We start from the raw sequence: 113,134 nt of genomic DNA, 5'->3' as shown, positions 1-113,134 counted from the left end.
CATCCGGATCGTCGAGAACCAGAAGAACCATCGGCCCCACCCATGCCTTGTGGACGACGTAGGCGGCTGGATCCAGCTGACGGCCCAGCGCTGCCGACTTGGCGCTGCGCGGCACTTCCGCCGACCGGGACACCACACTGACCGGCAGGTGCGCGTTGCCCACCCACAACTCGGTCTCGCCGGCCCCGCTGACGACACGGACCTGCGTGTTGCCCAGCAACACGAGCGCCACCGCCGCGACCGGCAGCAACACGGCGTACGGCAGCCAGATCGGCAGCGCGGGTACGCCCTGGTTCACCTCGAACGCGATCAGCGCGGCCAACCCCAGGCCGAGCAGCCACCACCACCACGGCACCGTCAGCCGTTCGCGGTAGCGCACGGTTTGTGACGTGGCGCGCGTGTCGGACACGCGGCCAAGAGTAATCTCTGTCGTCGTGTCCACCACTCTCGCGGTCGTGCGCCTGGACCCTGATCTCCCGATGCCGAGTCGAGCCCATGACGGGGACGCCGGCGTCGATCTGTACAGCGCCGTAGACGTCGAACTGGCGCCCGGTGAGCGCGCACTCGTGGGCACCGGTATCGCCGTCGCCATTCCGCACGGAATGGTCGGTCTGGTTCATCCGCGTTCGGGTTTGGCTGCGCGCGTGGGACTTTCGATCGTCAACAGCCCCGGCACGATCGACGCCGGCTACCGCGGCGAGATCAAGGTGGCACTTATCAACCTCGACCCGCGTGAGCCGATTGTCGTGAACCGGGGAGACCGGATCGCACAGCTTCTGGTTCAGCGGGTCGAACTGCCCGAGCTGGTCGAAGTGACATCGTTCGACGAGGCCGGCCTGGCAGAAACCTCCCGTGGCGACGGCGGTCACGGTTCCTCCGGCGGACATGCGAGTTTGTGAAATGGCATTCGGCAGACAAAAAGACGATGCGAGCGGCGACAGCGGCGATGAGGTCGCGTCGGCACCCGAGATCCGCAACGACGACGATCTGGACGGCCCGTTCGACATCGAAGACTTCGACGACCCGGCGACCGCGACGGTCGGGCGCCTGGACCTGGGCTCGGTGCTGATTCCGCTGCCCGAGGCGGGACAGGTTCAGGTGGAGCTCACCCAGCAGGGTGTGCCCAGTGCGGTGTGGGTCGTCACGCCGAACGGCCGGTTCACCATCGCCGCCTACGCCGCGCCCAAGTCCGCGGGCCTGTGGCGTGAGGTGGCGACCGAGCTGGCGGAGTCGCTGCGCAAAGACGCCGGCAAGGTCTCGATCAAGGATGGCCGGTGGGGTCGTGAGGTCGTCGGTCAGGCGCCGGGCCAACAGGGTCAGGGCGTGGTGCGCTTCATCGGCATCGACGGCTATCGCTGGATGATCCGCTGCGTCGTGAACGGGCCTGAGGACACGGCCGACGCGCTGGCGAAGGAAGCGCGAGATGCGTTGGCCGACACGGTTGTTCGCCGCGGCGACACCCCGCTGCCGGTGCGGACCCCGTTGCCGGTCGAGTTGCCAGAAGCGATGGCCAACCAGTTGCGCGCGGCCGCCGAACAGGCCGCGAATCAGCAGGTGCAGCAGTCGGGCCAGGAGCCGCCGCCGACGCCAGCCGCGCGCCGCAGCGAGCAGGGGTCGGCGATGCAGCAGCTGCGGACCATCACCGGCGGCTAGCTGCGATTTGTGTGCGTTCAGGAGCGCTCAGCGCTCGCGATTGCACACAAATCACAATTCCGACAGTGCGGCGACGCACGCCGCGCCCAGCACCGCGGGGTCAGCGCCCAACTCGTCGAGTGTGATCGTTCGCAACGACGCCCGTGGCGCGGCCGTCATCCACTCGATGCCGACCTCGACGGGGTGCACCGGATCGTCGGTCGCCGCGGCGATCCCCATCGGCGCCTGGAGCCTCTCGAGTTCGGTGCACGTGGGTGCGACGTAGACCGCAGCGGCTTCCATCGCGTCGGGCAATGACGGCCACTGGCCCGCCCATGACCGCGCCAACTCGTCGCCCAGCCAGCGCGGGCTGTTCGCCCGCATCTGCGCCGCGGCGGAGGCCAGTCCTTCGTTGCGCAGCACACTCGCCGAGTGGCGGGCAGCTATCGCCGCGGGCGCGTTGTCCGGCTCTCCCGTCCACGCCGGCAGCGCGGCGAGGACCGCGACGGCGCGGTCCGGATGGGCAATCGCCCACGCCGTGGCCACGGCAGCGCCGATGGACACTCCGCCGACGGCGATCGGCGCCGTGCGAGCGGCGTTGTCAAGCGCTTCGCGGTAGCTGTCGACCAGTCGCTCCGGGTAGGGCTTCGGGGTGACGACCACCGCTCCTTCGCCGTGCAACGCGTCGGAAAACGCCCGGTAGACGTAGTCATCGTCGGAGCCGGTGCCGGGCAGCAGCACCGTCGTGACACCCTGCAGATTGACCGCCATCACACGATGGTGCCCTGCCCACAGATCGTTCGGCGCGTCGGCCCCACCCGACGTGGCAGATCGGAACCAAGAGGTCTAACGTGGCGTTGTTCGGGGTATAGATCAACGATTGATCTGCGACGGTCAGGAGAGGCCATGGGTACGGCCGAAGGGTATTTGCGCCGGCTGACACGACGGCTGACGGAAGCCCCGGAACAGCTCGATGTCGAAGAGCTCAGTGACGAAGCCGCCAACACCGGCGCCTCGAAGGCGATCGACTGTCAGCGCGGCCAGGAAGTGACCATGGTCGGCACCCTGCGCAGCGTCGAATGCAACGGCAAGGGCTGCGCCGGTGGCGTGAAGGCCGAACTGTTCGACGGCACCGACACGGTGATGCTGGTGTGGCTCGGCCAGCGCCGCATCCCGGGCATCGAATCCGGTCGCACCCTCAAGGTGCACGGCCGCGTCGGCAAACTGGACAACGGCTCGAAGGCGATCTACAACCCGCATTACGAGATCCAAAAGTGAGTGACCCCGGAGCTGAGCCGGGGAAGCGTTCCAGCAAGGCACACGCCGTCCTCGAGCAAATGGGCGGCATCAGCGGTCTGATCTATTCGTCGCTGCCGGTGGTGGCGTTCGTTCCGGTATCGCAGTTGTTCGGGCTCACCTCGGCCATCGCCGCGGCGCTGGGTGTGGCCGCCGTCATCCTCGTCTGGCGACTGGTGCGCCACGAATCCACCCAGCCGGCCATCTCCGGCTTCATCGGCGTCGGAATCTGCGCGCTGATCGCCTACTTCACCGGCGAGTCCAAGGGCTACTTCCTGCTCGGCATCTGGTCCTCGTTGGCATGGGCGTTGGTCTTCACCCTGTCGGTGCTGCTGCGCCGGCCGATCGTCGGGTACATCTGGGGTTGGGTCAACGACCACGACCGCGAGTGGCGCGGCGTGCGCAAGGCGGTGCTGGCGTTCGACATCGCGACGGTGGTGTGGGTGCTCGTCTTCGCCTCCCGGTTCGTCGTGCAGCACCATCTCTATGACGCCGACCAGACGGGCTGGCTCGGCGTGGCCCGCATCTCGATGGGCTGGCCGCTGACGGCGGCCGCCGCGCTGGTGACCTATCTGGCAATTCGCTCGGCGCAGCGTGCGATCCACGGAGATGTCCACGGACATGCGCACGACGACGAGGCCGAGGAGGCCCACGCGGACGACGCGCCGCAGCAGAATCCGGGCGTGGCGCAGCCCGATGCCCACTGAGAACGACAACCCAAGCACCGACAGAACGCTCGTCGCGGTCGCCGTGCTGGCCTCGTTCGTCGCGTTTCTCGACGGATCCGTGGTCAATCTGGCGTTACCCGCCATCGGGCGGGACTTTGCGCACCAGAGCCTGGCGGGCCTTGCGCTTCAGCAGTGGGTGGTGGACGGCTATCTGCTCACCCTCGGCGCGCTGATCCTCGTCGCGGGCGCCATCTCCGATCAGTTCGGCCGGCTCGCGGTGCTGCGCATGGGGCTGGCGGTGTTCGCGGTGTCGTCGGTGTTGTGTGCCGTCGCGCCCACCGGCTGGGTGCTCGTCGCCGCGCGTTGCCTACAGGGCATCGGCGCGGCGTTCCTGGTACCCAGTTCGCTCGCGATGATCAACGCGCGCTTCTCCGGCGCGGCCCAGGCCCGCGCGATCGGGACCTGGACCGCTTGGACCGGAACGGCTTTCGTGGTCGGGCCCCTGCTGGGCGGGGTGTTGGTTGACGCGCTGAACTGGCGGTGGATCTTCGCGGTCAACCTCGTTCCGCTGGCGATCACGCTCTACCTCACGACCCGGCTGCCGGAGGGTGAGTTCGCCACCGCGGATCGGCCGGCCCGCGTCGACGTTGTGGGGGCGACGCTGAACGCCGTCGGCCTCACCGGCGTCGTCTACGCCCTTATCGAAAGCCAGCGCCTGGGCTTTTCGCATCCGGCGGTCGTGGTCGGTCTGGCGGTCGGGACCGCGTGCCTGATCGCGTTCCCACTGTGGGAGTGGCGCACCCCCGAGCCGATGATGCCGCTGCAGATCTTCGCGGCCCGCAATTTCGCCGTCGGGAACGCCTCGACGGTGTTCCTCTACGCCGGCGTGTCACTCGGCATGCTCGTCGTGGGGCTGTTCCTGCAGGAGACGGCCGGGTTGTCGGCAACGCAGGCGGGACTGGCCAGCCTGCCGGTCCCGGTGTTGTCGTTCCTGCTGGCCCGCCGGTTCGGCATGCTGGCGGGCGCACACGGCCCGCGACTGTTCATGGCGGTCGGCCCGTTGATCGCGGCGGTCGGCTACCTGTTGATGGCCGGGGCGGCCGAACCGTTCGATTTCTGGACGCAGATGCTGCCCGGGCTGGTGATATTCGGTCTTGGGCTGACGGTGACGGTGTCGCCGCTCACCGCGGCGATCCTGGCGGCGGTCGAGCCCGCGCAGAGTGGAGTCGGTTCGGCGGTCAACAATGCACTGTCGCGGATCGCGGGTCTGATCGCGATCGCGTTCACCGGCGTAATCATCGGTGGCGCAGTCGATTTCGACGGTTTCAGACAGGCCATGCTGGTGACGGCGGTGCTGTTCGTCCTCGCCGGGGTGATCTCGGCGGTGGGCATCCGCAACCAGCAATACGATGTCGCGCGCGTCTCCGCGGAGTCGACGGCACGGTGTCACGACAGGGCCACGCCGCCGCCTGCCTATACCGATTGAGCGTCAGCGCTGCTCGGGGTTCAGCAGCAGCTGCTGCAGTCGTTCCTCGACCTCGGTGACCGCCACGAAGAGCAGCTCATCGCCGCCCTCGAGCGGTTCGTCGCCCTCGGGCACGATCACCCGTGGGCCACGCAGAATCGTCACCAGCGTGGCGTCGCGGGGGAGGTCGAGGCGTTTGACGGGCTTGCCGCCCCACGGCGTGTCGTCGGGCAGGGTGATCTCCACCAGATTCGCCTGACCCTTGCGGAACTCCATCAGCCGCACCAGATCGCCGACGGCGACGGCCTCCTCCACCAGTGAGGCCAACATGCGCGGGGTGGACACGGCGACGTCGACGCCCCAGTTCTCGTCGAACAGCCACTCGTTGCGGGGGTCGTTGACGCGGGCCACCACGCGTGGGACGGCGAACTCGGTCTTCGCCAACAGGCTCACCACCACGTTGACCTTGTCGTCACCCGTCGCGGCGATCACGACGTCGAACTCCTCGAGCTTCACCGACTCCAGCATGGTCAGCTCACACGCGTCGCCGAGGCGCCACTGCGCGGCGGGGATCGCGTCGACGTCGATGTGGTCGGGATTGCGTTCGAGCAGCGTGACCTCGTGGCTTTCGACGAGCTCACGGGCGATGGAGCGGCCGACCGCGCCGGCTCCGGCGATGGCGACTCTCATTGCGCTTCGAGGTCCTCGCTCGGCGGCAGCGCCGCGATGGCCAGCGCCTCGGCGATGTGCCCGGCGATCGCGGCCATGTACACCTGATCGCTGGCCTGGATCACGGTTTTCGCGTCGGGCAGCAGACCCGCGCCGAATCGGAGCAGGAACGCCACCCGGCCACCGGTCGCGGCCTCGAGCTCGGTGAGCCGACGGCCGACCCAGCCCTCGTGCAGCGCCAATTCGGTGACCCCGACGTTTCCCGTCGGGTCACGCCACTTGGTGGTCTCGGTCTCGCGGGTCAACACGTTGAGCAGCCGATCGGTGGTCCACGGCACCGTGGCCACCGTCGGGATACCCAGCCGTTCGTAGACCGCGGCGCGTTTGGCGTCGTAGATACGGGCGACCACCCGCTCGACGCCGAACGTCTCCCGCGCCACCCGCGCCGAGATGATGTTGGAGTTATCGCCCGAGGACACCGCCGCGAACGCGCCCGCCTCCTCGATGCCCGCCCGCAGCAGCACGTCGCGATCGAAGCCCATGCCGAGCACCCGCTCGCCGGGAAACTCGGGTGACAGGCGGTGAAATGCGGTGCTGTCCCGGTCGATGACCGCGACGTCGTGGCCGATGCGGGCCAGACTGTCCGACAGCGACGCGCCGACACGGCCGCATCCCATCACCACTACTCGCACCTGAAGGTCCTTTCCGTCGAACCTGCGCACACGGAACGCTACAACCATTCTCCGCTGGGCTTAGTCTTGGCACTCGTGTCCAAGCTTTCGACCGTCACGCGGCGGTTGGTTCTCGGCAGGCCGTTCCGCAGCGACAAGCTGTCGCACACGCTCCTGCCCAAGCGGATCGCCCTCCCCGTGTTCGCCTCCGACGCGTTGTCCTCGGTGGCCTACGCACCGGAGGAAATCTTCCTGGTGCTGTCGGTGGCGGGACTGACGGCCTACTCGATGACGCCGTGGATCGGGTTGGCCGTCGCGGGGGTCATGCTGGTCGTGATCGCCAGCTATCGGCAGAACGTGCACGCGTACCCGTCGGGTGGCGGCGACTACGAGGTCGTCACCACCAACCTCGGCCCGACCGCGGGACTGACGGTCGCCAGCGCGCTTCTGGTCGACTACGTGTTGACCGTCGCGGTGTCGATGTCCTCGGCAATGTCGAACATCGGGTCGGCGGTGCCGTTCATCAACCAGCACAAGGTGTTGTTCGCCGTCATCGCGATCATGCTGCTGGCGTCGATCAACCTCCGTGGAATCCGGGAGTCCGGAACGGCATTCGCCATTCCCACCTATGCGTTCATGGTCGGCGTCGGCATCATGCTCGGCTGGGGATTCTTCCAGATCTTCGTGTTCGGCACCGAGCTCAGGGCCGAGTCGGCCGATTTCGAGATGCACCCCGACCACGGCGAAGTCCTCGGGTTCGCCTTGGTATTCCTTGTCGCGCGCGCCTTCTCGTCCGGCAGTGCGGCGTTGACCGGGGTCGAGGCCATCAGCAACGGCGTGCCCGCGTTCCGGAAACCCAAGTCGCGCAATGCCGCGACGACGCTGGCCCTGCTGGGCGTGATCTCGGTGACGCTGTTCATGGGAATCATCATGCTGGCCAAGGAAACCGGCGTGCAGATCGTCGAGCATCCGGCGACACAGTTGTCCGGTGCACCGCCGGATTATCACCAGAAGACCCTCATCACCCAGCTTGCGGACGCGGTCTTCCACGACTTTCCGACCGGGCTCTATCTGATCGCCGGCGTCACGGCGTTGATCCTGATACTCGCGGCCAACACCGCATTCAACGGGTTTCCCGTGTTGGCTTCGATTCTCGCGCAGGACCGTTACCTGCCCCGGCAGCTGCACACGCGCGGCGACCGGCTGGCCTTCTCGAACGGCATCCTGTTCCTGGCGCTGTCCGCCGTGGCCTTCGTCATGGCGTTCCGCGCCGAGGTGACCGCGCTGATCCAGCTCTACATCGTCGGGGTCTTCGTGTCGTTCACGCTGAGCCAGATCGGCATGGTTCGGCACTGGACCCGACTGCTGCGCACCGAGACCGAACCCGCCGTGCGTGGCAAGATGAAGCGCTCCCGGGTGATCAACACCATCGGATTCGTCTGTACGGGAACCGTTTTGATCATCGTGGTGGTAACCAAGTTCGTCGTCGGTGCGTGGATCGCGATCCTGGCGATGGCGGCACTGTTCGTCATCATGAAGTTGATCCAGAAGCACTACGACACCGTGGCGCGCGAACTGGAGGAGCAGGCCGCCGCCGAGGTCGACGGCATGGTGCTGCCCAGTCGCAACCACGCGATCGTGCTGGTGTCCAAGCTGCATCTGCCGACGATGCGCGCACTGGCTTACGCCAGGGCCACCCGACCGGACGTGCTGGAGGCGATCACCGTCAGCGTCGACGACGCGGAAACCCGTGCTCTGGTGCACAAATGGGAGAACAGCGACATCAGCGTGCCGTTGAAGGTAATCGCCTCGCCGTACCGGGAGATCACGCGTCCCGTGCTCGACTACGTCAAGCGTGTCAGCAAGGAGTCGCCGCGTACCGTCGTCACGGTGTTCATTCCCGAATACGTCGTCGGCCATTGGTGGGAGCAGGTGCTGCACAACCAGAGCGCGCTGCGGCTCAAGGGCAGGCTGCTGTTCGAGCCGAACGTGATGGTGACATCGGTCCCGTGGCAGTTGAGTTCGTCGGAGCGCCTCAAGACGTTGCAGCCACAGTCGGCTCCAGGCGACGCACGCAGAGGCTTTCTGGATTGACCGACGAGTCTGCGGAACTCACGCTGACCGTGGGGCCGCCTGCGAACGGCGGCAGCTGTGTCGCGCGCCATGACGGTCGGGTGGTCTTCGTTCGTTATGCCTTGCCCGGCGAGACGGTCCGGGCCCGCGTGGTGTCCGATCACGGGTCATACCGGCACGCCGACGTGGTCGAGGTCATCGAGCCGTCCGCGGACCGGGTCGACTCGATCTGCCCGATCGCGGGTGTGGACGGTGCCGGCTGCTGCGACATGGCGTTCGCCGAGCCGACGGCGGTGCGGCGGCTGAAGGGTGCGGTGGTCGCCAACCAGCTGGTCCGGCTGGGCGGCTACGAATGGCGCGCCGAGAATGATGCGACGGCCGAACCGGTCGGCGATGGTGGCGTCACCGGCTGGCGGACCCGCGTGCGGCTGGACACCTCGCCGCAGGGCCGGGCCGGGTTCCATCGGTATCACAGCGCGGAGTTGGTCACCGATCTGCATTGCGCGCAGCTGCCGTCCGGCATGCTCGACGGAATCCACGACTGGGTCTGGCCTCACGGCGCCCATGTCCACGTGGTGATCGACGACGACGGTGAACGGCACGTCGTGCAGTCGGGTCCCCGGGTGGGCCGCAGGACCACCACGCATGTGATCGAGGGGCAGTACGAGGCGGTGCAACGGGTCGGCGAGCGGGTGTGGCGGGTGCCGGTGACGGCGTTCTGGCAGGCACACCGCAACGCCCCGCAGATGTACAGCGATCTGGTGTCCGACTGGGCCCAGCTGCAACCGGGCATGACCGCGTGGGATTTATATGGCGGCGCAGGGGTTTTCGCTGCGGTGCTGGCGCAGGCCGTCGGCGAGACGGGGGAGGTCGTCACCGTCGACACGTCCCGCGGGGCGTCGCGGTCGGCGCGCACGGCGCTGGCGGACCTGGGCTGGGTCACGGTGGTCACCGATTCCGTGCGGCGGGCGCTGACGGCGCAGCGGCGCCGGCCTGACGTCGCGGTGCTGGACCCGCCGCGGACCGGTGCCGGCCGCGAGGTGATCGACCTGCTGGCCGACGCCGACGTGCCACGGGTGATCCACATCGGTTGCGAGGCAGCCTCGTTCGCCCGCGATGTCGGCCTCTACCGAGGGCACGGGTATGCGGTCGAGGAGCTACGCGTGTTCGACTCATTTCCGCTGACGCATCATGTGGAATGCGTCGCAGTGCTGACCCGCTGAGGTCCCCGCGCGTTGACTCTGCGTTAAGGGCTTAGAAATGCGCCAAATCCACGCCCTGACCGCAGAGTCGATGAGATGTAGCAGCGTGCCGGTCAGGTCGTCGAAGTCGAACGGCAGCACGCCGAACAACCGCATCCAGCAGCGCCCGACGGGCGTGCCGACTGGCATGGTGTCGACGGTCAGATCCTTCGCGCCGCGCGGCATTGACATCGTCATCCACGGCCGTAGTTCGTCGTTGATGCCTTCAGGTGTGACTACGCGGGCCCACACCTGTTCGACGGGTGCCCCGATGAGGTTCTGCCGTTCGACGAGCATCGCGGTTCGACGGTAACCGAACACAGCGCCCGATAGGGGCCCACTAGCCGAAGACGAAGTAGCGCAGCCACAGGTACAGCGCCGAGAGCGCAACGGAGATGACGGTGATCAGGAATCCCTTGCGGGTGAACTCCCAGAACGAGATCGGATTGCCTGCCCGACGGGCGATTCCGAGCATGACGACGTTGGCGCTGGCACCGACGGCGGTCAGGTTGCCGCCGAAATCCGCGCCGAGCGCCAGCGCCCACCACAGTGCGTGCGGATGGGCGAAATCGGTCAAGCTGTTGGACAGTTCGGCGACGATGGGCGTCATCGTCGCGGCGTACGGAATGTTGTCGATGATCCCGGAGACCGGCGCGGATACCCCGAGTATCAGCATCACGGTGGCGAGCGGATCACCGCCGGTGACTTCGACCGCCGACCGTGCGAGTTGTTCGACGACACCGGTTTTCACCAGCGCACCCACCATGATGAACAGGCCCGCGAAGAACAGCAGTGTCTCCCATTCGACGCTCGCCAGATAGTCCTCGCGGTCCAGTCGCGAGATGACGACAAGGACGCCCGCGCCGATCAGCGCCACGATGGACGGCTCCACGTGGATCGCCGAATGCGCGATGAACCCTGCGAACACCAGGACCAGCACGACACCGCACTTGATCAGCAGGCGTGGATCGCGAATGGCTTCACGCTCGTTGAGCGTCATCACGTCAGCCACCCGATCAGGATCGACGTCGAAGGAACCGCGGAAGATGATCGGGATCAGCGCCACGAACGCGGCCATGACGATGACGACGATCGGCGTCATGTGGATCAGGAAGTCGTTGAAGCTCAGCCCGCCTCGGCTGGCGATGATGATGTTCGGTGGATCGCCGACGAGAGTGGCGGCCCCGCCGATGTTCGACGCGAGCACCTCGGCGATCAGGAAGGGCACCGGGTTGATCTGAAGCCGGTCGCACACCAGCAGCGTGACCGGAGCGATCAGCAGGACCGTCGTCACGTTGTCCAGGAACGCCGACGCGACCGCGGTGACGAGCGTCAGCAGGATCATGATGCGCAGCGGCGACCCTCCGGCACGCTTGGCCGCCCAGATCGCGACGTACTCGAACACCCCGGTCTGGCGCAGCACGCCGACGATGATCATCATCCCGAACAGCAGGAAGATGACATTCCAATCGATTCCCGTCTCGGCGTTGTAGAAGGCACCGTCGGCATCGACGATGCCGAGCGCGAGCACGATGCCCGCGCCGACCAGTGCGACGAGGGTCTTGTTGATCTTGTCGCTGGCGATCAGCGCATAGGCGACGACGAAGATGGAGACCGCGAGTATGGCCATCGCGCGGTCAGACGCCCATCGCGGCGGCCAGCAGACGCGACGCGGTGATCACGCCCTGCAGTTGCCCGTCCTTAACGACCGCGACAAGGGGGCTGTGTAACCGCGCCATGAGCGCGGCGACCTCGATGATCGTGTCGTCGGCGTTGGCCGCGGGAATGTCCTCGAGATGCTCGGGCAGGACGTCGCGCACCGATTTGCCCGCAAGCTTCTCGGCGGCCTTGTCCGCCCACGTCTCATCGATCACACCGGCGAGCGACGGATCATCCTGGACATAGGTGGGCACGATGAAGCGCACGACCTGCGATGCGGGCAGTACAGCGTATGGGTGACCCGATGTGTCGGTGACGACGATGCCGGGCAGTCGGTGCTCGGCGAGTGTGCGTGCGGCGTCCAGCGCCGTGGAGTCGACCGTGACGACGGGAAAGTCCTCGACGAATTGCTCAGCGTGCATACAGCGTCCTCCGATCGCGAATCGAATCATCGATTGCCGACCAGACTTCCCGGCGCACCAGGACGGACCCTACCCCGAGGACCGTCACGGCTCCTTGTCAACTGCCCAGGGCTGGTAGGTTCGGCACCGGAGTGCCGGGAAGCCTGGTCGGCGTAGTCCCTGACGCGACGACGAGACCCGAGGATTCCATGACATCCCCTTTGCGATTGCTGACGCGCGGATCATGGTCGGAGACACAACGTTTTTCCGAGATCCTGCGAAAAGAAACCATTGGGGGACTGCTGCTTCTGGCCGCCGCGGGGCTCGCGCTGGGTTGGGCGAACTCCCCGTGGTCCGGCGCCTACCGCGCCGCATCGGAGTACGCGATCGGTCCGCAGGCGTTGCACCTCGACTTGTCCGTATCGGCCTGGGCCGCCGACGGACTGCTGGCCATCTTCTTCTTCGTGGTCGGACTGGAACTCAAACGCGAATTCGTCGCGGGCGACTTGCGTGATCCGCGCCGCGCTGCGCTGCCGATTGCAGCGGCCATCGGCGGAATGGTCGTCCCGGCCGCGATCTACATCGGAATCAACCTTGCGGCCGGCAGGCCGGAGCACCTCGACGGCTGGGCGGTACCGATCGCCACGGACATCGCATTCGCGTTGGCGGTGCTGGCGGTGCTGTCGACTCACCTGCCGACCGCGCTGCGCACGTTTCTGCTGACGCTGGCCGTCGTCGACGACCTCCTCGCGATCACCGTCATCGCGGTGTTCTACACCGACCATCTCGCGCTCGGGCCATTGGCATTGGCGGTGCTGCCGATTGCCCTGTTCGGGATCGCTGTGCAGCGCGGCGTGCACCATTGGTGGCTACTGGTGCCGCTCGCCGTCGCCGCGTGGGCGCTGGTACACGCCAGCGGAGTACATGCCACCGTTGCGGGGGTCGTGCTCGGCTTCACAGTGCCGGTGGCGGGGCGGCATGGGCAACCGACTGCTGAGCGGTTCGAACACGCCATGCGCCCGCTGTCCGCCGGTCTCGCGGTGCCGATCTTCGCCTTCTTCGCTTCAGGGGTGACGGTCGGCGGCTGGTCGGGACTCGGGGATTCGCTGCTTCACCCCGTCGCCGACGGCGTCATCGCCGGCCTGGTCATCGGCAAGCCCCTCGGGGTGTTTCTCACCGCGTTTCTGCTGGCCAAGTTCACCAAGGCCAGCCTCGACGACAACCTCGCCTGGCGTGACGTCCTCGGGGTGTCGCTGCTGGCCGGCATGGGATTCACAGTTTCGTTATTGATCGGGGAACTGGCCTTCGGGCACGGCACCCCGGCCGGCGACCACGTCAAGATCGGAGTACTCGTCGGGTCCGTTGTCGCAGGTGCGCTGGCATCCGTGGTGCTGCTGAGCCGAAATGCGACATACCGACGCATCTATGAACTCGAGACCGCGGACGATGATCATGACGGTGTGCCCGACATCAACGAGTCTCAGCAGGACTGAAACGACGTCGGTGCGTAGACTGACGGGATGCTTGAACAGATCCGCGGTCCCGCAGATCTGCAGCACTTGACCCAGTCACAGATGAGTGATCTGGCGCAGGAAATCCGCGAATTCCTGATTCACAAGGTTGCTGCGACGGGTGGACACCTCGGCCCCAACCTCGGCGTGGTCGAGCTCACGCTGGCGCTGCACCGGGTGTTCGACTCGCCGCACGACCCGATCATCTTCGACACCGGGCACCAGTCCTACGTGCACAAGATGCTGACGGGTCGCAGCCACGACTTCGACACCCTGCGCAAGAAGGACGGGCTTTCGGGCTATCCCTCGCGCGCTGAGAGCGACCATGACTGGGTCGAGTCCAGCCACGCCAGCTCCGCTTTGTCCTACGCCGACGGGCTGGCCAAGGCCTTCGAGCTCTCCGGCCACCGCAACCGCCACGTGGTCGCCGTCGTCGGCGACGGCGCCCTGACCGGCGGCATGTGCTGGGAGGCGCTGAACAACATCGCCGCCGCGCGGCGCCCGGTCGTCATCGTCGTCAACGACAACGGCCGCAGCTACGCGCCCACCATCGGCGGCTTCGCCGAGCATTTGGCGGGCCTTCGCCTGCAGCCGGGCTACGAGAAGGTGCTCGAGGAGGGCCGCAAGGCCGTACAGAAGGTGCCGATCATCGGCGAGTTCTGCTACCAGTGCATGCACAGCATCAAGGCGGGCATCAAGGACGCGTTGTCGCCACAGGTGATGTTCACCGACCTCGGCCTGAAGTACGTCGGCCCCATCGACGGCCATGACGAGCACGCGGTGGAGAACGCGCTGCGGCACGCGCGCGGCTTCAATGCGCCCGTGATCGTGCACGTCGTTACCCGCAAGGGCATGGGATACGCCCCGGCCGAGAACGACGAGGCCGACCAGATGCACTCATGCGGCGTCATCGACCCCGAGACCGGGTTGGCGACGTCGGTGCCCGGCCCCGGTTGGACGTCGGCGTTCTCCGAGGCGCTGATCTCCTATGCGGCCCGCCGCCGTGACGTCGTGGCCATTACCGCCGCGATGCCCGGCCCAACGGGGCTTTCCGACTTCCGCAAGCGTTTCCCAGACAGGTTCTTCGACGTCGGCATCGCCGAGCAGCATGCGATGACATCCGCCGCCGGCCTGGCGATGGGTGGCATGCATCCGGTGGTCGCCATCTACTCGACGTTCCTCAACCGGGCCTTCGACCAGATCATGATGGACGTCGCGCTGCACCAGCTGCCGGTCACGATGGTGCTGGACCGCTCGGGCGTGACGGGCCCGGACGGCGCCAGCCACAACGGCATGTGGGACCTGTCGATGCTGGGCATCGTTCCGGGCATGCGGGTGGCCGCGCCGCGCGACGGCACCCGCCTGCGCGACGAGCTCGGCGAGGCGCTCAACGTCAAGGACGGGCCGACCGCCATTCGCTTCCCGAAAGGCGATGTCGGCGAGGACATTCCGGCGATTGATCAGCGAGGCGGGGTCGACGTCCTGGCTGTCCCAGCCGACGGCTTGTCCGACGACGTCCTGGTGGTCGCGATCGGGCCGTTCGCGTCAATGGCCTTGGCGGTCGCCGAGCGGCTGCGTAACCAGGGCATCGGCGTCACGGTGGTCGACCCGCGGTGGGTGCTTCCGGTGCCGGCGGCCATCGCGGAGTTGGCTGCCGGGCACAAGCTGGTCGTCACGATCGAGGACAACGGTGTGGCAGGTGGCGTCGGGTCGGCGGTGTCGGCGGCGCTGCGGCGAGCCGAGATCGACGTGCCGTGTCGCGACGTCGGGTTGCCGCAGGAGTTCTTCGCGCAGGCTTCGCGCGGTGAGGTGCTCGCCGACGTCGGGCTGACCGACCGCAACATCGCCCGCCAGATCACCGGTTGGGTGGCCGCGCAGGGCGCCGCCACCACCGCCGAGAGCGAAGTCAGCCAGCGCTTCGACTAGCGGTTGCTCGCGAGCAGACGCAAATTGTCGTGGCGCCGCGGCGTGTCGCGGACTTCAGCGATCAACGAGATGTTCGGCCCGAACACCAAGCCCTCACGCGAGCTGATGGGACGTTTCCACCAAGTTCTCGAGTACAACGACGGCAAGCGGGTGCTGCACAAGGTCGGGCGGTTCCTGGGCGATCGCTTGACGCACCGCAACCGTTGGGTCCGCGCGATGCGCGAGACAACGGTGCCGATGCGGCTCATCAACGGGCCCCTGGACCCCAATTCCGGAGCTCACATGGCGCGTCGATACGCCGAGGTCATCCCCGACGCCGACGTGGTGATGCTGGCCGACGACATCGCGCACTGGCCGCAGATCGAAGCCCCCGGCGAGGTGCTCAAGCACCTCTTCGCCCACGTCGACCGCGTCGGCTAACCCACCCGTCGAAACTGCGCGCAGATCGCGATTTCGCGGAATTTCACGATCCCTCTGGGCCCACGCGTGAGCCGGGGATAGTTTCGGCGGCGGTGGGGTCGGGGAACAGCGCCTCCGTCAGGACCGGGTCGGCGAGCTGACGCTGCCACGGCCGCACCCCGGCCTCGCGCAGGAACTTGTCGATCACCGCCTCGGTCTCCTCGGCGGTCGACAGCGGTTGCCAGTCCCAGCACAACCGGCGCACGATCTCCGGCGTGACGACGTTCTCCATCGGCACCGAAACCCGTTGCGCCAGATCGGCGATACGCGACCGCGCCGCCTCCAACCGCACCGCCGCCTCGGGCTTGCGGCGGGCCCACCGCGATGCAGGCGGAGGCCCGGTCGACGGCTCCGCCGACGCGGGCGGATCGTCGGTGGTGCGGGCACGGGCAAGCGCCTCCAGCCACACATGGGCCATCCGGCGTTGCCTGGAGCCGCCGAAAATCGGTAGGGCGGTGAGCTTTTCGACGGTATCGGGGTCGACAGTCGCCGCGTTGATGATCGCCGAATCGGGGAGAATGCGACCCGGCGCGATATCGCGGCGCTGCGCGATGTGATCGCGGGTCAGCCACAGTTCTCGCACCGCCGCCAGCGCACGGGCATCGCGCACTTTGTGAATGCCCGATGTGCGGCGCCAGCGGTCCCGACGCGTCGGCGCCCCTTCGAACATCCGCAGATGCTCGAATTCCTCTGCAGCCCAGTCGGATTTGTGCTGCTCTTCCAAAACGGACGCAACGGCGTCACGCAGATCGAGCAGCACCTCGACGTCCAGCGCGGCGTAGTTCAGCCACTCGTGCGGGAGCGGCCGCTGCGACCAGTCCGCGGCACCGTGGCCCTTCATCAACTGCAGGCCCAGCAGCCGCTGCACCATCGCGGCCAGGTTTACCTTGTCGTACCCGGCCAGCCGTCCGGCGAGCTCGGTGTCGTACAGCTTCGTCGGCCGCATACCGATCTCGGCCAGGCAGGGCAGGTCCTGGTCGGCGGCGTGCAGCACCCACTCATCGGTGGCCAGCACTTCAGCGACCGGAGCAAGCGTGGCGACCGGGTCTTCGCCATGGTTGACGGGGTCGATCAGCACCGTGCCCGCGCCGGCCCGCCGGATCTGAATCAGGTACGCGCGATTGGAGTACCGGAAACCCGAGGCGCGCTCGGCGTCCACCGCGAACGGCCCGTCCCCGGACGCCAGGAGTTCGGCGGCGTCTTTGATCTCGCGCGGGCTGACAGCCAGGTCGGGGACGCCGTCGTGCGGCGCAAGCAAGGGGGTGGCTTCCGGCTCGACTTCCGAGCCCGACTCATCGGGTTCGGCCATCGGTCAGGCGCGCGTGCGGGAACTCAGGTCGGTGACCCCGGTCGGGGGCAGACCAGCGGCGTGCTCGAGCACCTCGCAGAACGCCTCAACATGCGGCCCCAACTGCAGTGACGTGGCCGTCCATGACGCCCGCAGTTCCAGCTGGTGGGCGCGCGGCGGGCCGGAGATGTCGCCGTAGCGCACCGACGTGGTGGCGGTGACGGTGCCGCCAAGAGCGGTGACGTGTTCGGCCCGCGACTCCAGAGCCTCGACGAGCCAACTCCACGCCACTTCCGGCAGCAGCGGGTCGACGGCCTCGCTGGAGTCCAGGTCGGCCTGGATGTACGCCACGAGCCTCATTGTGCCGTCCCACGCATCAGCGCCCTCGGGGTCATGCAGCAGGATCAGCCGGCCGAACGCGTCGCCCTCGGAGCGTTCGGGCACAATGGCCGTCTCGGGATGGCGCACCTCCGCGCCCAGCGCGTAGCTGTAGGGCGCGAGCCGTTGGGGCGGCCGAATTGGACCGAGTTCGATCTCCGCTCGGACGGTGGTGGCATTCATCGCCGCCACCGCTTCGCGAAACTGAGCCGGTTCGGCGGCGGTGGTCACCGTTCGACGCTATCCCCATTCGGTCGGCTGTGCGCGCAGGCGCGCCGATTTCTGCGGGTGAGGGGGTCGCTGGAGGGCCGTCGATGTTTGCTGGACCGCCACGAACCCGAGGTGCCGGACGTCGCGGGCAGGTCGCTCCAGATGGCGATTTGGGGCGCTGCCGGGGGCGCATGGCAGCATTGGAGCCGATGACTACCCGCCGTGACCTGCCCGACTCGCCCTATCTCGCCGCCGCTCGCGGCCACAAGCCGAGCCGCGTGCCGGTGTGGTTGATGCGGCAGGCCGGACGTTCGCTGCCCGAGTACCGGGAACTGCGGGCCAAGAACACGATGATGCAGGCGTGCTTCGACGCCGATCTGATCACCGAGATCACCCTGCAGCCGGTCCGCAGGCACGGCGTGGACGCGGCCATTCTGTTCTCCGACATCGTCGTACCGCTGCGGGCCGCGGGCATCGCGCTCGACATCGTGCCCGACGTCGGGCCGGTCATCGATCATCCGGTGCGCACCCTCGCCGACGTCAACGCCATCAAACCGCTTGAGCCGCAGCAGGTTGCCCCCGTCGCGAAAGCCGTCGGGCAACTGGTGGCCGAGTTGGGCGAGGTGCCGCTCATCGGGTTCGCGGGTGCGCCGTTCACCCTTGCCTCTTACCTCGTGGAGGGCGGCCCGAGCCGCAACCACGAGCGCACCAAGGCGATGATGCTCGGCGATCCCGACACCTGGCACGCGCTGATGGCCAAGCTCACCGATGTGACTATCGCCTTCCTCCAGATGCAGGTCAATGCGGGTGCGGACGCGATCCAGCTGTTCGATTCCTGGGCCGGGACGCTCTCGCTGGCCGACTACCGCACGTACGTGCTGCCGCACAGCACGCGGGTGTTTGCGACGTTGACCGACGCCGGGGTGCCGATGACCCATTTCGGGGTGGGCACCGCCGAACTGCTGGGCGCCATGTCGGAGGCCGTCTCGGGGCACGGCGCCCCCGCGGTCGTGGGCGTGGACTGGCGCACGGCGTTGACCGACGCCGCGGCCCGCGTCGCGCCCGGGACGGCGCTGCAGGGCAACCTCGATCCGGTGGTGTTGCTCGCCGGCTGGCCGGTCGTCGACCGCGCGGCCCGCGCCGTCGTCGAGGACGGCCGCCGCGCCATCGACGCCGGGGTGAGCGGCCACATCTTCAATCTCGGCCACGGCGTGCTGCCCGCCACCGACCCCGGCGTCATCACGGATCTGGTGGCCCTGGTGCATTCGCTGTGAGTACGTCGTATTGCGTTGTCGGCGGTGGCATTTCAGGCCTCGTCGCCGCCTACCGGCTGCGGGTGTCCGCGGGCCCGGACGCGACGATCACGCTGTTCGACCCCGCGGACCGACTGGGTGGCATCCTGCGCACCGAGCGGATCGGCGGCCAGCCGATGGACGTCGGCGCGGAGGCCTTCATCGCCCGTCGCCCGGAGGTGCCCGCGCTGCTGGCCGAGTTGGGCTTGGCCGGTAAACAGATCGGCACGACGGGTGCGCGCCCGCTGATTTACAGCCAGGCACGGCTGCACCCGCTGCCCACCGACACCTTGCAGGGCATTCCGGCGCACGCCGAGGCGCTGGCCGGACTCGTGGACGACGCCACCCTGACCTGGATCCGCGACGAGCCCGGCCGGCCGTTCAGCTGGCGCCCCGGGGCCGATCCCTCCGTCGCGGGGCTGGTGGGGCAGCGCTTCGGCGAACAGGTCGTGGCGCGCTCGGTCGACCCGCTGCTGACCGGCGTGTATGCGGGCTCATCGGCCAATATCGGGGTGCGCTCAGCCGTTCCGACGCTGGCCGCGGCGCTGGACCGCGGGGCCCACAGTCTGACCGAAGCCGTGCGCGACGCGCTGTCGGCGTCGGGGCCGTCGGTGGCCACCGGGTCGGTGTTCGGAGCCGTCGAGGGCGGCTACGAGGTGCTCGTCGACGAGTTGGTCCGACGGTCGGGTATCCGCTGGCTCCAGGTGGCCGTCGTAGACGTCAGTCGTACGCAGCGCGGCTGGGAGATCGTCGACGACGAGGGCGGGCGCCACCACGCCGACGCGGCGGTGTTGGCCGTCCCCGCGCCGCTGCTCGCCCGCCTCACCACGGGCGTGGCTCCGCGCACCGCGGCGGCGGCCGAGCGCATTGCGGTCGCGTCGAGCGCGGTGGTGGCGTTGGCGCTGCCCGGAGGTACGCCGCTGCCGGAGCAGTCCGGCGTGCTGGTCGCGGCCGGAGAACGGTTGCACGCCAAGGCCGTTACGTTGACGACGCGCAAGTGGGGGAGCCGCGGCAATGTCGAGCTGCTGCGGCTTTCGTACGGTCGGTTCGGGGACACGCTGGCGCGCAGCGCGGGCGACGAGGACCTGTTGGAGTGGGCGTCGCAGGATCTCAACACCCTCTTCGGGGTCACCGTGGATCCGGTCGACTGCCGCGTGCAGCGCTGGATCGACGCGATGCCGCAGTACGGACCTGGCCACGGGGCGCTCGTCGCCGAGCTGCGGGCGGGCCTGCCGCCGACGCTGGCCGTCGCGGGCGCATTTCTGGACGGCATCGGGGTGCCCGCGTGTGTGGCCGCGGCCACCAAGGCGGCGGCGTCGCTGGCGACCGTCGCGAGAGCGACGAATCGGACCTGAGCGCGCGTGGCACGATAGGGATATGGCCAAGCTCGACTACGACTCCCTCAACGCCACCCTTCGGTACCTGATGTTTTCGGTGTTCTCGGTGCAACCGGGCGCGCTGGGGGACGAGCGTGCCACCGTCATCGACGAGACCGCCACGTTCCTGAAACAGCAGGAAGACAAGGGTGTCGTGGTGCGCGGCGTGTACGACATCGCTGGCATGCGCGCCGACGCTGACTTCATGATCTGGACGCACGCGGAGACCGTCGAGGCGCTGCAGGCCACCTATTCCGACTTCCGCCGCGCCACCACGCTGGGGCGGGCGAGCACGCCGGTGTGGAGCAGCGTCGCGCTGCACCGGCCCGCCGAGTTCAACAAGAGCCACATCCCGGCGTTCCTGGCCGGCGAGGAGCCGGGTAACTACATCTGCGTGTACCCGTTCGTCCGGTCGCTGGACTGGTACCTGCTGCCCGACGACGAGCGCCGCCAGATGCTCGCCGAGCACGGGATGGCCGCCCGCGGCTACAAGGACGTGCGCGCCAACACCGTGCCCGCCTTCGCGCTCGGTGACTACGAATGGATTCTGGCGTTCGAGGCACCCGAGTTGCACCGCATCGTCGACCTGATGCGTGATCTGCGCGCCACCGACGCGCGGCGGCACGTTCGTGAGGAGACGCCGTTCTTCACCGGCCCCCGCGTCGGGGTGGAAGAGTTGGTCACCAAACTCCCGTAAGCCTCGGCCGGGTCATCGAGTCGACCTTCAGTGCCATCTCGTAGAGCGTGTCCACCCGATAGCGTGTACCCGTGGCAGAACAGAAAACCGGGCAGGCCTTGCTGTTCGACGCGTTGACCACCAAGGGCACCGCCTTCACCCACGCCGAACGCCGAAAGTACGGGCTGCTGGGCCTGCTGCCCACCGCGGAGAAGACTCTCGAAGAGCAGGCCGAGCACAGCTGGCACGAATTCAGCACTCGCCGTGAGGGTCTGGACCAACACATCTATCTGCGCGCCCTGCAGGACCGCAACGAGACGCTGTTCTACCGGGTGCTGCGCGATCACATCGCCGAGACCATGCCGATCGTGTACACGCCGACCGTCGGCGAGGCCTGCCAGCGGTTCAGCGAGATCTACCGCAGGCCGCGAGGGCTGTTCGTGTCGTATCCCGACCGGGAGTGCATTCGAGAAGTACTGCGCAACCGTCCCACCGGCCGGCGCGACGTCGACGTGATCGTCGTGACCGACGGTCAACGGATCCTCGGACTCGGCGATCAGGGCATCGGCGGCATGGGCATCCCCATCGGCAAGCTCTCGCTGTACACGCTCATCGGCGGCATCAACCCGGCGCGCACGCTGCCGATCGTGCTCGACGTTGGCACCGACAACGTCGAACTGCTGGAGGACCCGCAGTACCTCGGCTGGCGCCACCGCCGGATCAGCGACGACGAGTACTACGCGTTCATCGACGAGTTCGTCACCGCCGTTCACGAGGAATTGCCCGACGTCCTGCTGCAGTGGGAGGACTTCGCCACCGCGCACGCCGAGCCGATCCTGGAGCGCTATCGCGACAAGCTGCTCACCTTCAACGACGACATCCAGGGCACCGCGGCCGTGGCGCTCGGCGCGCTGCACGGTGCGGCGAACGTCGCGGGGCGTCCGCTGTCGCAGCAGCAGGTGGTGATGCTGGGTGCGGGCTCGGCCGGCATCGGCGTGCTGAACATGGTGAAGCGGGAGATGGTCGCGCAGGGGCTGTCCGAAGCCGAGGTCCTGTCGCGGATCTGGGTGGTCGACGTCGTCGGGTTGTTGACGGACGATCGCACCGATCTGTCGGAGGGACAACGGGTGTTCGCCAAGCCGGCGGGCGTCGTGGGGGACTGGGGCTTGTCCGGACCCGCCCAGCTGTCCGATGTGGTGCATCACGTCGATGTCGGTGTGCTGCTGGGTCTTTCGACGGCGACGGGCGCGTTCACCGAGGAGATCGTGCGCGAGATGGCGGCCAAGACGGAGCGGCCGATCATCTTCCCGCTGTCGAACCCGACGAGCCGGGCCGAGGCGCACCCGGCGGAGTTGGACCAGTGGACCGATGGGCGGGCGCTCATCGCAACGGGTTCACCGTTTGCACCGTTGCGGCGCAACGGCGTCGAGCGGCCGGTGGCGCAGTGCAACAACGCGTACATCTTCCCGGCCATGGGGTTGGCCGTGACCGCGGCGCAGGCGACTCGGGTCACCGACGAGATGATGCGCGTCGCCGCGGCCAGCCTCGGCGATGCGTCGCCCGCGCTCACAGATCCCAACGCGCCGCTGCTGCCCGCCTGGACAGAGGTTCCGGACATCGCGGTGCGTATCGCGCTCGCGGTCGGTCGTCAGGCCGTGGCCGACGGTGTTGCACCGAAGCGCAGCGACGAGGAGTTGGCGGCACGTATCGACGAGGTGCGCTGGATTCCGGAATACCCGCCGATCTGAGGCCTCGGTTCGGCGCGGCTGTCCAGCTGTGATCGCGTCCGTTCCCCCACTCGCGATCGTCTCTCTGCCGAACCGCGACGGATGTAACGCCATGGTGCGATCGCGGCCGAATTCCCGCCATACGGTTACAACCGATGTACTGAGGGCCTCGCCGTGCTTAAAGATCGTGAAATTTGCGGAAATCGCCATCCCTGAGCGGTCTCGATGGCCGCCGGTCATCATTGGGCCATCAGCATCAAGGCATTGGTGGCCACGGCGCTGCCATTGGTCGCGCAGCCGTCGACCGGCGAGCAGTGCCCCCCGCGTGACGGGCTGGCCATCCAGATCACCGCGGGCGACATCGACTGTGTGACCGCGGCTGATTACGCCGCCAAATACGACCTCAACGGCGAGAAGTATCAGGAGATCGGGCCGTTCACCTGCTATTCCGGCAATGCGATGACGGCACCGCTGCTGTTCACCTGTGTCGCGAACACCGAGGAGAAGGCCGAGTTCGCGGTATACCCCGCGTAGCTGCTAGGACTTCGCGGGCACCAGACGCAGCGAGATCGAGTTGATGCAGTAACGCTGATCGGTCGGCGTGGGGTAGCCCTCGCCCTCGAAGACGTGGCCGAGGTGGCTGTGGCAGTTGGCGCAAATCACCTCGACGCGGTGCATGCCAAGCGAGTCGTCGGCGCGCAGGATCACCGCATCGGAGTTGGCCGGATCGAAGAACGAGGGCCAGCCGCAGTGGGATTCGAACTTCTCGCTGCTGCGAAACAGCTCGGCGCCGCAGGCCCGGCACTCGTAGACGCCCTCGGTCTTGGTGTCGGTGTACTCGCCGGTGAAGGGGCGTTCGGTGCCTGCCTGACGCAGCACGTGGAACTCCTCCGGAGTGAGCTTCTTGCGCCACTCGTCGTCGGTCAGCTGCAGTTTGGGAGCAGGTGTGGTCATGACTCCACGTTAGCTTTCATCTGAGCGACGACGCACCCGTTCCTCGGCGTACGCGAACGCCGCGGCTTCGTCGTCAAGGTCGAACTCGCATATGTGCGTGCATCGGCCGTCGGCAGCCTCTAACACCACGAGGAACTCCCATGCATAGTCCTCGCTGCCCTGCCCCACGCCAGCACGCTCGGTACGGACGACTCCGCATGTTGGCGATAGCCAACATTCTGCGCGGTTCCACGAGCGGGACGGGCCGGCCATCTTGTTCAGCTCTTCAAATGAGCGTCGGAACTCCGCGAGGGAACGATCGGGAAAGCCGGTGCGCGTCCGGTTCCCGACGCGCATCCTGGGTGCTGTCAGCTCATTGAAGGCCCTGTCGAACGCGCCTTCATTTAAAGCGATCAGGTATTCCGTACCAAGCATCGCCACTTCGGCGAAGGCGGCGCCCTCGCCGAGGCAGTAACGTCGCTCCAACTCGCGGTAGGCGGCGTTGAAGTCGTCCTCGTCGAACCGGCCGTCATAGACGGACTTTCCGCTTTCGTCGACCTCGAACACGACGAGGTAATTCGTTTCGAAACCCTCGTCGTTTCGCCACCGCATCGAACTCAGGCACAGTCTCTCACCGCGCACCGCGAGTATGCGTATCTCGAAAGCCGTGTATTGATCGAAGACTCGCTCGATCGCGCTTCGCGCATCAACGACCGGAGCGCCGCCCAGCCGCCGCCGGTCGTCATAGACCTGCCGGTCCGAGAAGTGGCCCACAATGCCGGAGACATCGCGTGCGTTCATTGCGTTGATGATGGCGAGCGATGTCGCACTCGCTCGGTTGGAGAGCGAGAGTCGGCTGCTGGTTTTCTGTGCTGCCCGCTCCTCGGCGTAGGCGAAGGCCGCATCCTCGTCCTCGATGTCGAACTCGCACATTGACGCCATCCGTCCGTCCAGTATCTCGGCCACATAAATCCGAGACCACGCGAATCTCTCGCCTTCCAGTCCGATGGCTTCACGTTGTTGGCGGACGACGCTCCAATTGGGTGAGACCCAGTGTGCGCTGGAATTCCACGTCCTCGACGAGGCGACCATCGAATCCAGTTCCTCGATGCTGGCGCGGAATTCGGTGAGCGACCGATCGGGGAACACTGAGCGGGATCTGTTCTGTATGCGCAGATTTGGAGAGACAAGCTCGCCGAACAACCGGTCGTAGTCATGCCGAATCATGGCCATCTCAACTTCGGTCGCTATCTCACCAGAAGCGGCGAATGCTGCTCCCTCTGCGGCGTAGTACCGACGCTCTAGTTCGTGGAATGCGTTTTCGAAGTCCTCCTCGTCGAAGCGCGTCTCGCACTGCACACGGCCCTCGGCGTCGATCTCGAAGAGGTGAAGATATGCGCTCACATTTCCTGCATCGTCCGACCAATTGCTCTGGTGCAGACTCAGCCGCTCGCCACGCACAGCCAAGGGGCGGAAGTCGAAACGGCTGTACTGGTCGAACAATCGACGCAAAGCCGACTCCCACTCACCGCGACTCTGAATCGGCTCACCGCCGAGACGTCGGCGGTCGATATAAAGATAATCCTCCCGGCCTGCTTTGAACACGGCGTCCAAGTCGTGGGCTTGCATGGCGGTCGCCAACCGCTGCACCGACACGCACGATCTGTTGGTGACCTCAAGGCGACTGCTTGACGTTCGCATCCGCTCTTCGGCGTACGCGAAGGCCGCGTCTTCGTCGTCTACCTCGAACTCACACATGGAAGCGATTCGGCCGTTGCGGATCTCGAGCGCGACGAGATGCGTCCATCCGTATTGCTCGCCGTCCTTGCCGACCGCTTCCCGCTCGAATCGGATGATGGTCCATGCCTTCGACACCCAGCACAGCGCGGAGAACCATATTCGCGTCGAGGCGACCATGGCGTCCAGGTCGGTAAAGCTGGCGCGAAGGAAGTCGGCCGAACGGTTCGGGAACGGCATACGTGACCGATTCTCGACGGGGGCGCTGGGGACGGCGAACTCGCCGAACGCCTTGTCGAAGTCGCCCCGGTTGAGCGCGACCACCACCTCGGTCGGGGTCGTACCCACGTCGGCGAACTCTGCGCCTTCGCCGGCGTAGTAGCGCCGCTCGAGCTCGCCGTAGGCGCCGTCGAAGTCGTCCTCGTCAAAGCGGCCGTCGTAGACCACGCGACGTTGGTCGTCGACTTCGCATACGTGGAGGTAGCCCGTCTCGTTCCCGGAGACGTCGGACCACCGGCTTCGAATCAGTACCAGTCGCTGGCCCCGTACAGCCAATGTGCTGAATTCGAAACTCGTGTACTGCTCGAAGATGCGCTCCTTGGCCCGTCGCATCGCGGCAATGCCCTCGATCGGATCGCCCTTCAAGCTCCGCCGGTCGTCGTAGACGAAATGTTCCGCATAGTGCACGAGCCCGTCGATATCGTGAGCGTTCAGCGCTCGAAAGATTGCGTCGGTCGTAGCGCTTGCCAAGTTGGTGACCGCCAGCCGGTTCGCGGTCGCCTGCGTGCGCTCCTCGGCGTAAGCAAACGCCGCCGCCTCATCGTCGATCTCGAACTCGCACAACGCCTGAAGGCGGCCATCGCGGACTCGTGTGACAGTGATTCGCGTCCATGAGTACTGTTCGCCATCCTGGCCAACGGCAGTGCGCTCGAACCGGGTGACGACCCATTCCGGCGAAAGCCACGACAGTGTCGCAAGCCATGTCCGCGACGAGACGACCATTGAATCGAGAACTGCAAAGCTGGCGCGCAGGTCCTCGGCCGTGCGAGTGGGAAACGCCGATCGCGACTGGGCTTCGAAACGAACATCCGGCGCGCACAGTTCAGTGAAAAGCCGGTCGAAGTCACCCTGGTTGAGCGCGGTGACGACCTCCATGAGCGCGATGCCTGCTTCGGCGAAAGCGGCGCCCTCGCCGGCGTAATACCGGGTTTCCAGTTCGCGATAGGCGGTTTCGAAGTCGTCCTCCTCGAAACGCCCGAAATATTCGAGGCGCCAGGCGTCGTCGAACCCCATCACGTTGAGGGTTCGCGCCTCGTTACCGTCGTCGTCCCACAACCGGCTCCAGTGCATCTCCAGACGTTCGCCGCGGACCGCGATCGTGCGCCAATCGGTGTGCGGGTAACTCTCGAGGATGCGTTCGGTCGCAGCATGCAACTCATCGGCGCCGCGGATCGGGTCACCGGTGATCCGCCGTCTGTCGTCGTACACGAAGTGATCCGACGGATCGACCCGCAGCGCGTCGACGTCATGTGCCTGCAGCGCGACCAACGCGGCGTGGGCGAGCTCGCTGGCACGATTGGTGACGGCCATGCGGCTGGTCGTTGCGCGTACCCGTTCCTCGGCATAGGCGAACGCCGCGTCCTCATCTTCGAGGTCGAACGGGTACATCGAAGCGATGCGGCCGCCTTGGAGGTCGGACACGAGAAGGAGGTCCCAGCTGTACCGCTCACCGTCGTGCCCAATCGCCTCCCGAAAGACACGGCTGATGACCCACCGCGGCGAAAGCCACCTCACGGCGGACGCCCAGGTCCGCGACGAGGACGTCATGGTGTCCAGGGCAACCCACGACGTGCGCATATCGGCCGCCGAACGGTCCGGAAACGCTGAGCGTGACCGATTCTCGATGCGCACCTCCGGAGCGCAGAGCTCGCTGAACAACCGGTCATAGTCGCCGCGCGTGAGCGCGACAAACGATTCGGTGGATAGCGAGCCCCCCTCCGCGAAGCCGGCGCCCTCGCCCGCGTAGTAGCGGCGGTCGAGTTCTCGGTATGCGCTTTCGAAGTCGTCGCCATCGAAGCGGCCCCAATACTCAATATGGTCTTGATCGTCGATTTCGAGCACGTTCAGCGTCGTCGCTTCGTTACCGTCGTCGTCCCACATGCGAATCGAGCGCAGTTCGAGTCGCTCGCCTCGCACGGCAAGCGTCGACCATTCAAGGTGTGCGTACTGCTGGCGCGATCGCTCCGTGGCCTCGCGCAGCCCAGCGATGTTCCCGATCGGAAGGCCGCTGAACGGCCGGTGATCGTCGTAATGGATCCGGTCCGAGAAGTCGGCGAGGGCCGTGTCGATGTCGTGCGCTCGGTACGCCTGCCAGGCGGTCTCGACTATTGCGCTTGCCCGATTCGCGACAGCGAGCCGTGACGACTGCGGCCCCACCGCAGCCGGGGCAGGCGCGGCGGGCTCGACGGTCCGGCCGATCCTGGCTGTCACCTCCTTAGCGATGTACAGCGACTCGGCGTTGGCGCGAGCACCGTTGGCGCCCTTGGTATCTCCGGTAGCTGCCAGCACACGATGCAATGCGAGGCACGCGTCGGCGTGGTCGAGCACCAAGTCGGTTCCCGCGGCCACCGCGACCGCATCGCGGGCCAACGCAACCGCGTCCTCGAACCGCCCCTGCGCCGCCAGGATTTCCGCCCGCACCGCACGCCAGGCGATGGCCGTCTTCAGATTCCGGCCTGCGAGGCGCTCACTCTCACCGGCGTAGTGATCCGCTTCATCGACCCGGCCCTGCGCCAGAACCGTCCGGGCCAGAAGCGCGGCGGCCTGACCGGCGTCAGCGCCGACGCCAAGGGCGTTGAAACCGTCGAGCGCCGTGCGAAAATGCGGTTCCGCCGCGACGGGGTCCCCGTCCATCGACTCGATGATTCCCGCGAACAGCTCGGTCTCCATCAGGCCGTGCCGCAGGCCGAGATCGGCGACGACCTGCCGTGCGTCGGCGAGCATCTTGCGGGCCTTGTCCGGCCGGCCCCGCAGCAGCTCCAGCACGGCGAGATGACGCAGCGACGTCGCCTCCAACGACGGTGCGGCCGTGGTCATCCGCTGCATCCGGACGACGTCGAGACACCGACCGCCTGCCTTGGGGACCGGGCTGGGGCCCCACAACGCCGCCCCGGGCGCGGCGCCCAGCGCCGCAGTGATCTGCCGGTGGTCACCGCTCTGCCGTGCCGCGATCAGCGCCTCGAAGAGGTCGGCCTCGCAGTCGCCGATCCGGCCGAGGCGTGATCTCGCGCTCGCTCGCACCCGGTGTGCCTTGGCCAACCCCGCCGAATCCTTGCGGCGGGCGAACTCGTCGATGGCCCCCTGCAGCCTGCTGTCCACCTCCGGCAGCCGCTCCGGTTCGGTGTAGACGACGAACTGGCAGCGATAGCACGTCGCCCACGGCGCCAACGACTCGTCGGCGATGCGGTCGAGATCGTCGACCAGCGGTGCGCCCGCTGCCACGTCGCCCGCCGACAGGTACGCCTCGCACCCGATGAGCAGGAGTTCGGCGTGCAGCGCTTCGTCAGCAGCGGCCACCGCGGCACCCCGCGCCGCCTGGGTGCCCGCAGAAACGAGTTCGTCGCGGTCGAGGGCGCGACGCGCCGAGGTGGTGTAGTGACGGGCGGCCCGCAACGCCAGATCGCCGGTGTGCTCGTCGACGGTGCCCAGTTCGACGCGATAGGTGTGGGCCGCCTCGAGGTGGCGGGCGATCATCTCGTCGGCATCGAACGCTACGCTCTGGCCGCCCGCCGCGACCCAGTCGGCAAGCCGCTCATGTAGATTCGCGCGATCCGACTTGAGTAGCCTGCGATAGGCGACATCGCGGATCAGGACGTGGTGGAACCGCCACACCGGCTCGTCACCGACGTATGCCCCACTCGGCTGGGCGAGTTCGAGCCGGCGAAGCCGGTTGAGCGACATCTTGATTCCATCGACACCACGGTCGGCGAGCGCCACCACGGTGCCCACCGAGAAGTCGCTTCCGACTACCGACGCGATCTCGAGCACACGCCGGTCGGCCGCGTCCAGCCGTTCCAGACGCGACGCCAGCAGCGCGTGGATCGTCGGCGGGATCGTGATGGCATCCACGTCGATGGTGAGTCGCCAGCCGTGCGGTTCCTCCACGAGAACGCCGTCGTGCGCGAGCATTCCGATCAGTTCCCGCACGAACAGGGGATTACCGCCGGTGGACGCTGGCAGGCGGTTCAGCAGATCGTCCGGGAGTCGGGCAGCGCCCAGCACCTTGGCCGCGAGCTCTGCGGTGGCACCCGCGTCGAGACCGGCGAGGTGGATCGCCTCGGAGGCCCACCGGCTGACCGCAACGAGTTCCGGTCGGATGTCACGCAGTTCGGGCCGTGCGAGCGCGAGCACGAGGACCGGGACGTCCTTCACCCACTCGACGAGGTGCTCGATGAAGTCGAGGAGCAGGGTGTCGGCCCACTGAATGTCGTCGAGCACCAGCACGACGGGCTGACTGGTCGCCAGCACCTCGACAAACCGCCGCAGCGCCCAGAAGTTCTCCTCGACCGATCCCGCGACGCCGCTCGCTAGACCGTTGAGAGCGCGCAACAGCCGGTCACGCTCGGAAATGCCTGCGGCAACGTCGGTTTCGAGGTCGCGGGCGCGCAGCACCTCCACGAGCGGCGCGAGTGCCACGGTGCCTTCGAGAACACACCGCGCGTCGATGATCCGCGCGTCGGCCTGTGTTCTGGTGAACTCCGCGGCCAGTCGGCTCTTACCCACGCCGGGGTCGCCGATGACGGTGACCAGCCGGGCCGTCCGCACCGCCTTCGCGTCGTCCAGAACGGCCTGAAGGCGACGTACCTCATCGCGCCGTCCGACGAAGGGCGCCGCATCGGTGGACTCAGCCTTGCGGGCGACCCACTGGTACACCGACACCGGTGCGATCCGCCCCTTCACCTGCACCTGCCCGAGGGATTCGTACCCGTATCGCCCGCGGGTCGCTCGCCACGTCTCCTCGCCGACCACGACGTGCCCGCGCGGGCACTCGGACTCGAGCCGTGCGCCGACGTTCAATGCGTCTCCGACAAGGTCGGCGTCATTCGCTCCGACGACCACCTCACCTGTGTTCACCGAAACGCGCAGCGCGAGCTCGACTCCCACGATCTGGGCGGCGAAGCCGACGAAGCGTTCCTGTAGTTCGACCGCGGCCTCGACCGCATGCACGGCGTCGTCGGGTCCGATCTCCGGAACCCCCCATACGGCCATGAACCCGTCGCCGATGTACTTCGTCACACCGGCGCGGTGGCGTTCCGCGGTCAAGCGCAGCAGGTCGTGGTAGCGGCCCATGACCTCACGTGCCGTCTCAGCGTCGACGCGCTCCTCGAAGGTCGTCGAGCCGGCGAGGTCGGCGAACATGACGGTCACCGTCTTGCGCACCGGTGCGGCTACGGGCACGTCGGGCGCCGACGGGGCCTGATCGCTGAGCGGTGCTCCGCAGCCCCGACAGAATCGGGCGGTGGCACTCGCCTCGATCCCACATGTCGCGCACGTTCGCGCCAACGATGCACCGCAGCCTTCGCAGAAGCGGGCGTCCTCTTCGTTCGACGTACCGCATGCGGCGCAGGCGCGGAGGCTCTCGGCCATCCTCAGTCCGGTCTCAGCGCCAGGGCGTCAAGGTCTTCGATCGCCGTCGCGGCACCCTTGAACATGGTGCGCATCAGCTGCAGATGGCGATCGTTGACGATACCGATCTGGCCGGATGCGAGGACGGGATAGATGAAGCACCACGCCGTGGTGAGGCGGTAGTCGCGCCGCAGTTGTGGTCTGGGGTAATCGATTCCATGTTCGGCGAGACGCTCGGCATACCTGTCGAGCAGATCCTCCTCACACGCTCGTCGGGTCTCCACCGGAAGGCTTTGGCTCAGGAAATAACCGACGTCGTAGGCGCCGCGGCCCTTCGCGACGACCTGCCAGTCGAGTGCCCGCAGGGGCACGTCGTCGGCATCGACACCGAAGAAGAGTTGGTCTAACCGCAGGTCGCCATGCAGGAAAGTGTGTGGCGCGCGGGTGAGTTCGGTGAGGTACCACGGAATGAGTGACGGAATCCGTTCGCCGAAGTCGCGCAGCGCGGGCGACATGTCGTAGCCGACCTTCTCGGCGAACACGGACCATGCGGCCTCGTAGGCGGAGCGTACGGCCGCAGGGAACGGCGGGGTGTTGTATGTCTTGAGCCATGGCAGCGATGCAAGACGCTCGTTGTCCCACCAGTACGAGTGATGGCGCGCGATGCTGTCGATGACAGTTTCGGCGTCGGCGGCGCTGCAGCCGACGGTCTGGTCGCTGCTGCGTAGCTGACCGAGATCCTCGAGAACGAGCACGAAGTCGTGCGTCGCGGCGTCGAAGGCGGCAAAGTACGGATGCGCCGGCTTCAGGGGGTTCCTGATCCCGATCTCCTGGTAGAAGGAGACCTCGCGCAGGTAGAACTCGACGGGCTCGCACAGGTTCTGTCGTGCCGTGGTGTCCAGTGTCGGCAGCTTGATCACCACCGTCGGGGGCAGGTCGGGTCCGCCTTCGAGATGGACGCGAAACAGTCGGCCGAGCAGCCCGACTCCCACGGCGATCTGTTCTACCTTGAACGCCTGGACGTCGGTATTAAGCACTTCGCTGAGCCAGCTGGCGGTGATGTCCGAAGGATCGCCAGGGATGATCGGCATTCGCGTCGCCTCCCCGTGTCCTGCCTGCGTGCGAGCCAATCGTATTCACGATCGCCGGCGTGGCGCAGCGTATTTACCGTGCTGTCATCAGGTTTGCGCGGCCGCGGGCGCTTTTGCCGCGTCGCGCATCCACGGGGGGTCGATGCCGTCGTCCAGGCGGTTCTCAGCCTTGGCGTCCAGGTAGCGGAAATACAGCACGCAGAACACCACGATCAGCATGAGGCACCAGCCGTAGGTGAACTTCATGTACTCCAGGAAGCGGCCGGTCGTCGGCCAATGCCCGAGGAGCCAGCGGTCGGCGCTCATGAACCCGTAGATCGCCAGCCACGCCGGCCAGTTGCGCAGCACGGAGTTGGGCCGCACGACTGTCATCAGGAACGGGAAGAGCATCATCGAGTAGTAGCCCTGACCCAGTGACAGCACCAGGAACGACGCGATCAGCAGCACGCCCGACGACGTCAGCATCCAGAACAGCGGGTCGCGGGTCCGGTAGTACTTGTAGAGCAGCCACAGCGACAGGACCGCGAGCACCCCAAAGGCCAACCGCAACAAGATGATCAGCCAGAACGGCAACCCGTAGTACAGCCCGTTGCCCGCGATCGAGGAGTTGAAGTAGTCGCGGGTGGTGAAGATGTAGCTCGCGGTGCGGGTGACGAAGTTCATCGGATCCTTGACCAGCGGCCACGCCGCGAGGTTGAACACGACCGGCACCAGGAACGCCGGAATCAGCGTGCGCCACTGCCGATTCAGCAGCGGTAGCAACAGCAGCGGTGCCAGCAGCGGTTTGACCACCAGCGTCAGACCGATCGCCGTCCCGGCCAGCCACTCGTGGTTGCGGTTCCCGTCCAGCAGCCACCGGAAGAACAGCACCTCGAGCAGCAGGATGCAGCCGTTGATGTTGCCGAAAACCAGTGTGTTGATGACGCTCTCGCTGACGAACATCGCGCACAGTAGGGCGGGCAGCGCGACCGAGTCGAACTTGAACCCGAACAGCCGGATGAGGAAGTACGCCGCCAGCACGATCGCGATGGTGTTGAACGTGATGAACCAGTACCGCGACGCTTCGACGGGGAGGTACCCGAACGGCGCCATGATCAGGGTGCCGCCGGGCGGGTAGAGATAGTGCGGGTCGACGTGGTTGAAGTGCTCGTTGTAGATGTCCCAGCCCATCTTGAAATTCACGACGGCGCGGTACACCGGTCCGAAGTCGTCGGTGATGTAGCCGTTCGTGGCCAGGACATAGCTGCGGTGAATGATGAACAGGATGGCCAACGGCCACAGAATCGACCGCAACACCGTGGCCACGCCGGGTGGGGAGGTGCGGGGCCGGAAGGCGGCGAGGACAAGATCGCGCACAGGCGCACCGTACCCGACCCTGTCGGGGCGGCGTATCAGGCCGGGCAGAACGTGTCGGTGTCGGGGAGTTTGCCGCTGTCGAGATAGCCGATCACGGGCGGCAGCGCGCAGGGGGAGTAGATGGAGGCCCCGTGGCCGATGCCCTGCCACATCACGCGGCGGTTGGCCGCGCCGGCGTTGATCACTGTCGCCGCGACGGCGGCCACCCCCTCGTTGCCGACGATCGGGTCGTGCTGGGTGCCGAGCAGCAGGACGGGTGTCTTGAGGTTCTGCGGCTCTTCGGGGGCGGAACCGCTGGGCCAGCTCAGGCAATTCACCAGATCGAGCGCGCCCACCTGGCCGAACTGCGGGTACAACTTCCCCCACGCCACCACGAGCTCGCGGACCCGGTCGGGGGTCGGCCGGTTCAGGGAGTCGCTGCAGCTGTTGACGAACTGGCCGTCGGTGCCGCGCAGCTCTTCGGCCTCGTTGATCAGCGTGGTCATCGGGTTCCAGTCCCCGGAGCGGGCGGCGGCCAGGGCGGACGCCAGTCTGTTGGTGGCGGCGACGCGGTCACCGCGCGGGTAGGCGAGCGCGGTGGCGATGGCGTCGGCGACGGTGGCCACCGAGTGCGGGCTGGTCGTGTTGTAGCCGCGCGCCTGGTTCAGCACGGCATCGACGGCGCCCTTGGGGTCGGGACCCAACGGGCAGTTGACGGCCACGCACTGTGCTGCCCAGGCGTCGAGTGCGGACTGTTCGCCCTTGACGCGCTGTTCCATCGCGGCCTCGGCGGCGATGCCGAGCGGCAGCGGGGAGTCGAGCACCAGCCGCGCGACCTTGTTGGGGTGGCTGCCCGCATACGCCAGGGCCACCTGGGCGCCGTTGCCGATGCCGTAGAGCGCCAGCGCCGGCACATCCCAGGTGCTGCGCAGCCGTTCGATGTCCTCGGCCGCGCGGGAGTTGTCGTATGCCGAGTCCCCTGGGGCGATGGTGTCGGTGCAGTTGGTCGTCGCGGTCTGAGCGATGTCGCCGAGGTTGGCGACCGGGTCGTCACCGGGCTGGAACTGGGCCTGGTCGAGCATCGACTGCCGGTCGTAGAGATCGCGGCAATCCAGCGCTCCCGACATGCCGATACCGCGGCGGTCCACCGCCACAACCGGACGCGTCTTGAGCACATCGATGCCCGACCGCGCGAGCCACACCGGCAACTGCAGCGATGTCGGCAGGTCCGATCCGGTGGTCATCACCAGAGGTCCGGCGTCGTCGGGGGTCTCCTGGGTCGTCGCGCGGACCACGCCGATGCTGATGGACCCCGCGGCGCCCTTGATCGGGTCGAGGTCCGCGTCGTAGGTCGCGCAGTCGAGTCTCACTCCGGGAACGGGTGTCACGGAGGCGTCGGAAAAGACCTGTGACGTGCACTCACGCCAGGACAGGTCGTTCTTGGGAGGCTCGATCGGTGGCGGACCCTGCGGCGCCTGGGTGGTCTGTGGCTCGCCCTGGGGTTTGGCGCCGGAGTCGGTGGCAAACCGTGGGTTGGCTGCCAGACCGGGGGCGCAACCGGCCAGCAACACCGACAGCAGCACTGCTGAGATGCCCAACATCCGTATCGGGCGACGCCGTTGCATGCCGACCACAGTACTGATTCCCGCGGAAAATCCTCGTCGCGCTGGGGTTGCCCCCGCGTCACCGCGCCCGGACATACCGCGTGTAGAGGTAACCCTCGTCGTCGGACAGCAGGTGCGCGACGCGCATCTTGTTGTGCACCTCGCCGGTGCCCGCGGCGATGCGTCGTCCGACGCCGCCGACCAGGATCGGCGCCACCGTCAGGCAGAGTTCGTCGAGCAGATCGTCTTCGATCAGCTGGCTCAGCAACAGCGGACCACCCTCGCTGAGCACTCGGAACAGCCGCCGTTCGGCGAGGATCTGCAGCGCGGTGGCGTTGTCGACGGAGTCGGCTCGCGGTCCGGACGCGTTCAGCACCTCAGCCACCGTCCCGAGCCGTCTGCGGGTCTCGTCGACGGCCTCGGCGCACGTCAGGATCAGCGGTGTGACCTCGGTGCGGGTGAAGAACAGCGCATCGGGATCGAGTTCGCCGGACCGGGTGACGACGGCGATGGGCGGCACTTCGGACTGCCCGCGGCGCTGCCGCTCGTTTCGCGCCGCGAGTGGCACCTGCGCGCCGGAGTAGTTCTCGACCCGCACGGTGGCGGCGCCGACGAGGATGACGTCCGCGGCGTGGCGCATGACACCGAAGAGGCTGCGATCGCCCGGTCCGGCCAAACCGCCGGCCTTGCCGTCGGCGGTGGCGGCGCCGTCGAGGCTGGCGATCATGTTGCCGCGTACCCAGCAGGTCTGTAGGCCGTCGGGATAGGCGTAGAAGTCGGCGAGACGGGCGTCGGCACCGTCCATCGGGGGACCGTCGGATCCCAGCGCGGTGAACTGCACCATGAACAGCATTGCAACACGTCGATAAGGTGCGTGCATGCATGGGCCCACCGGTGTCGGACATTTGGTCGATCGCCATCCCAAGGTCACGCCGGAACGATTGATCGCTCAGCTCATCCCGCCACCGACCTTCGCCGACGTCAGCTTCGACACGTATCTGCCCGATCCAGCCGAACCGTCGCAGGCGGCGGCGGTGCAGTCGTGCCAACGGTTCTGCGATGAGGCCGTCGAGCGACGGGCCGGCAAGAAGAGGCTGTTCGGCCGCCGCGAGGTGCTGCCCGGCGTCGGGATCTACCTCGACGGCGGATTCGGCGTCGGCAAGACGCACCTGTTGGCGTCGTCGTACTACCGGTTATCGGAACCCAAGGCGTTCGCGACGTTCGGCGAATTGACCCAACTGGCAAGTGTTTTCGGGTTCGTTGAATGCATCGATCTGCTGGCCGACTACGTCGTGGTGTGCATCGACGAGTTCGAACTCGACGACCCCGGGAACACGACGCTGATCTCGCGGCTGTTGTCCCAACTCGTCGAGCGCGGGGTGTCGGTGGCGGCCACGTCGAACACGCTGCCGGAACAACTCGGCGAGGGCCGGTTTGCCGCCCAGGACTTCTTGCGTGAGATCCACACGCTGGCAGCCATTTTCACGACCGTGCGCATCGACGGGCCCGACTACCGGCACCGGGATCTGCCCGCCGCGCCCGAGCCGTTGAGCGACGAGGAGGTGGCCGTCCGCGCCGCGCAGACGCCCGGGGCGACGCTGGACGATTTCGACGCGCTGTGTGCGCATCTGGCGACCATGCATCCGTCGCGGTATCTGACCCTGATTGAGGGAGTGTCGTCGGTGTTCATCACCGGCGTCCACGCGATCGACGATCAGAATGTCGCGCTGCGGCTGGTGTCTTTGACCGACCGGCTCTACGACGCGGGCATTCCCGTCACGGCTTCCGGCGCAAAGATGGACACGATCTTCAGCGACGAGATGCTCGCGGGTGGGTTCCGCAAGAAGTACCTGCGGGCGACGTCGCGGCTGCTGGCGCTGACGGCGGCGTCATAGCGGCTGTGGAGTTTCAGAGAGGCCGCACCATCACGTAGTCGTTCTCGACGCCAGCGCCGAGCCGAAAAGCCTTGGTGCCGCTGATCGTAAAGCCGTGCTTGCCGTAGAAGCGTTGTGCGCGACGGTTCTGCTGGTTGACGCCCAGCCACACGGCTCGGGCGTTCTGATCTCGCGCCCAGTCGAGCGCTGCGTTCATCAACGCTGCGGAGACGCCCGCGCCGTGGCTGTCGGGCAGCACGTACAACTTCGAGACCTCGATCGCCGGCCGCAGCGTGACGGCCCGCTGGACATCGTCGTCGTCGGGGACGCCGCGAATCAGCATCGCGTAGCCGACCATTCGCCCGTCCTCACGTCCGGCGAGCACGAAGCGTTCATCATCGGCGAGGTAGTCGCGGAAACGTTCCTCGGACAGGTTCTCGGCGATGAACGCGGCGATGTTGTCGCTTGTCACCGACGGCGGGCACGCCAGCGGGAACGTTCGGGCGGCGACGTCGGCGAGCTCGGGAACGTCGTCGACAACGGCCGCCGTGACGTCAATCTGCAATCAGGCCACGTTCCACTGCGCGAGGTGTTGACCGGTGACCTTGTCGAGCAGGACGACGTTCGAGATGAGGTCGCGGTAGCAGTCCCACCAGACCCCGCCGCTGACCGTCGACCCGGCCGGCGCGTTGGTCAATGCGAGCGACAGCGCATCGGGTGCGTCGGTGTTTCGCGGTTCGTACGAGTCCCCGGTCGCCGTCACCCCACGGAACTGGTAGGTGATGGCCTGCGCGTACGGCGTGGGCACCTTGATCGGATGGACGGTGATCTGCGCACGCCACACCTGGTAGCGCGGCGCCCGCGGCGGGTAGCCGAAGCCGGGCGGGACGGGGGACGGATCGAGGCTGTTCACGGTGATGTCGGCGACCAGGCCCTCGAAGTTGACCTGCAGCGTCTCCCCGATGCGGCCGATGGGCGAGGGCGCGGCCTGAGCGGGCGCAGCCGTCAGACCGGCGGCCGCCGCGATCAGGGCCATCAGGAGCACGAACCATCGGCGCATGCCGGGAATGATTCCACAAACTGAAACGTGTTACAGGCGCTTCACGACACCCACGGCCCGACGCCGCCCACCTTGTCGATGCGGACGCGGGTCAGCAGTCCCGCGGGTGCGTTCGGCGGCGGAAAGTGCTCGTCACTGCCTAGCATCACCTTGGCGAGCCGCTTGAGCAGTTCGGGTGCGCCGCCCTCTTCGATCCGCGCGGTGCCCGTGATCGACAGGTAATCCCGCAGCTGACCGGGTCGTTCTTTGGCCAGGATCGTGACGGCCACGCGGGGATCGCGGCGCACGTTGCGGGTCTTCCGGTACTCGCTGAGGTGCGCGGCGACGAGCTCGTCGCCGTCCGGGGTGGATTCCAGCGCCATCCAGATCGTGGAGACCTGAGGGCTGCCGTCCGGATTGAGAGTGACCAACACGGCATCGGTGCCCGCTCCGATGAGATCACGGGCCGCGTCGTTGAGTTTCATGCGTTGTTCTACCGAAACGCGGACCGTTTCATTCCCTCAGCCCGCCTCGAGTTCCAGCAGGGCCGACTTGGCGAGCACACCGCCGACGTACTGGCCCGCGGACCCGTCGGATCGCACCACTCGATGGCATGGCACCACCACCGGAACAGGGTTGTGTGCGCAAGCGGTACCGACGGCGCGCACCGCGCGGGGGTGGCCGATCGCGGCGGCGACGGTGGCGTAGCTCTCGCGGTGGCCGTAGCCGATGTCGCGCAGATGCTCGACGACGCTGCGCCGAAAGCCCTTGGCCAACCGCAGGTCGATCGGCACGTCGAAAGTGGTGCGGCGCTTCGCGAAGTACTCGTCGATCTGCCGCGCCACGCTTTCCAACCGGCGGGGTGAGCGCAGGACGCGGGGGCTGACGGCGTCGGCGAGCCGGGTCAGCACGGCGTCGTGATCCTCGATGTCGTACGCCACCCGCACCACGCCGACAGTGGTGGCGGCCAGCAGCAGGGCACCGACCGGGGTGTCGATCGTGCGGTAGGCGACGTCGAGGATCTGGTCGTCCTCGGCGGCCTGTTCGAGACGTGCGTGCAACCGCGACAGGGTTTCTTCGTCGGCGTGTAGTTCGTCGAAGATGTTGGCGGTCATGATGTTTCGTCCTTATGGTAGGTCTTGCGCAGAGACTTGATGCCGTCGGCGGCGGCGCGGCGGGCAGCGTCGGGGGAGTTGTCGAGTAGTTCGGCGATCTCGGCGAACGGCAGTCCCGCGATGTGGTGGTAGGCCACCGCCTGACGTTGTTTGGTGGGTAGTCGTTGCAGCGCCGCCCACAGGTCCGGGTCGCGTGCGGCGGGGTCGGCGTGCGGTGTCGGTCGGTCGGGCAGGGGGTCGGTGGGCACGGGTCGACGGGATCGCGCGCGGCCGACATCGAGGGCGCGGCGGTGCGCGATGGTGACCAGCCACGCCTCGACATTGGCGTCCTCGGGCAGTTCCGGATAGGCCCGTAGTGCCGACAGGAATGTCTCCGACCAGGCATCCTCCGCGTCCAGTGGCCCGACGACAGCGCGGCACACCCGCAGCACGGTCGCGCCGTGCTCGGCGACGACCTCTTCGAACGGGCGCACCTTCACATTGTGTAGACGCCGAGGCGGGGTTCGATGTGAGATCAGCCCTTCGTGAACGGTTCCAGCGCCGCGGCCAGATCGGTCTCGAAACGTCGTTTGTTGACACCGAGGCGGTGCAGCACTCCGTTCTTGTTCTCGTTCTGAAGGAGCGCCAGCACGATGTGTTCGGTGCCGATGTAGTTGTGGCCCAGGCGAAGTGCCTGGCGGAAGGTCAGTTCGAGGACCTTCTTGGCGGCGCGGTTGAAGGGCGTCAGCGCGGGCAGGTCGCCGTCGGTGCGAGGCGGCAGTGTGATCGTGTTCGTCACAGCGTCGGCGGTGACGCCCTGGTTGGCGAGCAGTTTGACGGCCAGGCCCTCGGGGTCGTCGAAGAGCGCCAACAGCAGGTGATCGGGGGTGATCTCGACGTTGCCGGCCTCGTGTGCCTTGTTCTGGGCGGTGACGACGACGTTGCGCGCCCTCGGGGTGAAGCGACTGAAGCCGGCGTTGGGGTCCATTGCCTCGGCGTCGCTGGGGACCTTGGGCACGAACCGCTTCTGAGCGGCCTGCTTGGTGACGCCCATGCATTTCCCGATCTCGGTCCACGACGCGCCGGAGCGCCGGGCCTGGTCGACGAAGTGGCCGATGAGATGGTCGGCGACCTCGCCGAGGGATTCGGCGGCCAGCACCGCGTCGGTGAGCTGATCGAGTGGCTCGTCGTGCACCTTCTTGATCACGTCGATGAGGTCGTCGAGCCGAACGGGGTTGGTGATCTTGGCGGGGCCGGTCATATCGTCAACTCTAGGTTGACGGATTCTAGTCGTCAACCGTTGGTTGACGGACGTGGATAGCCGCGGCGGACCGTGCGATCGAGGATCCCCAAGGTGGCGCGCAATGCGAGCTCGGAGACGATCGGGAAGATGTCGGCGTCGCGCCACTGCGGGTGGATGTCCGACCAGTCGTAGAACGAGGTGACCAAGGTGCCCTCGTCGGTGGGCTCGAGTCGGTAGCCGTAGATGTGGCCGATGTCGGGCTTGAGCTGGCCGAAGATGGTCCACGCGATCAGGCGGTCCTGCTCGAAGTCGGTGATCGACACGGTGACGTCGTACTTGCCCAGCTCCGGATAGTCGTTGAGCGCTTCGCGATCCATGTGCACGACGAAGCTGTCGCCCTTCGCGGTGACCGGTTCACCGTCGGCACTCTGCAGCATGCCGGTGGCGTCGATCGCGACATGGCCCTGCGGGTCACACAGCACCGCGAAGATGTCGGCGGCGGACGCGGCAATGGTGCGGGGCACTTCGATGCGTTCGGTCATGGCCGAATCGTGTCAGGTGTGATCTGCGCCGCGTCCGTTTTCCGGGATTCGTCATCGGGTAACCGAATTCTCGATGCCGACCGACGAACTCGACCCGATCGACAGCTCGCAGCAGCCGCCGTTGCTGCGGCGGGCCGTCGCCTTCATCCACGAAAACGCGCATCGCGACATCACATTGAGCGATATTGCCGCGTCGGTAAACGTCACCCCGCGGTCGGTGCAGTACATGTTCCGCCGCTACAAGGGAAGGACGCCGCTGGAGTATCTGCGGTGCGTCCGGCTCAAGCACGCCCACCGCGACCTACAGGCCGCGGATCCGTCGGTGGACACCGTGATGGCGATCGCCGGCCGGTGGGGGTTCGGCCATGCCGGACGGTTCAGCGGCATCTACAAACGGACGTTCGGGACATCGCCGAGCCGCACCCTGCGCAGCTAGCTGCGCGTCTACATCGGGCAGCTAGCTGTTCTCGGTCATGACGTTGGTTGCAGTCGGCTGATGGGTGGTACCCCGTCGAGTGCGCTGTGGCGGCGTTGAGTGTTGTAGAACTCGACCCAGGGCGCAAGTGCTCGGGCGCGGTCTGCGTTGGAGGCGAACACCCGGCGATAGGACCATTCGCTTTGCAGGGTGCGGTTATAGCGTTCCACCTTGCCGTTCTGCCATGGGCAGTGCGGCTTGATGAACAGGTGTTTGGCGTGCAGTTGGTCGATGACGGCAGCGACGTGGGCCGAGCGCCGATAGCTCAGATGGTTGTCGGTGATCACGCGCTCGATACGCGAAATGCCCTGCGATTGAAAGTATTGCGCCGCCCGAGCAATGAACCCGGCACACGTCGGACCTTTCTCATCGGCATGGATCTCTGAGTACGCCAGCCGGCTGTGGTCATCGACCATCGAGTGCACGTAGTCATACCCGATACCGCGCCTGCGGACCTGTTCACTACGCCCGTGAGCGCGCCACCCACCCCCGTCGGGGATACGACCGAGCTTTTTGACATCGACATGCACCAGCTCGCCAGGCCGTTGTCGCTCATAGCGTCGTGTCGTGGCCTTCGACGACTTGATCACCGCACCGGTCATCGGATCGCAGTCACGCAGGTAGGGCACAGCGCGACGGCGCAGAATCCGTCCCACGGTCCGGGGCGCAATGCCCAGTTCAGGACCCAGCCAGTCCTGGCCCCGACGATGTTTGCGCCGCGCGGCATCACTTGGCGCTCCACCCGCGCCGAGGTCCGCGAGGGGCTGTGGTGCGGTCGTGAGGACCGGTCATGCAGTCCGGCCTCACCTTCAGCGGCATAACGGCTGATCCAGGTGTGGACGCATTTGCGGGAGATGCCCATCGCCGCGGCGATATGGGCCTGCGGCCACCCTTGCTGGTGGCGCTGCACGATCAGCATTCGGCCGTGCAGCGTGGTGCGGGCATTACGGTGGGACACGAGAACCTCCGGGGTGGTGATGGGCCTTCGACAAGCCACACCTCACCCGGAGGTTCTCCTCACATCAAGCCAACACGCCTGCTACCAACGTCATGACCGAGAACAGCTAGCGCTTTACACCGGGAAGAAGCCCTCGCGGGTGAAAATGCCGGGCTGCCATCCGCGAGCGCCGAGGCACAGCATGGGCCGGCCGTCCGGATGTTGGGCCGCCGCTTGGGGTTTGGGGCATGGTGCGCCGGTCTCCTGGACGCCGAACAACTCATACGTCGCGACCCAGAAGCCCGTATAGACGGGTGGCCACTGGTTGGCGATCCAGCGGCATTGCAGCACCTCGCCCCCGGGGCCACGGCCGAATGTGAACCGGTCGAGGTTGGTGCAGGGCGCGGTGAGGTGGGCTTCGTAGTTCATGCCGGGCACGTCGCTGGGGTAGCGCGCCGACGTGTCGGGATACTTCAGGTCGTCGGCGCCCGCGATCGGAGCCGCGCTGAGGGCAGCGCCGGCGATCGCAGCGGCGGCGATGAGTTCGCGAATCATGTCCCACCCCTGGGTCGTCATGACGGGTTGGCCTTCGGAGAGCCTAATGCGTGGCTCGACGTGCACGAGTGGTTTCGCTCCGATGTCGGCTGTGCCGGCGAAGAGCGTCACCGCGGCAACGTGTGCCGGCCCTCCGATCGGAAGTACCGAATGGGAGCCGATATCCGGGCGTCCCACAGAGCTCCCGTCAACATCGCGACAAATAGGCCGAAGAGTCCGGCGGTCGCGAACAACGCTTCATTTGCCATGCGCCTGGAGTACCCGTCACGCCGAGGACGAACCGCAGTCAACCGACGGATTTTGCTGCCAGCGGCGGTGGGTTGGATGACGGTGGGCCAAACCAAAATTGAGGACGGGCATCGCAACGTCGGGACGTTCACGACGCGGGTGCAAAGTTTGGTGCGAAGCCCCCGACCCCCGCGCGAGGGCTTCGCTCGGCCGGCCGCCGGTGCCGGGTGTGCGAATCGGATACGGGCGGCAGGCTTGCTGACTCAGATAGCCAGATGCGCGCCCGTCTAACCCTCCTGGCAAACATTCCTGGAGGGCGGCGTTGGCGGCCACCGGCGACGATTCGACGTCGGTGCGCCCGCAGACACCTCGGCGCGTGGCCCGGCCCGCCACCTGGGGGAGGGTGACGGGCCGGGGGGTTTGGTCGGGAGCTAGAACCCGCCGGCCAGCCGCATGAGCCCTTGCAGGTCTCCGAGGTTGGCGATGCTGCCGAGGTCGCCGAGGCCGCCGAGTTGCCCGACGCTGCCGAGGTCTCCTAGGTTGGCGATGCTGCCGAGGTCGCCGACGCTCTCGATCAGCGGCAGGTAGGACTGCCAGTCCCCGCTCAGCCCGCCGGGCACCAATGGTGCGATCGCATCCAACTCGTCATCCGCGCTCGCGGTGCCCGCCCCGAGTCCGATCGCGGCCAGGCCCAGAGCGCCTGACACGGCACCTGCGACGGCGATTCTCTTGAAGTTCGAAGTCTTCATCGTCCACTGCTTCCTGTCGCTGAACGGTGTCATCCGACACCCGTATCGGCGCGAGTCTTCTCAGCAGACCTTGGAAGTTTCTAAAGAGACAGCGAAGGCCCGGCGAAAACCGGGCCTGAGCTGGTCAAACTGTGGTGCGCGATACTGGGATTGAACCAGTGACCTCTTCCGTGTCAGGGAAGCGCTCTCCCGCTGAGCTAATCGCGCCGAACAAAATCGTTGAGGTGGAGACGGGAATCGAACCCGTGTGCACGGCTTTGCAGGCCGTTGCCTCACCACTCGGCCACTCCACCGCTGGGGTTGATGCCACTGCACCTTCGAGCGGATGACGGGATTCGAACCCGCGACCCTCACCTTGGCAAGGTGATGCGCTACCAACTGCGCTACATCCGCGCGCCACGAACGGCCTGCCGCTCGTCGCGAAGGACGACAATAGTCGACCCGAGCGAAACACCACAAATCCCTTGCTTCGTCGTCCATCGCTGGACGCGGTCGCGTCAGAAAATCTGGTACGCCTGACGCGAAATCGTGAAGCCGTTCCCCGTTTGGACGTCGCGACATGTGATGCGCGATTCGGCGCTCTCGCAGCGCAGCGCACCGGCCGTGATCGCCTTCCCGTAGGGCAGCACCTCCTCCGCGCCGAAGGTGGTGTCGCCGGCACATACGAATGTGGCGGGCTCGCCGGGAGCGATCGAGATTCCCTGGCCGTAGTCGAACTCACAGTCCGCCGGGCGGGGTGGCGGTGACCAGTCGCGGTCGATGATGTCGCAGCGGGCCAGGTTGACGGCGATCGCGCAGCTGACATTGCCCGTGGGGGAGATGAAGCCGGTATACCCGGACACTTCCTGATCCAGCGGCTGCGGACTGTCCGTCGTCGGCGCCGAACCCGTGGCTGACGCGACGGTCAGAGCCACTGTCGACGACGCGCTCATCGGCTGAGGGTCGGGGGAGTTGGCGCAGGCGGCGAGGATAAGCACCCCGGCGACACCGGCAACCGCGGCGAGGAGACGTCGGTCGAGTTGAGCCACTGCGCGACGATAGCGGCGGCAACGCCGCCGGGACCGATGAACGTAGGAAATGCAGGTGCGCCGGTCGCGAAACAAATTCGGGTCGACGGCCGCTACCGTGCTAGTCTTCGACGTCGTTCGACCCCTTCGGTCGAGCTTCCCCGGTCTCGTAGCTCAGGGGGAGAGCGTCCGCCTCACACGCGGAAGGTCACTGGTTCGATCCCAGTCGGGACCACAAGTTTCTCCAGCGCCGGTCGGAGACACCTTCACCACGGCGCCTCGACGATTAGAGACAGGCGTGGGGACCGCTGATGGCCAGAGGCGACGCCGTCGATCCGGAATCACCGAATTCCACGACGCGCTGTGAGAGCACGCGGGCCGAACCCGACTATCCGGACCGCCTCGACGCCAGGCTGCTGCGGATCGGCAGCGTGTGCCTGATCGTTTCGGCGATGGCCAGCCTCGACACCACCATCGTCGCCGTCGCACAACGCACCTTCGTCGTCGAATTCCACTCCACACAGGCGGTCGTCGCCTGGACGATGGCGGCTTACATACTCGGGCTGGCCACCGTGACCCCGATGACCGGATGGGCCGCCGACCGGTTCGGTACCAAACGACTGTTCATCGGCTCGGTTTTGGCATTCACGCTGGGCTCGCTGCTCTGTGCGATCGCCCCGAACATCTTGCTGCTCATCATATTTCGCGCTGTACAAGGTGTCGGTGGAGGCACTTTGACGCCGCTGATGCTCACCATCGTGACTCGCGCGGCGGGACCGAGGCGCCTCGGCCGCCTGTTGGGTCTGGCCGCGATCCCGATGGTGCTAGCCCCGATCTGTGGACCGATCTTGGGTGGTTGGATCATCCGCACGTATGGCTGGGAATGGATCTTTCTCATCAACGTGCCGGTCGGTCTTATCGCGGTCGCGCTCGCCGCGTTCTTCTTCCCGCGAGACGAACCCACACCTTCGGAGACCTTCGACTTCATCGGCGTGTTGCTGCTGACGCCAGGGGTGGCGACGGTCCTGCTCGGCCTGTCTGAGCTGCCGGGGCGCGGCACGGTGGCCGATCGTCACGTGTTGATACCGATGGTCGTCGGTCTTGTCCTGATCGCCGCGTTCGTCTGGCACGCGTGCTACCGCGCAGAGCATCCGCTGCTCGACTTCAGCTTGTTGAGAAGCCGGACCGTGGGCATGGCCAACTTGGCGATGCTCATCTTTGTCATCGGCGGCGCCGGCGCCAGTCTGGTGCTGCCGAGCTACTTCCAGCAGTTCCTGCACCACACTCCCATGCAGGCCGGCATACACATGATCCCGCTGGGACTGGGCGCCATGCTGACCATGCCGCTAGCCGGGATATTCATGGACAAGTTCGGTTCGGGCAGGATAGTGCTGATCGGCATCTGCCTGGCCGCGACGGGAATGAGCACCCTGGCGTACGGGGTCATCAGGCAAGTGGACTACGCGCCGACCTTGCTCGTCGCATTGGTGATCACGGGAATGGGCACCGGTTGCACCATGCTGCCCCTACCCGGATCGGCTGTGCAGACACTCGCGCAGAATCAGATCGCACGGGGATCGACGCTCGTCAGCGTCAACCAGCTCATGGCCAGCTCGATCAGTGCTTCCCTGATGTCGGTGATCCTCACCAATCAGTTCAACCGCAGCGAAAACATCTCCGCTGCAACCAAAATGACGGTATTGGAGCAGCAGGCGGCCGAGGGCGGTGTACCGATCGACCCGTCAGTGATACCCCAGCCGGCGCTCACTCCCGACTTCGTGAGCAACGTGCAGGACGACCTGTCCCACGCCTATGCCGTGGTGTTCGTCGTGGCCGCCGTGCTCCTTACGCTGACGTTCATCCCGGCGGCGTTCCTGCCGCGGAAGCCCGCGGCGTTGCCTGCGAACAAGTCGACGGCGACACCGGGCCAGTCGCCGACAATGCGGATCCTGACCGGCCAGGCGGACCCGGACGGTGGTCGGTCCACACCCGCGACAACTCTCGAGGAATAGCCGTCTCGAACTCGACACCGGCCTACGCTTTGGACACGGTCCGGTGACGAAATCATCTCATTTGCAACGGAACTCCGGTCGTGAACAGGGTCCGGTAAAACCGAACGTCACCATTTGGAAACGGCGCGGTGCGGCGTGTCCGTTGATCGCGATCGGTGTCGATAAATTGACCACGTCGTCCAGAGGCGACTTTGGTACGGCATGCGGTTCTGCTGCACCACTACGAAGTGGAATGTTTTGAGCGTTAATGAAGGAGCGGGTGGGTGATGGCGATCTTTGATCGACTCAACATCAAGATGATTGCTGTCGGGGCGGGGTTATGCGGCGTCGCACTGGCGTTGAGCGCTGGCGCCTCGGCGGCGCCGATGCTCAAGACCGGTGGTGCCTACGAGTGCGTCGAGACGCAGGCGGGGGAGGCTCCAGCAGCGGGTGCTCCTGCGGCGGCCCCATGCGCTCCCATCACTGAGATGGCCGGTGTGCCGATGGCGTTGCCCGGGCCGGTTCCGATCGCTCCGCCGATCGTTCCGCCACCGCTGGTCCCACCGATCGTGCCGCCGCCCCTGGTGCCGCCGGTTCCGCCCTTGGTGCCGCCGGTGCCGATCGTTCCGCCGATCGCGGGTGCACCGATCGTCGCCGGTGCTCCGGTCGCGGGCGGCCTTCCGCTGACCACCATGGGTGGTGCCGCCGGAGGTAAGGGGGATCCGGTCGGTCCCGCGCCGAGTGGAGCACCCCAGCCCGGTCAACCGATTGCGCCCGGCCCGGGACCTTCCGGCCACTGAATTAGCCCTTCCGCGGCGACCCGTCCCCGATGACTGGGGACGGGTGGCCGCGATCTCAGCGTTCGCGGGCGAATTGAGTGACGAGCAGGTCGATACGTTCGGATTCGTAGCCCCGGCGTAGTCGGCCCGTACGGCCGAGGGTGACCAGGCCGTGCAGTGCCGCCCAGAACACCTCGGTGAGCGTGTCCGCATCGTCGTCGCCGCTGAGAAGAGCCACCGCTGAACGCAATTCAGCGAAGGCGGCCTTCAGCTGAGGGGGAGTGTCGTCTGCGGCGAAGTGCAGGCTGGTCGCACGCGCGAACATCGCGTCGTAGACGGCCGGATTATTGCGGGCGAAATCCAGATACGCGTGCGCGACGGCGGCCAGGCTGTCGCCGGCCGCACCCTCTCGAGCATCTCGAATCGCATCCGCCAGCTCGCCGAAGCCGTCGAGGGCGACCGCATCAGCGAGTTGATCCATGCCGGCGAAGTGCTTGTACAACACCGGCTGGCTGTACTCGATCTCCGCGGACAACCGCCGCGTCGTCACCGCATCCCAGCCCTCCGCCTCTGCAAGCCGGCGCGCCGTCGTGATGATCAGCTGCCTGCGGGCGGCTCGCTCCCGGTCGCGACGGTCCTGGATGGCCATACCGCGGATGATATCACCGCTACCGATACTAGCGTTGCTATTGACGCGTGACGGAACCAGGGTTAGCGTTGCTAACGCCTACGTCGGAAGGGTCTACGACATGACTTTGGATCTGATCGCTCGTGCCGCCGCATTGATCGCTGTGCTCGGCACCGCGGTCGTCTACGGCACTGACATGTTCTGCGCGATCGTGCTGCGCCCGGCCTTGGCATCGGTCGACGACGCCACACTGGTGGAGGTCACGGGAAACGTGCATCGATACGGCGACCGGCGCATGCCCGTGCCTGGGGTGCTCGGCGTGGTGGCCGCGGCGGCGACGGTGGTGCTCGCTGCGGTGGCCGCGCAATGGCCACAAGCGATCGCGGCGGCTGTAGCCCTGGTCCTGTTGTTGGTCTGGATCGTGCTCTACACACGGGTGAGCGCGCCGGTCAATCGAGAGCTGACAGCGGCCGTCGACGCCGGTCGATCGATACCGAATGGGCGTGTCCTACAAGAAAAGTGGGACCGCATCATCGGCGTTCGCGCCGTCCTGCAAGGGCTCGCAGTGACCGTCCTGTGTGTGGCGTTGACGATCTGAATTCCTCATATCAACTGGAGGAGAGCAATAGTCGATGTTTCAGCTGAGGATCTATACCCTGCGATCGTCCGAAGCGCTGGAACGCTATGCGGCGGTGCACTGGGCCAGCCATCTGCCGACGTTCCAGAAATTCGGGATCACCACCCACGGCGTGTGGACAGAGGAAGGCGGCGATGCGAATCGACTGATCGCACTCATCCGCTACCCGGCGACGGCCGATCCCGAACAGCTCACGCGGCAGGTGATGGCCAGTCCTGAATTCGCCGCCGATATGGCCGGCTTCGACATCGACGACATCGTCGACGTTCAGTCGGCGCTGATGAATCCGACCTCATTCTCGCCAATTCAATGACATTTCAGGAGCATTCGATATGACCGCTTCCATCGTGGGCTACACCCTCGCCGGACTCATCGCCGCCGCGATCATCTTCATCGGCGCACGCTTCATCGTCGCGCCGCGCGTCGCCGCCGCGGGCTACGGGGTGCAACCCGATGTGGGCCAGCCATCCGTCGGCGCCTATATGCGGGTCAAGGGCATCCGCGACATCGCGTCAGGGCTGATTGTCATCATCCTGATCGCCGCGGGCGCAACACATCTGCTCGGCTGGGTGATATTGGCCGCCACCCTCATTCCGATCGCCGACGCGGCGATCGTGCTCGGCAGCGGTGGTGCCAAGTCCATCGCCTGGGGAGTCCATGGCGCGACCGCCGTCGTCATGCTCATCTCAGCGGCGTTGCTGCTCTATTCGCAGAGCTAGCCCGACACGGTTCGAGGAACCTCGATCCCGTTCTCCCGCACAATGATCGGGTCACCCACATTGACGGTATTGAAGTACCACTCTGCATCCTCGGTACTGAGCCCGATACAACCGTGGCTGACATTCTCATAGCCCATCTGGTTGACGGACCAGGGAGCCGAGTGCACGAAGAGACCGCGTTCGGTGAAGCGAACGGCGTACGCGACGTCCAGATGGTAACCATCGGGAGCGTCGACGGGGATACCGACGGTGCTCGAATCCATCACCACGTCGCGATCCTTGCCCAGCACGGTGTAGGTACCGACCGGCGTCGGATACTGCGGCCGGCCCATCGAAGCCGGGAACACGCCAGGCTTGCCCCAGTTGGCGCGGTGGTGAGGTGCGGGCAGATCAGAGGGCGGTACACCGTCGATGGTCACCGTGAACGTCTTCTCCGCGATGTTGGCCACACCCACGACGGCGGGACCGGTCTGGAAGCTCGTGGTGGGCAGGTTGCCCACCGCAAGTGCCACCGTGGTGTGCGCCGGCCAGAATTCGTCGGGAACCCACTGCACGACGTTGTTTTCCACCCATTCGAACTTGCCGGTCATCGGGGGCACCGACTTGATGTCGATGGCGCGTTCGGCGGCACGCCGGTCGGTGACGGGGGCTCTGAACGTCACGACGACCGGGTGCGCCACGCCCACGACGGAACCCGGCGCGGGAAGGATCGATGCGACCGCAGGACGATACGACTGGCTCGCCGCCGAGCTGGCGCCAGCCGGGCCCACAACCACACTCGCAGCGATCACCATCGCTGCGAGAACACACCGAAAAACCACACGCATGGGTTCCGAATCCTTCGAAATTACAACCTTGTCAATAAGCGATCGTAGGGGCGCCAAGGGGATTCGATGCCCAGGCGAGCCTTCGCAATTCGATCAAGGGTTCGTCACGCTTCGGCAACGACCCGCGAAATGCGAACGTGGTGGCCCGCTTCGAAACTCGGTCGCGATCCGGCCGTGTCGCAATCGAATCCGAAATGGTCCGAGAGGCCGAGTCGACGGCGTGTCGCGCCGGGCTACTGGGCGGTCGACTGGGAGTCGGCGACGAGCTGGGTGGCAACCTTGATCAGCGGCACGTTGGAGTCCTGAGAGAGCTTGCGCAGCAACTCAAATGCCTGCACTGCGTCGACCCCGTAGCGTTCCATGATCATGCCCTTGGCCTGACCGATCACGTCGCGGCTGGCCAACGCCTTCTTGAAGTGCTCGTCGCGGCGCGCGGAATTCCACGCCACCGACGAGTGCGCGGCGAAGATCAGGCCGATGGTCCTGGACTCATCGTCGAACGCGTGCGGTTGTTCGGCGTAGACGTTCAGTGCGCCCATCGTCTCGCCGGCGATGAACAACTGGAACGCCATGATCGACCGGATCGGCGTTTCCGCCAGCGCATCTTCCCGGTAGCGCGGGAAGCGGTCGTCGTGTTCGAGATCCGCGACATGGATGGTCTTCTCCTCCCACGCCGCGGTGAGACACGGGCCCTCGCCGTATCGCTGCTGCACCTTGTCCAACAGCATCGGATAGAAGTGCGTGGCGGCAGGGGTGTCGATGTGCTTGCGGTTGCGCGTCACCGTGATGCCGGCGTACTGCGCACCGGGAATCTCCACCGCGGCGTGTTCCGCCAACTCGGCGATCACGGTTTCCGAGTCGGTATCGGTCCGGCTGTGCAGTGCCTGTACCAGCTCGGCAATACGCAGGTGGGTGGCCTCGACCATGCTTGAATTCTTCACCACTCGCCCTCCTCCCGGGGCAAAGCTACGCGGTGACGGACGCCGGTGCGTATCGAATAAGCCGACTACAGGGCCTTTAGATAACGCGATGTCACGATTCGCTGGACCAGCGACGTGAACGGCGACGCCAACCGGCTCCACCACGTGGCATGCCGGGAGAACGCGGTCACCTCGGCGATCACGTTCTCGGTGGCCGGGTCGTAGCGGACGAGGAACAGCTCCTCACCGGACTCGGCGTGCCCGGGCAAGGTGCCATAGGCGAAACCGCGGCGGTCGGGTTCGTCGACGACGTAGACCACTCGGCACGGCGCCTGGACCGGGCCCAGGTGCACGATGACCTCCGACCCGACCGCGGCGACCTCAGTCGTCGCCGTCACCTTGATCCCGGCGCCGCGCAGCATGCCCCACCGCATCCCGGCCGCGGCCGCCTCCTCGAACCTCCGCAAGCCGCGACCGATCACCGCCGACTTCCGCACGTGGTGGTAGCCGGCGGGCAGTGCGCCGGCGGTGGCGCCGACCTCTGTGTAGGTCAACGGCAGCCCGGCAAGGTCGCTCAGCTTCATCGCTGCCCGACGCTATCGCAGCCGGCATTCGCTGCCCGGCGACCCCAAGGTTCTCGGCGTACGGTGCGAAAGATGACCACCACCTTCACCATCGGCGGCGACCTGACCGTCAACCGTCTGGGCTTCGGCGCGATGCGACTGACGGGCAAGGGCGTCTGGGGCCCGCCTGCCGATCGCGACGAGTGCATTCGTGTGTTGCGCCGCCTCGTCGACCTTGGCGTGAACTTCATCGACACCGCCGACTCCTACGGCCCGTATGTGTCCGAGGAACTGATCAACGAGGCGCTGCATCCCTATCCCGACGGACTCGTCGTCGCCACCAAGGCCGGGTTGCTGCGCGTCGGACCCGACACCTGGGACCCCCTCGGGTACCCGGCGTACCTGCGTCAGGAATGCGAGATGAGTCTGCGACGCCTCGGGGTGGACACCATCGACCTGTTCCAGCTGCACCGCATCGACGACAAGTTCCCCGCCGAGGACCAGATCGGGGAGTTGGTGAAGCTGCAGCAGGAAGGCAAGATCCGCCACATCGGGCTGTCCGAAATCAATGTCGACCAACTCGAGGCCGCCCAGAAGGTCGCGACGATCGTGACGGTGCAGAACATGTACAACCTGTCGACGAGAAGTGCGGAGCCGGTGCTGGAAGCCTGCGAGTCCCAGAACATCGGGTTCATTCCGTGGTTCCCGTTGGCCGCTGGACCGCTGGCAGCCCCCGACGGGCCGTTGCAGCGCATCGCGGCCGACCACGGGGCGTCCCCGTCGCAGCTGGCGCTGGCGTGGCTGCTGAAGCGGTCACCGGTGATGCTGCCCATCCCCGGGACGTCGAAGGTCGACCATCTCGAGGAGAACGTCGCGGCCGCGCGCATCGAGCTGACCGATGACGAGTTCGAGACGCTGAGCACGGCCGGGGCCGCGGCCGCCTAGCCTGAGCCAGGCAATACGGTGGTCGGGTGACCACCGATCAGCCTTCGGGTGCGCATCCCGGCGGGGGATTCAACCCGCCGGTGCCGACCACCCAGGGTGGACCCGACTACGGCCGCTTCATCGAGGCCGTCCGCACCCTGCAGGACCATGCCCGCGCTGCCGACGCACCCGATGACGTCATCACCGAGGCCGCCGACCTCGTCGAGAAGGTCACGCAACTGCTGGCGCCCTACTACGCCGACGAATGGTCCTCGCCGTCCGGTCGGCGGATGGACCTGCCCAACCGCGGCAATCTGCTGTCCATCCCGCTGGACCTGCACAAGACGCCCGACGGTCGCATCGCGGGCACGGCGACGTTCCGCAGATTCCACCTCGGCCGCAACGGCGCCGCGCACGGCGGCGCGGTCGCGCAGCTCTTCGATGGGCTGCTCGGGTACTCCGCGTTCACCCTCAGCGGCAGCCGCGCCCAGCGCACCGCGTTCCTGCACGTCGACTACCGCAAGATCGCGCTGGTCGAGAGGGAGCTGCAGGTCGAGGCCGGCATCGACAGCATCGAGGACCGCAAGATCTTCGTATCGGGACGCCTGCTGGACGGCGAGGACGTGCTGGCCGAGTCGCACGCGCTGTTCGTCAAGCTGCGCCCCGGCCAACCGTGACCAAGGGCGGTCACCCCGGCCGCGTGCGCCGATGGGCGCGCTGGCGCGATCGGTTGCGCGACCACCGCATGGCCGAATTCACCTACCGCATCGGTGTCGCGGTCGTCGGCCTGACGGTCTTCGCCGTGGGTGTCGTCGCCATCCCGTATCCCGGTCCGGGCTGGGCGATCCTGTTCGTCGGGCTCGGCATCCTCGCGACCGAATTCGAATGGGCACGACGTCTGCTGGCGTACGCCAAGACGCGTTACGACAAGGCGATGGCCTGGTTCAGCGAACAGCACATCGCGATCCAGGCGATCGGTGCGCTGTTCACCTTTGTGGTCGTGGTGGGCACCCTGTGGCTGCTCGGCGCCGCCGACTGGACCGCCGAACTGTTCGGCATCGACTGGCCGTGGTTGAACAGCCCTATTGGCCTGGGGGCCTGAAGGCGTGCACGGATAGCATGGTCGCGTTCGACATACCCCGACATAGCCCCCGACGCATTGGAGACAGACCGATGAGCGCCGCCGTCAGCCCCGCCTCAGCAGCCCCTATCCGGGTCGCTGCCGGGACGACCGCGGGTGAGGCGGTGCGCGAAGCGGGGCTGCCGGGCCGCGGCGACCCCAAGGCCATCGTCGTCGTGCGCGATCCGCAGGGGCGACTGCGCGACCTGTCATGGGCCCCCGAGACCGACGTCGAGGTCATCCCCGTCGCCGCGGACACCGAGGACGGACGCAGCGTCATCCGCCACTCCGCCGCGCACGTGCTGGCGCAGGCGGTGCAGGAGATCTTCCCCCAGGCCAAGCTCGGCATCGGACCGCCCATCACCGACGGCTTCTACTACGACTTCGACGTGGAGCGGGCGTTCACCCCGGAGGACCTCGAGGCGCTCGAGAAGCGCATGCGCCAGATCATCAAAGAAGGCCAGCTGTTCTCGCGGCGCGTCTACGAGTCCAAAGAGCAAGCGCGCGAAGAACTTGCCAACGAGCCCTACAAGCTGGAGCTCATCGACGACAAGTCCGGTGACCCGGACGTGATGGAGGTCGGCGGCGACGAGCTGACGGCCTACGACAACCTCAATCCCCGTACCCGCGAACGGGAATGGGGCGACCTGTGCCGCGGCCCACACATCCCGACGACGAAGTACATCCCGGCGTTCAAGCTGACGCGCAGTTCGGCGGCCTACTGGCGCGGCGATCAGAACAACGCGAGCCTGCAGCGCATCTACGGCACCGCGTGGGAGTCACAGGAAGCGCTCGACAAGCATCTGGAGTTCCTCGAAGAGGCGCAGAAGCGCGACCATCGCAGGCTTGGCGCTGAACTCGACCTGTTCAGCTTCCCCGACGAAATCGGTTCCGGGCTGGCGGTTTTCCACCCCAAGGGTGGCATCATCCGGCGCGAACTCGAGGAATACTCGCGTCGCAAGCACATCGAGGCCGGCTACGAGTTCGTCAACACCCCGCACATCACCAAGGAACAGCTCTACATCACCTCCGGACACCTCGAGTGGTACGCCGACGGCATGTACCCCCCGATGCACATGGACGCCGAGTTCAACGAGGACGGCACGCTGCGTAAGCCGGGGCAGGACTACTACCTCAAGCCGATGAACTGCCCGATGCACCACCTGATCTTCCGGTCGCGCGGGCGGTCCTATCGGGAACTTCCGTTGCGGCTCTTCGAATTCGGCTCGGTGTACCGCTACGAGAAGTCCGGTGTGGTGCACGGCCTTACCCGGGTGCGCGGCATGACCCAGGACGACGCGCACATCTACACCACCCGCGAGCAGATGCGCGACGAGTTGGCGTCGCTGCTGCGGTTCGTGCTCGACCTGCTCGCCGACTACGGACTGAACGACTTCTACCTGGAGCTCTCGACGAAGGACCCCGAGAAGTACGTGGGCTCCGATGAGGACTGGGACGAGGCCACCGAGACGCTGCGTGAGGTCGCCGAGGCCTCCGGTCTGCACCTGGTGCCCGATCCCGGTGGAGCGGCGTTCTACGGACCCAAGATCTCCGTCCAGGTCAAGGACGCGCTGGGCCGCAGCTGGCAGATGTCGACCATCCAGCTCGACTTCAACATGCCCGACCGTTTCGAGTTGGAGTACACCGCCGCCGATGGCACCCGCCAGCGTCCGGTGCTGATCCACCGCGCGCTGTTCGGTTCGATCGAGCGGTTCTTCGGTGTGCTCACCGAGCACTACGCCGGCGCGTTCCCAGCATGGCTGGCACCGGTGCAGGTGGTCGGAATCCCCGTCGCCGACGACCACATCCCGTATCTCAACGGCCTTGCGACGCAACTGAAGATGGCGGGGATTCGGGCCGAGGTCGACACCAGCGACGACCGGATGGCGAAGAAGATCGTGAACCACACCAACCAGAAGGTGCCGTTCATGCTCGTCGCAGGTGACCGGGACATCGAGGCCGGCGCCGTCAGCTTCCGCTTCGGCGACCGCACCCAGATCAACGGCGTACCGCGCGACGCCGCGGTGGCAGCCATCGCCGACTGGATCGCGCGGCGCGAAAACGCCACTCCGACAGCCGAACTGGTCAAGGTGGGCATTGCGCAGTGACCCACGACGAGCACCTTCGCGACGAGCTGACCCGACAGCAGGACGACCAGACGATCATCGACCACGGCGCGGGCGAGCCCGACCACCTGCAGCGGCTGTGGACACCGCATCGGATGACCTACATCGCCGAAGCCCCGATGCGGCGCGACAGCTCGGAGCCGTCGCGGCCATTCACCGACATCCCCAAGCTGTCCGACGAGGACGGCCTGGTGGTGGCTCGCGGCGAGCTCGTCTACGTCGTGCTGAACCTGTACCCCTACAACCCCGGACATCTCATGGTGGTGCCGTACCGCATGGTGTCCGAACTCGAAGACCTCACCGAGGCGGAGAGCGCCGAGCTGATGGCCTTCACCCAGAAGGCGATTCGCGTCATCAAGAGCGTGTCCAACCCGATGGGGTTCAATGTCGGGCTGAACCTGGGCAGGGTGTCCGGTGGGTCACTGGCCGAGCATCTGCACATGCACGTGGTGCCGCGCTGGATCGGTGACGCGAACTTCATCACGATCATCGGCGGCGCAAAGGTGGTCCCGCAGCTGCTGAGCGAGACGCGCGAGCTGCTGGCGACGGAGTGGGCGAAGCAGTCCGACGGGCGCAGCGACGGAGGGTGAACCACTGAGCAACCTCTACCTGATGACGCGTGCGGCCTACGAGAAGTTGTCCCGGCCGCTGGCGAAGGCTGCGCTGCGCGCGGGCCTGACACCCGACAGCATCACGATTCTGGGCACCGCGGGCACCGTGCTGGGTGCACTGACCCTGTTTCCGATCGGCAAGTTGTGGTGGGGCGCGGTCGTCGTCTGGTTCTTCGTACTGGCCGACATGCTCGACGGCGCGATGGCCCGTCAGCGCGGTGGCGGTACGCGATTTGGCGCGGTCCTCGACGCCACCTGCGACCGGATCGGCGACGGCGCGATCTTCTGCGGCCTGTTGTGGTGGGCGGCCTTCGGCCTGCGCAGCACATCGCTGGTCGTCGCCACGTTGATCTGCCTGGTCAGCTCGCAGGTCATCTCGTACATCAAGGCGCGTGCCGAGGCCAGCGGCCTGGCCGCCGAAGGCGGCATGATCGAGCGGCCCGAACGGTTGATCATCGTGCTCGTCGGCGCGGGGTTGTCGGGTCTGTTCGGCGTCACTTGGCTGCTGGAGGTGGCGATGTGGCTGCTGGCGTTGACCAGCCTCATCACCCTGGGCCAGCGCGTGCACAGCGTGCGCACCTCACCCGGCGCGATGGATCTGCTGATCAAGCCGGACAGCACCGCCGCCGGTGAGGCACCCTCGGAGCACGGCCCGCCCGCACCGCAGTCGGACGAGTCATGAGCACGCCTATTCCCGATCCGGGCTTCTCGTTGAGCGGCAGGTTCGCCGACTGGGGGTACGCCGCAGGCTGGCGGCTTGTGCGCGCGATGCCGGAAGTGGTCGCGCGCAACGCGTTCGGCGCTGGGGCGCACTATGCGGCGCGGGGCGGGGGACCCGAACAGCTACGCAAGAACCTCGCCCGTGTCATCGGTGTCGAGCCCGCCCGCGTGCCGGACGGGCTCATTCGTGCTTCGCTTGCCTCCTACGCCCGATACTGGCGGGAGGCGTTTCGGTTGCCCACGATGGACCTGGCCGCGGTCGCACAACGACTCGACGAAGTCTGCATCGGCGCGCACCGGCCTCAGGAGGCGCTCGACGCGGGACGGGGCGCGGTCATGGCGCTGCCGCACAGCGGCAACTGGGATATGGCAGGCGTGTGGCTCGTCCACAGGCACGGCACCTTCTCCACGGTGGCCGAGCGGCTCAAACCCGAATCGCTGTACCGGCGCTTCATCGAATACCGGGAAAGCCTGGGGTTCGAGGTGTTTCCGGCCTCGGGCGGCGAGCGGCCCCCGTTCGAGTTGCTCTCGGAACGGTTGCGGGAGAACAAGTTCGTATGCCTGATGGCCGACCGTGACCTCACCCGGTCCGGGGTCGAGGTCGACTTCTTCGGCGAGCGCACCCGGCTGCCCGCGGGCCCGGCGAAGTTGGCGATCACCACGGGCGCCGCGCTGATTCCCGCGCATGTGTTTTACGACGGCGACGACTGCGTCATCGACCTGCAGGAGCCGCTCGACACCAGCTCAAAGGACGTCACCGCCGTCACCCAGGCGTTGGCGGATCGCTTCGCGCGCAACATCGCCGCGCACCCCGCCGATTGGCACATGATGCAGCCGCAGTGGCTGGCTGACCTCTCCGACGAACGGCGAGCCAAACTCGGGGTGACCTGATGCGCATCGGCATGGTCTGCCCCTACTCGTTCGACGTGCCGGGCGGGGTGCAGTCCCATGTGTTGCAGCTGGCCGAGGTGATGCACGACCGCGGCCACGTCGTCAGCGTGCTGGCACCGACGTCGTCGGAAGCGCAGGCGTTGTTGCCCGATTACGTGGTGTCCGGCGGTAAGGCCGTGCCGATTCCGTACAACGGGTCGGTGGCGCGGCTGCGGTTCGGGCCCGCCACGCACCGCATGGTGAAGAAGTGGTTGATGCAGGGCCAGTTCGACGTGTTGCATCTGCACGAGCCGAATGCCCCGAGCCTGTCGATGCTGGCGTTGAACATCGCCGAGGGTCCGATTGTGGCGACGTTTCACACGTCGACCACGAAGTCGTTGACGCTCAGCGTGTTCGAACCGATCCTGCGACCGATGCACGAGAAGATCGTGGGCCGCATCGCGGTGTCGGATCTGGCACGGCGGTGGCAGATGGAGGCGCTCGGCAGCGACGCGGTCGAGATACCGAACGGCGTGGACGTCGCGGCGTTCGCGTCGGCGCCGCTGATGGACGGCTACCCCCGCCCGGGCAAGTCGGTGTTGTTCCTGGGCCGGTACGACGAACCCCGCAAGGGGATGGAGATCCTGCTGCGCGCATTGCCTCGACTGGTCGAGCGGTTCGACGACATCGAGGTGTTGATCGTCGGCCGCGGCGACGAGGACGAACTGCGCCGCTCCGCAGGCAAACTCGCGAAGCATCTGCGGTTCCTCGGCCAGGTCGACGACGCCGCGAAAGCCTCCGCGATGCGCAGTGCGGACGTCTACTGCGCACCCCACACCGGCGGCGAGAGCTTCGGCATCGTTCTGGTCGAGGCGATGGCCGCGGGCACCGCTGTGGTCGCCAGCGATCTGGACGCGTTCCGGCGGGTGTTGGTGAACGGGAAAGCGGGCAGGCTGGTGGCCATCGACGACGCCGAGGCTTTGGCGGACGGGCTGATCGAGGTGTTGGAGAACGACACCGTCCGGAACCGCTACGTCAAAGCCGCCTCGGAGGCGGTGCGCCGCTACGACTGGTCGGTGGTCGCCGGCCAGATCATGCGCGTGTACGAGACGGTCGCCAGCTCCGGAACCAAGGTGCAGGTCGCGGGCGCGTCGGGTAACGCCGTCGGTGCACTGCGCGCGAAGGCCAGGGGATCGAATTGACCACCTGGGTCGTCGTCACCGCGCTGGTGGTGCTGCTGGTGGTGCTCCTGCTGGTCGGATTGTGGGCGTTTCAGACCGCCAACCGGCTCGACCGGCTGCACGTGCGATACGACCTGTCCTGGCAGGCCCTCGACAGCGTCCTGGCGCGACGGGCCGTCGTCGCCCGCGCGGTGGCCGTCGACGCCTATGGGAACGGGCCGGCCGGTAAGCGGCTGGCGGCACTGGCCGACGCCGCCGAACGCGCGCCGCGGGAGCGGCGTGAGGCCGCCGAGAACGAGCTGTCCGCGGCGCTGGCGCTGGTCGATCCGGCGTCGTTGCCGCTGGCGTTGGTCGCTGAGTTGGCCGACGCCGAGGCGAGGGTGCTGCTGGCCCGCCGGTTCCACAACGACGCGGTCCGGGACACCCTGGCCCTGCGTGAGCGCCCCGCCGTCAGGCTGCTGCGGCTCGGTGGAACCGCCGCGCTGCCAACCTATTTCGAGATCGCAGAGCGGGCGCTGGAGTCTCCAGCAGCATCCGGTGACACGGAGGCCACGGTGACCAGGCGGGTGTCGGCGCGCGTCGTGCTGCTGGACCGGTCGGGTGCGGTACTGCTGTTGTGCGGATCGGACCCCGCGATCGCCGACGACTCGGACCGCCCGGCGCCGCGCTGGTGGTTCACGGTCGGCGGCGCGACACAAGAGGGGGAGACGCTGGCGGAAACCGCCGCGCGCGAGCTGGAGGAGGAGACCGGGCTGCGCGTCTCCCCGGACGAGATGGTGGGGCCGGTGTGGCAGCGCGATGCGGTGATCGACTTCAACGGATCGGTCATCCACAGCGAGGAGATGTTCTTCATCCACCGCACCGACCGCTTCGAACCCTCGGCGGCCGGGCATACCGGCCTGGAGCGGGCCTACATTCACGGGCACCGCTGGTGCGATGCGACAATGATCGAAGAGCTGGTCGCCAAAGGTGAAAAGGTTTATCCGGTGCAGCTCGGCGAGCTACTGGACGAGGCGAACGCGCTTGCCGATGCCCGGGGCGGCGCACCTCGGCGGCAGTTGCAGTCCATCCGCTGAACTGCGGAATCAATGGATTTGCGACCGCCCTTAGACTGGATCAGTAGCGATTCGGAGGAGAGAGCAGTGGATACCGCACCTAACGGGGTCCCAGGGGGCAGGAGCGATGCGACTCGGGGGACGGCTGCGGTGACCCAGACCGGCACCGCGCGGGTCAAGCGCGGCATGGCAGAGATGCTCAAGGGCGGCGTGATCATGGACGTCGTCACGCCCGAGCAGGCCCGCATTGCCGAGGGCGCCGGCGCGGTCGCCGTCATGGCGCTGGAGCGGGTGCCTGCCGACATCCGCGCCCAGGGCGGCGTCGCGCGGATGAGCGACCCCGATCTGATCGAGGGCATCATCGACGCGGTGACCATCCCGGTGATGGCCAAGGTACGCATCGGGCATTTCGTCGAAGCGCAGATCCTGCAGAGCCTCGGCGTCGACTACATCGACGAATCCGAGGTGCTCACCCCGGCGGATTACACCCACCACGTCGACAAGTGGAAGTTCACGGTGCCTTTCGTGTGCGGTGCGACCAACCTCGGCGAGGCGCTGCGCCGGATCACCGAGGGTGCTGCGATGATCCGCTCCAAGGGTGAGGCGGGCACGGGCGACGTATCGAACGCGACCACCCACATGCGGGCGATCGGCGGCGAGATCCGACGGCTGTCTTCGATGTCTGAGGACGAGTTGTTCGTTGCCGCAAAGGAATTGCAGGCCCCGTATGACCTCGTCGTCGAGGTGGCTCGGGCAGGCAAGCTGCCGGTGACGTTGTTCACCGCCGGTGGCATCGCCACGCCGGCCGACGCGGCGATGATGATGCAGCTCGGTGCCGAGGGTGTGTTCGTGGGTTCGGGCATCTTCAAGTCCGGCGACCCGGCCAGCCGCGCCGCCGCGATCGTGAAGGCCACGACGTTCTACGACGACCCTGACGTGCTGGCGAAGGTGTCGCGCGGGTTGGGTGAGGCCATGGTCGGCATCAACGTCGAGGACGTGGCCGCCCCGCATCGGCTCGCCGAACGCGGCTGGTAGCCGCAGCAACCGGATGGCTATCGAAGAGATCCTTGATCTCGAGCAACTCGAGGTCAACATCTACCGCGGCAGCGTCTTCAGTCCCGAGTCGGGAAACTGGCAGCGCACCTTCGGCGGCCATGTGGCCGGGCAGGCGTTGGTATCGGCGGTGCGCACCGTCGAACCGCAGTATCAGGTGCACTCGCTGCACGGTTACTTTCTGCGCCCCGGTGACGCCAAAGCACCAACGGTGTTCATCGTCGAGCGTCTGCGCGACGGCGGCTCTTTCGTCACGCGTCGGGTCAACGGGATCCAGCACGGCGAGACCATCTTCTCGATGTCGGCGTCGTTCCAGACCGACCAGACCGGCATCCACCACCAGGACCTCATGCCGTCGGCGCCGCCGCCCGACGACCTGCCGGGTCTGACGGAGGTCAAGGCGTTCGACGACGCGGGCTTCAAGCAGTTCGCGGAGTGGGATGTGCGCGTCGTGCCGCAGGAGAAGTTGGAACGCTTGCCGGGCAAGGCTTCTCAACAACAGGTGTGGTTCCGTCACCGGGATCCGCTGCCCGACGATTTCGTGCTGCACATCTGCGCGCTGGCCTACCTGAGCGACCTCACGCTGCTCGGCTCGGCGCAGGTGCACCACGCCGCCGAGCGTGACCATCTGCAGGTCGCGTCGCTCGATCACGCGATGTGGTTCATGCGTCCGTTCCGCGCCGACGAATGGCTGCTCTACGACCAGACGTCGCCGTCGGCATCGGGTGGGCGGGCCCTGACCCAGGGCACGATCTACACCCAGACCGGCGAAATGGTGGCGGCGGTGACGCAGGAAGGCCTCACCCGCTACAAGCGCGACTACAAGCCGTGAGCCCGCACGTCGGGGTGTTGGCGCTTCAGGGGGACACTCGCGAACATCTCGCGGCGTTGCGAGAGGCAGGCGCGCAGGCGTCCACCGTGCGGCGGCTACGCGAACTCGAGGCCGTCGACGCGCTGGTAATCCCCGGTGGGGAGTCGACGACGATGAGCCATCTGCTGCGAGATTTCGAGTTGCTCGACCCGCTGCGGGCTCGGCTGGCCGACGGCATGCCGGCCTACGGGTCGTGTGCGGGCATGATTCTGCTGGCCACCGAGATCCTGGACGCCGGCGCCGCTGGGCGTGAGGCCACGCCGTTGAAGGCGATCGATATGACGGTCCGGCGCAATGCCTTTGGCCGCCAAGTGGATTCGTTCGAGGCCGACATCGACTTCACGGGTCTCGACACGCCCGTCCATGCGGTGTTCATCCGGGCGCCGTGGGTCGAGCGTGTCGGCCCCGACGTCGAGGTGCTGGGGTCGGCAGGCGGGCACATCGTCGCGGTGCGGCAGGGGAAGGTGCTCGCGACGTCGTTTCATCCGGAGGTGACGGGCGACCGTCGCATCCACAAACTCTTCGTCGACCAGCTATAGAAATTTGCGATTTCGGCGTGCTGGGTCACGCTCAGCGCGACCAGCCACGCCGAAATCGCCGAAAAACCTAGCGGATTGGCAGACCCGTCACCGCCCGACCGATGACCAGACGCTGAATCTCGCTGGTGCCCTCGAAGATGGTGAAGATCTTCGCGTCGCGGTGCATACGCTCGACGGGGTAGTCGCGCGTATAGCCATTGCCGCCGAGGATCTGGATCGCTTCGTCGGTGACGTAGACGGCGGTCTCGCTGGCGACGAGCTTGGCCATCGACCCCTCGGCGTTGTCGAACGACTTGCCGTTGCGCGCCATCCAGCCCGCCCGCCAGACGAGCAGCCGCGCGGCGTCGATCCGGGCCTTCATATCCGCCAATTTGAAGGCGATCGCCTGGAATTCGCCGATCTTGCGGCCGAACTGCTCACGCTGCAGCGCGTAGTCGAGCGCATACTCGTAGGCCGCCTGCGCCACGCCGACGGCCATCGCGCCGACGGTGGGCCGGGTCCGCTCGAACGTGGCCATCGCGGCCTGACCCTTCGAGCTCTTGCCCTCGCGGACCCGGGCGATCCGTTCCTCGAACTTGTCTCGGCCACCGATGATCAGACGTCCGGGGATGCGGACGTCCTCCAACACCACCTCGGCAGTGTGCGACGCCCTGATCCCGTGCTTGAGGAACTTCTGGCCCTGCCGGAAGCCCGGTGTGTTCGGCGGGATGATGAACGTCGCCTGGCCGCGCGCGCCGAGCTCGGGGTACACGGATGCGACGACGATGTGCACCTCGGCGATACCGCCGTTGGTCGCCCACGTCTTCGTACCGTTGAGCACCCATTCGTCTTTCGCCTCGTCGTAGCGCGCGCGGGTGAGGATAGCGCCGACGTCTGAGCCGGCACCCGGCTCCGACGAACAGAACGACCCCACCTTCGGGTCGTCGACGGTGCCGAACATCTGCGGCAGCCATTCGCCCATCTGCTCGGGTGTGCCGTTACCGGCCAGCGACGCGGCGGCGAGCCCGGTGCCGAGGATCGACAGCGCGATTCCGGCGTCGCCCCAGAACATCTCCTCGAACGCGACGAGCATGCCCAGTCCGGACGGCTCGGCCGCCTGCTCGGCGAAGAACTCCATCGAGTAGACGCCGACCTTGGCCGCCTCCTGGATGATCGGCCACGGCGTCTCTTCGCGTTCGTCCCACTCCGCGGCGGCGGGGCGAATCACGTCGGCGGCGAACTCGTGCACCCAGTCACGGATGTGCACCAGATCGGGGGACAGCTCCAGTGAGAAGGACATGGAGCGATCTTACTTCTGAGTAAGTTACTCGGGAAAGACTGTGGCGGAGGTAACAAACCTAGGTCTGCACCGGCAGGACCAGCCGAGATGACGACCGGACGGTGTTGAGACTGCTGGTGCCGACGCTCGCGTGCCGGAAGTTCATGATCGCCGGTGTCTGCGGGTCCTGATCGTCGCTCGTCAGGGTGAGCCGGATGCGGTCGCCTGCGGCGAAGCGCCGGGCATTGGGCACCAACGGAATCCGGTACTCGACGTCCTCGCCGATCGGCACGGGCGCGAACGTGCGGCACGGCAGGACGGGCGCGCCGGGCCGGCTTTTCGCCTCGTCGGCCTCGCGCAGGCTGGCCCTCAGCCAGCCGGCGGTCACCTCGCTGGTGGTGCCGTCGGCGGCGACGTGCTCGAGTGTCGCAATCCACGCCGTGTCGGGCGCGGTGGCCGATGCGACAAGTCGCAGTTCGATGTCGCCGACGACGTCGACGGTCTCGGTGAGTGGCGCGCTGGTCCACGACAGCGATGCGGGAGGGTCGGTCGGACTGGCCTTGGGACGGTTCAGCCCGGCGCCGAGAGTGAGGTACTCACGACTGCCGGGCGTACCCTCTGCGCGGTCGAGCCTGCCGTCGGCGCGCAGCGCGAACTCTGTGAGAGTCGTTGCGGCGGGCGGCCATTGGCCGGCGGTGTGCCAGCCGTCGGCGCCGGGCAGTACGTAACGGATCGGCGGTCCCTCTAAGATGCCGGTGTCGTAGCCCTTGAGCCAGTGGTCATACCACGCCAGCGCCTCATGGTGAAGGCTTTCCCATGGCCAGGTGAGGCCGAACTGGCCGAGTAGCGCCATCCGGATATTGGCCTTGTCCGCCAGGGCTTTCCACGCGGTGAAGGTCGACGGCAGATGCAACGGTACGTTCTCCCAGTCGCATCCCAGGTAGACGGGTATGTCGATGTTCTCAAGGAGTGGCAACAGGTTTCGCGCCTCCCACCAGTTGTCACGCAAGGGATGTTTGACGACGGCGTCGAGCCACAGGTCGTCCCACGGATGCGGGCTGTGCGGCAGTTTGAGCAGCGCTCGCATCATCGTGACTGCGGCCTCGCCGTTCATGGTCGCGAACTTGCGATGCACGGGCGGCAGATGAAGGACCTTTCGGGCCGCGGCGATCACCGGATTGCGACGCCAGAACCCGTCGCTGCGATCCGTCATCAGGCCCATCATCGACAGGAACGGCGTGATGAACGACGTGCTGGCCAGTCCGTGATGGCTTGCCCCTTCGTAGAGGTCGGCGGTCACCGCGACGGGGAAGATCGCCTTCAGGTGGGGCGGCCGTTCGACGGCCGCTTCCAGCTGGGTCATGGCGAAGTAGCTGATGCCGATCATGCCGACGTTGCCGTCGCACCACGGCTGGGCGGCCGCCCACTCGACGAGGTCGTACATGTCCCGGCGTTCCTGCGGGTCGAAGAACCCGAACGTGCCACCCGATCCGCCGGTCCCGCGCACGTTCGCGATCACGTGCACATACCCGCGCGACACCCAGAAGTCGGTGGCGCCCGCCTCGATGAAGCCGGCCGGAGCGCCGAAGTCCTGCATCTGCCGGGGGTAGGGCGACGCGGCGATCAACGCCGGGTACCTGCCGTGCGTCTCGGGTCGGTGGACGTCGGCCAGCAGGTCGACACCGTCACGCATCGGCACCCGGACGTTGTTGTCGTGCCGGTTCGTGAACTGCGGCTGGCTGAGGTTCCGATAGTCGCGCCCGGTGGTCTGCGGGCCGTTCAACGGGCGGTCGGTCGTCATGAGTGTCACTATGAGCGACTTCGGCGTGCGCAGTCACGCTCAGCGTGACTATCCACGCCGAAATCGCAAAATCACGCACAATCCAAAGATGACGACGGTCGAGGTCGAGCCCCAGCCGCGCATCGACACGATCGTGCGGCTGCCCGACGGCTCCGAGGCGCGGCGCACCGAGTACGTCGGCACCGTGTGGTTCGACGGGAAACCGCAGGTCGCCGGACTGATGCTGCGTCGAGCCCCGAATGCGCCGCGCGGAATCCGCACGCCGAACTTCACAACGTCGTTCTTCATCCCCGACAGCCTGGCCTACGACCGGGCCCAGCTCGGCGACCCGACGCTGTCGATCTCGGTGGTGCTGCGGGCCGCAGGCGACACCAGCGCCATCGTCGACGCCGCCGCCACGTTCACCGACGATCCGTCGGGTGCGCCGACCTGGATTCAGGTGCATCTTCAGGGCCACCTCGGCTGGCCTGCGGGCGTCGGCTACCGCATCGTGGCGGTCACGCCGCCCGGCGCGGTTCGGTGAGGCCCAAATGTCCACGTAGACTCGTCGGTCGGACGTTGAGCACGACTTCTAGGAAGCGAGTAGTACACCCATGAGCGGCCATTCCAAGTGGGCCACCACAAAGCACAAGAAGGCCGTCATCGACGCACGCCGCGGCAAGAACTTCGCAAAGCTGATCAAGAACATCGAAGTGGCCGCGCGAGTCGGCGGCGGCGACCCGGCCGGTAACCCGACGCTCTACGACGCGATCCAGAAGGCCAAGAAGTCGTCGGTGCCCAACGACAACATCGAGCGGGCCCGTAAGCGTGGCGCCGGCGAGGAAGCCGGTGGCGCCGACTACCAGAACATCACCTACGAGGGCTACGGCCCCAACGGCGTCGCGGTGCTCGTCGAGTGCCTGACCGACAACCGCAACCGCGCCGCGGGCGAGGTGCGCGTCGCGATGACCCGCAACGGCGGCAACATGGCCGACCCCGGCTCGGTGTCCTATCTGTTCTCCCGCAAGGGACTGGTCACCCTGGAGAAGAACGGGCTGACCGAGGACGACGTGCTGACCGCCGTCCTCGAGGCCGGCGCCGAGGAGATCAACGACCTCGAGGACAGCTTCGAGATCGTCTGCGAGCCCAGCGATCTCGTCGCAGTCCGGACCGCGCTGCAGGATGCGGGCATCGACTACGAGTCCGCCGAGGCCAGCTTCCAGCCGTCGGTGACGGTGCCGGTCGATCTCGAAGGGGCCCGCAAGGTGCTCAAGTTGGTCGATGCGCTCGAGGACAGCGACGACGTGCAGGACGTCTACACCAACATGGACATCCCGGACGACGTGGCTGCTCAACTCGACGAGGGCTAGCGCTGCCCAGCGCCGAGGAGGCACGAAACATCGCGGCGTTCAAGCGTTTCCACGACGCGCTGAACGCCCACGATGTTGATGCCCTCGCGCAAACAATCGACGAGTTCGTCCTGCCGGATGCGCAGATCCGCACGCCGTTGCCCATCGACGCGACGGGGCCGGACAAGCTCAAGCAAGTGTGGTCGATGCTCTACGCGGTCTATCCCGACCTGCACCTCGTCGTCGACGATCTGATCGCGGCGGGTGACAAGATCGTCGTCAGGAACACCGTCACCGGTACGCAACTGGGGGAGTTCATGGGTGCTGCGCCCACCGGCCGAACGGTGACCTACAACGAGATCTTCATCTTCCGCTTCATCGACGGTCGCGTTGCCGAGACGTGGGGTGTGGTCGACGTTCTGGCGCAGATGCGACAGATCGGCCTGCTGGAGCGCTGAGGAACTCGCCGATCGCCCGCGCGGTCGCTTCGGGCTGGTCGAGCATGATCAGCACCTTCGCGTCGTCGACGTAACGTAGTGTGCCGCCAGTCAATTCGGCCAACGCCTCAGCATGAGCCGCCGGCATCACGCGGTTGCGGCTCCACAGCACCAGCACGTCTCCGCGAAAGTCGGCCAGCCGGTTGGTGGCCCGCGCCAGGTCGGTCTTGTCGAACTTGGTGCGCGCGTATTTCAGCAGGTCGCGACGGATCCGGATATCGGTGAGGCCGGGATCCGTCCACGCCTCGACGATGTCCTGGGGGATCGGTTTGGCGGCCATCATGCCGAACATGAAGAACCGGTTGCGCAACCGAGCGATACGCAGCTGCTGCATCGCCAGTTTGACGGTGGCGGTGCTGCGGGTGGCCGCCCACGTGACCTTGCCGGGGAACCCGGGCGGAAAGTTCGTAAAGGCTTCCGACGGGCAGATCACGAGGCGCGCCACGCGGCCGTCGCGGCCCCGGTCGGTGAGGAACAGCGGCCCGCCCCAGTCGGTGACCACCAGCGTCACGTTGCTGAGATCCAGGGCGTCGAGAAAGTCCGCCACGACGTCGACCATGCCGGGCATCGTGAGGCCGGCGTCGTCGCGCATCGGGATGCGGTGCCCGCCGAGCGGAAGGACAGGCAGCAGATAGCGGAATCCCGTCGGCAGGTGGGGCAGCGCGAGGTTCCACTGCGTGTCGTTCATCAAAAGGCCATGCAGCAGCACCACCGGTGCGCCGGTCGGATCGCCTTCCTCGCGGTACTCGATGGTCCCTGCGGTGACGTCGACGGTTTTCATGGCGACCTCTCGTTAGAACTTTGATTCTAGAACGTATGCTCTAGTCTGTCCTCGGGAGGTGCGAATGGCAAGGTCCACCAGGGAGGCGATCCTGACCGCAGCGGCCGAGTTGATGCGGCACCGCGGCTACGGCGCGGTCGGCATGAAGGACATCGCCGCGGCCTCCGGCGCCCCCATCGGCTCGCTGTATCACCACTTCCGCGGCGGCAAGGTGCAGATCGCCCGCGAGGCGCTGATCAACGCTGGTGCGGCGTACGGCCTGCTCATCCCGTCGATCGTCGACGCCCACACAGACGTGGGAGAGGCCATCGACGCGCTGTTCACCCAGGCCGCCGACGACATGGCTCAGACCGGCTTCGCCAACATGTGCCCCGTCGCGAGCGTCGCCGCCGAGGTCGCCGACATCGTCGAGGAACTCCGCGACACCACCGCGACCGTGTTCAACGGCTGGATCGAAGGCGGTGCCGCGTACTTCAGCGCCCGCGGCCTGGACTCGGCCAGGGCCCGCGACGTGACGCTGGCGATCGTCAGCGCGCTGGAGGGTGCCTTCATCCTGGCGCGCACGCTGCGCAGCACCGAGCCGCTACTGGCCGCCGGCCGCGCGCTCGCGCCGCAGTACCGCGGCGTGACCCTGACGCAGCCTGTCAGCCGCGATGTTGGCATCGTCACATCGACCTGATGCGCGGCCGTCAATCGCGCGGAATGCCCACTCCTGCAGGCAAAATGGCCGCCGTGGCAACTCTCACCGATCAAAACGGGACCGTCTGGACGATCAAACGGCGGTGGTGGCCGTTCCCCAACGGCCTGCTCGATCTGACCTTCGGCTGGGTAGAGAACCTCATCGCGCTGATCTTCACACTGCTGTGGCCGTTCTGGCTGCTGGCCAAGTTCTGCGGTGTGCGGTGGGTGATCACCGTCGAACGCGACGGTGAGCGGGTGCGCAAAGAGCTGGTGCGCGGGTGGAAGAAGTCCAAGGTCCGCATCGACGAGATCGCAGGTGAACTCGATGCCGACAACCGTCCCGGGTACTTCCTCGTGTAGCCGCGTGTCCTCCCGGGCGCGGTCGGTACCCCGGGCTAGTCTCTCGAACAGATGTTCACAGGAGGCGCTGGCGTGCGGGTTATGGGTGTCGACCCCGGGTTGACGCGCTGCGGGTTGTCCGTCATCGAGGGCGGCAAGGGCCGGCAGGTCGTCGCTCTGGACGTCGACGTCGTGCGCACACCGTCCGATGACCCGCTGCAGCACCGGCTGCTCACCATCAGCGACACCGTCGAGCACTGGATGGACACCCACGTGCCCGACGTGATCGCCATCGAGCGGGTGTTCGCCAACCAGAACGCGAACACGGCCATGGGCACCGCACAAGCGGGTGGGGTCATCGCGCTGGCAGCGGCCAGACGGGGCATCGACGTCCACTTCCACACGCCCAGCGAGGTCAAGGCCGCGGTCACCGGTAACGGCAACGCCGACAAGGCGCAGGTCACCGCGATGGTGACGAGAATCCTTGCGCTGCAGACCAAGCCGACACCCGCCGACGCCGCCGACGCGCTGGCGCTGGCGATCTGTCACTGCTGGCGTGCCCCGATGATCGCGCGGATGGCGGCGGCGGAGGCGCTGGCCGCGGAGCAACAACGCAAGTACAAGGCGACGATCAAGGCGAAAGCAAAGGCGGCACGATGATCGCATCCGTTCGCGGCGAGGTCCTCGACATCGCCCTCGACCACGTCGTCATCGAGGCTGCAGGCGTCGGCTACAAGGTCATGGCGACCCCGGCCACCCTGGCGACACTGCACCGCGGTGACGAGGCCCGGCTGATCACCGCGATGATCGTGCGCGAGGATTCGATGACGCTCTACGGCTTCGCCGACGCCGACGCGCGCAACCTCTTCCTGACACTGCTGGGGGTGTCGGGCATCGGGCCCAGCATCGCCCTCGGTGCGCTGGCCATGTACGACGGGCCCACGCTGCGGCGTGCGATCGGCGAGGGCGACATCGCCGCGCTGACGCGGATACCGAAGGTCGGCAAGAAGACCGCCGAACTGATGGCCCTGAGTCTGCGCGACAAGGTGGGTGCTGTGACGCCGTCGGGCGCCGCCGCGCTCAACGGCCATTCGGTGCGCGGCCCCGTCGTGGAAGCGCTTGTCGGGCTTGGGTTTGCGCTCAAACAGGCCGAAGAGGCCACCGACAAGGTGCTCGCCAACGAACCCGAGGCCACGCAGTCGACGGCGTTGCGCTCGGCCCTGTCGATGCTGGGTAGGAAATGAACAGATTCGACGACGACGCGCCCGAGGACCGCGAGGTCACCCCGGCGCTGACCGTCGGCGAGGGCGACATCGACGCCAGCCTGCGGCCACGGTCGCTTGCGGAGTTCATCGGCCAGCCCCGTGTGCGCGAACAGCTGCAACTGGTCCTCGAGGGCGCCAAGAACCGCGGCGGTACACCGGATCACATCCTGCTGTCCGGACCGCCGGGCCTGGGCAAGACCTCGCTGGCGATGATCATCGCGGCCGAGCTGGGCACCTCGCTGCGGGTCACCTCCGGGCCTGCGCTGGAACGTGCGGGCGATCTGGCGGCGATGCTGTCCAACCTCGTCGAGCACGACGTGCTGTTCATCGACGAGATCCACCGCATCGCCAGACCGGCTGAGGAGATGCTCTATCTCGCGATGGAGGACTTCCGGGTCGACGTCGTCGTTGGCAAGGGTCCGGGCGCGACGTCCATACCCCTCGAGGTCGCGCCGTTCACGCTCGTCGGCGCCACCACCCGCTCCGGTGCGCTCACCGGCCCGCTGCGCGACAGGTTCGGCTTCACCGCCCACATGGACTTCTACGAACCCGCCGAACTCGAGCGGGTGCTGACCCGCTCGGCCGGCATCCTCGGCATCGAGCTGCAGGCCGACGCCGGGGCCGAGGTCGCCCGACGCTCACGCGGCACGCCGCGCATCGCCAACCGGCTGCTGCGACGGGTCCGGGACTTCGCCGAGGTGCGCGCCGACGGCGTCATCACCCGCGACATCGCCAAGTCGGCGCTTGCGGTGTACGACGTGGACGAACTCGGGCTGGATCGGCTCGACCGGGCCGTCTTGTCCGCGCTCACAAAGAGTTTCGGCGGCGGTCCCGTCGGGGTGTCGACATTGGCGGTCGCGGTCGGGGAGGAAGCCACGACGGTCGAGGAGGTCTGCGAACCCTTCCTCGTGCGTGCCGGCATGATCGCCCGCACGCCCCGCGGGCGCGTCGCCACGGCCCAGGCCTGGACGCATCTCGGAATGAGGCCGCCTGCCGGAACCGCCGGTTTTGGGCAGCCCGGTCTGTTCGAATAGAGCGATGGCGATCGTCTACGCAGGGTTGGGCTTCGCGGGTCTCGCGGCGCTGCTGCACGTCTACATCTGGGTGATGGAATCGTTGACCTGGACCTCGGCCCGCACCAGGGCGACGTTCGGAACCACCGAGGAAGAAGCGCTGGCCACCAAGGAACTCGCCTTCAACCAGGGTTTCTACAACCTGTTTCTGGCGATCGTGACCTTCGTGGGCATCGTCCTCGGCGCAACCGGACACTGTGGCGTCGGGCTCGCCCTGGTTTTCGCCGGCACCGGCTCCATGCTCGCCGCGGCGCTGGTGCTACTGCTGTCGTCGCCCGACAAGGCACGAGCCGCGATCACCCAGGGCATTCTGCCCCTGATCGCGGTCGTGCTCTTGGGCGTCGGGCTGGCACTCTAGAGCAGGCCGAGCACCTGCAGGTCGGTGATGTACTTGACGATGATGTCGGCCGTGACATGTGGGATGTCTTTGTCCGGACCGATTTTCGCGTCCTGCACCGCGGCGCGGAACCGCTCGGTCGAGGCCAACGCACCGCGCATCGGCTTGGCGGGCTGCGCGTAGCTGTGCAGCAGCGGCAGTAGCGACGCCTGACGCTGACGGTCCGGCAGGGCCCGCATGCTCGTCTCGAAACGCTGCAGCCAATCTGCGTAGTCGGCCACTCGGTCGATCGCATAGCCGGCCTCGACCAGCCAGTCGACGTACTCGTCGAGCCCGATGCCGTCGTCATATGGGTTCATGACGTGGTAGGTCTCGAACCCGTGGACCTGGTGTGCGCCCAGGGTGGAGATCGCCTCGGCGATGAAATCGACTGGCAGACCGTCATAGTGGGACCGCTGCCGATGGCCCGCGGCATCCAGTTCGTAGAACGATCCGGGTGCGATTCCGGTGGCCACCAGGCTCAGCATCAGTCGGGTGAACATGTCGGGCACGTTGAGCTGGCCCGCGTAGCGGGGCTCGGCCAGGATCATGTCGCACCGGAACACCGCCACGGGCAGGCCACTGAGATCGTGGGCCTCGCGCAGCAGAACCTCACCGGCCCACTTGCTGTTGCCGTAGCCGTTGGCGTAGCCGTGGTTGACCGAACGCGTCGCGCTCATCTGCCGGACGTCGGCGTCCTCGACGAACTTCGACGGCTCGACCTGATCGCCGACGCCGATCGTCGACAGGTAGATGAACGGCTTCAACTTCGTGGTCAGCGCCAGCTTGATCAGTTCGGCTGTTCCGACGACGTTGGGTCCGAACAACTGGTCGTACGGCAGGACGTGGTTGACCAGTGCGGCCGGATCCACGATCAGGTCGACGGTGTCGGCCAGCCGCTGCCAGGTCTTCGCGTCGAGTCCGAGGTCGGGTTCGCCCTTGTCGCCGGCGAGCACCTCCAGATGCTCCGCGGCCAGTCGCCGGTAGTGGTCCAGCAATCTCGCGTCACCGCTGTCGAACGTGTCGTCGAGTCGCTGCCGCGCGCCGGCGTCGTCCTTGGCGCGAACGAGGCAGATCACCTTGCCGTCGACGAGGTGCATACGCTCCAGCCATTCCAGGGCCAGATAGCGGCCCAGGAACCCGGTCGCACCGGTCAGCAACACGGTGCGCACCTCCTGGCTCGGGTACGGCAGAGCCGGTGCGGACGCCAGCGTGCGGGCACCGAGGAACTTGTCCAGGGTCAGCTCCGCGGCGTGCACTGTGGTCGCACCGCGACCGTGCACCGACGCGAAGGTCGGGCGCGTCCTGCCGGAGCGTTCAACCTCGATGTAATCAGCAAGCGCGGCAAGGTCGTTCGCGGGGCTGACGATCACCCCGACGGGGACCTCGATGTCGAAGATGTCGTGCAGCAGATTGGCGAACGTCAACGCCGACAACGAGTCTCCGCCCAGATCGGTGAAGTGCGCGTCGGGCGCCAGATCGGCCGCAGCGGTACCCAGCAGTGCACCGGCCGCCCGGACGACGGCCTCGATGACGGGCCGCTCGGCTCCGTGCTGCCGCAACTCGCGCAACTCGGTCGCCTGACCCTCCGCGAGCTGCGAGTAAAGCTCCTCCAGTCGGGGACCGTAGATCTCCTTCAGCTTTGGCCGGGCCAGCTTGCGGATGCCGGTGAGCAAACCGTTCTCCAACGTGAATGCCGTTGTCTCCACGATGAAGTCACGTGGCACCTCGAAGGACTGCAGACCGGCTGACTTCGCGACGTCGGCCAGCGATTCGCTGATCGCGGTGCGCAGCTGCTGATCGCCGTAGCGAGCCAGCGCCTCGGGGGTCGGCACGATCACGGCCAGCAGATACGACCAGGCGCTGTTGCCGTAGATGTAGATCTGCCGCACCAGGGGACTGGTTTCGAACACCGCCTCTATCTTCGACGCGGTGACGAACTCACCCTGCGACAGCTTGAGGACGAAGTTGCGCCGGTCCACATACTGCAGCTGATCGGGACCGAGCTCGGCCATGACGTCGCCGGTCCGGTAGAAGCCGTCCTCGTCGAACACGTCGGCGGTCACTTCGGGACGCTTGTAGTAACCGGGGAACATGTTGGTGGTCTTCAGCAGCAATTCGCCTCGGGGATAAGGGCGGTCGGTGCTGAAGTAGCCCAGATCGGGCACGTCGACCAGCTTGTAGTCGACCACCGGTGGACGCTTCAGCTGTCCGTCGAGCAGAACCCCGCCCGCCTCGGTCGAGCCGTAGCCGTCGTGCAGGTCCAAGCCGAGGAACGACTCGACCCACCCTTTCAGCTCCGGCGAGGTCGGGGCAGAGCCGGTCATCGCAATCAGGTGGCGGTTGCCGATCAGACGATCCCGCACAGCGTTGGCGAATTCAGCGTCCGACAGGGTATCGGCGCCTTCGGCTGCGTGCCGATCGAGCTGGCTGTGCACTTCCGCGGAGAGCATGTCCCAGACACGCGGGACGAAGGACAGCTGCGTCGGCCGCACGAGCCCGAGGTCTTCGAGGAAGGTCGAAAGGTCGCTCTTGGCCGAGAAATACGCTGTGCCGCCGTGGGCCAGCGCGCCGTAGAGGCCGAAGCGTCCCATGACGTGGCTCATCGGCATGAAGCTCAGGACGATCGTCGGCTCGAGGCTTTCGGCCCAGCCCCAGTGGTGGGGCAGCCACAGCTTCGCGAACAAATTCCGGGTGTAGATCGCACCCTTGGGCGCTCCCGTGCTGCCCGAGGTGTAGATCAGCAGCGCCAGGTCGTCCGCCTCACGGTGAGCAACAGGCTTGGTGGGCAACGTCTTTCCGCGCTCGACCACGTCCTGCAGCGTTTCCACCACGACGGGGTGACCCGTCAGGCGAGCGCGCGCGGCCTCGTATGCTTCGCGGTGGTGGGTGATCTCAGGGTCGTAGTCGAACACGATCAGGGTGGCCGGTGTATGGCCGGTCGACACGAGTTCGATTGCGTCATCGACATAGTCGATGCTCGCGGCGATGACGGTCGGTTCGGCTTCGGTGACGATGGGCCGCAGCGAGGTGATCGCGGCGCTGGTCTGCAGCGGCACCGAGACGGCGCCGAGCGTGATGGTGGCGATGTCGATCACCGTGTAGTCGACGCTCGCGAAGCCGAGGATCGCGACGCGATCGCCGGGACGCACGTCGGCAAGCGCGGTGGTGACTGCGTTGACACGGCCCCACAGGTCGCGATAGGTGATGGTGTTGAAGCGGGGGAGAAGCTTTGCGGTGGTGCGCCCCTGCGCGTCGGTGACGTACTCAATCGCGCGTTCGCCGAGCGCGGGACGGTCGGGATAGCCCTCCATCACCATGCGCACCATCTCGTCCAGCGGCAACCCGGGCTGTTCGATGGCCTCGCTGATCGTCGCGTCGGGTTTGGCGGCGGCGAACTGTGGGTCGGTGGCGTACAGATCTGCGATGCGGCGCTCGAGGCGCTCTTGACGGGTATCAGTGGACATCGAGGAATCCTTCGATAACACAATTCATTTGGTCGGGCGCCTCGTTGAGCCCACTATTAAAAGGATCGTTAGCGAAACTAAAGCTATTCCGCCCGGTTGCTGTCAGTTGCCTGTCAACGGCACGGATGGGCAGGTGGGGCGCATGCGCGGTGGCGACTATCACAGGCGGGCGGTTTGCAACCGTCGGACACCGGTTACGTGATGCGTCGCGCGGGTACTCCGACCTGCATGACTGATACACGAGTTCGGACCCGTGGGGGCCGCCTTCAGATGCAGCGCAGCAGGGGCGCGATGAGCGGCTTTCTGCTCATACTGCTGGGCGCCTGGGGCGCCCTCATCCCGTTTGTCGGGCCGTTCTTCGACTTCGCCTTCAGCCCGGACCGGGCGTGGACGTGGACCGAGGCGCGCGGGTGGCTACAGGTGCTGCCCGGCGCGGTAGCGGTGGTCGGTGGACTACTGTTGCTGGTGTCCCGCAATCGGGCCACGGCGATGTTCGGCGCGTGGCTGGCCGTGCTCGCGGGGGCCTGGTTCATCATCGGTCGCGCGTGCGCGGGGCTCTTCGGCATCGGTGACGTTGGTGCACCCGTCGCGGCGACGGAGACCAAGGCCGTGGTGCTCGAGTTGTCGTACTTCTACGGCCTCGGCGCGCTGATCGTGTTCCTCGGTGCGGCGGCGGTGGGCCGCATTTCGGTGCGCAGCGTGCGTGACGTCGAGTACGTCGACCGCCCGGTCGTCGCCGAGCAGGCGCAGCCGGCGTTCTCGGACGCCGACGAGGTCACCGAGATCCAGCCGACGGCCGGTTCCACGGAACGCCATCGCTGGCGCGACACGTTCAGCCGGCGCCGGACGCCCGCGCACTGACGCGTCCTCCACTCCGCGAAATAGCATTCCGGGTTGTCGAGCGACGGCTTTGACGACCCGGAATGCTATTTCGGCGCAGACTTGGTGACGCCAGTCCCAATGCCCCGCAGCTGGGACGAGCTTCACAGTCGATCTGTGACCTGCGTGACTGACCGCACCGGCCCCAGAATATAGCCTGGCTATCTAACTCTGATCGAAATTACGCCGCCCGGCGGATGATCCGCGGCTCGGTGGAACCGATAGTCGACTTATCTACTCGTTCACCAGGAGGCCGAGATGACCTACAGGCCAGGTACCACGGATTCCAATGCGGCTCGCCAGCATTCGGTCGTCGCCATCTGTGAGGCACTCGGCGTTCCCGAGCGGGACTGGCGCCTGTTCACCCGGTGGGCCGAAACCCCGCTGTCGTCGAAGTCGCGCGACGCGCTGCACCAGTACGTCGACGTGATGATCGCCGACCGCTGCACGCACCCCACCGACGACCTGCTCTCGGAGCTGATCGATGTGGAGGTCGACGGACAGGCGATGACGACCGATGACATCCGCCGGTTCGTCACCGATTTGGTCGTTGGCACGGACTAGCTTCTGGCGAGCAGACGCGGAAACCCCCAGAATGCCGTCGAAATAGGGGCTTTCACGTCTGCTCGCGGAAAAGGTGGCCCCCCTTCCGCAAGAAGGTGGCCCTGCTCGCGCAAGAAAAATCAGCCGGTGAAGGCCATCACGTGCTTGATGCGCGTGTAGTCCTCGAAGCCGTACATCGACAGGTCCTTGCCGTGGCCCGACGATTTGAACCCGCCGTGCGGCATCTCGGCGACCAACGGGATGTGGGTGTTGATCCACACGCAACCGAAGTTCAGCGCCGCCGACACCCGTAGAGCCCGTGAGACATCCTTCGTCCACACCGACGACGCGAGTCCGTACTCGGTGCCGTTAGCCCATGCGATCGCCTCATCCTCATCCGAGAACGACTGCACCGTGATCACCGGACCGAAGATCTCCTGCTGCACCAGACGGTCGTCCTGGCGCAGCCCGCCGATGACCGTCGGTTCCACGTAGAAACCCTTGTCGCCCTGGCGTTTTCCGCCGACAGCCACGTTGGCGTGCGACGGCACATCCTCGAAGAACGAGAGCACCCGCTCCATTTGGTTGACGTTGTTGACCGGCGGCACCCAGGCGTCCTCGTCGTCGGCGGCCTTGCCGAACGTGGTCGTCGCACCCCGCGCCTGTTCCGCGAGCGCCTCGGTCAGTTCCGAGGCCACCTTCGCGGTCGCCAGCACGCGGGTGGCCGCGGTGCAGTCCTGGCCGGCGTTGAAGTAACCCGCCGTCGCGATTCCCTCGGCGGCGCTGGCGATGTCGCTGTCGTCGAACACGATCACCGGCGCCTTGCCGCCCAACTCCAGGTGCGTGCGCTTCAAATGTCCGCCCGCGCTGACGGCCACCGCGCGGCCCGCGGCCACCGAACCGGTGATCGACACCATCTCCGGCGTCGGATGCGCCACCACCGCTGCGCCCGTATTCCGGTCGCCGCACACGACATTCAGCACACCGGGCGGGAAGTGTTTGGCGGCGATCTCCGCAAGCATCACGGTGGTCACGGGAGTGGTGTCGCTGGGCTTGATCACCACGGTGTTGCCCGCGGCGATGGCCGGACAGAACTTCCAGATCGCCATCATCATCGGGTAATTCCAGGGGGCGACCTGGCCGATGACGCCGACGGGCTCGCGCCGGATCCACGACGTGTGGTTCTCCATGTACTCGCCGGCGGACTTACCCTCCAACAGTCGCGCCGCGCCTGCGAAGAACCGGATCTGGTCGACCATCGGCGGGATCTCCTCAGCCATGGTCACGTGGTTGGGCTTACCCGTGTTGCGGCCCTCGGCCTCCACGAGTGCCTGCGCGTTGCGCTCGACGTCGTCGGCGAAGTCGAGCAGCGCCTTCTGACGTTGGGACGGCGTCGTGCGCTTCCAGTCGGCGAACGCCTTCGAGGCGGCCGCGTACGCGTTGTCGATGTCGGCCTCGTTGGAGATCGGCGCCGTCGCGTACTCCTCGCCGGTGGTGGGATCCACCAGCGGCATGGTGGCCCCGCTGACGGAGTCGACGAGCTCGCCGCCGATGAAATTCTGAACCTTCGTCATGTGTGTGAACTCCTTCGGTTATTGGTCTTTGAGGACAAGGGCGAGGACATCGAGACCTTCGATCAGAAGGTCGTCGCTGATCGTCAGCGGTGGAAGGAATCGCAGCACATTTCCGAATGTGCCGCAGGACAACACGATCACGCCCGCGGCGTGGCAGCCCGCGCATAGCGCCTTCGTCAGATCGGCGTCGGGTTCGGCGGTGCCCGGCTTGACCAACTCCATCGCGATCATCGCGCCGCGGCCGCGGACGTCGCCGATGCGGTCGTCCTCGGCCTGCAACCGGCCCAGCCGGTCCTTCATCAGCGCCTCGATCTGACGTGCGCGCTCGACCAGGCCGTCGGCCTCGATGGTGGCGATCGTCGCCAGTGCCGCCGCACACGCCACCGGATTGCCGCCGTAGGTGCCGCCGAGTCCGCTGACGTGCGGTGCGTCCATGATCTCGGCGCGGCCGGTGACCCCGGACAACGGCATACCGTCGGCGATGCCCTTGGCGGTGACGATGAGGTCCGGCTCGATGCCCTCGTGTTCGCACGCGAACATCGCCCCGGTGCGCGCGAAACCGGTCTGCACCTCGTCGGCGATGAACACCACGTTGTTCTTTCGGCACCAGTCAAGCAGCGTGGGCAGGAAGCCGTCGGCAGGCACGATGAAGCCGCCCTCACCCTGGATGGGTTCGATGATCACCGCGGCCAGGTTGTCGGCGCCGACCTGTTTGTCGATGACGGTGATCGCCCGCTTGGCCGCGAGCTCACCGTCCGTCGCCAGTTCCTTGCCGAACTCCGCGTCGCGGAACGGGTACGACAGCGGTGCGCGGTAGACCTCGGGGGCGAACGGGCCGAAGCCATGCTTGTAGGGCATCGACTTCGCGGTCAACGCCATCGTCAGGTTGGTCCGGCCGTGATACGCGTGGTCGAACGACACCACCGCGGACTTGCGCGTATAGCTCCTGGCGATCTTGATCGCGTTCTCCACGGCTTCCGAACCCGAGTTGAACAGCGCCGACCGTTTCTCATAGCTGCCGGGCGTGAGGCGGTTGAGCTGTTCGGCGACCGCGACATACCCCTCGTACGGCGTGATCATGAAGCAGGTGTGGGTGAATCGGGCCGCCTGATCGCCGATGGCGGCGACGACCGCGGGCGAGGAGTTCCCGATGGTGGTCACCGCGATACCCGAACCGAGATCGATGAGCCGATTGCCGTCGACGTCCTCGACGATGCCGCCGAACGCCCGCGACGCGTACACCGGCATCGTGTTGCCGACCCCGCGAGACACCGCGGCGGTCTTCCTGTCGATCAGCGCCTGCGACAGCGGGCCGGGTATCGCGGTGGCGAGGTAGCGACTCTGCTCGAGGGTGCTCAATTCCGCCTCCTGACGAACTGGGATTCGACGCTCCAGGCGCCGCGGTACGAGCCTAGTCGGCGGCGCACCGATCCGATTGAAAACTCCCGCAGGTTGTGGCGGAATCAACCGCCGCCACGGGGCGAGGCAACGGATTTCGTCGCGCTTAACTCAATCTCGGTCGTAGTGGCATACGGCTCCCAGCATCACGCCCCACGGGTCGAGCCGGCACGTGGCGAAGAACGGCTGTGGATTCTGCTTACCGCCCTTCGGACGGTAGGCGAACTCAATGATCTGCGGCAGCAATGGCACACTGGTCCCTGACGAAGCGTCTGACCTGCCGGTCTTGCGCTGTGAACCGAGACCGATACGAAAGACAGCTGCTGACATGGATCTGGTCGTTTTCCTGCCGCTCATCCTCATCATGGGCCTCTTTATGTTCTTCGCGTCGCGCCGGCAGAAGAAGGCGATGCAGGCCACCATCGATCTGCACGAGTCGCTTCAGATCGGTGACCGCATCCACACCACGTCGGGCCTGGAAGGCACCATCACCGGCATCACCGACGATTCGGTGGACCTCGAGATCGCGCCCGGCGTGGTCACCACCTGGATGAAGCTGGCCGTGCGCGACAAGATCGAGCCGGAGACCGACGAGGACGAGGATTACGAGGATTTCGAGGACATCGACGACGAAGAATCGACTGCCACCGAAATCACCGAAAGCCCGAACAAGAAGGACTGAGGGCGGAGGACTCAGCCTCAGCACGTAACCTTTGCGGTGCTGACGAACTGATCTCGAGGAGACCCTAGAAACGTGGCATCGTCTTCGACGCCGGTGCACCCTGCCCGATACCTTGCGCTCTTTTTGGTATTGCTGGTCGGCGCATACCTGTTGGTGTTCCTCACCGGGGACAAGAAAGCCGAGCCGAAACTCGGCATCGACCTGCAGGGCGGCACTCGCGTAACGCTCACCGCTCGCACCCCGGACGGCTCGCGTCCCACCCGCGACGCCCTGCTCCAGGCGCAATCGATCATCAGCGACCGAGTCAACGGTCTGGGCGTTTCGGGATCCGAAGTCATCATCGACGGCGACAACCTCGTCATCACGGTGCCCGGTAGCGACAGCAGCGAGGCCCGCAACCTCGGTCAGACCGCACGGCTCTACATCCGTCCCGTGATCCACGTGATGCCTGCTGTGCAGCCCGGCCAGCAGCCGCCGGTCGAAGAGCCCGAGGGCGCACCGCCGCTCCCACCGGTGGAGCCCGGCGCGCCGGAAGGCGCAACGCCCCCGCCGGGAGGCGCGGACGTCCCGCCAGGAGGCGCCGAACAGCCGTCCGCACCGCCCGCGCAGCCTCCGGCGCCGCAGCCGCGTCCCTACCCGGAGCAGCCGCAGCCCTCACCGACGCCATCTCCGTCTCCGTCCCCATCGCCTCAGCCCGCGCCTCCGGGCCAGCAGACGCCGCCCCAGCCGGCACCCCCGGGCCAGGAGCCGACCCCGGCCCCGCCACCGGGAGAGCCCACGCTGCAGCAGCGCATCGCCGACGAGAAGGAACTGCGGCAGAGCACCGACCAGCAGATCCAGATCCTCGCGCTGCAGTTTCAGGCGACTCGTTGCGGCGAGGACGACGTGCTGGCCGGTAACGACGACCCGAATCTGCCGTTGATCACGTGCTCGCAGAACGGCAACGAGGTCTATCTCCTCGACAAGTCGATCATCAGTGGCGAACAGATCGAGAACGCGAGCTCGGGCCTGGACCAGCAGTCGGCGCAATACATCGTCGACCTCCAATTCAAGAGTGACGCGACGAAGATCTGGGCCGACTTCACCGCGGCGAACGTCGGCACCCAGACCGCGTTCGTGCTCGACTCGAAGGTGGTCAGCGCGCCCGAGATTCGCGAGCCCATTCCGGGTGGCCGCACTCAGATCAGCGGACAGTTCAACCAGTCGACGGCCCGCGAACTGGCCAACGTGTTGAAGTACGGCTCACTTCCGCTGTCCTTCGAGTCATCGGAAGCCGAAACCGTCTCGGCGACATTGGGTTTGACGTCGCTGCGGGCAGGCTTGATCGCGGGTGCGGTCGGGCTGGCGCTGGTGCTGCTCTATTCACTGCTCTATTACCGCGTCCTGGGGCTGCTGATCGCGGTGTCGCTGGTCGCTTCCGGCGCAATGGTTTACGCGATCCTGGTACTCCTCGGCAGATACATCAACTACACCCTCGACCTGGCCGGCATCGCGGGTCTGATCATCGGTATCGGTATGACGGCCGACTCGTTCGTGGTGTTCTTCGAACGCATCAAGGATGAGATACGTGACGGTCGCTCGTTCCGCTCGGCCGTGCCTCGAGGCTGGAGCAGGGCCCGCAAGACGATTCTGTCCGGCAACGCGGTCACGTTCCTGGCCGCGGCGGTCCTCTATGTCCTTGCTGTGGGCCAGGTGAAGGGTTTCGCGTTCACCTTGGGCCTGACAACAATCCTCGACGTGGTGGTGGTGGTCCTGGTGACCTGGCCGCTCGTGTACATCGCGTCGAAGTCGCCGACGCTGGCCAAGCCGAGGCTGAACGGTCTGGGCGCGGTGCAGCAGATCGCCCGCGAGCGACGAGCCGCCGCGCACCTGGCGGGAGGGGGGTAGCGAGATGGCCAAGAACAAAGATTCAGCGGACCTGACGACCGAAGCCGTCGAGGCACCCGACCTCGAAGCGGCAACCCCACGGCACGGCTTCTTCACCCGCCTCTACACCGGCACGGGCGCGTTCGAAGTCATCGGTAAGCGCAAGCTCTGGTACACGATCAGCGGCGTCATCGTCGCCGTCGCCATCGCGAGCATCCTGCTCCGCGGGTTCACCTTCGGAATCGATTTCGAGGGTGGCACCAAGGTGTCGATGCCTGCGCAGACCGCGACCGGCACCGTCACCACCCAGCAGGTCGAGGACGTGTTCAGCCAGACGCTCGGCAAGCAACCCGAGGCCGTCGTCCTCGTCGGCAGCGGCGAATCGGCCACGGTGCAGATCCGCTCGGAAACCCTGAACAACGAAGAGATCGAGAAGCTGCGCAGCGCGCTGTTCGAGGCGTTCCAGCCGCGGGGACCCGACGGCCAGCCCAGCAAGAACGCGATCAGCGATTCGGCGGTATCGGAGACCTGGGGCGGGCAGATCACCCAGAAGGCGCTCATCGCCCTGGTGGTGTTCCTCGCGCTGGCCGCCGTCTACATCACCGTGCGGTACGAGCGCTACATGGCCGTCGCGGCGTTGGCCACGCTGGTGTTCGACCTCGTCGTGACCGCCGGCATCTACTCCATCGTCGGCTTCGAGGTCACGCCCGCGACGGTGATCGGTCTGCTGACCATCCTCGGTTTCTCGCTCTACGACACCGTGATCGTGTTCGACAAGGTCGAGGAGAACACCCACGGTTTCGAGCACACGACCCGGCGGACGTTCGCCGAGCACGCCAACCTGGCCGTCAACCAGACGTTCATGAGATCGATCAACACCAGCCTCATCTCGGTGCTTCCGATCCTGGCCCTGATGGTGGTCGCGGTCTGGCTGCTGGGCGTCGGCACGTTGATGGACCTGGCGCTCGTGCAGCTGGTCGGTGTGATCGTGGGTACGTATTCGTCGATCTACTTCGCCACGCCGCTGCTGGTGTCGTTGCGCGAACGCACCGAGCAAGTGCGGTCGCACACCCGCCGGGTGCTCAACCGCCGCAAGGGAAGTGCCGCACGGACATCGGACACCGACGCGTCGGCGCCGAAAGAGGCGGGGGAACCCGCGAAGGCGGCGGTGGCGAGCACGGCGACGGCACCCGAGAAGCCCGTGCCCGGCGCGCGCCCGGCCCGTCCGACGAGCGGCAAGACCGGGCGACCGTCGGGTAAGCGCAACACTCGGCGGCGGTAGGTCCCCATGATCACGGCCTGGACTCGGCGTGCGGGTGCACTGGCCGCTGCCCTCGTGGTCGGCGCCGCGGGTCTGTCGGCGTGTTCACGCGGCCCGGCCGACAGCATCGACTTCGCCGTGGACGGCCTGCTGACGACCTACAACACCAACACCGTCGCCGGCGCCGCATCCGGTGGCCCGCAGGCATTCGCGCGGGTGCTGACCGGCTTCAACTACCACGGTCCCGATGGCCAGATCGTCGGCGACCACGACTTCGGCCAGATCTCCGTCGTGGGTCGGGCGCCGCTGATCCTCGACTACGAGATCAACGCCAACGCGGTGTACTCCGACGGCAAGCCCATCACGTGCGACGACATGGTGCTGGCCTGGGCCGCGCAGTCGGGCCGGTTCCCCGTCTTCGACGCTGCCAGCCGAGCCGGGTATGTCGACATCGCATCCGTCGACTGCACGCCGGGGCAGAAAAAGGCGCGGGTCTCGTTCGCACAGGACCGCGCGTTCGTCGACTACGGCCAGCTTTTCGATGCGACGTCGATGATGCCGTCGCACGTGATCGCCGACGCGCTCGGCCTCGGCGACGGCGGGGTCGCCACCGCGATCGCCAATAACGACGGTCCGACGGTCGAACGCATCGCGCAGCTGTGGAACACCACGTGGACCCTGAAGCCGGACCTCGACCTCAAGAAGTTCCCGTCGTCGGGCCCGTACAAGCTCGACTCCGTGACCCCCGACGGCGCCGTCGTGCTCGTCGCCAACGACAAATGGTGGGGCGCCCCGCCCGTCACCGCCAGGGTCACCGTGTGGCCGCGCGGCGCCGACATCCAGGACCGCATCAACCAGGGGGCCTACGACGTCGTCGACATCGCCGCCGGTTCGTCGGGCACGCTGAACCTGCCCGACAACTACGTCCGGACCGATTCGCCGTCCGCGGGCATCGAGCAGCTCATCTTCGCCTCGGCGGGCCCGATGTCCCAGACGCCGGAGCGCCGCGCCCTTGCGCAGTGCACACCGCGCGACGTGATCGCCCGCAACGCGTCGGTGCCGATCGCCAACTCGCGCCTCAACCCCGTCAGCGAGGACGCCTATAGTGCGGCCGAAAGTGCCGCCGAGGGCCGGCAGTTCAGCGTCGCCAACCCCGACGCCGCGCGCGCCGCGATCAACGGGCGGCCCCTGACCGTCCGGATCGGCTACCAGAGCCCCAACGCCAGGCTTGCGGCGACGGTCGGCGCGATCGCCAAGGCCTGTGCGCCCGCGGGTATCACGGTGCTCGACGTCTCGACCAACGACACCGGCCCATTGACGTTGCGCGACAACAAGATCGACGTGCTGCTCGCCAGCACGGGCGGCGCTGCCGGCAGCGGGTCGACCGGCTCCAACACGATGGACGCCTACACCCTGCATTCCGGCAACGGCAACAACCTGTCCCGCTACAACAACGAGCGTGTCGACGGCATCATCGCCACGCTGGCGGTCACGTCCGACCCCAAGGAATTGTCTCGGCTGCTCGGTGAGGGCGGATCGATCCTGTGGACTGACATGCCGACCCTTCCGCTTTATCGTCAGCAGCGGACCGTGGTGACGTCGAAGGACATGTACGCGGTGAGTAGCAATCCGACTCGATGGGGTGCGGGATGGAACATGGATCGCTGGGTGCTGGAGCGGTGAGCGACGGCGCGGCGACAGCCGGTAAGGACATCGCGACGCTCGTCGCCTCGTTGATGCGCGATGTGCCCGATTTCCCCGAACCCGGAATTCAGTTCAAGGATCTGACACCGCTGCTGGCCGACGCACACGGTCTGGCAAAAGTCACCGATGCGCTCGCCGAGACGGCACAGGACGCCGACCTGGTGGCGGGCATCGATGCGCGCGGCTTTCTGCTCGGCGCGGCGGTGGCGCTGCGGCTGGGCACCGGCGTGCTGGCGGTCCGCAAGGGCGGCAAGCTGCCGCCGCCGGTGCACAGCGAGACCTATCAGCTCGAGTATGGCTCGGCCACGTTGGAGCTACCGGCCGAAGGCATCGAGCTCGCCGGACGCCGGATCGTCATCATCGACGACGTGCTCGCGACCGGCGGGACCGTCGCCGCCACGGAGAAGCTGCTGCGGCACTGCGGAGCGAGGGTCGAGCACGCAGCGGTTGTGCTGGAGCTCACGGGACTCAAAGGTCGCGAGGTCCTCGAACCGCTACCGGTGACATCCCTGCTCACCATCTGAGCCGTATCCTCGAAGTCGCAGAGATTTATCGACGGCGGACGGGAGGTGACCATGGCTGAGGACCCCGGTACGGGACAGGCTGTGCAGTCGCCGCCCGACCCGAAGGCGTCGGAAACGCAGCCGCTGGAACTGCCCAAGTCCGATTCGAAGAGTGATTCCAAGACGGAGTCCGCGAAGACGGGGACCAGCGCATCCCGACGGGTGCGCGCCCGGCTCGCCCGCCGGATGACCTCACAGCGCAGCGCCATCAACCCGGTGCTGGAGCCGCTGGTCGCGGTCCACAAGCAGTTCTATCCCAAGGCCAACCTGGCGCTGCTGCAGCGAGCGTACGAGGTGGCCGAGGAGCGTCACGCCGATCAGTTGCGCCGCTCCGGTGACCCGTACATCACCCACCCGTTGGCCGTCGCCAACATCCTGGCCGAACTCGAGATGGACACCACGACGCTGATCGCGGCGTTGCTGCACGACACCGTCGAGGACACCGGCTACACGCTGGAGGCGCTGACCGAGGAGTTCGGCGCGGAGGTCGGCCATCTCGTCGACGGCGTCACCAAGCTGGACAAGGTCGCACTGGGCACCGCGGCCGAGGGCGAGACCATCCGCAAGATGATCCTCGCGATGGCCCGCGATCCCCGCGTGCTGGTGATCAAGGTCGCCGACCGGTTGCACAACATGCGGACCATGCGCTTCCTGCCGCCGGAGAAGCAGGCGGCGAAGTCCCGCGAGACCCTGGAAGTGATTGCGCCGCTTGCCCATCGGCTCGGCATGGCCACCGTCAAGTGGGAACTCGAGGATCTGTCGTTCGCCATCCTGCATCCGAAGAAGTACGAAGAGATCGTGCGACTGGTGGCCGACCGGGCGCCGTCGCGCGACATCTATCTGGCGAAGGTGCGCGCCGAGATCACGGCGACCCTCAACGCCTCGAAGATCAACGCGGTGGTGGAGGGCCGGCCCAAGCACTACTGGTCGATCTACCAGAAGATGATCGTCAAGGGCCGCGACTTCGACGACATCCACGACCTCGTCGGCGTGCGCATCCTCTGCGACGAGGTCCGCGACTGCTATGCCGCCGTCGGCGTGGTGCACTCGCTGTGGCAGCCGATCGCCGGACGGTTCAAGGACTACATCGCCCAGCCCCGGTTCGGCGTGTACCAGTCGCTGCACACCACCGTCGTCGGCCCCGAGGGCAAGCCGCTGGAGGTGCAGATCCGCACCATGGACATGCACAAGACCGCCGAGTACGGCATCGCCGCGCACTGGCGCTACAAGGAAGCCAAGGGCCGCAACGGACTTCCGGCCAGCTACGCCGCCGCCGAGATCGACGACATGGCTTGGATGCGCCAACTGCTCGACTGGCAGCGGGAGGCCGCCGATCCCGGCGAATTCCTCGAGTCGCTGCGCTACGACCTGGCGGTCCAGGAGATCTTCGTGTTCACCCCGAAGGGCGATCTGATCACGCTGCCCGCCGGCTCCACGCCGGTCGACTTCGCCTATGCCGTGCACACCGAGGTCGGGCACCGCTGCATCGGCTCACGCGTCAACGGCCGACTGGTGGCGTTGGAGCGCAAGCTCGAAAACGGCGACCAGGTCGAGGTGTTCACGTCCAAGGCACCCAACGCCGGGCCGTCCCGCGACTGGCAGACGTTCGTGGTTTCGCCTCGCGCGAAGGCGAAGATCCGGCAATGGTTCGCCAAGGAGCGCCGCGAAGAGGCGCTGGAGGCGGGCAAGGACGCGATCGCCCGCGAAGTGCGTCGTGCGGGAATCCCGGTGCAGCGGTTGCTCAATGCCGAGCAGGTGGCGACGCTGGCCCGGGATCTGCGGTACGCGGACGTCTCCGCGCTCTACACCGCTGTCGGGGAAGGCCACGTGTCGGCTCGGCACGTGGTGCAGCGGCTGGTCGCCCAACTCGGCGGCGACGAGGATGCCACCGACGAGATCGCCGAGCGCTCCACACCGTCCACCATGCCGGTGCGCCAGCGCAGCAACGACGACGTCGGTGTGGCGGTGCCGGGCGCGCCCGGCGTGCTGACCAAGCTCGCCAAGTGCTGCACCCCGGTGCCCGGCGACGTCATCATGGGCTTCGTCACCCGCGGCGGCGGCGTCAGCGTGCACCGCACCGACTGCACCAACGCGGCCTCGCTGAAGGAGCAGTCGGAACGGATCATCGACGTGGAATGGGCGCCGTCGCCGTCGTCGGTGTTCCTGGTCGCCATCCAGGTGGAGGCGCTCGACCGGCACCGGTTGCTGTCGGACGTCACCCGCGTGCTGGCCGACGAGAAGGTCAACATCCTGTCCGCGTCGGTGACCACCTCCGACGACCGGGTGGCGATCAGCCGGTTCACGTTCGAAATGGGTGATCCGAAGCATCTGGGACACCTGCTCAACGTCGTGCGCAATGTGGAGGGCGTGTACGACGTCTACCGCGTGACATCGGCCGCCTGACGGTTTTGAGCAAATAATCTCGCCTGATCAGATTTCTGTCATAATTCGGCGATGCGCACTGCACTCATGGTCACTCTGACTGCCGTGGCCCTGCTGATCGCGGGTTGCGGCTCGACCATCAAGCCCGAGGGCGCCGCGCAATCCGTCGTCGATCTGGTGAAGAAGCAAACAGGTTTCGAACCCAAGGACGTGAAGTGCCCCGAGGGTGTCGAAGCCAAAGTGAACGTGACGTTCGAGTGCAAGTTTACCGGCCCCGAGGGCACGGAGTACACCGCCGACATGAAGATCACCAAGGTCGAGGGTGATGACGTCGAGTTCTACATCGAGACGAAGCCCAGCAGCTAGCTAGTCCAGGCGCACCGACTCGATCGTCACACTCTGCTTGGGCTTGCCGTCGTCGCTGCCGTCGGCCGTACCTGCCGCGGCGATCTTGTCCAGCGTGGTCAACCCGGTGTTGTCGATGGTGCCGAAGACGGTGTACGTCGGCGGCAGCATCGAGTCCTCGTAGACCAGGAAGAACTGACTGCCGTTCGTGCCGAGGCCGGAGTTCGCCATCGCCAGCGTGCCGCGCGGATACAACAGCGGCGTCTGCAGCGCCGGGTCGGACAACCGAAACTGGTTGGTGGGGTATTCATTTGGGAACCGGTAACCTGGCCCGCCCGTGCCGGTTCCGCTCGGATCGCCGCATTGCAGCACCCCGAGCGACGGGCCGGTGGTCAGCCGGTGACACGTCGTGTCGTCGTAGAAGCCCTGCTGCGCCAGGCTGGCGAAGTTGTTCACCGTGCACGGTGCCTTGGCATTGTCCAGCTGCAGACCGATCCCGCCGCGGTTGGTCATGATGCTGGCGCTGACCAGCGCGGGCGTCGTGGGCACCCGACCGGTGCGCGGGGGCTTGGCGGGCTTGCTCGCCGGCTCCGTCGTCGCTGGGTATTGGCAGTTGGACCCGAGCGTGGCGGGCGGCTTGAAGTCGGGCAGCGGGTCGGCGTTGACCCCGGGTGTCGGCTCGGCCGTGTACGTGGTGTCGGGGACCATCCCGTCGAGGCTCTCCAGGGTGCGGCCCACGGCGATGAGGAACAGCAGGCTCAGCACCACCACCAGGATGGACAGCGCCGTGATCACATAACCGATGATCAGGCCGGCCAGGGCCATCCCGTGGCCCTCCTCGCCGGTCTTCTTGATCTGCGACATGGAGATGTGGCCGAACACGATCCCCAGGGGCGCGAACACGAACGCGCACACCAGCGCCAGGACGGCGAGTGTGTTCGTCGACTTCGGCGGCGGATACGCGGTGGGTGGCTGCGGATACTCGTACGACGGCGGGTACTCGCCGTATGGCGGAGGGTACGCGCCGTACGGAGGGGGCGGGCTCGTCACGGATCCAGCAGCAACGACGTGATCTTGACCTCGGACTTCGGCTTACCGTCCTCGGCGCCGTTGGCCGTGCCCGCCGCCGCGATCTTGTCCAACGTCGCCAGTCCGGTCTCGTCGATGGTGCCGAACACCGTGTAGTTGGGCGGCAGTTTCGAGTCGTTGTACACCAGGAAGAACTGGCTGCCGTTGGTGCCCGGCCCGGCATTGGCCATCGCCAGCGTGCCGCGCGGGTACACCACCGGCTCCTGCAGCTTGGGGTCGTCGGGCTGGTACTGGTTCGTCGGATATTCGTTCGGGAACTGGTAGCCGGGACCGCCGGTGCCCTGGCCGGTCGGATCGCCGCACTGCAGCACCGACAGGGACTCCGAGGTGGTCAGCCGGTGGCAGGTGGTGTCGTTGAAGAAGCCCTGATTCGCCAGGCTGGCGAAGCTGTTGACGGTGCACGGCGACTTGCCGTTGTCCAGCATCAGGCCGATATCGCCCTGGTTGGTCTCCATGCTGGCGCTGACCTGCGCGGGTTCGGTCGGCACCTTGCCCGTCCGCGGTGGCTTGACGGGCTTGCTGGCCTTGCCGGCCGAGGCGGGGTACTGGCAGTTGTCACCAAGGCCCGCGGGTGCGACGAACGCGGGCAGGCCGCCCTCCGCAGGCGCGGCGGTGGTCGTGGTGGGGTTGTCGGTGGCGGCGGTGTTCGTCGTGTCCGATTTGTCCCTGGTCAGGACGACGGCGACGACCGCGGCGACGACGATGACGGCGGCCACGGCGGATCCGACGATGGTGATGATGCGACGCTTGCGCTCCCTGGCCGCCCGGCGCTCCAGCTGCCGCTCGAGTTTGCGCTTCGCTGTCGCCCGCCGTTGTTCGTTGGTCGGCACCGCCGGTGTCCCTCCTTGTGTTGATCGGTCGGCAACGAGTGTGCCAGGCGTTGCTGAGTGTGGCGTTGCGACCCACGTGAGCGGGGATGGAAAACTGGACGTGTGTTGGTCACCGGATTCCCGGCTGGCATGTTGGCGTGCAACTGCTACGTGCTGGCCCGGCGCGCAGGAGCGGACGCGATCATCGTCGATCCGGGCCAGCGGGCGATGGGGCCGCTGCAGCGGATTCTGGACGACAACCACCTGACCCCCGCGGCCGTCCTACTCACCCACGGACACGTCGACCACATCTGGTCGGCGCAGAAGGTGGCTGACATGTACGGCTGCCCGGCCTACATCCACCCCGAAGACCGGTTCATGCTGACCAACCCGATCAAGGACTTCGGGCCGAAACTCGCGCAGATCGCGTTCGGCGCGCTGTTCCGCGAGCCCAAGCAGGTGATCGAGCTCGACAAGGACGGCGACAAGGTCGAGCTGGGCGGCATCACCGTCACGGTCGACCACACCCCGGGGCATACGCGCGGCTCGGTCGTGTTCCGCGTATCCGAGGGCCCCGAAGAGGTGGTTTTCACCGGCGATACCCTGTTCCGGCAGTCCGTCGGGCGCACCGATCTGCCCGGCGGCAGCGGCCGTGACCTCCTCGGCTCGATCGTCACAAAACTATTGGTTCTCGACGACGACACCGTGGTACTACCTGGGCACGGCGAGAAGTCCACAATCGGACACGAACGCCGCACCAACCCGTTTCTCGAAGGCTTGTACTAGTGAGTGAATTTCAGGCGCCGAAGGGCGTCCCGGACTACCTGCCGCCCGACTCGGCGCAGTTCGTCGGCGTCCGCGACGGACTGCTGGACGTGGCCCGCCGCGCCGGCTACGGCGATATCGAACTGCCCATCTTCGAAGACACCGCGCTGTTCGCGCGCGGCGTGGGGGAGTCCACCGATGTGGTCTCCAAGGAGATGTACACCTTCGCCGACCGCGGCGACCGCTCGGTGACGCTGCGCCCGGAGGGCACCGCGGGGGTGATGCGCGCGGTGATAGAGCACGGCCTCGACCGTGGGCCGCTGCCGGTCAAGCTCTGTTACGCCGGACCGTTCTTCCGCTACGAGCGCCCGCAGGCGGGCCGCTACCGTCAGCTGCAGCAGGTCGGTGTCGAGGCCATCGGCGTCGACGACCCCGCCCTGGACGCCGAGGTGATCGCCGTCGCAGACGCGGGTTTCCGCTCGCTCGGGCTAGACGGGTTCCGGCTCGAGATCACCTCGCTCGGCGACGACACCTGCCGCCCGCAGTACCGGGAGCTGTTGCAGGACTTCCTGTTCAAGTTGGATCTTGACGAAGAGACCCGGCGCCGCGCCGAGATCAACCCGCTGCGGGTACTCGACGACAAGCGGCCCAAGGTGCGGGAGATGACCGCCGACGCGCCCGTCATGCTCGATCACCTCTCCGATGTCGCCAAGCAGCACTTCGACACCGTCCTGGCGCATCTGGACGCGCTCGGCGTGCCCTACGTCATCAACCCTCGGATGGTGCGCGGGCTCGACTACTACACGAAGACCACCTTCGAATTCGTCCACGACGGGCTCGGTGCACAGTCGGGCATCGGCGGCGGCGGCCGCTACGACGGCCTGATGCGCCAACTCGGTGGAAAGGACCTGTCCGGCATCGGCTTCGGACTCGGTGTCGACCGGACGCTGCTCGCGCTCAAGGCCGAGGGTAAGTCGGTCGGCGGCACGTCGCGCGTCGACGTGTACGGCGTGCCGCTGGGTGAGCAGGCCAAGCTCACACTGGCGGTGCTGGCCGCGCGGTTGCGCGCCGCAGGGGTGCGCGTCGATCTGTCGTACGGCGACCGCGGCATCAAGGGGTCGATGCGGGCGGCAGACCGATCGGGCGCATCGATAGCCCTGGTTGCCGGGGACCGCGACATCGAGGCGGGGACGGTGGGGGTCAAGAGCCTCGCGACAGGCGAACAGGTCGATGTACCCGTCGATGACGTGCTTAACGTCATCCTCACCCGCCTGAGCCGGGTCTGACTCCGTATCCGCCGCGGGCATCGGGCCGGGAGCCCGCAGCGCCATCCAACCGGCGGCCACGTTGAGAATGAGCACCACCAGAACCGGCCAGCCCTGGGACGGAACCTGCGCGAGCAGGCCCAGCAGGGCACCCACCGCGGCGGACGTGACGGCCACCATCGCGGCGGCGAAACCGATCAGGATCGCGCGGTGCTCCTCGTCGGCGTATGCGCCGATCCAGGAGATCGCTGCGGTGAACACCGCCTGAGCCGCCATGGCGGCCGTCAGGACGATGGCGCTCTGCAACCACACGTTGGCGGTCACCCCGAGTACCTCGGCCACCGTGGACGCGAGGGACGCGAACGCACTCAGTGCGGCACTGCCGAGCAGCATGCCCCGCACCCCGAACCTGCGACAGACCAACTGCCACACCACCGAGCCGGCCACCAGGCCGATGCTGGACGTCACGACGAGTGCATGCAGGGTCACGTCGCCGTCGGCGGCGCGCAGGGTGTGGAAGGTGGTGCCGAACAGGATCGGGACGAACGTCAGATGGGTGATGGCGTACCGGCGGAACCAGGGCTGCGTACGTGCGACGCGGAAACCCTCCTGGTAGGTCTGCCACGAGGAGCCGCGCGGTGCCGCCGCCGTCGCACGGCATTGGGCCGGCCGCAGGAACAGTGCGGCGACCGCGGCGACCGCCAACACCGCCGCGCCGAGCCACAGCACGTGGACGTGACCGGCCGGCGAACCGCCGGGGAAGAGCAGCGGCGCCGCGACGAGCGTCGTCGCTGTCGCCAGCACCGACCCGGCAGCACCCTGGCTCAGCAGCAGTCGCCCACGCCGCGCGTCGGTGAGTTTGGTGCAGACCACATCGGAGAACGCCACCGTGCTGATACCGGCCACCACGCCGATCCCCGCCGACGTCATCAGCAGCAGCACCGCGTGGCTGGTGAGTGCCTCGATCGCTTCGCATGCGACGAGCAGCGCCATGATCAACGCGGTCCCGGCGACGACGAGGTGCTTGGCATTGCGGGCCCGATGCAGGATCGCAGGCGCCGTGGTGTTTCCGATGATGGTGCCGATAGAGAAGACGGGGAAGAGCAGACCGGCGGCCCACCCGAAGCCACGCTGAGCGCAGACGAAGGGCAGTACCACCGACGCATTGCTCAACTGCACACCCGCGGTGTAGAACGCGCCCTGCGCAAACAGTGGTCGGCTCATCTCAGGCGGCCTGTCCGGTCAGACGGCGGGTGCAACCCCGGCCCGATTTCTTGGCGCTGTACATCGCATGGTCTGCGACGCGCAGCAGCTCGGCCGCATCGCGGTCGTCGTCGGGCGCGACCTCGGTGATACCGACGCTGGCTCCCAGGCGCATCGTGGTGTCGCCGATGGTCACCGCTTCCGACAGCAGCGCATGGATCCGTTCGCTGAGCCGGTCGATGTCCGAGGTGGTGATGGACCCGCGCAGCACGGCGACGAACTCGTCGCCCCCGAGCCGGCCCACCACGTCGTCGGGACGCACGGCGCGCCGCAGCCGACCGGCGACGATCTTCAGCGCGGTGTCGCCCGCTTCGTGGCCGAGGGTGTCGTTGATGCCCTTGAAGTTGTCGAGATCGATGAACAGGATTGCCGCCAAGGCGCTTTCGTCAGAGGCCTGCAGCGCCTCGTTCACCTTTGAGAGGACCCCCACCCGGTTCGGCAGTCCGGTGAGCGCGTCGTGCTGCGCTTGATGGGCGAACCGCTGGCTGGCCGCGAACTCGGCCGTGATGTCCGTGAACGACACCAGCAGCGGGGAGTCGTTGACATCGACCGGGTCCATCAGCGACCAGCTGGTGGACAGCCACACTCGCTTGCCGTCCGGGCGGTCGACGCCGACGACCCGGCCGACAGCCTGACGGATGGTGCGCACGCGGTGCGCCATCGCCCAGCGGTCGCCACCGATGCCGCGGCCGTCGGCGTCGAACATGCTGCGGCTGATGCTGCCTGCACCGTGCCCGTGCATCAGGTCGTCGGCCGCAACGCCGAGGATGCGCTGGGCCGCCGGGTTGACGCATTCGATGTGGCCGTCGCGGTCGAATACGACCAGGCCGGTGGGGAGGACGTCGACGACGGCCCGGAAGTAGTCCTTGGCCCGCGCCGTCCGCATCTTGTCTCGGTTGTGCGGCGGGAGTGTCACAGTTTGGTCAACGGACATGCCCGAAAACTTATGGGGCTGTGCGTCCGCTCAATATCCGCTGACCGGCGCATTTTCCGGGGGATTCCCGATGTCCCCCGATCGGAGGAACGACGCTACAGCGGGTAGTCCGTCTCGTGTCCGCCCCAGCGCAGCCCGACGCGGTCGAAGACCACGGGGCCCGTATAGGCCAGTTCGGTCTCGGACATCCCGTATCGGGCAGTCACATGCGGTATCCACGGATCATGCTGGGCCTGCAGCGGGTATACCTGCGCGGCGACCTCGATGAGTTCATCGCGAAGGTCCGCGAGCTCGGGGGCATCACCGATGAGGTACACCTCGCATTCGCTAGGGGTGCCGGGGCTGAATGTCGCATGCCCGAATGCCTGTGCCTTGATCTCGGTGGACCATCGGGCCACCACCTCGCCGACCCTGCGCGCCAACTCGTTGTCGGGACGGCCGGTGACATCGAGGTCGAAGTCGACGAGGGTGAGGTGCAGTTCCTCGGGTGGCTCGCCGCCGGCCACCGCCAGCCGCGCGGCGTCCTCGGGCCGAGGGAACAGGGCGATCATGCCGCCGGTCTCGAACGCCTGCGTGTCGTCGGCGAGACGCACATCAAATGAGAGTGCGGTGTGCGGCCAGCACAGCACGACCGCGAGCACCACTGCGAGAACTCGAACCGCCACGGCGAAAGTCTCTCAGACCGCCGTCGCTTTCACGGGGCTGGGCTACAGCGCGAACACCTGGCCATCGCGCGCGATCGTGATCTGGCCGGGTGAAGTTCCTGCTGATCTTGTCGATCCACTCGGAGTCGGGAAGATCGGTGGGGCGTAATGGCTCAGCACGACGTGCTTGGCGTTGGCCGCGGCTGCGACCTCACCGACAGCGATGCCGCCAGCGCCGTGCGTCGCGAGATTGCGCCGTGACCACAGCAGGTGTGCTCCATGGCAACAATCTAGGGGACGCACCCCGACGCGCCGTGAATGCCGAACAGATTGTCGCGCAAGAGAACACGGTGCTAGATCACGACGCTTGAGCCGGACCGCCGCTGCGCACGCGTAGGGTTGACGCGATTCGACCGCGGAGGTGTCATGGCCCTGATCGCCCTTGAAGAGCATTTCGCCTGGGATCCAGCCAGTGCCGAGAACGTTGTGGCGGCGTGGTTGCGCACCAACAACACCGTCGCCTACGACCGCCTGTATGACCGCGGCCCGCTGCGGATCGAGCAGATGGATGCCGCGGGCATCGACTATCAGATCCTGTCATTGTTCGACCCCGGCGTGCAGGACGAGACCGACGTCGCACGTGCGGTGGACCTCGCTCGTCGTGCCAACGACGACCTCGCGGAGTCGGTGCGCGCCTACCCGCAGCGGTTCGGCGGCTTCGCGACGCTGGCGACCCAGGACCCCGCAGCGGCCGCTGCTGAATTCGAGCGTGCAGTAACGGAATTGGGCTTGGTCGGGGCGTTGATCAACGGGCACTGCCAAGGCCGATATCTCGACGATCCGGCGTACGAGGAGTTGTTCGCGCGTGCGGAGGCACTGGGGGCGCCGGTGTACCTGCACCCGACGACGCCGCACCCCGCGGTAATGGACGCGTGGTTCGCGCCGTACGTCGACGATGGCCTGCATCTCGCGTCGTGGGGGTTCGCCGCGGAGACGGGCACGCACGTGTTGCGGCTGATCTATTCGGGGCTGTTCGACAAGTTTCCGCGATTGCAGATGATCATCGGGCATCTGGGCGAGATGCTTCCCTTCGCCGCCTACCGCATCGACCGCTACTACGGGCTCGGCGGCGGTGGGTCAGGGCACCGACTGCAGCAGCTGCCGTCTGAGTATCTGCGCAACAACTTCCACGTCACGACAAGCGGCAACTTCTGCCCGCCCGCGTTCGCATGCACGCTGGAGGTGATGGGTGCCGACCGCGTGATGTTCTCGGTCGACTACCCGATGGACGACAACCAGGCCGGCGCGGAATTCCTGGCGTCCTATCCGATGGACGACGCGACGCGCCGCAAGGTCAGCTTCGAGAACGCGATGCGGCTGTTCGGCGACCGTCTGCCCGCCGCGCTGGGTGCCTGATCAGCCCGCGCGGACGACCGCGGTCAGCACCTCGTCGACGTTGCCGATTCCACCGTCGAACGGGTTGCCGCGCTTGAGCACCTTGGTTCCACCGGGCGTCAAGGCGACGAGTTTCGGTGAGCTGGAACCGATTTGCATTCTGCGCGCGAATTGCACCTGGTCGAGTGGGACGATGGCACCGCCGCCGTAGCTGAACAAGCCGAGCTTGCGGTCGATGACCGCGACGGAACGGCAGGCGTGCAGTGGCTGGCCGCGACGCCTGCGTATCTTGCGCACGACGAGCAACGTGATCACGCCGAAGGCGAGCCCCGCCGCGAGGAAGATCGCACCGAGGACCGTCGACGGCGTTCCTGAGACGAGCGCGACCACGCCGAAGCCACCGACGACGAACGTCAGTATGCCCAGGACGAAGGCCAGGATCGTCAGCGCACCCGTGCAGCGGTCGAAGATGTTGACCCGACGTCCGTCATCGGTGACGACGAGTCCACCGGTGTCGATGAGTATGCGCGTCTGTGCCGGTGCGTTCACGCATTGCAGCGTGCCATCTGAGCGGCGATGAGTGTGCGCGAACCCGCAAACGGCTGCTAGATCGCCATCGCGGCGCGGACGTCGGCCTCGGATGCCGAGCCACCGGTGCCGGTGGACGTGACCCGCCCTGCCTCCAGGATGTAGTAGCGCTGCGCGGATTCGAGCGCGAAACCGATGTGCTGTTCGACCAGCAGCACCCCGAGGTCGCCGCGCTGGGTCAAGGCGGTGATCGCGGCCTCGATCTCGGCGACCACCGACGGCTGGATGCCCTCGGTCGGCTCATCGAGAATCAGGCACTTGGGCGTGGTGATCAGTGCGCGTGCGATCGCGAGCTGCTGGCGCTGACCGCCTGAGAGCAGGCCCGCCCGTCGCGTGAGAAGTTCCTTCAACGCCGGGAACAGATCGAGCTGCTCGTCGATCAGCTGCTTGCCGTTCTTGCGTCCGTCGGCGACCACCTGAAGGTTCTCCGCCGTCGTCAGCTGACCGAACGACTGCTGTCCCTGCGGGACGTACGCCAGACCGCGGGCCACCCGTGCGCTGGGCCGCAGCTTGGTGATGTCCTCGCCGTCGAACAGAACCTTGCCCGAACTGCATTTGAGCAGTCCGACGGCCGCGCGCAGCAGCGTCGTCTTACCGGCGCCGTTGTGGCCCATCACCGCGGCGACGCCGTCGGTCGGCACCTCGATGCTGACCCCGTGAATGACCTCGCTGCGGCCGTAGCCGGCACGGACGTCGACCAGTTGCAGCATCAGGAGTTCTCCTCGACGAGTTCGATACCTTCGGCGCCCGCCGCGGCGGTGCCCAGATAGACCTCCTGGACCTTCGGGTTGGCCTGCACCTCGGCCACCGAGCCCTCGGCGATCACCCGGCCGCGCGCCAGCACCGTCACCGACGTGGCGAATGCGCGCATGAAATCCATGTCGTGCTCGACGACGACGACCGTGCGTTCAGCACCGATGCGGCGCAACAGGTTTCCGGTCTCCTCGCGTTCTTCGGTGCTCATGCCCGCGACCGGCTCGTCGAGCAGCAGCACGTCGGCGTTCTGGACCAGCAGCATGCCGATCTCCAGCCATTGCTTCTGCCCGTGGGCGAGCACGCCGGCCGGTTTGTCGGCCAGATGCGTGAGCCCGATGGTGTGCAACGCCTGCTCGATCGCGGGGAGCACGCCCTTGCGGCGCCGCAGCAGCGTCCACGCCGAACGGCCCGCGCCCGCCGCGATGTCGAGGTTCTGCAGCACGGTCAGCTGCTCGAACACGCTCGCGGTCTGGAACGTGCGACCCACCCCGCGCCGGGCGATCTGGTGCACCTTCTTGCCGAGCAGTTCGACGCCGGACTTGTTCACCGAACCCGTCGCGGGCACCAGGCCGGTGATGGCGTCGATCACCGTCGTCTTGCCGGCGCCGTTTGGCCCGATCAGGAATCGCAGATCGCCCTGAAACAGGGTGAGATCGACGTCGCTGACCGCCTTGAAACCGTCGAAATCGACTGTCAAACTCCGCACTTCGAGGTACTGCGTGCCCATTCCGGCGTTGCCGCCCTCGACGGGTTCCTTACCCGCGGCGCTTGCTTCGACCTCGGTCATGACGCGGCGCCCACCTTCTCTGCGTCGGGGTCGGAGTCGGCGGCCTCCTCCGACGGCGGTTCGGCTTTGGTCTTGCGGCGGTATTTCAGGACCGCCCCCAGTCCGGCAAGACCAGCGGGGAAGAAGCCGACGACGACGATGAACAGCAGGCCCTGGGCGTACGTCCACTCGGACGGAAATCGTTCGGAGAACAGGGTTTGCGCCCACGCCACACCGATCGCACCGAGCACCGGCCCCAGCAGTGTGGTGCGTCCGCCGATCGCCACACCGATCAGGAACGCGATCGACGGGAGGATCCCGACCTGTGACGGTGCGATGAACCCGACGATCGGGGCGAACAGCGCGCCGGCGACGCTGGCGAACAGTGCTGCGACGGTATAGGCGACGACCTTGATGTTGGCGGGGTCGTAACCCAGGAAACGCACGCGCTCCTCGCCGTCGCGGACGGCCACCAGCAACTCGCCGTATCGGCTCTGCATGAGCTGCCGGACCACCGCGACGACGAGAAGCAGCACAGCGGCGGCAATGAAGTACAGCATCCGCCGATTGGCCGGGTCGTTCAGTGCGAACCCGAAGAAGGTACGAAACCTGTTGAGCCCGTTGCTACCACCGATGCTGGTCTGCCCGACCAGCAGGATCGCCAGCGCGGCGGCCAGAGCCTGCGACAGGATCGCGAAGTATGCGCCCTTGACGCGACGTTTGAAGACGCCCAGGCCCAGCGCGGCGGCGATGGCCGTCGGCAGCAGCACGATCGCCAGCAGGGTGAAGGCGGGGGAGGCGAACGGCTGCCAGTACCCCGGCAGTTCCCGCACCCCGGCGATCTGCATGAAGTCGGGCACGTCGTCGCCGCGGATCTGGGCGTCGGCGATCTTGAGGTGCATGCCCATCATGTAGCCGCCGAGGCCGAAGAACACGCCCTGGCCCAGCACCAGCATGCCGCCGCGGCCCCAGGCCAGACCGATGCCGACCGCGACGATCGCGAAGCACAGGAACTTCCCGAGCAGCGACAGCCGGAAGTCGGACAGCACGGCCGGCGCCACGCCGAACAGCACCACCGCCGCGACGCCGAACCCCGCCCACGTCTGCCAGCGGCCCAGAACTGTTCTCACACCAAACTCCTTGTGCGAACGGTGAACAGGCCCTGCGGGCGGACCTGCAGGAAGACCACGATGATCACGAACACGATCACCTTGGCCAGCGACGCGGTGGTGTTGTACTCGATGAACGAGTTCAAGAAGCCCAGCGAGAACGCCGCGATGACCGTGCCCTTGATCTGGCCGAGCCCGCCGACGACGACGACCAGGAATGCGTCGATCAGGTAGCTCTGCCCGATCGTCGGACTCGTCGAGCCGATCAGTGTCAGCGCCACACCCGCGACGGCCGCCAAGCCCGAACCGATGAAAAACGTTGTGATGTCGGTCTTACGGGACGAGATGCCGCTGGTTTCGGCGAGGTCGCGGTTCTGCACGACAGCCCGGATACGGCGGCCCATCGGGCTGACCTTCAGCGCGGTCGCCAGTGCCGCCACGCACGCCACGGCGAGCACGAGGATGAAGATGCGGGTCTTGGGGACGACGGCTCCGACGATCTCCACACCGCCCGACAACCACGACGGAGCGATGACGTTGACCGCGGGGGCGCCGAAGAGGTCGCGTGCGATCTGCTGCAGGATCAGACCTACGCCGAACGTCACCAGCAGCGTGTCCAGCGGCCGGTCGTACATCCGCTGGATCAGGGTGACTTCGAGCAGCGCGCCCATCGCGCCGCCGACGAAGAAGCCGACGACGAGCGAAATCAACAGCGACGCACCGGCACTGGAGACGATCTGCTGCACCACGTAGGCGGTGTAGCAGCCAGCCATGATGAACTCGCCGTGCGCCATGTTGATGACGCCCATCTGGCCGAACGTCAGCGACAGCCCGAGAGCGGCCAGCAACAGGATCGATCCGAGGCTCAATCCTGTTGCCAGCTGCCCGATCAGAGCATCCACTTACACATACCCCTGTCGCTTCGCTCGTCGGCTGATCAGCCGGAGAGGCCGGCAGCCCACGGGTACGACTTCAGGTACGGGTCCGGCTCGATCGGTCCGGGCGACTCCCAGATCGTGTAGATCAGGCCGTCCGGGCGGATCTCGCCGATGCGCGCCGTCTTGGTGATGTGGTGGTTCTCGCCGTCGATGGTGACCAGACCCTCGGGCGCGTCGAAGGTGACACCGCCCGCGTTCTCCTGAATTGCGCTCACCTCGAACGACTTCGCCTTCTCGACGGTGTTCTTCCACAGGTAGACCGAGACGTAGGCGGCTTCCATCGGATCGGACGTCGGCTTGTTGGCGCCGTACTTGTCCTTGTACGCCTTGACGAACGCCTTGTTCACCGGGGTGTCGATCGTCTGGTAGTAGTTCCACGCCGTCAGCTGACCGGTGATGTTCTGGACACCGATGCCGCCGATTTCCTCCTCGGCGATCGACACCGACACCACGGGCATCGCCTCCGCAGTGAGCCCGACGTTCTTGTACTCACGGAAGAACGCCACGTTCGAGTCACCGTTGAGGGTGTTGAAGACGGCGTCGGCGTCGGCGGTGCGGACCTTGTTGACGATCGTCGAGAAGTCCGTCGAGCCCAGCGGGGTGTAGTCCTCACCCTTGATCTCGATGCCGTTGGCTTCGGCGTAGGCCTTGATGATCCGGTTGGCTGTCTGCGGGAACACGTAGTCGCTACCGACGAGGTAGAGGGACTTGACGCCCTTCTCCTTCAGGTAGTCCAACGCGGGCACGATCTGCTGGTTGGTGGTGGCGCCGGTGTAGAAGATGTTCTTCGACGACTCCAGGCCCTCGTACTGCACGGGGTAATACAGCAGCGCGTTGGCGCTCTCGAACACCGGCAGCATCGCCTTGCGGCTCGAAGAGGTCCACCCGCCGAACACCGCGGCGACGCAGTCGCTGCTGATCAGCTTCTCCGCCTTCTCGGCGAACACCGTCGGCTCCGAGGCGCCGTCCTCACCGATGACCTGGATCTGCTTGCCCAGGACACCGCCTGCTTCGTTGATCTGCTCGACGGCCAACGCGATGGCGTCGCGCACCGTCACCTCGGAGATCGCCATCGTCCCCGACAGCGAGTTCAGCGAGCCCACCTTGATCGTGGGACCCGAGGTGTCCACGCACGACTCCGCGTTTGCCGAGTCGGACTCGGTCGCCTTGCTTCCACAGCCCGCCAACAGCAGTGCGCTCACGGCGAGGATGCTTCCCGTCGTTAGCGCCGACCTTCTCAACGAGGAGCGTCGTGGTAGTTGCATTGACAGCCTTTCCCTATGTCACCAGCGCACATCGGCGGATGGTGTCGACTGAAGTGCAGAATTTGTGACACCGCCGGGGTGTCGAATCGGGACGTTAGAGCGGCGAAGTTTCTTCTAAATGTCTGCGTGTGACGAACAAATTAACCTGTAAGCGCACCGGTTCGGTTTGCCGCTGGTGGGTACCAGCAGAGCCGATCTTGGGGCCGTGTAACGGTCGGGTACGGTGCGGCGATGTGACCAACATGCGAAAAGCGACAGCCATGGTCGGGGCCGCGCTGGTGCTGGCGGCAGGTTCACTTGCGGTCAGCCAAGCGACGGGGAGTGCGCAGCCATCCGAGCCGAACGTCAGATACGTCGTCACCGCGGATGCACCGCTGAGTTTCGACGTCAACTATGTGACCAGTTCGCCAGCGGATCTCAAGGCCTTCAACGCCGACTCAGCGGCGTACTCGGCCAGGGGCAACTTCGTTGTCCCATGGGAGACCAGCGTGACGCTGACCGACCCGCAGTGGGCGTACATCAGCGTGGCTCGGGCCGGCCATGCCATGGAGGCCCCGCCGAACGCGCATTGCGAGATCTGGGTCGACGGCCAGCTGGCCGTGCAGAACACGGGTCCCACCACGGCGTTCTGCCAGCTCGGTCGCTGGTGATCCGCTCGCTTACGAGCGAACCCCAAGGGAGACAACAAAAAAGAAGGGGTGTACGAACCCCTTCCACTTTCAACATATAGCGGACTGGGGGTCTTGCCGCAAGACCCCGGTCATGGCGCACAATCGGCAACCCAACGTAATAACCAGCCGAAATGGGGGGCCGGAAAATGCGAGTCTTGTTGTCGACGTGGGGATCGCGCGGAGACGTCGAGCCGATGTTCGCTTTGGCGGTGCAGCTTAAGGCGCACGGCGTCGATGTGCTCATGTGTGCGCCGCCGGACTTCGCGGAGCAGGCCGCGCGCATCGGTGTCCCGATGACGCCTGCGGGAAAGTCGGTGCGCGAGTTGGTGCACGGCGCGAAGGACGCCAAGCCGTCGACGCCAGCGGATGCGCCGCGCGTCGCGGCCGAATTGGTGGCCAGTCAGTTCGAGACGGTGGCACCGGCCGCCGAGGGTTGTGACGCCGTCGTGGCGACGGGCCTGATGCCCGCCGGCCAGCGTTCCATCGCCGAGTCGCTGGGCATCTACTACGCGTGTGTGGCGTTCATGCCGGGCGTGCTGCCCTCGCCCCATCAGACGCCGCTCTCGCGGCCCGGCCGTCCGTTCCCGCCGGGCGCCACCAACGAGGAGATGTGGGAGGTCGACGCCGAACGGGTGCAGGCGCTCTACGGCGGCCCGCTCAACGCGCACCGGGCGGCGCTTGGGCTACCTCCGGTGGACAACGTCCGCGACCACGTCCACACCGACCGTCCGTGGCTGGCGGCCGACCCGATCCTTGCGCCGTGGCCGGGGTCGCCCGACTTCGACGTCGTGCAGACGGGTGCGTGGATCCTGCCCGACACCCGCCCGCTGCCCGCCGAGTTGACCGCCTTCCTCGAGGCGGGCGCTCCGCCGGTGTACGTGGGCTTCAGCAGCGTGCGGACGCCTGAGGACATCGCCGCGGTGGCCGTCGAGGCGATCCGTGCGCAGGGGCACCGCGTGCTCATCTCGCGGGGTTGGGCCGAGCTGCGACCGGTCGACGACACCGACGACTGCCTGGTCATCGGCGAGGTGAACCTCCAGGCGTTGTTCCCGAGGGTGGCGGCCGTCGTGCATCACGGCGGGGCGGGGACGACGACGACGGCGGCGCGGGCCGGGGTGCCTCAAGTCGTCGTGCCGCAGATCGCGGATCAGCCGTACTGGGCGGGGCGCGTCGCCTCCCTGGGCATCGGGGCCGCGCACGACGGCGCGAATCCGACGCGCGACTCCTTGTCGGGTGCACTCGCGACGGCGTTGGCGCCGGAGGTACGCGCGCGGGCGGCGGAGTTGGCTCCTGCGATCCGCGGCGACGGAGCGGAGGTGGCGGCGAAGTTACTGATCGACGCCGCTACCTTGACATATGATCGAACATAAGTTCGAATCAAAGTATGCGGTGGGATGGCCAGGCGGTTGGCGTCGACGATGGCGCGCTGCCCGGTCTGCAGCGAATGGGCTTCATCCGCAGCGTGCGTTCGCCGCAGTTCGAGGGGATGACGTTCCACGAGATCCTGTGCAAGTCGGCGTTGAACAAGGTGCCGAACGCGGCGATGCTGCCGTTCCGGTACACGGTCAACGGCTACCGGGGTTGCTCGCACGCCTGCCGCTATTGCTTCGCTCGTCCCACCCACGAATATCTGGATCTGGATGCCGGCGCGGATTTCGACACCCAGGTCGTGGTGAAGACGAATGTGGCCGATGTGCTGCGGCGCGAGCTGTCGCGGCGGTCGTGGCAACGTGAGACCGTGGCGCTTGGCACGAACACCGATCCGTATCAGCGCGCGGAGGGGCGCTACGCACTCATGCCGGGAATCATTGCGGCGCTTGCGGATTCCGGCACGCCGTTCTCGATCCTGACCAAGGGCACGCTGTTGCGCCGCGATCTGCCGTTGATCACCGAGGCGGCTCGGCATGTCGATGTGAGTATCGCGGTGTCGCTGGCGGTCGGTGATCCCGAGCTGCACAAGGACGTCGAGCCGGGGACGCCGACGCCGCAGGCCCGCCTGGGGCTCATCGCCGCGGTGCGCGAAGCGGGGCTGGACTGTCACGTCATGGTGGCGCCGGTGCTGCCGCACCTGACGGACTCGGTGACGCATCTCGACGCGTTGTTGGGTGAGATCGCGGCGGCGGGAGCGACGGGGGTGACCGCGTTCGGGCTACATCTGCCGGGATCGACGCGCGGATGGTTCATGGCGTGGCTGGAGCGGTCGCATCCCGAACTGGTCGCGGTGTATCGCGAGTTGTACGGGTGCGGAGCGTATCTGCCGTCGGACTACAAGAAGATGTTGCACGACAGAGTGACTCCATTGATCGCCAAGCATGGCCTGGCGCCGGACCGCCGGCCGTTCCGCGCCGTGGCCGCTCCCGCTGTCGATTGCGCTGAGGCGCTGCAGCCGACCCAGCCGACCCTCTTCTAACGCCGAAACTGGGGACAGCAGGCTCGGCAGGGGTGCCTAACCCTTGTTGCGCTTCACTTCTTTGAACGGCACACCGCGGTCGGCGGCATACTCGCGGGGGAAGCCGAGCACGCGTTCGCCGATGATGTTTCGCGCGATCTCGGTGGTGCCGCCGCCGAGCGCCGCCGCCTGCCGTGACAGGTACCGCTCGCCGAAGCGGAGCAGATCGTCGCCGATGTCGACCACGCCGGAGCTCCCGGTGAGCGACAGCACCGTGTCGAACTCCAGATGGTGCACGTCGGCGTGCGTCACCCGGATGATCGAGCCCGCCGCGGGCGGAAGTGAGCCGTCGAGCACACCGTGGTACACGTGGTCGATGAGCTGCTCGCGCACCGCACGGTGCACCAGCGCGCGACCCGCGAGCTCCTGCGCCCGCTCGCTGTCGGCCTGTCCCGTCGCCTCCAGCAGCGCGACGTAATCGACCGGCACGTCGGACTTACCTTCGGCGCCAATGCCGCTCGCGAATTCCGACCCGCCGCCGACCGCGCGGCGCTCGTGGTACAGCTGGCGGGAGGCAACGTGCCAGCCGCCGTTGACCTCGCCCACGACCGCGTCGTCGCCGAGCTCGAGGTTGTCGAAGAACTCCTCGCAGAACTCGACCGAGCCGTTCACCTGCTTGATGCGTCGCAGCGTGATGCCCTCGCTCTTGATCGGCACCAGGAACATGGTCAGACCCTCGTGCTTGGGCACATCCCAGTCGGTGCGGGCGAGCATCAGCCCGTAGTCGGCGGCGAATGCGCTGGTGCTCCAGGTCTTCGCGCCGTTGATCACCCACTTGTCGCCCTTGCGGTCCGCGCGGGTGATGACGCCGGCGAGATCCGACCCGCCGCTGGGCTCCGACAAGAGCTGCACCAGCACCTCGTCACCCCGCAGCGTGGCCGAGATATGTTGCTGCTTCTGCTCTTCGGACCCGGTGTCGAGAATGGTCGCGGCGCAGATGGTGAACGTCGGCGTGTTCAGGATGATCGGCAGTTCGTAGCACCGCGATTCGGTGTTGAACGCCCGCTGGTATTCGATCGGCAGACCGAGGCCGCCGTACTCGCGCGGGAAACAGATGCCGGCGAAGCCGCCGTCCCACAGCTTGCGCTGCAACTCGCGGGCACGCTGCCACGGCTCCTCTTCACCGCGGTCATGCTCGGGCGGGTTGGCCGGGTCGATCGGCGGCATGTTCTCCGCCAACCACTTTCGCGCCCTGGCCGCGAACTCCTCGACCGACTCCGTCTGGGTCGGCGCCTGTGCGGTTTCGGTCATGATGCCTGCTCCAGGTTCTTGGTCAGCGCGTACACGCGGAGGTTGTGATCCTCGGGGGTGCCGTACAGCGAGCGGTAGAGTGTGACCCGCCGCAGGAATATGTGCAGATCGTGCTCCCAGGTCACGCCGATGCCGCCGTGCAGCTGGATGCAGTCCTGCAGCATGCCCGGAGCATGTTCGCCCACATAGGATTTCGCGACACTGACGGCCATCTCGGCGCCGGGGGAGCGTGCGGCCACCGCGGCGACCGCGGCGTTCGTCGTCGCCCGGCACGACTCGAACCAGATCTTGAGATCGGCGTACTTGTGCTTCAGCGCCTGGTACGAGCCGATGGGCCGGCCGAACGAATGCCGGTCGAATCCCCATTGGATCGTGAAGTCGAGCACCGTCTCCAGGATGCCGACGACCTCCGCGCACTGCAGGATCGCGGCGATCTGGCTCTGCCGCGCGATGAGCGCCGGGGTCTGCTCGGCGGAGCCGACAACCGCGGAGGCGTCCACCTCGACGCCGTCGAATTGCACTCGGGCATAGGTCTTCACCATGTCGATGGACCGGTTCGATTCGACGGTGACACCCGCTGCGTCCGTCGGGACGAGGAACTGTCGCACCGCACCGTCGCAGTTCGCCACCACGAGCAGCACGGCGCTTTCGGCGCCTGCCTCGACGCGGTCCTTCACGCCGTCGATGCGGTACCCGGTGTCGGTGGGCGTCGCGGTCATCGACGCATCGAGCGGTGACCACTGTTTACCCGGTTCGTAGACGGCCCAGGATGCCACGATCTCACCCGAGATCAGGGATTCGATTGTCTGCTCGTGATTCTCGGGTGCGTCGGCCAGCGCGGCCAGCACGACGCTGACGGGATGCAGTGGACCAGGTGCGACGGTGCGGCCGGACAGTTCGGCGACCAGCGCGAGGTCGGCGACGCCGTCACCGGACACGCTGCCGCCGCCGAGTTCCTCGGGCACCAGCAGGCTGGTCCAACCGAGGTCGGCGGCTTGGCGCCACCAGTCGATCTCGAACGGCGTTCCGGCGTCGTGGAGTTCGCGAACCCGGGCCAGCGAGGCGCCCTTTTCGAGGAACGACTGGGTGGTCGAGGCGAACAGCAGCCGTTCTGGGTTTGCGTCGGTCACGGCGCAGGCTCTCTTTCACTGATGCGCGAAGTGCGTGCCGGCAGCCCGACACGCACCTTCACGACGGTTGCCGTTGGATCAGGCGGGGATGACGAGTGCGGGAACGTCGGGGTTGTGGACGATCTCGTTCGGCACCTTGAACAAATCGATCATATTGCCGCCCATCACCTTTCGCTGGCCCTCGTCGTCGAGGCCCTGCAGGTCGTCGATCAGGTGAGTGGGTTCGGCCAGCCCCTCCGGATGCGGCCAGTCGGAGCCGAAGATCACGCGGTCGACACCGATCAGATCGGCCATCTTCGCGAAATCGTCCTCCCAGAACGGCGCGACGTACACGCCGCGTTTGAACGCCTGGATCGGATCCTCCAGGAACTCCTGCGGCAACTTCTGGTAGACGCTGTCGAACTGCTTGAACAGGTAGGGCACCCAGTCGGCGCCGTTCTCGATCGACAGGACGCGCAACTCCGGGTTGCGGGTCAGCGCGCCGTGGCAGACCAGCGCGGCCATCGAGTCCTCGATCGCCCGCTTGCCCATCGAGACCATCCTGAAGGCCGTCGGACGGAACGGCAGGTACTCGTCGGCCGGTTCCCAGTCGTTGAGGTACTCCGCGTAGCCCGAGTCCGAGGCGTGCATCGAGACGGGGATGCCGGCCTTCACGCAGGCCTGCCAGAACGGGTCGAACTCCTCGGTGCCGAACGATCTGGTGCCCTTCAAGCCTGGCACCGGCGCGGGCCGCACGAGCACGGTCTTGGCGCCGCGCTCCAGACACCATTCGAGTTCCTCGAGCGCGCGGTCGATGATCCCGAGGTTGATGACGGGAGTGGAGAAGATCCGGTTCTCGTAGTTGAACTGCCACGTCTCGTACATCCACTGATTGAGGGCGTGGATGACGTCGGCGATGAGCACCGGGTCGTCCTTCATACGCTCCTCGACCAGGCTGGCCAGCGTCGGAAACATCAGCGAGTAGTCGAGCCCCAGGCCGTCCATGACCTCCAGCCGTGCCGCGGGATCTCGGAACGCCGGGATGGCCTTCATCGGCTTGCCCATCACCTCGCGGAAGCTCTTGCCGCCGCTGCCGTGGCGGAAGTATTCCTCCTGCGCACCCGGCCGGGCGACGATCTCGAAGGTCGGATTCGGGATGTAGTCGCTGACCTGGTTGCGGACCATGATCTTGGTGCGGCCGCGGACCTCGATGTAGTCGATGACGTGCTTGCGGTGGTCCGGCAAGAACTGCGTCAGTGCCTCTTTGGGCTCATAGAAGTGGTTGTCGGCGTCGAACACCGGATAGGGGAGCGCGCGGGTCATGATTTCGCCTCCAGGGAATCTTGACTAGCTGTGTGGTAATGACATTACCACTTCGGGACCAGCGAAAACACCACCCCTGGTAGAGGTGATTTTCGCGTGGTGCGGTGCAGGTCAGGCGGGGTCGCGCCGGGCGGTCAGGCTGCTGACGCAGAAGTCGTAAATGTGGTCGGCTTCGACGGGGACGCCGTTGAGTTCGGCGCCGAGCACCCGCAGTCGCATGGCGCCGAGCACCGACTGCATGATCAGCGCGGCCGTCGCGTCGATATCGATGTCGGCCCGGAAAGTGCCCTCGTCGATGCCGCGCTGAATGATGTCCTTGATCAGCTCGTGCACCGGGGCGAGCACGCGGGCGTACTCGCTGGGCAGTACCTCGGCCAGGCGGTCATTGTAGAACGTCAGACCCCGGTTGACCTTGTCCTGAGTGGTGGTTTCCGCGGGCGTGCAGATGCGGTCGATGAGAATCCGCAGGGCATCGACGGCGGGCAGGCCGGCGGTGTCCTCGCGCCACTTGCGGGTCGACTCCGACATGATCTTGTCGACCAGTGCGAGCAGCAACTCGTCCTTCGTGGAGAAGTGCTGGTAGAAGGACCGCAGCGAAGTCTTGGACCGTTCGACGACCTCGAGCACCGTGAAGTCGGTGCGGCCGGTCTCGCCGAGAATCGCCAACGCCGATTTCATGAACCGCTTCGGGCGTGATTCGGGGTCCATGTCGACGACCCCGTCCGGGGGCGCCGTACGGGCACCTCCGTTCGGCGACCGACCGCTGCGCTTGGCCATGGGTCACCTTCCCGGTTGTCCTCGACTGTCGGTAACGACGTTACCGCTTTTGTCGATCCTCGGTTACTGTTCCCACCCATGACCACAGACTCCGCGCAGACGCCCTGGACCGTTGAGAGCCTCCTCGATCTGTTCGACGTGAAGCCGGACGGCGAGAACACGTTCATCGCCGAAGTGGGTCCCGCCGGTGAGGACGATCGCCAGGTCGTCGAGGGAACGCAGGTGCTCGCGCAGGCGATTGTCGCTGTGGCCAAACGCTTTCCAGGCAAGTCGGTGCGATCGGTGTCCGCGGTGTTCGCCCGCGCGGTCATGGTGGGCGCGGGTCCGGTGGAGTTGGAGCTGGACGTGGTCAACGAAGGTCGGTCGACGGCCACCGCGATCGTCGCGGCCAAGCAGAACGGTAAGCGGTGCATCACCGCGACCGTGCTCACCGACGTCCCCACCGCCGACGTCATCCGACACCACCTGCCGCGCCCCCAGGTCGCCGGTCCCAACGAGGCGAATATGTGTGACATGCCGATGATCGGACGGCAGGTGCGCCTGGTCGACGTCGTCGACGTGAACAGCCCCGACGAGGTGGGGCCGCCGGAGCTGTATGCCTGGCTGCACTACGACCCGATTCCCGCGCGCGAGGAACTCGCCAAGGCGTTGATCGCGTATTTCACCGGCCACCTTGGTATTTCGACGACGATGCGGGCGCACGAAGGCATCGGAACCGCGCAGGCGCATTTGACCGTGTCGACGGCACCGATGACCGTGGCGGTCAGCTTCCACGAACCGTTCTCATGGGACGGCTGGCTGCTCTACACCCACGAGAGCACCCAGGTGGGTGCCGGCATGTCCTATGTGCGCGGCACCGTTCACACCGAGAGTGGTGAGCTCATCGCATCGTTCAGCCAGGACGCGTTGATCCGTCCGCTGCGTACCACCGACAGCTCGATCAAGGAACAGTCCCGTCTCTAGCGCGAGCAGACGCGAAAGCGCCCGACACGCCGCGAAAAAGGGGGGACTTGGCGTCTGCTCGCGGGGGTTTGGCCGGGGTGCCTCAGATCTTGAGATAGCCCTTGTCGGCGGGGATCTGAGCCGCCGTGACCAACGACGACGCGTCACTGGCCAGCCACAGCACGATGTCGGACACCAGATCCGGGGCGGCCAGTGAATCGGTGGGCAGCGCACCCGGCGAGAAGCTGTGAATGAAGTTCTGATGGTCGGCGAACAACTGCCACATCGACGGATCGTTGCCCATCGGGGTGTCGGTGCCGTAGGGATGAACCGAGTTCACCCGAATCCCGTACTCGCCCAACTCGACCGCGAGTGAGTTGGTCAGCGCCACGACGCCGAACTTGCTTGCGCAGTAATGGCCGCAGCCCGGTACCGCCTTGATGCCCGCCGCCGAGCTGATGTTGATGATCGATCCGCCGTTACCCGCCTCGATCATCGCGGGGACCACCGCCTTGATGGTGTTCCACACGCCCGTCAGGTTGGTGTCGATGACGTCTTGAAACTGTTGAGCCGAAATCTCCCACAGCCGGCCCCAATTCAGCACACCGGCGTTGGCGACGACGATGTCGAGCCGGCCGAACTGCTCGATCGCGTCGGCGACGACCCGCTGCTGTCCCTCGAGGTCGCGGACGTCGACTTCTTCTGCGCGGATCTTGCGACCCTCGCCCTCGACGAGGTTCACCGTCTCGGCGAGATCCTCGGGCAGCGCCGGGGCATAGCCGTTGTGTTCGGCGACCGGTGCGCACGCGTCGATCGCGACGATGTCGGCGCCCGCCCGCGCCAACCGGACGCAATGTGAACGACCTTGTCCGCGCGCCGCTCCCGTGACGTAGGCGACCTTGCCCGCCAACGGTGTGTCATCAGCCATGGTCGACATCGTGCGCGTGATGGACGATGTCGTGCAAGTGGTAAATCGCAATTGAGGCGACCGTGAACTCGCTGCCGTTGCTGCGCAGTCCGCGCCGTGACCATGCGTCGGACGGAACGCTGGTGTACGTGTCGGCGACGGTGTTGGCGGCCTCGACCAACTCGTTGGCGACCGCGGCCGGATCCTGTGCACCGTAGTTGTCGGCGTGCGCCGTCGCATCCTGATCCCAGTTCGAAAACAGCGGTTCGTCCTCCTCGAGCATCAACCGGACGCGATGGTTGAAGATGCGGTGCACGTCGCGGATATGGCAGCCGTACTCCAGCGTCGACCACACCGTCGGCTGTGGACGCTCTCTGACGTCGGCGCGGGCCAGTCGGGGCACCCACTGGGCCGCGTTGGTGCGGATGACCTCGGCGACCTCGGTGTGGTGCACGGCGTTCGGGTCGAACCCGCAATCGGGGCAGGGGCGCGAGAGGACCCACGTCCAGTCCTTGGTATCGGGTTCGATGGGGTCGTGCTCGGCCGTCACCCGATCAGTGTGGCAGCCGTTTCGCGAATCGGAGTGCGAGCGTCGCCGATGATGGGCTCGCCGTGGCCGAAGCAGGCGGTGTCCACGTCCAGGGTGGCCAGTCGCTTGAACGACGCGACGGTCTGTACCCGGTCCTGGTTGAACGTGCCGAGCACGACGGAGCCGACGTTGGCGATGGTGTCGCCGGTGAACAGCACACCGTGGTTCCGCAGATGAATCGCGATGCTGCCGTCGGTGTGGCCGGGTATAGCCAGCACTTCGGCGCCACCGCCGAAGTCGAACACCTCACCGTCGTGCAGCTCCTGCAGTCCGTGAACCGGCGAGGCCGCGTCCGGCAGGCCAACCGAAACCTGTTGGTGGATGGGGATTTCCCAGTCCTCGAACACCGGGGGAGGCATCGCCGCTCCGCTCCTGATCACGTCGGCGTCACCCGAGCCGCCGATCCCGGTGCGCCGGTGTCGATCAGCGTCACCGAATCGGCGTCGCGCTACAGGTACACCTGCCAGCCGTTGATGACGAGCATGGTGAGGTTCGGCGTGGCCGTGACCGTGTCCATGGTTCGACGCTAGATCGCTTTCCCGAGCGATCACTACCCGGTCAGCTAGCGGCGAAATCTAGCCGAGGTTGTTCGTCGAGAACGTGTCGCAAGCTTTGGGATCGCCGGTGCGGTAACCCTCAGTGAACCA

The 113,134-nt window shown here is 66.7% G+C and carries 113 protein-coding genes, 4 tRNA genes and 4 pseudogenes (2 of these 121 running past the window's edge); 61 read left to right on the top strand and 60 right to left on the bottom strand.

The window, feature by feature from the left end; all coding sequences use genetic code 11:
• On the bottom strand, positions 1-409 hold the 5' portion of the coding sequence (locus G6N43_RS19810) for a DUF3093 domain-containing protein (protein WP_083156285.1). It extends 77 nt beyond the left edge of the window; the window shows 409 of its 486 coding nt (coding positions 1-409); the start codon lies at positions 407-409; the stop codon falls past the left edge of the window.
• A gap of 25 nt (positions 410-434) precedes the next feature.
• Here G6N43_RS19810 and dut point away from each other — a divergent pair, with 25 nt between their 5' ends.
• Complete coding sequence (dut, locus tag G6N43_RS19805; protein ID WP_083156287.1) at positions 435-899, top strand: dUTP diphosphatase; 465 nt, start codon at positions 435-437, stop codon at positions 897-899.
• A 1-nt stretch (position 900) separates the two neighbouring features.
• Entirely contained in the window at positions 901-1,653 is a 753-nt protein-coding gene (locus G6N43_RS19800; RefSeq protein ID WP_083156288.1) for a DUF3710 domain-containing protein, read from the top strand.
• Positions 1,654-1,704: 51 nt separating this feature from the next.
• Here the strand turns inward: G6N43_RS19800 and G6N43_RS19795 are convergent, their stop codons facing one another.
• Positions 1,705-2,403: an alpha/beta fold hydrolase gene (locus tag G6N43_RS19795; protein WP_083156290.1), complete on the bottom strand. Its 699-nt coding sequence runs from the start codon at positions 2,401-2,403 to the stop codon at positions 1,705-1,707.
• Between the two features lie 135 nt (positions 2,404-2,538).
• Between G6N43_RS19795 and G6N43_RS19790 the strand changes: the two genes are divergently transcribed.
• From G6N43_RS19790 to G6N43_RS19780, 3 genes are read left to right on the top strand one after another with little or no spacing between them, the layout of a single operon-like run.
• Entirely contained in the window at positions 2,539-2,910 is a 372-nt protein-coding gene (locus tag G6N43_RS19790) for an OB-fold nucleic acid binding domain-containing protein (protein ID WP_083156291.1), read from the top strand.
• Positions 2,907-3,635, top strand: coding sequence for a DUF3159 domain-containing protein (locus G6N43_RS19785; protein WP_083156293.1), 729 nt, complete (start codon positions 2,907-2,909; stop codon positions 3,633-3,635). The genes G6N43_RS19790 and G6N43_RS19785 overlap by 4 nt, the downstream gene beginning before the upstream one ends.
• Positions 3,625-5,082: an MFS transporter gene (locus G6N43_RS19780; protein WP_083156294.1), complete on the top strand. Its 1,458-nt coding sequence runs from the start codon at positions 3,625-3,627 to the stop codon at positions 5,080-5,082. The genes G6N43_RS19785 and G6N43_RS19780 overlap by 11 nt, the downstream gene beginning before the upstream one ends.
• 3 nt (positions 5,083-5,085) lie before the next feature.
• Here G6N43_RS19780 and G6N43_RS19775 read toward each other — a convergent pair whose 3' ends face one another.
• Both G6N43_RS19775 and G6N43_RS19770 read right to left on the bottom strand, forming a co-directional pair.
• A complete protein-coding gene (locus G6N43_RS19775) occupies positions 5,086-5,751 on the bottom strand; it encodes a potassium channel family protein (RefSeq protein ID WP_083156296.1) in 666 nt (221 codons plus the stop codon).
• Positions 5,748-6,422 (bottom strand): potassium channel family protein, encoded by a 675-nt coding sequence (locus G6N43_RS19770; RefSeq protein ID WP_083156344.1) that lies wholly within the window; start codon positions 6,420-6,422, stop codon positions 5,748-5,750. The genes G6N43_RS19775 and G6N43_RS19770 overlap by 4 nt, the downstream gene beginning before the upstream one ends.
• A 75-nt stretch (positions 6,423-6,497) precedes the next feature.
• On the opposite strand from G6N43_RS19770, the gene G6N43_RS19765 reads away from it, so the two are divergent.
• Both G6N43_RS19765 and G6N43_RS19760 read left to right on the top strand, forming a co-directional pair.
• Positions 6,498-8,495 (top strand): APC family permease, encoded by a 1,998-nt coding sequence (locus G6N43_RS19765; RefSeq protein WP_083156297.1) that lies wholly within the window; start codon positions 6,498-6,500, stop codon positions 8,493-8,495.
• Positions 8,492-9,697 carry a class I SAM-dependent RNA methyltransferase gene (locus G6N43_RS19760; protein WP_083156299.1) on the top strand — a complete coding sequence of 402 codons (1,206 nt, stop codon included), beginning with the start codon at positions 8,492-8,494 and terminating at the stop codon, positions 9,695-9,697. The genes G6N43_RS19765 and G6N43_RS19760 overlap by 4 nt, the downstream gene beginning before the upstream one ends.
• Here G6N43_RS19760 and G6N43_RS30705 read toward each other — a convergent pair.
• The 3 genes from G6N43_RS30705 to G6N43_RS19745 are packed head-to-tail and all read right to left on the bottom strand — an operon-like array spanning position 9,647 to position 11,796.
• Positions 9,647-10,012 (bottom strand): Rv1443c family protein, encoded by a 366-nt coding sequence (locus tag G6N43_RS30705; RefSeq protein WP_234810229.1) that lies wholly within the window; start codon positions 10,010-10,012, stop codon positions 9,647-9,649. The genes G6N43_RS19760 and G6N43_RS30705 overlap by 51 nt on opposite strands.
• A gap of 43 nt (positions 10,013-10,055) precedes the next feature.
• Positions 10,056-11,345, bottom strand: coding sequence for an ArsB/NhaD family transporter (locus G6N43_RS19750; RefSeq protein WP_083156300.1), 1,290 nt, complete (start codon positions 11,343-11,345; stop codon positions 10,056-10,058).
• A 7-nt stretch (positions 11,346-11,352) separates the two neighbouring features.
• Positions 11,353-11,796 carry a CBS domain-containing protein gene (locus G6N43_RS19745; RefSeq protein ID WP_083156302.1) on the bottom strand — a complete coding sequence of 148 codons (444 nt, stop codon included), beginning with the start codon at positions 11,794-11,796 and terminating at the stop codon, positions 11,353-11,355.
• Positions 11,797-11,984: 188 nt separating this feature from the next.
• Here G6N43_RS19745 and nhaA point away from each other — a divergent pair, with 188 nt between their 5' ends.
• From nhaA to G6N43_RS19730, 3 genes and pseudogenes are all read left to right on the top strand, one after another.
• Positions 11,985-13,268, top strand: a complete 1,284-nt coding sequence (nhaA, locus tag G6N43_RS19740; RefSeq protein ID WP_083156303.1) for a Na+/H+ antiporter NhaA — start codon at positions 11,985-11,987, stop codon at positions 13,266-13,268.
• Between the two features lie 27 nt (positions 13,269-13,295).
• Positions 13,296-15,212 (top strand): 1-deoxy-D-xylulose-5-phosphate synthase, encoded by a 1,917-nt coding sequence (gene dxs / locus G6N43_RS19735; RefSeq protein WP_083156305.1) that lies wholly within the window; start codon positions 13,296-13,298, stop codon positions 15,210-15,212.
• 60 nt (positions 15,213-15,272) lie between these two features.
• Positions 15,273-15,632, top strand: a pseudogene (locus G6N43_RS19730) (alpha/beta fold hydrolase); the annotation flags it as partial.
• Positions 15,633-15,675: 43 nt separating this feature from the next.
• Here G6N43_RS19730 and G6N43_RS19725 read toward each other — a convergent pair.
• Both G6N43_RS19725 and G6N43_RS19720 read right to left on the bottom strand, forming a co-directional pair.
• Complete coding sequence (locus tag G6N43_RS19725) at positions 15,676-16,980, bottom strand: ribonuclease D (protein WP_083156307.1); 1,305 nt, start codon at positions 16,978-16,980, stop codon at positions 15,676-15,678.
• Positions 16,981-16,983: 3 nt separating this feature from the next.
• Complete coding sequence (locus G6N43_RS19720; protein WP_234810232.1) at positions 16,984-17,520, bottom strand: DUF3000 domain-containing protein; 537 nt, start codon at positions 17,518-17,520, stop codon at positions 16,984-16,986.
• Between the two features lie 236 nt (positions 17,521-17,756).
• Between G6N43_RS19720 and hemE the strand changes: the two genes are divergently transcribed.
• From hemE to G6N43_RS19695, 5 genes are all read left to right on the top strand, one after another.
• Positions 17,757-18,821 (top strand): uroporphyrinogen decarboxylase, encoded by a 1,065-nt coding sequence (gene hemE / locus G6N43_RS19715; RefSeq protein ID WP_083156346.1) that lies wholly within the window; start codon positions 17,757-17,759, stop codon positions 18,819-18,821.
• A complete protein-coding gene (locus tag G6N43_RS19710) occupies positions 18,818-20,194 on the top strand; it encodes a protoporphyrinogen oxidase (RefSeq protein WP_083156310.1) in 1,377 nt (458 codons plus the stop codon). Before hemE ends, G6N43_RS19710 begins: the two co-directional genes overlap by 4 nt.
• Before the next feature lie 22 nt (positions 20,195-20,216).
• On the top strand, positions 20,217-20,912 hold the full coding sequence (hemQ, locus tag G6N43_RS19705; protein WP_083156311.1) for a hydrogen peroxide-dependent heme synthase: 696 nt from the start codon (positions 20,217-20,219) through the stop codon (positions 20,910-20,912).
• A 71-nt stretch (positions 20,913-20,983) separates the two neighbouring features.
• The gene (locus tag G6N43_RS19700; RefSeq protein WP_083156313.1) at positions 20,984-22,639 is read left to right on the top strand and encodes an NAD-dependent malic enzyme; all 1,656 of its coding nucleotides are present in this window, start codon (positions 20,984-20,986) and stop codon (positions 22,637-22,639) included.
• A 204-nt stretch (positions 22,640-22,843) separates the two neighbouring features.
• Positions 22,844-23,152 carry a hypothetical protein gene (locus G6N43_RS19695; RefSeq protein ID WP_234810230.1) on the top strand — a complete coding sequence of 103 codons (309 nt, stop codon included), beginning with the start codon at positions 22,844-22,846 and terminating at the stop codon, positions 23,150-23,152.
• A gap of 3 nt (positions 23,153-23,155) precedes the next feature.
• Here the strand turns inward: G6N43_RS19695 and msrB are convergent, their stop codons facing one another.
• The 6 genes from msrB to G6N43_RS19665 all read right to left on the bottom strand — a co-directional run bounded on the left by msrB (position 23,156) and on the right by G6N43_RS19665 (position 35,796).
• Positions 23,156-23,572 carry a peptide-methionine (R)-S-oxide reductase MsrB gene (gene msrB, locus G6N43_RS19690; RefSeq protein ID WP_083156314.1) on the bottom strand — a complete coding sequence of 139 codons (417 nt, stop codon included), beginning with the start codon at positions 23,570-23,572 and terminating at the stop codon, positions 23,156-23,158.
• 9 nt (positions 23,573-23,581) lie between these two features.
• A complete protein-coding gene (locus tag G6N43_RS19685) occupies positions 23,582-30,934 on the bottom strand; it encodes an AAA family ATPase (RefSeq protein WP_083156316.1) in 7,353 nt (2,450 codons plus the stop codon).
• Positions 30,935-30,936: 2 nt separating this feature from the next.
• Positions 30,937-32,004, bottom strand: coding sequence for an oxidoreductase family protein (locus tag G6N43_RS19680; RefSeq protein ID WP_083156317.1), 1,068 nt, complete (start codon positions 32,002-32,004; stop codon positions 30,937-30,939).
• 87 nt (positions 32,005-32,091) lie between these two features.
• Positions 32,092-33,360 (bottom strand): arabinofuranan 3-O-arabinosyltransferase, encoded by a 1,269-nt coding sequence (aftC, locus tag G6N43_RS19675; RefSeq protein ID WP_110810508.1) that lies wholly within the window; start codon positions 33,358-33,360, stop codon positions 32,092-32,094.
• A 35-nt stretch (positions 33,361-33,395) separates the two neighbouring features.
• Positions 33,396-34,964: an alpha/beta fold hydrolase gene (locus G6N43_RS19670; RefSeq protein ID WP_083156349.1), complete on the bottom strand. Its 1,569-nt coding sequence runs from the start codon at positions 34,962-34,964 to the stop codon at positions 33,396-33,398.
• A gap of 58 nt (positions 34,965-35,022) precedes the next feature.
• The gene (locus G6N43_RS19665) at positions 35,023-35,796 is read right to left on the bottom strand and encodes a pyrimidine reductase family protein (RefSeq protein ID WP_083156320.1); all 774 of its coding nucleotides are present in this window, start codon (positions 35,794-35,796) and stop codon (positions 35,023-35,025) included.
• A 25-nt stretch (positions 35,797-35,821) separates the two neighbouring features.
• Between G6N43_RS19665 and zapE the strand changes: the two genes are divergently transcribed.
• Positions 35,822-36,838 (top strand): cell division protein ZapE, encoded by a 1,017-nt coding sequence (gene zapE / locus G6N43_RS19660; RefSeq protein WP_083156322.1) that lies wholly within the window; start codon positions 35,822-35,824, stop codon positions 36,836-36,838.
• 13 nt (positions 36,839-36,851) lie between these two features.
• On the opposite strand, the gene G6N43_RS19655 is transcribed toward zapE, so the two are convergent.
• From G6N43_RS19655 to G6N43_RS19625, 7 genes are read right to left on the bottom strand one after another with little or no spacing between them, the layout of a single operon-like run.
• Positions 36,852-37,382, bottom strand: coding sequence for a GNAT family N-acetyltransferase (locus G6N43_RS19655; protein ID WP_083156323.1), 531 nt, complete (start codon positions 37,380-37,382; stop codon positions 36,852-36,854).
• Positions 37,383-37,877 carry a hypothetical protein gene (locus G6N43_RS19650; RefSeq protein WP_083156325.1) on the bottom strand — a complete coding sequence of 165 codons (495 nt, stop codon included), beginning with the start codon at positions 37,875-37,877 and terminating at the stop codon, positions 37,383-37,385. It abuts the gene before it with no gap.
• Between the two features lie 41 nt (positions 37,878-37,918).
• Positions 37,919-38,341 (bottom strand): PPOX class F420-dependent oxidoreductase, encoded by a 423-nt coding sequence (locus G6N43_RS19645; RefSeq protein WP_083156326.1) that lies wholly within the window; start codon positions 38,339-38,341, stop codon positions 37,919-37,921.
• Positions 38,342-38,377: 36 nt separating this feature from the next.
• Complete coding sequence (locus G6N43_RS19640) at positions 38,378-38,971, bottom strand: methylated-DNA--[protein]-cysteine S-methyltransferase (protein ID WP_083156328.1); 594 nt, start codon at positions 38,969-38,971, stop codon at positions 38,378-38,380.
• The gene (locus tag G6N43_RS19635; RefSeq protein WP_179967895.1) at positions 38,968-39,450 is read right to left on the bottom strand and encodes an RNA polymerase sigma factor; all 483 of its coding nucleotides are present in this window, start codon (positions 39,448-39,450) and stop codon (positions 38,968-38,970) included. The genes G6N43_RS19640 and G6N43_RS19635 overlap by 4 nt, the downstream gene beginning before the upstream one ends.
• A gap of 35 nt (positions 39,451-39,485) precedes the next feature.
• Positions 39,486-40,211: a Clp protease N-terminal domain-containing protein gene (locus tag G6N43_RS19630; protein WP_083156329.1), complete on the bottom strand. Its 726-nt coding sequence runs from the start codon at positions 40,209-40,211 to the stop codon at positions 39,486-39,488.
• 32 nt (positions 40,212-40,243) lie between these two features.
• Positions 40,244-40,735, bottom strand: coding sequence for an SRPBCC family protein (locus G6N43_RS19625; RefSeq protein WP_083156331.1), 492 nt, complete (start codon positions 40,733-40,735; stop codon positions 40,244-40,246).
• Positions 40,736-40,808: 73 nt separating this feature from the next.
• Between G6N43_RS19625 and G6N43_RS19620 the strand changes: the two genes are divergently transcribed.
• On the top strand, positions 40,809-41,171 hold the full coding sequence (locus tag G6N43_RS19620; RefSeq protein WP_083156332.1) for a helix-turn-helix transcriptional regulator: 363 nt from the start codon (positions 40,809-40,811) through the stop codon (positions 41,169-41,171).
• 35 nt (positions 41,172-41,206) lie between these two features.
• Here G6N43_RS19620 and G6N43_RS19615 read toward each other — a convergent pair.
• The 7 genes and pseudogenes from G6N43_RS19615 to G6N43_RS19585 all read right to left on the bottom strand — a co-directional run bounded on the left by G6N43_RS19615 (position 41,207) and on the right by G6N43_RS19585 (position 44,707).
• Positions 41,207-42,168, bottom strand: a pseudogene (locus G6N43_RS19615) (IS481 family transposase).
• A 114-nt stretch (positions 42,169-42,282) separates the two neighbouring features.
• Positions 42,283-42,702 carry a hypothetical protein gene (locus G6N43_RS19610; protein WP_083149791.1) on the bottom strand — a complete coding sequence of 140 codons (420 nt, stop codon included), beginning with the start codon at positions 42,700-42,702 and terminating at the stop codon, positions 42,283-42,285.
• A 659-nt stretch (positions 42,703-43,361) separates the two neighbouring features.
• Complete coding sequence (locus G6N43_RS19605; RefSeq protein WP_083149790.1) at positions 43,362-43,679, bottom strand: hypothetical protein; 318 nt, start codon at positions 43,677-43,679, stop codon at positions 43,362-43,364.
• Between the two features lie 132 nt (positions 43,680-43,811).
• A tRNA-Val gene (locus G6N43_RS19600) sits at positions 43,812-43,886 on the bottom strand.
• Between the two features lie 15 nt (positions 43,887-43,901).
• Positions 43,902-43,972 (bottom strand) — tRNA-Cys (locus G6N43_RS19595).
• Positions 43,973-43,999: 27 nt separating this feature from the next.
• Positions 44,000-44,072 (bottom strand) — tRNA-Gly (locus tag G6N43_RS19590).
• Between the two features lie 104 nt (positions 44,073-44,176).
• Positions 44,177-44,707, bottom strand: a complete 531-nt coding sequence (locus tag G6N43_RS19585) for a DUF6636 domain-containing protein (protein WP_234810013.1) — start codon at positions 44,705-44,707, stop codon at positions 44,177-44,179.
• A 142-nt stretch (positions 44,708-44,849) separates the two neighbouring features.
• On the opposite strand from G6N43_RS19585, the gene G6N43_RS19580 reads away from it, so the two are divergent.
• The 3 genes from G6N43_RS19580 (at position 44,850) to G6N43_RS19570 (ending at position 47,477) form a co-directional block, all read left to right on the top strand.
• Positions 44,850-44,921, top strand: a tRNA-Val gene (locus G6N43_RS19580).
• Between the two features lie 76 nt (positions 44,922-44,997).
• Positions 44,998-46,698 (top strand): DHA2 family efflux MFS transporter permease subunit, encoded by a 1,701-nt coding sequence (locus G6N43_RS19575; RefSeq protein WP_083149755.1) that lies wholly within the window; start codon positions 44,998-45,000, stop codon positions 46,696-46,698.
• Between the two features lie 266 nt (positions 46,699-46,964).
• Positions 46,965-47,477 carry a hypothetical protein gene (locus tag G6N43_RS19570; protein WP_083149754.1) on the top strand — a complete coding sequence of 171 codons (513 nt, stop codon included), beginning with the start codon at positions 46,965-46,967 and terminating at the stop codon, positions 47,475-47,477.
• 55 nt (positions 47,478-47,532) lie between these two features.
• On the opposite strand, the gene G6N43_RS19565 is transcribed toward G6N43_RS19570, so the two are convergent.
• Positions 47,533-48,105 (bottom strand): TetR/AcrR family transcriptional regulator, encoded by a 573-nt coding sequence (locus G6N43_RS19565; RefSeq protein WP_083149753.1) that lies wholly within the window; start codon positions 48,103-48,105, stop codon positions 47,533-47,535.
• A gap of 100 nt (positions 48,106-48,205) precedes the next feature.
• Between G6N43_RS19565 and G6N43_RS19560 the strand changes: the two genes are divergently transcribed.
• From G6N43_RS19560 to G6N43_RS19550, 3 genes are read left to right on the top strand one after another with little or no spacing between them, the layout of a single operon-like run.
• Positions 48,206-48,682, top strand: a complete 477-nt coding sequence (locus G6N43_RS19560) for an anthrone oxygenase family protein (RefSeq protein WP_083149752.1) — start codon at positions 48,206-48,208, stop codon at positions 48,680-48,682.
• Positions 48,683-48,716: 34 nt separating this feature from the next.
• The gene (locus G6N43_RS19555; RefSeq protein ID WP_083149751.1) at positions 48,717-49,034 is read left to right on the top strand and encodes an NIPSNAP family protein; all 318 of its coding nucleotides are present in this window, start codon (positions 48,717-48,719) and stop codon (positions 49,032-49,034) included.
• Between the two features lie 19 nt (positions 49,035-49,053).
• Positions 49,054-49,440 (top strand): DUF4267 domain-containing protein, encoded by a 387-nt coding sequence (locus tag G6N43_RS19550; protein ID WP_083149750.1) that lies wholly within the window; start codon positions 49,054-49,056, stop codon positions 49,438-49,440.
• Here the strand turns inward: G6N43_RS19550 and G6N43_RS19545 are convergent.
• From G6N43_RS19545 to G6N43_RS19535, 3 genes are all read right to left on the bottom strand, one after another.
• Positions 49,437-50,267: a L,D-transpeptidase gene (locus G6N43_RS19545; RefSeq protein ID WP_083149749.1), complete on the bottom strand. Its 831-nt coding sequence runs from the start codon at positions 50,265-50,267 to the stop codon at positions 49,437-49,439. The genes G6N43_RS19550 and G6N43_RS19545 overlap by 4 nt on opposite strands.
• Before the next feature lie 233 nt (positions 50,268-50,500).
• Positions 50,501-51,193: a GAF and ANTAR domain-containing protein gene (locus G6N43_RS19540; RefSeq protein ID WP_083149748.1), complete on the bottom strand. Its 693-nt coding sequence runs from the start codon at positions 51,191-51,193 to the stop codon at positions 50,501-50,503.
• 80 nt (positions 51,194-51,273) lie between these two features.
• Positions 51,274-51,771 carry a DUF1990 domain-containing protein gene (locus G6N43_RS19535; RefSeq protein ID WP_083149747.1) on the bottom strand — a complete coding sequence of 166 codons (498 nt, stop codon included), beginning with the start codon at positions 51,769-51,771 and terminating at the stop codon, positions 51,274-51,276.
• A 72-nt stretch (positions 51,772-51,843) separates the two neighbouring features.
• Here G6N43_RS19535 and G6N43_RS19530 point away from each other — a divergent pair, with 72 nt between their 5' ends.
• From G6N43_RS19530 to pdxT, 12 genes are all read left to right on the top strand, one after another.
• A complete protein-coding gene (locus G6N43_RS19530) occupies positions 51,844-52,695 on the top strand; it encodes an aldo/keto reductase (protein ID WP_083149788.1) in 852 nt (283 codons plus the stop codon).
• 26 nt (positions 52,696-52,721) lie between these two features.
• Positions 52,722-53,351 carry a PaaI family thioesterase gene (locus G6N43_RS19525; protein ID WP_083149746.1) on the top strand — a complete coding sequence of 210 codons (630 nt, stop codon included), beginning with the start codon at positions 52,722-52,724 and terminating at the stop codon, positions 53,349-53,351.
• Positions 53,348-53,776, top strand: coding sequence for a TIGR02611 family protein (locus G6N43_RS19520; protein ID WP_234810012.1), 429 nt, complete (start codon positions 53,348-53,350; stop codon positions 53,774-53,776). Before G6N43_RS19525 ends, G6N43_RS19520 begins: the two co-directional genes overlap by 4 nt.
• Positions 53,777-53,847: 71 nt before the next feature.
• Positions 53,848-55,902: a threonine--tRNA ligase gene (gene thrS, locus G6N43_RS19515; RefSeq protein WP_083149745.1), complete on the top strand. Its 2,055-nt coding sequence runs from the start codon at positions 53,848-53,850 to the stop codon at positions 55,900-55,902.
• Positions 55,899-56,510, top strand: a complete 612-nt coding sequence (locus G6N43_RS19510; RefSeq protein ID WP_083149744.1) for an ATP adenylyltransferase — start codon at positions 55,899-55,901, stop codon at positions 56,508-56,510. Before thrS ends, G6N43_RS19510 begins: the two co-directional genes overlap by 4 nt.
• Positions 56,511-56,514: 4 nt before the next feature.
• On the top strand, positions 56,515-57,213 hold the full coding sequence (pgsA, locus tag G6N43_RS19505) for a phosphatidylinositol phosphate synthase (protein WP_083149743.1): 699 nt from the start codon (positions 56,515-56,517) through the stop codon (positions 57,211-57,213).
• A complete protein-coding gene (locus G6N43_RS19500) occupies positions 57,210-58,142 on the top strand; it encodes a phosphatidylinositol mannoside acyltransferase (RefSeq protein ID WP_083149742.1) in 933 nt (310 codons plus the stop codon). The genes pgsA and G6N43_RS19500 overlap by 4 nt, the downstream gene beginning before the upstream one ends.
• Entirely contained in the window at positions 58,142-59,323 is a 1,182-nt protein-coding gene (locus G6N43_RS19495) for a glycosyltransferase family 4 protein (protein WP_083149741.1), read from the top strand. The genes G6N43_RS19500 and G6N43_RS19495 overlap by 1 nt, the downstream gene beginning before the upstream one ends.
• Positions 59,320-60,378, top strand: a complete 1,059-nt coding sequence (locus G6N43_RS19490; RefSeq protein ID WP_083149740.1) for an NUDIX hydrolase — start codon at positions 59,320-59,322, stop codon at positions 60,376-60,378. Before G6N43_RS19495 ends, G6N43_RS19490 begins: the two co-directional genes overlap by 4 nt.
• Before the next feature lie 165 nt (positions 60,379-60,543).
• Positions 60,544-61,392 (top strand): pyridoxal 5'-phosphate synthase lyase subunit PdxS, encoded by an 849-nt coding sequence (gene pdxS, locus G6N43_RS19485; RefSeq protein ID WP_280529375.1) that lies wholly within the window; start codon positions 60,544-60,546, stop codon positions 61,390-61,392.
• A gap of 13 nt (positions 61,393-61,405) precedes the next feature.
• Positions 61,406-62,242, top strand: coding sequence for an acyl-CoA thioesterase II (gene tesB, locus G6N43_RS19480; protein WP_083149738.1), 837 nt, complete (start codon positions 61,406-61,408; stop codon positions 62,240-62,242).
• Positions 62,239-62,820 (top strand): pyridoxal 5'-phosphate synthase glutaminase subunit PdxT, encoded by a 582-nt coding sequence (gene pdxT, locus G6N43_RS19475; RefSeq protein ID WP_083149737.1) that lies wholly within the window; start codon positions 62,239-62,241, stop codon positions 62,818-62,820. Before tesB ends, pdxT begins: the two co-directional genes overlap by 4 nt.
• A 67-nt stretch (positions 62,821-62,887) precedes the next feature.
• On the opposite strand, the gene G6N43_RS19470 is transcribed toward pdxT, so the two are convergent.
• Together G6N43_RS19470 and G6N43_RS19465 are read right to left on the bottom strand one after the other, a co-directional pair.
• Positions 62,888-64,099, bottom strand: a complete 1,212-nt coding sequence (locus G6N43_RS19470) for an acyl-CoA dehydrogenase family protein (RefSeq protein ID WP_083149736.1) — start codon at positions 64,097-64,099, stop codon at positions 62,888-62,890.
• 58 nt (positions 64,100-64,157) lie between these two features.
• Positions 64,158-65,879: a CocE/NonD family hydrolase gene (locus G6N43_RS19465; RefSeq protein ID WP_083149786.1), complete on the bottom strand. Its 1,722-nt coding sequence runs from the start codon at positions 65,877-65,879 to the stop codon at positions 64,158-64,160.
• Positions 65,880-65,967: 88 nt separating this feature from the next.
• Here G6N43_RS19465 and G6N43_RS19460 point away from each other — a divergent pair, with 88 nt between their 5' ends.
• From G6N43_RS19460 to G6N43_RS19450, 3 genes are all read left to right on the top strand, one after another.
• Positions 65,968-66,402 carry a hypothetical protein gene (locus G6N43_RS19460; RefSeq protein WP_083149785.1) on the top strand — a complete coding sequence of 145 codons (435 nt, stop codon included), beginning with the start codon at positions 65,968-65,970 and terminating at the stop codon, positions 66,400-66,402.
• A 70-nt stretch (positions 66,403-66,472) separates the two neighbouring features.
• On the top strand, positions 66,473-67,228 hold the full coding sequence (locus tag G6N43_RS19455; RefSeq protein WP_083149735.1) for a YebC/PmpR family DNA-binding transcriptional regulator: 756 nt from the start codon (positions 66,473-66,475) through the stop codon (positions 67,226-67,228).
• A 2-nt stretch (positions 67,229-67,230) separates the two neighbouring features.
• Positions 67,231-67,665 carry an ester cyclase gene (locus tag G6N43_RS19450; RefSeq protein WP_083149784.1) on the top strand — a complete coding sequence of 145 codons (435 nt, stop codon included), beginning with the start codon at positions 67,231-67,233 and terminating at the stop codon, positions 67,663-67,665.
• On the opposite strand, the gene G6N43_RS19445 is transcribed toward G6N43_RS19450, so the two are convergent.
• A complete protein-coding gene (locus G6N43_RS19445; RefSeq protein WP_083149734.1) occupies positions 67,583-68,485 on the bottom strand; it encodes an alpha/beta fold hydrolase in 903 nt (300 codons plus the stop codon). The two genes, G6N43_RS19450 and G6N43_RS19445, sit on opposite strands and share 83 nt — an antisense overlap.
• Positions 68,486-68,549: 64 nt before the next feature.
• Here G6N43_RS19445 and G6N43_RS19440 point away from each other — a divergent pair, with 64 nt between their 5' ends.
• The 6 genes from G6N43_RS19440 to G6N43_RS19415 all read left to right on the top strand — a co-directional run bounded on the left by G6N43_RS19440 (position 68,550) and on the right by G6N43_RS19415 (position 72,201).
• Entirely contained in the window at positions 68,550-69,164 is a 615-nt protein-coding gene (locus G6N43_RS19440; RefSeq protein ID WP_083149783.1) for a TetR/AcrR family transcriptional regulator, read from the top strand.
• A 53-nt stretch (positions 69,165-69,217) separates the two neighbouring features.
• Complete coding sequence (locus G6N43_RS19435) at positions 69,218-69,526, top strand: hypothetical protein (RefSeq protein ID WP_133056538.1); 309 nt, start codon at positions 69,218-69,220, stop codon at positions 69,524-69,526.
• Between the two features lie 72 nt (positions 69,527-69,598).
• Positions 69,599-70,165, top strand: coding sequence for a crossover junction endodeoxyribonuclease RuvC (gene ruvC / locus G6N43_RS19430; protein ID WP_083149782.1), 567 nt, complete (start codon positions 69,599-69,601; stop codon positions 70,163-70,165).
• Positions 70,162-70,749, top strand: coding sequence for a Holliday junction branch migration protein RuvA (gene ruvA / locus G6N43_RS19425; RefSeq protein ID WP_083149732.1), 588 nt, complete (start codon positions 70,162-70,164; stop codon positions 70,747-70,749). Before ruvC ends, ruvA begins: the two co-directional genes overlap by 4 nt.
• A complete protein-coding gene (ruvB, locus tag G6N43_RS19420; protein WP_083149731.1) occupies positions 70,746-71,804 on the top strand; it encodes a Holliday junction branch migration DNA helicase RuvB in 1,059 nt (352 codons plus the stop codon). Before ruvA ends, ruvB begins: the two co-directional genes overlap by 4 nt.
• Positions 71,805-71,814: 10 nt before the next feature.
• Positions 71,815-72,201 carry a DUF1304 domain-containing protein gene (locus G6N43_RS19415; protein ID WP_110810304.1) on the top strand — a complete coding sequence of 129 codons (387 nt, stop codon included), beginning with the start codon at positions 71,815-71,817 and terminating at the stop codon, positions 72,199-72,201.
• Here G6N43_RS19415 and car read toward each other — a convergent pair.
• A complete protein-coding gene (car, locus tag G6N43_RS19410; protein WP_083149729.1) occupies positions 72,198-75,686 on the bottom strand; it encodes a carboxylic acid reductase in 3,489 nt (1,162 codons plus the stop codon). The two genes, G6N43_RS19415 and car, sit on opposite strands and share 4 nt — an antisense overlap.
• A 228-nt stretch (positions 75,687-75,914) precedes the next feature.
• On the opposite strand from car, the gene G6N43_RS19405 reads away from it, so the two are divergent.
• Together G6N43_RS19405 and G6N43_RS19400 are read left to right on the top strand one after the other, a co-directional pair.
• Complete coding sequence (locus G6N43_RS19405) at positions 75,915-76,547, top strand: hypothetical protein (RefSeq protein WP_083149728.1); 633 nt, start codon at positions 75,915-75,917, stop codon at positions 76,545-76,547.
• A gap of 276 nt (positions 76,548-76,823) precedes the next feature.
• The gene (locus G6N43_RS19400; protein ID WP_083149727.1) at positions 76,824-77,129 is read left to right on the top strand and encodes a cytochrome P450 family protein; all 306 of its coding nucleotides are present in this window, start codon (positions 76,824-76,826) and stop codon (positions 77,127-77,129) included.
• A 119-nt stretch (positions 77,130-77,248) separates the two neighbouring features.
• On the opposite strand, the gene G6N43_RS19395 is transcribed toward G6N43_RS19400, so the two are convergent.
• The 3 genes from G6N43_RS19395 to G6N43_RS30500 form a co-directional block, all read right to left on the bottom strand.
• A complete protein-coding gene (locus G6N43_RS19395; RefSeq protein WP_083149726.1) occupies positions 77,249-78,682 on the bottom strand; it encodes a gamma-aminobutyraldehyde dehydrogenase in 1,434 nt (477 codons plus the stop codon).
• Positions 78,683-78,700: 18 nt separating this feature from the next.
• On the bottom strand, positions 78,701-80,041 hold the full coding sequence (gabT, locus tag G6N43_RS19390) for a 4-aminobutyrate--2-oxoglutarate transaminase (RefSeq protein WP_083149725.1): 1,341 nt from the start codon (positions 80,039-80,041) through the stop codon (positions 78,701-78,703).
• A 150-nt stretch (positions 80,042-80,191) separates the two neighbouring features.
• Positions 80,192-80,410: a hypothetical protein gene (locus tag G6N43_RS30500; protein WP_179967894.1), complete on the bottom strand. Its 219-nt coding sequence runs from the start codon at positions 80,408-80,410 to the stop codon at positions 80,192-80,194.
• Between G6N43_RS30500 and yajC the strand changes: the two genes are divergently transcribed.
• The 7 genes from yajC to G6N43_RS19350 all read left to right on the top strand — a co-directional run bounded on the left by yajC (position 80,409) and on the right by G6N43_RS19350 (position 88,904).
• Positions 80,409-80,762, top strand: coding sequence for a preprotein translocase subunit YajC (yajC, locus tag G6N43_RS19380; RefSeq protein ID WP_083149724.1), 354 nt, complete (start codon positions 80,409-80,411; stop codon positions 80,760-80,762). The genes G6N43_RS30500 and yajC overlap by 2 nt on opposite strands.
• Positions 80,763-80,834: 72 nt before the next feature.
• Entirely contained in the window at positions 80,835-82,649 is a 1,815-nt protein-coding gene (secD, locus tag G6N43_RS19375; protein ID WP_083149723.1) for a protein translocase subunit SecD, read from the top strand.
• Between the two features lie 4 nt (positions 82,650-82,653).
• A complete protein-coding gene (gene secF / locus G6N43_RS19370; RefSeq protein WP_083149722.1) occupies positions 82,654-83,910 on the top strand; it encodes a protein translocase subunit SecF in 1,257 nt (418 codons plus the stop codon).
• Between the two features lie 6 nt (positions 83,911-83,916).
• Positions 83,917-85,572 carry an ABC transporter substrate-binding protein gene (locus tag G6N43_RS19365; RefSeq protein ID WP_083149721.1) on the top strand — a complete coding sequence of 552 codons (1,656 nt, stop codon included), beginning with the start codon at positions 83,917-83,919 and terminating at the stop codon, positions 85,570-85,572.
• A complete protein-coding gene (locus tag G6N43_RS19360) occupies positions 85,539-86,117 on the top strand; it encodes an adenine phosphoribosyltransferase (RefSeq protein WP_234810011.1) in 579 nt (192 codons plus the stop codon). The genes G6N43_RS19365 and G6N43_RS19360 overlap by 34 nt, the downstream gene beginning before the upstream one ends.
• A 51-nt stretch (positions 86,118-86,168) precedes the next feature.
• Positions 86,169-88,559, top strand: a complete 2,391-nt coding sequence (locus G6N43_RS19355; RefSeq protein ID WP_083149719.1) for a RelA/SpoT family protein — start codon at positions 86,169-86,171, stop codon at positions 88,557-88,559.
• A 51-nt stretch (positions 88,560-88,610) separates the two neighbouring features.
• Complete coding sequence (locus tag G6N43_RS19350; protein WP_083149718.1) at positions 88,611-88,904, top strand: DUF4333 domain-containing protein; 294 nt, start codon at positions 88,611-88,613, stop codon at positions 88,902-88,904.
• Here G6N43_RS19350 and G6N43_RS19345 read toward each other — a convergent pair whose 3' ends face one another.
• Positions 88,905-89,933, bottom strand: a complete 1,029-nt coding sequence (locus G6N43_RS19345; protein WP_083149717.1) for a peptidylprolyl isomerase — start codon at positions 89,931-89,933, stop codon at positions 88,905-88,907.
• Positions 89,930-90,802: a peptidylprolyl isomerase gene (locus G6N43_RS19340; RefSeq protein WP_083149716.1), complete on the bottom strand. Its 873-nt coding sequence runs from the start codon at positions 90,800-90,802 to the stop codon at positions 89,930-89,932. The genes G6N43_RS19345 and G6N43_RS19340 overlap by 4 nt, the downstream gene beginning before the upstream one ends.
• A gap of 102 nt (positions 90,803-90,904) precedes the next feature.
• Between G6N43_RS19340 and G6N43_RS19335 the strand changes: the two genes are divergently transcribed.
• Both G6N43_RS19335 and hisS read left to right on the top strand, forming a co-directional pair.
• Positions 90,905-91,567, top strand: coding sequence for an MBL fold metallo-hydrolase (locus tag G6N43_RS19335; RefSeq protein WP_083149715.1), 663 nt, complete (start codon positions 90,905-90,907; stop codon positions 91,565-91,567).
• Complete coding sequence (gene hisS, locus G6N43_RS19330) at positions 91,567-92,832, top strand: histidine--tRNA ligase (protein WP_083149714.1); 1,266 nt, start codon at positions 91,567-91,569, stop codon at positions 92,830-92,832. Before G6N43_RS19335 ends, hisS begins: the two co-directional genes overlap by 1 nt.
• 60 nt (positions 92,833-92,892) lie before the next feature.
• Here hisS and G6N43_RS31095 read toward each other — a convergent pair.
• A pseudogene (locus tag G6N43_RS31095) lies at positions 92,893-93,741 on the bottom strand (MFS transporter); the annotation flags it as partial.
• Between G6N43_RS31095 and G6N43_RS19315 the strand changes: the two are divergent.
• Positions 93,674-93,946, top strand: a complete 273-nt coding sequence (locus tag G6N43_RS19315) for a hypothetical protein (RefSeq protein ID WP_133056537.1) — start codon at positions 93,674-93,676, stop codon at positions 93,944-93,946. The pseudogene G6N43_RS31095 and the gene G6N43_RS19315 sit on opposite strands and share 68 nt — an antisense overlap.
• Positions 93,947-94,036: 90 nt before the next feature.
• Here G6N43_RS19315 and G6N43_RS19310 read toward each other — a convergent pair whose 3' ends face one another.
• The 3 genes and pseudogenes from G6N43_RS19310 to G6N43_RS30700 form a co-directional block, all read right to left on the bottom strand.
• The gene (locus G6N43_RS19310) at positions 94,037-95,008 is read right to left on the bottom strand and encodes a sensor domain-containing diguanylate cyclase (protein WP_163658155.1); all 972 of its coding nucleotides are present in this window, start codon (positions 95,006-95,008) and stop codon (positions 94,037-94,039) included.
• A gap of 95 nt (positions 95,009-95,103) precedes the next feature.
• A complete protein-coding gene (locus G6N43_RS19305; protein WP_133056536.1) occupies positions 95,104-95,673 on the bottom strand; it encodes a 2'-5' RNA ligase family protein in 570 nt (189 codons plus the stop codon).
• Between the two features lie 42 nt (positions 95,674-95,715).
• A pseudogene (locus tag G6N43_RS30700) lies at positions 95,716-95,871 on the bottom strand (MBL fold metallo-hydrolase); the annotation flags it as partial.
• 207 nt (positions 95,872-96,078) lie between these two features.
• On the opposite strand from G6N43_RS30700, the gene G6N43_RS19300 reads away from it, so the two are divergent.
• Positions 96,079-97,068 carry an amidohydrolase family protein gene (locus G6N43_RS19300; RefSeq protein ID WP_083149708.1) on the top strand — a complete coding sequence of 330 codons (990 nt, stop codon included), beginning with the start codon at positions 96,079-96,081 and terminating at the stop codon, positions 97,066-97,068.
• Here the strand turns inward: G6N43_RS19300 and G6N43_RS30495 are convergent, their stop codons facing one another.
• From G6N43_RS30495 to urtA, 6 genes are read right to left on the bottom strand one after another with little or no spacing between them, the layout of a single operon-like run.
• The gene (locus tag G6N43_RS30495) at positions 97,069-97,596 is read right to left on the bottom strand and encodes a hypothetical protein (RefSeq protein ID WP_179967893.1); all 528 of its coding nucleotides are present in this window, start codon (positions 97,594-97,596) and stop codon (positions 97,069-97,071) included.
• A 56-nt stretch (positions 97,597-97,652) separates the two neighbouring features.
• Positions 97,653-98,345: an urea ABC transporter ATP-binding subunit UrtE gene (gene urtE, locus G6N43_RS19290; RefSeq protein WP_083149707.1), complete on the bottom strand. Its 693-nt coding sequence runs from the start codon at positions 98,343-98,345 to the stop codon at positions 97,653-97,655.
• On the bottom strand, positions 98,345-99,178 hold the full coding sequence (urtD, locus tag G6N43_RS19285) for an urea ABC transporter ATP-binding protein UrtD (protein ID WP_083149706.1): 834 nt from the start codon (positions 99,176-99,178) through the stop codon (positions 98,345-98,347). The genes urtE and urtD overlap by 1 nt, the downstream gene beginning before the upstream one ends.
• Positions 99,175-100,287: an urea ABC transporter permease subunit UrtC gene (urtC, locus tag G6N43_RS19280; protein WP_083149705.1), complete on the bottom strand. Its 1,113-nt coding sequence runs from the start codon at positions 100,285-100,287 to the stop codon at positions 99,175-99,177. The genes urtD and urtC overlap by 4 nt, the downstream gene beginning before the upstream one ends.
• Positions 100,284-101,168, bottom strand: coding sequence for an urea ABC transporter permease subunit UrtB (gene urtB / locus G6N43_RS19275; protein WP_083149704.1), 885 nt, complete (start codon positions 101,166-101,168; stop codon positions 100,284-100,286). The genes urtC and urtB overlap by 4 nt, the downstream gene beginning before the upstream one ends.
• A gap of 35 nt (positions 101,169-101,203) precedes the next feature.
• On the bottom strand, positions 101,204-102,469 hold the full coding sequence (gene urtA, locus G6N43_RS19270; RefSeq protein WP_083149703.1) for an urea ABC transporter substrate-binding protein: 1,266 nt from the start codon (positions 102,467-102,469) through the stop codon (positions 101,204-101,206).
• Positions 102,470-102,711: 242 nt separating this feature from the next.
• Between urtA and G6N43_RS19265 the strand changes: the two genes are divergently transcribed.
• From G6N43_RS19265 to G6N43_RS19255, 3 genes are all read left to right on the top strand, one after another.
• Complete coding sequence (locus tag G6N43_RS19265) at positions 102,712-103,119, top strand: Rv2576c family protein (protein WP_083149780.1); 408 nt, start codon at positions 102,712-102,714, stop codon at positions 103,117-103,119.
• 167 nt (positions 103,120-103,286) lie between these two features.
• Positions 103,287-104,510: a glycosyltransferase gene (locus G6N43_RS19260; protein ID WP_083149702.1), complete on the top strand. Its 1,224-nt coding sequence runs from the start codon at positions 103,287-103,289 to the stop codon at positions 104,508-104,510.
• 14 nt (positions 104,511-104,524) lie between these two features.
• The gene (locus tag G6N43_RS19255) at positions 104,525-105,550 is read left to right on the top strand and encodes an Rv2578c family radical SAM protein (RefSeq protein ID WP_083149701.1); all 1,026 of its coding nucleotides are present in this window, start codon (positions 104,525-104,527) and stop codon (positions 105,548-105,550) included.
• Positions 105,551-105,586: 36 nt separating this feature from the next.
• On the opposite strand, the gene G6N43_RS19250 is transcribed toward G6N43_RS19255, so the two are convergent.
• From G6N43_RS19250 to G6N43_RS19235, 4 genes are all read right to left on the bottom strand, one after another.
• Entirely contained in the window at positions 105,587-106,840 is a 1,254-nt protein-coding gene (locus G6N43_RS19250; RefSeq protein WP_083149700.1) for an acyl-CoA dehydrogenase family protein, read from the bottom strand.
• Positions 106,837-107,970, bottom strand: coding sequence for an acyl-CoA dehydrogenase family protein (locus G6N43_RS19245; protein ID WP_083149699.1), 1,134 nt, complete (start codon positions 107,968-107,970; stop codon positions 106,837-106,839). Before G6N43_RS19245 ends, G6N43_RS19250 begins: the two co-directional genes overlap by 4 nt.
• Before the next feature lie 78 nt (positions 107,971-108,048).
• Positions 108,049-109,272, bottom strand: a complete 1,224-nt coding sequence (locus G6N43_RS19240; protein WP_275989736.1) for an amidohydrolase family protein — start codon at positions 109,270-109,272, stop codon at positions 108,049-108,051.
• Between the two features lie 111 nt (positions 109,273-109,383).
• Complete coding sequence (locus tag G6N43_RS19235; RefSeq protein WP_083149697.1) at positions 109,384-110,049, bottom strand: TetR/AcrR family transcriptional regulator; 666 nt, start codon at positions 110,047-110,049, stop codon at positions 109,384-109,386.
• 78 nt (positions 110,050-110,127) lie between these two features.
• On the opposite strand from G6N43_RS19235, the gene G6N43_RS19230 reads away from it, so the two are divergent.
• On the top strand, positions 110,128-111,012 hold the full coding sequence (locus G6N43_RS19230; RefSeq protein ID WP_083149696.1) for an acyl-CoA thioesterase: 885 nt from the start codon (positions 110,128-110,130) through the stop codon (positions 111,010-111,012).
• An 82-nt stretch (positions 111,013-111,094) separates the two neighbouring features.
• Here the strand turns inward: G6N43_RS19230 and G6N43_RS19225 are convergent, their stop codons facing one another.
• From G6N43_RS19225 to ypfJ, 4 genes are all read right to left on the bottom strand, one after another.
• Positions 111,095-111,928 carry a mycofactocin-coupled SDR family oxidoreductase gene (locus G6N43_RS19225; protein ID WP_110810292.1) on the bottom strand — a complete coding sequence of 278 codons (834 nt, stop codon included), beginning with the start codon at positions 111,926-111,928 and terminating at the stop codon, positions 111,095-111,097.
• Entirely contained in the window at positions 111,912-112,448 is a 537-nt protein-coding gene (locus G6N43_RS19220) for a DinB family protein (RefSeq protein ID WP_083149695.1), read from the bottom strand. The genes G6N43_RS19225 and G6N43_RS19220 overlap by 17 nt, the downstream gene beginning before the upstream one ends.
• On the bottom strand, positions 112,445-112,846 hold the full coding sequence (locus tag G6N43_RS19215; RefSeq protein WP_110810303.1) for an MBL fold metallo-hydrolase: 402 nt from the start codon (positions 112,844-112,846) through the stop codon (positions 112,445-112,447). Before G6N43_RS19215 ends, G6N43_RS19220 begins: the two co-directional genes overlap by 4 nt.
• A gap of 216 nt (positions 112,847-113,062) precedes the next feature.
• On the bottom strand, positions 113,063-113,134 hold the final stretch of the coding sequence (gene ypfJ / locus G6N43_RS19210; RefSeq protein ID WP_083149694.1) for a KPN_02809 family neutral zinc metallopeptidase. Its footprint extends 819 nt past the window's final position; only the last 72 of its 891 coding nucleotides appear in the window; its start codon lies off the right edge, out of view — the gene reads right to left on this strand; its stop codon occupies positions 113,063-113,065.

It is taken from the genome of Mycolicibacterium moriokaense (assembly GCF_010726085.1).
Classification (GTDB): domain Bacteria; phylum Actinomycetota; class Actinomycetes; order Mycobacteriales; family Mycobacteriaceae; genus Mycobacterium; species Mycobacterium moriokaense.
This window is presented reverse-complemented; position numbering and strand designations above follow the sequence as displayed.

Coding starts and splice junctions, on each gene's coding strand:
- G6N43_RS19800 (WP_083156288.1), top strand. CDS start 901: ATGGCATTCGGCAGACAAAAAGACGATGCGAGCGGCGACAGCGGCGAT.
- G6N43_RS19795 (WP_083156290.1), bottom strand. CDS start 2,403: ATGGCGGTCAATCTGCAGGGTGTCACGACGGTGCTGCTGCCCGGCACC.
- G6N43_RS19790 (WP_083156291.1), top strand. CDS start 2,539: ATGGGTACGGCCGAAGGGTATTTGCGCCGGCTGACACGACGGCTGACG.
- G6N43_RS19780 (WP_083156294.1), top strand. CDS start 3,625: ATGCCCACTGAGAACGACAACCCAAGCACCGACAGAACGCTCGTCGCG.
- G6N43_RS19775 (WP_083156296.1), bottom strand. CDS start 5,751: ATGAGAGTCGCCATCGCCGGAGCCGGCGCGGTCGGCCGCTCCATCGCC.
- G6N43_RS30705 (WP_234810229.1), bottom strand. CDS start 10,012: ATGCTCGTCGAACGGCAGAACCTCATCGGGGCACCCGTCGAACAGGTG.
- G6N43_RS19750 (WP_083156300.1), bottom strand. CDS start 11,345: ATGGCCATACTCGCGGTCTCCATCTTCGTCGTCGCCTATGCGCTGATC.
- G6N43_RS19745 (WP_083156302.1), bottom strand. CDS start 11,796: ATGCACGCTGAGCAATTCGTCGAGGACTTTCCCGTCGTCACGGTCGAC.
- nhaA (WP_083156303.1), top strand. CDS start 11,985: ATGACATCCCCTTTGCGATTGCTGACGCGCGGATCATGGTCGGAGACA.
- dxs (WP_083156305.1), top strand. CDS start 13,296: ATGCTTGAACAGATCCGCGGTCCCGCAGATCTGCAGCACTTGACCCAG.
- G6N43_RS19725 (WP_083156307.1), bottom strand. CDS start 16,980: ATGGCCGAACCCGATGAGTCGGGCTCGGAAGTCGAGCCGGAAGCCACC.
- G6N43_RS19720 (WP_234810232.1), bottom strand. CDS start 17,520: ATGAATGCCACCACCGTCCGAGCGGAGATCGAACTCGGTCCAATTCGG.
- hemE (WP_083156346.1), top strand. CDS start 17,757: ATGACTACCCGCCGTGACCTGCCCGACTCGCCCTATCTCGCCGCCGCT.
- hemQ (WP_083156311.1), top strand. CDS start 20,217: ATGGCCAAGCTCGACTACGACTCCCTCAACGCCACCCTTCGGTACCTG.
- G6N43_RS19695 (WP_234810230.1), top strand. CDS start 22,844: ATGGCCGCCGGTCATCATTGGGCCATCAGCATCAAGGCATTGGTGGCC.
- msrB (WP_083156314.1), bottom strand. CDS start 23,572: ATGACCACACCTGCTCCCAAACTGCAGCTGACCGACGACGAGTGGCGC.
- G6N43_RS19685 (WP_083156316.1), bottom strand. CDS start 30,934: ATGGCCGAGAGCCTCCGCGCCTGCGCCGCATGCGGTACGTCGAACGAA.
- G6N43_RS19680 (WP_083156317.1), bottom strand. CDS start 32,004: ATGCCGATCATCCCTGGCGATCCTTCGGACATCACCGCCAGCTGGCTC.
- G6N43_RS19670 (WP_083156349.1), bottom strand. CDS start 34,964: ATGCAACGGCGTCGCCCGATACGGATGTTGGGCATCTCAGCAGTGCTG.
- G6N43_RS19665 (WP_083156320.1), bottom strand. CDS start 35,796: ATGCTGTTCATGGTGCAGTTCACCGCGCTGGGATCCGACGGTCCCCCG.
- zapE (WP_083156322.1), top strand. CDS start 35,822: ATGCATGGGCCCACCGGTGTCGGACATTTGGTCGATCGCCATCCCAAG.
- G6N43_RS19650 (WP_083156325.1), bottom strand. CDS start 37,877: ATGCGCCGATGGTTCGTGCTCCTGATGGCCCTGATCGCGGCGGCCGCC.
- G6N43_RS19645 (WP_083156326.1), bottom strand. CDS start 38,341: ATGAAACTCAACGACGCGGCCCGTGATCTCATCGGAGCGGGCACCGAT.
- G6N43_RS19640 (WP_083156328.1), bottom strand. CDS start 38,971: ATGACCGCCAACATCTTCGACGAACTACACGCCGACGAAGAAACCCTG.
- G6N43_RS19630 (WP_083156329.1), bottom strand. CDS start 40,211: ATGACCGGCCCCGCCAAGATCACCAACCCCGTTCGGCTCGACGACCTC.
- G6N43_RS19625 (WP_083156331.1), bottom strand. CDS start 40,735: ATGACCGAACGCATCGAAGTGCCCCGCACCATTGCCGCGTCCGCCGCC.
- G6N43_RS19620 (WP_083156332.1), top strand. CDS start 40,809: ATGCCGACCGACGAACTCGACCCGATCGACAGCTCGCAGCAGCCGCCG.
- G6N43_RS19610 (WP_083149791.1), bottom strand. CDS start 42,702: ATGATTCGCGAACTCATCGCCGCCGCTGCGATCGCCGGCGCTGCCCTC.
- G6N43_RS19605 (WP_083149790.1), bottom strand. CDS start 43,679: ATGAAGACTTCGAACTTCAAGAGAATCGCCGTCGCAGGTGCCGTGTCA.
- G6N43_RS19575 (WP_083149755.1), top strand. CDS start 44,998: ATGGCCAGAGGCGACGCCGTCGATCCGGAATCACCGAATTCCACGACG.
- G6N43_RS19570 (WP_083149754.1), top strand. CDS start 46,965: ATGGCGATCTTTGATCGACTCAACATCAAGATGATTGCTGTCGGGGCG.
- G6N43_RS19565 (WP_083149753.1), bottom strand. CDS start 48,105: ATGGCCATCCAGGACCGTCGCGACCGGGAGCGAGCCGCCCGCAGGCAG.
- G6N43_RS19560 (WP_083149752.1), top strand. CDS start 48,206: ATGACTTTGGATCTGATCGCTCGTGCCGCCGCATTGATCGCTGTGCTC.
- G6N43_RS19555 (WP_083149751.1), top strand. CDS start 48,717: ATGTTTCAGCTGAGGATCTATACCCTGCGATCGTCCGAAGCGCTGGAA.
- G6N43_RS19550 (WP_083149750.1), top strand. CDS start 49,054: ATGACCGCTTCCATCGTGGGCTACACCCTCGCCGGACTCATCGCCGCC.
- G6N43_RS19545 (WP_083149749.1), bottom strand. CDS start 50,267: ATGCGTGTGGTTTTTCGGTGTGTTCTCGCAGCGATGGTGATCGCTGCG.
- G6N43_RS19540 (WP_083149748.1), bottom strand. CDS start 51,193: ATGGTCGAGGCCACCCACCTGCGTATTGCCGAGCTGGTACAGGCACTG.
- G6N43_RS19535 (WP_083149747.1), bottom strand. CDS start 51,771: ATGAAGCTGAGCGACCTTGCCGGGCTGCCGTTGACCTACACAGAGGTC.
- G6N43_RS19530 (WP_083149788.1), top strand. CDS start 51,844: ATGACCACCACCTTCACCATCGGCGGCGACCTGACCGTCAACCGTCTG.
- thrS (WP_083149745.1), top strand. CDS start 53,848: ATGAGCGCCGCCGTCAGCCCCGCCTCAGCAGCCCCTATCCGGGTCGCT.
- G6N43_RS19500 (WP_083149742.1), top strand. CDS start 57,210: ATGAGCACGCCTATTCCCGATCCGGGCTTCTCGTTGAGCGGCAGGTTC.
- G6N43_RS19495 (WP_083149741.1), top strand. CDS start 58,142: ATGCGCATCGGCATGGTCTGCCCCTACTCGTTCGACGTGCCGGGCGGG.
- pdxS (WP_280529375.1), top strand. CDS start 60,544: ATGGCAGAGATGCTCAAGGGCGGCGTGATCATGGACGTCGTCACGCCC.
- tesB (WP_083149738.1), top strand. CDS start 61,406: ATGGCTATCGAAGAGATCCTTGATCTCGAGCAACTCGAGGTCAACATC.
- G6N43_RS19470 (WP_083149736.1), bottom strand. CDS start 64,099: ATGTCCTTCTCACTGGAGCTGTCCCCCGATCTGGTGCACATCCGTGAC.
- G6N43_RS19465 (WP_083149786.1), bottom strand. CDS start 65,879: ATGACGACCGACCGCCCGTTGAACGGCCCGCAGACCACCGGGCGCGAC.
- G6N43_RS19460 (WP_083149785.1), top strand. CDS start 65,968: ATGACGACGGTCGAGGTCGAGCCCCAGCCGCGCATCGACACGATCGTG.
- G6N43_RS19455 (WP_083149735.1), top strand. CDS start 66,473: ATGAGCGGCCATTCCAAGTGGGCCACCACAAAGCACAAGAAGGCCGTC.
- G6N43_RS19445 (WP_083149734.1), bottom strand. CDS start 68,485: ATGAAAACCGTCGACGTCACCGCAGGGACCATCGAGTACCGCGAGGAA.
- G6N43_RS19440 (WP_083149783.1), top strand. CDS start 68,550: ATGGCAAGGTCCACCAGGGAGGCGATCCTGACCGCAGCGGCCGAGTTG.
- ruvA (WP_083149732.1), top strand. CDS start 70,162: ATGATCGCATCCGTTCGCGGCGAGGTCCTCGACATCGCCCTCGACCAC.
- ruvB (WP_083149731.1), top strand. CDS start 70,746: ATGAACAGATTCGACGACGACGCGCCCGAGGACCGCGAGGTCACCCCG.
- car (WP_083149729.1), bottom strand. CDS start 75,686: ATGTCCACTGATACCCGTCAAGAGCGCCTCGAGCGCCGCATCGCAGAT.
- G6N43_RS19405 (WP_083149728.1), top strand. CDS start 75,915: ATGACTGATACACGAGTTCGGACCCGTGGGGGCCGCCTTCAGATGCAG.
- G6N43_RS19400 (WP_083149727.1), top strand. CDS start 76,824: ATGACCTACAGGCCAGGTACCACGGATTCCAATGCGGCTCGCCAGCAT.
- G6N43_RS19395 (WP_083149726.1), bottom strand. CDS start 78,682: ATGACGAAGGTTCAGAATTTCATCGGCGGCGAGCTCGTCGACTCCGTC.
- yajC (WP_083149724.1), top strand. CDS start 80,409: ATGGATCTGGTCGTTTTCCTGCCGCTCATCCTCATCATGGGCCTCTTT.
- G6N43_RS30500 (WP_179967894.1), bottom strand. CDS start 80,410: ATGTCAGCAGCTGTCTTTCGTATCGGTCTCGGTTCACAGCGCAAGACC.
- secF (WP_083149722.1), top strand. CDS start 82,654: ATGGCCAAGAACAAAGATTCAGCGGACCTGACGACCGAAGCCGTCGAG.
- G6N43_RS19365 (WP_083149721.1), top strand. CDS start 83,917: ATGATCACGGCCTGGACTCGGCGTGCGGGTGCACTGGCCGCTGCCCTC.
- G6N43_RS19360 (WP_234810011.1), top strand. CDS start 85,539: ATGGAACATGGATCGCTGGGTGCTGGAGCGGTGAGCGACGGCGCGGCG.
- G6N43_RS19355 (WP_083149719.1), top strand. CDS start 86,169: ATGGCTGAGGACCCCGGTACGGGACAGGCTGTGCAGTCGCCGCCCGAC.
- G6N43_RS19350 (WP_083149718.1), top strand. CDS start 88,611: ATGCGCACTGCACTCATGGTCACTCTGACTGCCGTGGCCCTGCTGATC.
- G6N43_RS19310 (WP_163658155.1), bottom strand. CDS start 95,008: ATGTCCGTTGACCAAACTGTGACACTCCCGCCGCACAACCGAGACAAG.
- G6N43_RS19300 (WP_083149708.1), top strand. CDS start 96,079: ATGGCCCTGATCGCCCTTGAAGAGCATTTCGCCTGGGATCCAGCCAGT.
- urtE (WP_083149707.1), bottom strand. CDS start 98,345: ATGCTGCAACTGGTCGACGTCCGTGCCGGCTACGGCCGCAGCGAGGTC.
- urtD (WP_083149706.1), bottom strand. CDS start 99,178: ATGACCGAGGTCGAAGCAAGCGCCGCGGGTAAGGAACCCGTCGAGGGC.
- urtA (WP_083149703.1), bottom strand. CDS start 102,469: ATGCAACTACCACGACGCTCCTCGTTGAGAAGGTCGGCGCTAACGACG.
- G6N43_RS19265 (WP_083149780.1), top strand. CDS start 102,712: ATGCGAAAAGCGACAGCCATGGTCGGGGCCGCGCTGGTGCTGGCGGCA.
- G6N43_RS19260 (WP_083149702.1), top strand. CDS start 103,287: ATGCGAGTCTTGTTGTCGACGTGGGGATCGCGCGGAGACGTCGAGCCG.
- G6N43_RS19255 (WP_083149701.1), top strand. CDS start 104,525: ATGCGGTGGGATGGCCAGGCGGTTGGCGTCGACGATGGCGCGCTGCCC.
- G6N43_RS19250 (WP_083149700.1), bottom strand. CDS start 106,840: ATGACCGAAACCGCACAGGCGCCGACCCAGACGGAGTCGGTCGAGGAG.
- G6N43_RS19240 (WP_275989736.1), bottom strand. CDS start 109,272: ATGACCCGCGCGCTCCCCTATCCGGTGTTCGACGCCGACAACCACTTC.
- G6N43_RS19235 (WP_083149697.1), bottom strand. CDS start 110,049: ATGGCCAAGCGCAGCGGTCGGTCGCCGAACGGAGGTGCCCGTACGGCG.
- G6N43_RS19230 (WP_083149696.1), top strand. CDS start 110,128: ATGACCACAGACTCCGCGCAGACGCCCTGGACCGTTGAGAGCCTCCTC.
- G6N43_RS19225 (WP_110810292.1), bottom strand. CDS start 111,928: ATGTCGACCATGGCTGATGACACACCGTTGGCGGGCAAGGTCGCCTAC.
- G6N43_RS19215 (WP_110810303.1), bottom strand. CDS start 112,846: ATGCCTCCCCCGGTGTTCGAGGACTGGGAAATCCCCATCCACCAACAG.